A 115,343-nucleotide genomic window follows, 5' to 3' on the forward strand; every position below is an offset into this window, starting at 1 on the left:
CTCGAACGCGGGACCAATTGATTAAAAGTCAACTGCTCTACCAACTGAGCTAACAGCCCTAACGTTTAAAGTGTTTGTATCCCTAAACGTGAGAGCACATTATATATATTATTATGACAATTACAACCCCACATGATAAAAAAAGTGTAATTCTCTTATAAAATTGCCAATTTATTCCAGTTTCTTTAAATTTTTGCCATTATATCGATATTGACTGCTCTATTTTTGGCCAAAGCGAGTCAATAATCGATTATTAGTCTCGAGAAAGTGCTTCAACAGGATCTAATTTGGCAGCATTACGCGCTGGCAAGAATCCAAATACTACGCCAATCAATGTCGAACAAACAAAAGCGGCAATAATAGAGGTTGATGAATAGATAACTTTGAAATTATCACCACCCACGCTATTAATCAGCTCACCAATGGCAAAGGCCAGTCCGATACCAATCAGTCCCCCTAAAATACAAACCAAAACGGCCTCAATGAGGAACTGCTGCATGATATCGCTCTGACGCGCGCCCACTGCCATACGTACGCCAATCTCGTTAGTGCGCTCGGTGACAGAGACTAGCATAATGTTCATTACTCCAATACCGCCGACGATCAATGAAATAACAGCGACTGATGAAATAAGTAGAGTCATCGTTCCTGTCGTCGACTCGATTGTTTGACGAATAGAGTCTGAATTACGCAGCTCAAAGTCATCTTTACCATGGCGACTTTCTATCAAGTCAGAGATGGCCGTCTCTGCGGCACTAGAAGAGATACTATCATCTAACAACGCCACAAAGCGGTCGATATTGGTACTACCGGTGACGCGCGACATCACCGTCGTATAAGGCATATATATAGTAGGCGTCGTTACACTGGGACCAAAGCCACCGTCGCTCTCTTCAAGTACGCCAATCACGCGTCCAGGCACACTACCAACCAATATTACCTCGCCAACAGGGTTATCAATATCTGAGAAAAAGGTCTGTTTAGCGTTGTCATCGATGATGATATCTTGACTACGTAATGTAATGCTTTTTGCATCAAACCCTTGGCCCAATGTTAATGTCTCACCAGTGACGTTTAGATAGTCTTCACCAACGCCATTGACGGTAGCATCCTCTTGTATATTACGATAGCGGACACTAGAGCTGGCATTTACCTGAGGGCTGACACTGATAATATAGGGTTGATTGCCGACCGCCTCTGCATCTTCTGGTGTCAAATTGTCATCATTATAGCGGCGTCTAGGATCGCCTCTAGGGTAGCCATCATTGACGGTAATGGTATTGGTACCTAACGAGCTGATATTGGCAAGGATTTGCTGCTGAGAGCCTTGTCCAAGGCCTACGATAGATACGACTGCGGCAATACCGATAATAATGCCGAGCATAGTTAGTAGAGTACGCATCTTATGCGCGCGCATGGCAAGCAAAGACATTTTGAAAGCTTCAAGCAGTCGATCAATAAAACTACCAAAGGCACTTTTTCGATGCTCGCCAAGGATAGATTCTGGTTTTTTGTCTGTGTGCTTATAATGCTCAGTTTGATAGTCAGCGATGACATGGCCATCTTTGAGCTCAATCACACGCTCCGCTTGTGCTGCTAGTTTTGGATCATGAGTGACCATGATAATGGTATGACCTTGTGCGCTGAGGTCATGCAAAATCGCCATGACATCTTCGCCAGACTTACTGTCTAGGGCACCAGTTGGCTCATCTGCTAAGATAACATCGCCACCATTCATCAGTGCACGAGCGACAGAAACACGCTGCTGCTGTCCACCTGAGAGCTGATTGGGACGATTGTTGACCTTATTGCCAAGGCCGAGGTCAGTTAGTAGCTTCTCAGCACGATTGGTGCGTGCCTCGGTATCCATGCCCGCATACACGGCAGGGACGGCGACGTTGTCTTTGGCACTGATATCACCAAGCAAATGATAGCGCTGAAAAATAAAACCAAAGTGCTCACGGCGCAGTTCTGCTAGCTGATCGGCATCAAGCTTACGGGCGGATTGACCATAAATCTTATAATCACCAGCAGTGGCTTGATCTAGACAACCTAAGATATTCATCAAGGTGGACTTACCAGAGCCTGATTGTCCAATGATGGCAACCATCTCACCTTGGTGAATCGTCAGATTGATATCATGCAAGACGCGAATGGTTTGCTCACCAGCAGGGAACTCTCTGATAATGCCAGACAGCTCCATAATGGGCTTGCCTGATGCAGGATGGTTAGCGGTATTGGTTTTTGCCGGATTACTTAAGTTATCTGAGCTGTTTGAAGGGTTAGCAGTAGTGTGTGACCCTAAGTTTTGAGCCGTGCTACTTTCAGAGCTATCTTCACTCGACGGTTTAGGAGATTGAGATATAGTCATAGCAGTGTCTTTAATAAAGGCTAATAAGCGTTATAGTGTTGTTATGAAAGGGCTGCTATGTTTAACAAGCCCTTTTTTATTCAACATAGTCAAAGCACAAGTTACATTTGAGGTCCACCAGGTACGCGGCCGCTATCTGATTTCTTACCGCTCTCTTCACTGATGATTACTTCTTCCCCTTCTTTCAAACCACTTAAGATTTGCGCATTTACTCGGTTATCAATACCGACTTCTACTGTACGCTCTTCTACGGTTCCGTCCTCTTTTAATACACGTACAAACTTGCCGGTGGCTGCTTTGCCTTTTTCTTTACCTTTAGTTCGCTTTTCTTGTATCACTGTTGATGGTACTAATAGAGTATTTTTGGCTTCGTTGACGATGATATATATCTGTGCCGTCATATCGATTCGAAACAAGCGGTCAGGGTTTGGTACTTCTACGTAGCCGACGTAATAGATAGCAGCGTCTGTCGAGCTGGTGCTACTGATCTGCTCTGGGGCAGGTTCGATAGCGGTTAATGTCGCATCATACTGTTTGTCTGGATTACCGATAATATTGAAATAAGCAGGCATACCAGCACTGACATTGATAACGTCAGCTTCGGAGATTTGCGCGTTGATACGCACGGTCGATAAATCCGCTAGCGTCACCAATGTGGGCGCCGTTTGGTTAGCATTGACCGTAGTACCTTGCTCAGTCGTAATAGAAACGACTGTACCTGATATTGGTGCACGAATCGTGGTATAGCTTAGATCTTCTTCAGCAGTACTGACGTTGGTTCGTGATTTGCGTAATGCTGCTTGCTGACTGTTGATATTGGCTTCTGTGGTCGCAATCGCGGCTTTAGCTGTATCGATAGCCGCACGTGCATTGGCAACGGCTGCTTTTGCAGTCTCGACACTGGTCGCCTGCGTGTCATATTCTTGTTGTGAGATAGCATCGATAGCGACTAAGTCTTGCAAACGCGCAAAGTCAGACTGTGCTTGTTTCAGCTCAGACTGACGGCTGGCAAGATCAGCATAGGCACTTTTTAGACTGGCTTGTTTGCTTAACGATTCTGCTTGCGCACTTTGTAGCGCAGCTTCGCTTTGTTCAAGACTGGCTTGCTCATTACTCAGGCTGTTCTTCTGAGTCACTTGATCAATCTGCGCAATCAAATCGCCTTGCTTAACTTCGTCACCGACTTCAACGTACAGGCGTTTTACTTCACCAGACACCTGCGCCCCTACATCGACGGTATTTAACGCTTTTACTTTACCGGATGCCATGACATTGTTTTCAATATCACCGACTTCAACGGTTGCGGTTAAATAGTTAGGTGTGGTTTCTTCTGGTTTTAAAAAAGTATAGGCCAAAGCCCCTAATGCTACGATAATCAAGGTGATGACACCCCATTTGATAGCAGACTTTTTGCTTATTTTGCGCATGACAACAATCCAATCACAATTAAATCAAGTGTAGATATAGTAGAGACTTCATCTACAAAAGGGAATGGAAATTAGTTTACGAAAGGTTAAGGTAGCCAAGAACAGAGACAGGTACAGAAAAGAAATGCTTACTAAAAATCAATAAAACGAAGATTATAGGAGAACAAAATAGGGTAGTAGAATCTGAATTTACAGCGTTTAAATGTATAAATCAGTAAGAGAAGAGATGGATAACTTGTTAATAAGAAAAACAATAAAAGGTGGTGACAAGCGGGTCTGTCTTAGCGCATCGCAAATAAACGCTTACCTGCAAGCTCCAATGCCGCTTGTAATAATAGCTCCCATGCTGGCTGGCGTATAAGTCCTTTGATAGCTTGGTCACAGCGGTAAAGCAGAGCAGGCCATTCGCTCGTTTGTTGCTTTGACTGACGACGGCAGGCTTGTTGGTACAACCCTTGCTTACTACGCCAAATGCCTAATGCTTGAGGGTCTTGACCGTCCATAAGCTGGATAATTTGACGCATGTCTTTGCTAATAGCCCAGAGTACTAAAGTAGTGGGCTCATCGGTCGACTTTAGCTGAAACATGATCTTGGCAACCTGCGTACTATTACCCGCGAGCATCGCATCAGACAAATCAAACACACTAAACTGAGCGTCGCTGACCAATGCTGCTTGTAGGTCTGCAATATCCAATGCCACATTATTCACAGGTTGTGAAAAGCTATTAGATTGTTCGGTACTGTTGTCAGTAGCACTATTTTCACTAGTACTGTCATTAGCAACTAGCTGCGGTGCAAACAGATAAGACAGCCGCCATAGGGTCTGATAAGCACTCAATAGATGATGCTCAGTGTGTGACATGAGTAGCTGCCACGCTTCTTGAGATAGTCTTAAACCAAACTTCTGAGCTTGTATTTGTAATAGCTGTTGGCGCTGCTGCTCATTGTATAAATTGCAATCAATAATATTGCCATATTGCGCAAAAGGAGCAAACCATTTGCTGCTCTGGCTGCGTTTGTCTTGCTTAGGTGTAAGCCACAACACACTATGACCGTGTGTGCCAGCTTGTGCCTCGACCGCAAAACGTTCCAGCTCGGTGATAACTGCTTTGTCAGGTTTATGATTACCCGTCACGATTACCGCGCTAGCATCATCAAATAGAGACTGGCTGCCAAGCTCGGACAGTACTTCTTGCCAGCTCTTGACAGAAATCAGCTCTATACGTTTGATTGCATAGTTCTGCGCGCGCCAGTGTGGACGCAGCGCATCTATCAACCATTGACTCAGCAGTGGCTCGTCACCGTGCGCCAGCCACAAGCCCGCTACCGCAACGGAAGGCTGCAGTAGTTTTGGGTAGGCTTTTATGAAAGTATCTTGCATAGCGTGGTATTACACAGGTTGATGAGCAGGTAATGCCAATTCCAAAAATATGATCAGCAGTGTCAAGCTAGCCGAGTTTACTAGTACTTACGCTCGCTTAGTTTGCTACTCATATTTCTAGAAATGGTATCGTTTGATAATCAGAACGACTAACTCTTACGGTTGTGGTACGACGACGACGGTTGGTGTCACACCTTTATTCATCTGCACAGACTGCTTGGCAGCGGGTGCGACTTTAGGAAGCGAGATAGCAACGTACTGGTCAGTGATACGGCGAGCTAAAGTATCATAGAGCCAATCGCGAGTCTGATCGCCTTGCTGATCGTCAGTACTAACAGAGGCTTCGTTGTACTGATAGCTTCGCTCGACCTGAATGGGGTTGCTCAGTGTTACAGGCTTACCATTTTCCATCGTTTGATAGCTGACATCTGCTGATAGTACCAAGCGAATCTCTGTTAATACACCAACCAATTCGTAACGCTTAAAACGTACATTACGGATATCGATAGCGGCAATAGACTCAGCCCCTGCTTGTTGGTTATTACGAGCAACTTCTTCTGAGCTCATATTACCAATAACATCGACACCTAACGTCTTCAGGCGACGCGTCAATGGTAGTTTCAGCGGGAATGAGGTGCGATTGTCTTCGATAATAACTGCTGTTTTTTCGACGTCAAGCAACATCGCTGAGTCGTAACCACGTAGCTGGAAGCCGCAGCCGCTAAGAGCCGTCGCTGCACCTACCACGGCGAACATTGGCAGCGTGGCAAGTAAGACTGCTCCGAGCTTTTGGCCATGGGACTTTCTATTAGCTAGGCTGTGTGCGCTTAATTCTGGCTGCGCCTGCTCAGCTCGATGGTTGTACGACATAAACGCTATCCTCATATGATAAGAAGGTTTAGAGCACTAAGCCTAAAATACTTAGCTCAAGATACCTCAGCCTACAACCACGATGTTAACCAATTTGTTAGGAACGACGATTTCTTTTTTGATCTCGCCCGTGATGAATTTTGCCACGCTTTCCATAGTGCGAGCTTGCTCTTTTAGCTGCTCAGGATCGCTGTTTGGTGCGACATCCATCTTACCACGCATCTTACCATTGACCTGTACCACCATCGTGATCATGTCCTGTACCAGCGCACTTTCGTCCACGGTTGGGTAGTCTAAAGTTAAGGTATCAAGACCCAATTGCTCAAGCAAATGCTCACCGACGTGCGGCGCATAGACAGACAGCATAATCAGCAGATTGGTCAACGCTTCGTGTTTGACGTGCAGCTCTTGCTCATTACTCGCGTTAAAGCCAGTCAGCTCATTAGCAAGTTCCATCAGGCTTGATACTGGCGTGTTCAATGCCAGACGATCACCCAAATCACTGTCAATCTTAGCAATTGTTTCGTACGTTTTACGGCGTAAGTTTTTGGCTTCTTTGCTCAATCCGTCTGTGTTCAAGGTAGCAATATTAAGCGTATCAATGCTGATATTGGCGGCTGTTAGCGCTTGCATATGGTCGGCTGCAATACGCCATACTTTTTTCACAAAGTTATAAGGGCCTTTTAGCGCGTCATCTGACCATTCAAGCGTTTGATCCGCAGGCGCAGTAAATAGCGTATATAGACGAACCGTATCAGCACCATATTTATCAATGGTTAGCTGTGGATCGACACCGTTGTTCTTTGATTTAGACATTTTTTCAATTTTGCCAATCGTCACTGGCTGGCCGTCTGACTTCAAGATTGCTTTGATTGGTTGACCGCGTTCGTTGAAGTCAATATCGATATCTTCTGCAAAGTAGTAGGTCGTACTACCATCTGCATTGACGCGGTAGAATGTACCAGCAAGCACCATGCCTTGGGTCATTAGATTGGCAAATGGCTCGTCGCCTGTGACTAAGTCTTCGTCACGCATCAGCTTGTGGAAGAAACGCGCATACAATAGATGCATCACCGCATGCTCGACACCGCCCACGTATTGATCGACTGGCAACCATTTATTGGCAGCAGACTTGTTGACCATGTTTTGTGCATCATTTGGGCTAGCAAAGCGTGCGTAGTACCAGCTTGACTCTACGAATGTGTCAAAGGTATCGGTCTCACGCTCAGCAGCATTACCACATTTAGGACAAGTGGTATTGACAAACTCTGGGATGTTTTTAAGTGGGTTACCGCGACCATCCGGTACGACGTCGGTTGGCAATACAACTGGTAGGTCTTGCTCTTCAACAGGTACCGTACCACAATGCTCACAGTTGATCATTGGGATAGGGCAACCCCAATAGCGCTGGCGAGAGACACCCCAATCACGTAGGCGATACTGGATCTTTTTCTTAGCCAGCTCTTTTGGCTCAAGCTTAGCTAGCATGGCTTCGAATGCTTGCTCAAAGTCTAGACCGTCAAACTCACCTGAATTAACCAAGGTATTGCGCTCGGTATAAGCAAGATTGACCTCACTATCGTTCGCTTTGGCATCTGCTTTTAGTTCATCAAAATAACCGTCAGGCACATTGATGACTTGCTTGATTGGTAGGTTGTATTTATTGGCAAATTCATAATCACGTTCATCATGAGCAGGTACCGCCATGACGGCGCCTGAGCCATAGCTCATCAGTACATAGTTAGCGACCCAAACTGGCACTTCCTCACCAGTTAGAGGATGAGTGACGGTTAGACCTGTATCCATACCGATTTTTTCAGCTTTAGCCAAATCAGCTTCAGCGACTGAGCCTTTTTTGCAAAGGGCGCAGAATTGCGCAATCGCTTCATCATTTTCAGAGGCATACTGTGCAAGTGGATGCTCTGCGGCTACGGCAACATAAGTCACACCCATCAAGGTGTCAGGACGAGTGGTGAACACATCTAAGGTGTTTTCTTCACCAGCAAGCTCATAAGGAAAATGGACTTCCATCCCGGCACTACGACCAATCCAATTGCGCTGCATGGTTAGTACTTCAGACGGCCAGTGACCTTCTAGCTGATCCAAATCATCCAATAGCTCATCAGCATAGTCAGTGATGTTGAAGTAGTACATTGGGATGTCACGTTTTTCGACCGCAGCACCACTACGCCAGCCTTTACCATCGATGACTTGCTCGTTTGCTAAGACGGTATTGTCAACAGGATCCCAGTTGACCGTCGACAGCTTTTTGTAGACTAGGCCTTTTTTGTACAACTGCAAAAATAACCACTGCTCCCACTGATAATACTCAGGGCTACAAGTGGCAAATTCACGTGACCAGTCAATAGACAGGCCTAGCAATTTAAGCTGTGCACGCATACTGTCAATATTGGCAAATGTCCATGCCGCAGGTGGCGTTTGGTTAGCAATCGCTGCGTTTTCAGCTGGCAAGCCAAAACCATCCCAGCCCATCGGCTGCATGACTTCATAGCCTTTGAGGCGATAATAACGGCTTAATACGTCAGAAATCGTATAGTTACGGACGTGGCCCATATGCAGCTTGCCACTTGGATAGGGGAACATTGATAGCATGTAACGACTTGGCTTGTCGCTTGGCTCATTGCTTACTTCAAAGCGCTTGTCAGTTGCCCATTTGGTTTGCTGCGCGGCTTCTATCGCTTGCGGGTTGTAATAGTTGTTTTCTGCTTGGTCTGCTGTCACGGCGTTGCTCATAGTCGGCTCGAAATTGGTTGATACTGATTTATTTAATATGAATTTGTTTAATACTGTTCAAAATAGGTGGAATTTGACAATGCCATAGCATAGCGTAATTTGGCGAAAATTGCGACGATATGATGCAGTTGCTTACTAGGTTTGGGGATTAAAAGTGAGGTGTTTTATATATTCAGTCAGCTTTCGGTATAATAGAGAAATTCACAAAAATTTATGAGTAATGATAAGGAGTCGCAATGACAATTACTATTTATGGCATTAAATCATGCAGCACGATGAAAAAAGCGTTTACTAAGCTAGACGAGCTAGGTGTCAGCTACGATTTTCACGATTATAAAAAGCAAGGTATTGATAAAGATACAGTACAGCGCTGGGTAAATGAGCTAGGTATCGACAAAGTGCTTAATAAGCGCGGTACGACGTGGCGCAAGCTAGACGATAGTCAAAAGCAGGCAGCTGATGCCAGTGTAGACGCCGCGATAGAGTTACTCGTAGAAAACACCAGTATGATCAAACGTCCGATAGTGGAGGGTCAGGTTGATAGTAAAACGCAGAATCAACCGATACTGCTGTGCGGTTTTGATGAGGCGGAGTTTGACCGCGTTTTTGGTTAAAAATAGGCGTAAAGAGCCCGAGCTAATAAATTCTTAGCTCAGGCTTAATAACGCCAACAATAAACCAAATCACACTAAAGCCCCAAATAATGAGCACATAGAGGCGGATTTGCTCCGCTGTCCAATCAAGGGCAAACCAGTCAATCATAAAAAAGGACTTCCAGCCCTCTATCCATTTTGCGCCGCCATAGCCAATGATCCACCAACAATAGATACTTTCTAATATAAATAGTAGAGACCATAGCGGAAGAGACATGACTGATTCCTGTTTTTAGCTCAATTAGGCCTCTATCTCACGGCTGATGAGCGTACCAACCCCTTCGTTGGTAAAAATCTCAAGTAAGGTCGCATGAGGGACACGGCCATCAACGATTACCGCGCTTTTGACGCCGCTACGTACCGCATCAAGCGCACATTGGATTTTGGGAATCATGCCGCCTGAGATAGTGCCATCTTCGATTAAGCTATCGACTTTCTTTGGCGTGAGTCCAGTCACCACTTCGCCGTCACGTCCCAATACGCCTTTGATATTGGTTAATAACATCAGTTTCTCTGCTTGTAAAAACTCTGCCACTTTACCTGCGACCAAATCTGCATTGATGTTATAGGTATTGCCTTCAGCGTCAACGCCAAGTGGCGCGATTACAGGGATAAAATCAGAGGCAATTAACATGTTAATCACGTCTTTATTGACGCTGACCACATCACCGACGAATCCTAAATCAACTGGTACAGCGATACCGTCTGCGCCAATTTTTTCCATCATCAGTTTTTTGGCTTGAATCAAGTTGGCATCTTTACCTGTAAGACCAATCGCGCGACCGCCATGTTTGTTAATCAGGCTAACAATCGATTTGTTAACGCTACCGCCCAAGACCATCTCTACGATATCCATGGTGCTTTTGTCAGTGACACGCATGCCATCGATACGGTCTGATTGACGACCGAGCTCTTTTAGGAGGTTGTCAACTTGCGGGCCACCACCATGTACGACTACTGGATGCATACCGACTGTTTTTAGCAAAACAATATCACGAGCAAATGAGCTCTCAAGCTCAGGGTCGGTCATGGCGTTGCCGCCGTATTTTACGACGATGAGTTTATCAACAAAGCGCTGGATATAGGGCAGAGCAGTGGTCAATACTTCAGCGGTGTTTTTGGCATCATCTAAGTTAAGCGTCATTACAAACTCCTAAGGGCCGGTTTTAAATTGGTTGTTTTTCTACTATGTCTAATGAGACAGTTATATATTTTATGAGGCTACTCCGCAGGAATAGCAAGAATCTGTTCTGCTAGCGCTGCATTAAATGGTCGGCATAAAGCGGCAAATGTATCCTGAATATCTTTTAGGTCATCCACACTGTCACCTGCAAAGCGCGCGGTCAGGCTATTACTGGTATTTGATTGGCGCAGTACGCCAAAGCCATGTGCAAAGTCTAAACGCACACCATCGATACAGCTTAGATTGGTTCCTACAGGTAATAATTCATGCGTCTGTTTTAATGCTATTTGCGCCTTCGCAGTAGCGCAAGTACACGCTGATGACTTGCATATTGTGACGGGCAGGCAAGTATCTTTTAACTGCTGACTAGATGAAGAATCAGTATGAGTAGACATATCTACTAGATACTGCAAATAATGACAAAATCTCGTTAATTGCTCTACAAGTGAGCAGTCGTTAGTAGCGGTTTGCGGCATTGGCAAATAATGGTCAGCAGTACTGATTATAGGGGGCAAGCTGTGTATGATATCTGCTAGCGGTTTTTTATCATTAGTATCATTATGAGTTTGGTCAAGCCAATGCAGCAACCGTAATGCGGCATACATCGCATCATCATAAGGGATAAAGTGGCTGTCATTAAAGATGAAATGCCCTGATAATTCACCAGCGAAGACAATCTGATTGTCAGGATGCTGCACCTGCTGGCGCATAAAGCTGCTGCCAGTCTTGCTAATCACAGGTGTAGTACCAAGCTCAGATAACAGTCTTGGCAAATGATGGGCGCACTTAATATCGAAAAGAACTTCAGATGCTAATAAAGAATAGTTAAGAGAGTTAGGATGTTCAGTAATAGCAATACGTGCCAATAAATAGAGCAAATGATCGGGCGTAACTATTTTGCCGTTGTTATCAACGATCATCAAACGATCGCCATCGCCATCAAACGCTAGGCCTATATCTGCTGTGTGCAAAACAACGGCTCGTTGCAATTCGTTTAGGCGGTTTGGTTCGGTGGGGTCTGGATTACCAAGGGGGAAATTACCATCTGGTGTATCATTGAGAAAAATAACATTCTGGCAAAAACGTTCAAACAGGCGTTGAGCGATGCTCCCAGTTGCGCCATGCATACAGTCAATAACTATGACCAAATCAAGTTTATAATCGCTTTTCTGATTGGCTGCAGTTGCCGAGTGATTGTGCTGAAATAATTTTTCAAATACCTGCGCAATAGCATCGATATAAACGTTTGCTACTTGATGAGTAGGTAGTTGCTCAAGCAAGTCGCTTGGTAATTTTGAGTCATGGTTATTATCAATGCTTTCAACATTTTCTGAATGCAAGATAGGATTGTTAGCTTGATTATCGGGATAAGCGTGACAACTATGATGATCGGTTAGCTGATGATAGAGCGTATGTATCTCTGAGCTACTAGGGGACTTGTTATTCACCAACCACTTGATGCCTAGTATGTCTTTAGCAGAATGGCTCGCTGTTACGACTATGCCATGTCCTTGATATTGCATTGCCCAAAATGCCATCATTGGCGTGGTAATCAGACCTAACTGGATTACACGTAAACCCTGCTGAGCTAATACAGTAGAGAGTGTATGTGCAATGGCGTCACTGCCAATACGCATATCATAGCCAATAACGACAATATTTTGCTTAGTCTCAACAGAGGAATTAGTACTGATGTTTTGAGTCGGTTGGCTATCTTGGGCATTGTAGAGAGTAGCAAAAGCATGGCCTAACGCTTGTATAAAACTGCTAGTGAAATACTGGTTGGCACCACGAATATCATAAGCACGGAATAAGGATTGCTGCGCCGCAAAAGGTGGCATTGCTTACTCTCCTTATAACCGTGATAGATGTTCAATGATAAATAAAAATAGATAGCGCAAGGTTTTATATATAGCTTAAGAAAAATCTTAAACGCTATCTAAAAAGTTGTCAGAAAAATTGACCAACAAAATAGCTACTATTGGCGACCTGAATGTCCAAACCCGCCTGCACCGCGTACGCTTTCATCACTGAATTCTGCAACCACTTCAAACTCAGGACGCGCAACAGGTACCACGATGTACTGTGCCATACGTTCAGCTGGGTTAAGAACAAAGTCATCTCCACTACGGTTCCAAATACTAACCATCAGCTCGCCTTGATAGTCAGCATCGATTAGCCCAACCAAGTTACCCAAGACGATACCATTCTTATGACCAAGACCTGAACGCGGTAAAATCATACCTGCATAATTAGGATCTTGAATATAAACGGCAAGACCTGTACCAATTAAATGGGTTTCACCTGCTTTAATCGTTAATGGCTCGTCAATACAAGCACGCAAGTCAATACCTGCACTGCCATCGGTGGCACGAGTTGGTAAAGAAAACACTTTATCTTCAGTAATTTTAGGGTTTACCACTTTAACTTGTACAGCTTGCATAACACACTCACTTAACGATTTGATGGTTTTTAAATTATGATTTTAAACTAGGGCCTTGAACTATGATTTTAAATAAATCTTATTCGACATTTTTATATAAATAACAATTCTATATTTTAATTATTCAGCAATTCAGCAATTCAGCAATTCAGCAATTCAGCAATTCAGCAATTCAGCAATTCAGCAAAAAACTAAAGTATCAACACGCTGGCCAATCCTAAAAACGACATAAAACCGACGATATCCGTGACAGTCGTTAGGATAACCGAAGCAGATAGAGCAGGGTCGATATTCATTCTTTTTAGCATCAACGGTATGCTGATCCCCGAGACATTAGCTGCAGTCATGTTGATTGCAATGGCAAAACCGATGACGGCACTGATCTTAATATCATGAAACCATAACTGAGCAATAAACGCCATAATTATCGCCCAGATGATACCGTTTATCGCACCCACCCATAGCTCTTTATTCAACAGCCAGACACGGTTAGAACCACCGATTTGACCCATCGCCATACCGCGGATAACGACCGTCAGCGTCTGCGAGCCAGCAATACCGCCCATACTGGCGACTACTGGCATCAATATCGCTAGCGCCACGACTTGTGCTAGTACTTCTTCAAACTGTCCAATCACTGCTGCGGCCAATAGGGCGGTACATAAATTGATACCTAGCCAGACGCTACGGCTTTTGGCACTGGTTAGGATAGGGGCAAACAGCTCTTCATCTTGGCTAACACCAGCGAGGTTTTTCATGGTGCTGTCGACATCATCTTGGATGATTTCCATGATGTCTTCACCGTTTAGTTGACCAACCAGCTCACCATGGCTATTGATTACTGGCGCAAAACGAATGTCTTCTGAACGAAAAATCGCGGCAGCATCTTGGATATCCAAGCGATCATTAATCGTAATGGCAGTGTCAATCAGCTCCGAGACTAATGTATTCTGTTTATGCTTAATTAAATCTACTAGACTCAGTAGCCCTAGCAATTGCTGGCTTTGATCGACAACGAGCAGCTCTTGGCTCTCGTCATCGAGCAGGTCGTCGTTTTCACGCAGCCACTCTTGCACATCCGCCAAATAGATATCATCCCTTATCTGAATAATATCAGGATCCATATAGCTACCAACTTCCCAATCAGCATAAGTATCAAGTTTGTTGACTTGGACCCGCGTCTCTTCGTCTAGCGTTGCCATGACTGAGGTACGTACGCTCTCAGTGACAGTGTCCAAAATCTCAGAGATATCTTGAGCATCAAGATCTTGGGTGAACAAAGAGATTTCTTGAGAAGAAATGTTCTCCATTAATGGTTGGCGGGTATCGACATCTAGCTCGGCAAGCACTTCACCTTTGATATGCTCTGGCACCTGCGCCCAAATCAACAGACGGTTTTGAGTTGGGAAGGATTCTAGTAGGTTGGCAATCTCATATTCGGACTGCTTTTCCAAAAACTCTGTAATGGCCTCGTATGCTTTATCAGCAACCAACCCCTGCAGATACAGAAGCTTATATTCGGCACTATATTCAGCCGAGTTATAATCTCCTGACAGCATGGCGGTTCGTTCCTGATTGGGCGTCGGGGTAGGCATAAGTGTTCCAAGTTTTTACAGTCAATTTTTTACAGTATATAAAGAACAATAACAATGACGATTATAACAATCGCCTTTTGCACAGTCTAAAGCGTGTTCTCGCAAGCATTTTACTTAGGTGTTTATTGCTTAGGTGCTTAAATGTCTTGATTAAGATTAACGCTTACCCAGTAACGCTCGAATATTGGCCAGATATTCATCAGCGACGGCTTCTGGATCTTTGGTCGCTTTTTTCTTTTTCGCTTTGGCAGGCCAGTCAATATGATCCTCAGGCAGCTCATCCAAAAATCTTGATTCTGAGGTAACGCGCATTTGACCACCAGCACGGCGCTGGGTCGCGAGCGTCAATGTCAGCTCACGACGCGCACGGGTAATGCCCACGTACATCAGACGGCGCTCTTCTTCGACCGTCTCACTCATGATAGAGTTGCGATGCGGCAGCATTTCTTCCTCAAGACCCATGATATAAACGAAATCAAACTCCAAGCCCTTTGCCGCATGTAAGGTCATCAAGTTAACTTTGTTAGTGTTCTCTTCTTCTTGCTGTTGCTCGAGCATATCAAGCAAAACCAGCTTACGAATGATGGTATCAATCGTTCGGTCTTCATCTTCTTCAGCGCGATTAATCAACGACTGAATACTGGTGTAAAGCATATCGATATTATCAATACGGTTTTTTTCTTGTTGCGGCGTTTTGGCGTCGCTACGCACAAAATCAATATAACCCGTCTCATCAATCATCTGTCGTACGATTGGTACAGGGTCAGGATGTTGATCCAACTCACGCGTATAGTGCTCAATGAATTCACCAAACTCTTTTATCGTACCATAAGCCTTTGAGGGCAATACATGAGTTAGGCCAGCGTGGGTGCAAGAGGCCAATAGTGATATGCTGTGTTCTTGCGCAAACAAACCAAGCTTTTCTAGCGTGGCTGGTCCCATACCGCGCTTAGGTGTATTGATAATACGTAAAAATGCACTGTCATCTTCAGGGTTCAAAATCAGGCGCAGATAGCCCATGATGTCTTTGATTTCACTACGGGCAAAGAATGACTGACCGCCTGATAATTTATAAGGCACTTGCAGCTGGCGTAACTGTGCCTCTAGCATACGTGCCTGAAAGTTACTGCGGTACAGTACGGCATACTGTTCCCACTCATTACCGAAACGCAGCTTGTGCGTGACAATTTCTTTGGCCACGCGCTCGGATTCATCATCGTCATTACGACAGTTAATGATGCGGATTTTTTCGCCTTGACCTTTATCCGACCACAGTTTTTTCTCGAATAAATGCTCGTTATTTAGAATAACGGCGTTGGCCGAAGTCAAAATACGCGTGGTTGAGCGGTAATTTTGCTCAAGCATAACGATTTTTAGTTTTGGGAAATCTTCTTTGAGTAGTGCCATGTTTTCAGGCTTTGCTCCGCGCCATGCATAGATAGATTGGTCATCATCACCCACCACGGTAAAACGACCTTGCGGGCCAACCAAATGCTTAATCATCTCATACTGGGCTGTATTGGTATCCTGATACTCATCGACCAATAGATAACGAATACGGTTTTGCCATTTGTCTCGCAGTTCTCTGTTCTCACGTAATATCTTGGTTGGCAGTACAATCAAGTCATCAAAATCGACGGCATTATAAGCGCGCAAGTTACGCTCATAAAGCGCGTACAAGGTCGCAAAAATCATGTCTTCTGGATCGTCTAACGTTTCCATCGCCTTATCAGGCTCAATCAGATCGTTTTTCCAATCGGAAATCATCTTTATAGCTTTACCAACCAGCTCACGACTTTCAGCACCACTTAAGTTGTCACGCATCATCAGTTCCATCAGCAGTCGCTTGCTGTCGTCGCTGTCCATGATAGAGAAGTTACCCTTTAGCGGGGTATGAATCAGCTCATAGCGCAAAAACTGTAGGCCGAACTGGTGAAAGGTCGACACGGTCAGACCCCGCATTTTTTCACTTGGCAGCAGTTTACTGACACGGGCTTTCATCTCGCGTGCGGCTTTGTTGGTGAAAGTCACCGCTGTGATGCGCTCAGCTGGCATGTCGCATTCTTCGATCAAGTAGGCAATCTTTCGGGTAATTACTGACGTCTTACCAGAGCCTGCGCCTGCGAGTACAAGTAACGGACCAGATACGTAGAGCATGGCTTCTTGTTGTTTGGGATTGAGTTGACTCATAACGTAACCTGTAAGACAAAAGCAAAAAGAGAGAGTGGCACTGATGGCGGCATCATTAGATACACGCTGATTGACTTATTAACATGAGTGTCATGATGATGTTTTAATCAAAAAACACCCAATAAAGGCAATAAAATTAAGTGGGTTATTATAAAGCAAAAACATGAACTTTGGGGAATGAGTTGGGCGAAGAGCAGGGGTTTAAAGGTTGAATTTTTGACCATATTTACAATTACGGCCTATGATAATTCATAAGATGGATTTGATCTTAATATAAGGTACAACCCCTATCATAATTTTTGATAAAAAAAACATGTTTTATTACATATAAAATGACCGCTCAATACAGTTAAAAACTAGCTTTTGGACACTGATATGCGTATAGTACGTACATAATTTATGCCAGTTGTCTCGTCATTATTGACTACGTGTAATGAGCTATTAAATCAATTAAGTAAACTATCGAATATGATATTGATTTAATAAGTTGATCTTACGTTTTTAGAAGATGCGTTAGACGACCAGCCATGTTTCCGTGCGTATATCGGAATCCCTGCCGTTGGTTATGTCTGACATCGTCGTCAATACACTTGATAATTGGTTGTTACTAGCAAAATACCTAACATGTGACTCAATGACAGTTACTTAAACACAGTGACAGTTACTGAAGTGCAGTGACAATTACTTAAATAAAGTCACTTTGTGTTTTCGTCTGCGTTATACCTGTCGCAACATGGCCTGAGTGGGTCAGTGCTTGCGCTGTGTCTAACACTCGATTGGGTGAGGAGCACGTATTATCATGTCTGCTTTTAATTGGTCAGCCATTGCTTTTATCTTAGCCGCCATTGGGCTAGTTGTCTTTATGCTGGTCGTACCGCGCTTACTTGGCGGTCGCTCTCAAGGCTCACAAAAGGAAGAAGTATTTGAAGCGGGTGTTGTCGGATCTGGCAACGCCCGTATTCGTTTGTCTGCCAAATTTTATTTGGTCGCAATCTTCTTTGTGATTTTTGATCTAGAGGCGCTATATCTCTACGCTTATGCTGTCTCGGTACGAGAGGCGGGTTGGCTTGGCTTTGCCGCCGCTGGCACGTTTATCACTATTCTGATTATCGGTTTGATTTATGAGCTGAGCTTGGGTGCGATGAACTGGGCACCTGCTGACAAGCTACGCAAAAAAGCACGCTTATATGCGGCGCCTGCAGGCTTTAATCTGGCAGACATCACCAAGTTTGATGGTGCTCATGAGCTAATGGTCGATCCGACAGGTAAAGTGCCAGCGCAGTCATCCGGTCAAATCAATGTCTCAAACAATATTGAGACCAATCGTCGTCATCTACAAAACATCGATCATATTAATACCACGGGTAACGTTACTTCTGTGGATTTTGCGACGTCTGCTCAGCAGGACAAAACTGAACGTTAATAGCAGTTGATGCTCAGCTTATAGCGTTTGCAAAAACGAGCAGCAAAGCATGAAAGCGTCAGTTCTGTTTGTATTAATGATCGCTGATGATTAGCCACTTATTTATCATAAAAGTTATGGTGACAGCGCGAGCAAGATGATTGCCACGCCAAGCCTAATATGAAGGTTGTATGTTATGAAATACACATTAACAAAAGCCAACCCCGATGCAGATACCTATCCTGCACAGACCAGTCAAACGGTCAATGATCCTATCGAAGATGAAGTGAATAAAAACGTCTTTATGGGTCGTCTCGAAGACCTCGTTCATTCAACAGCAAACTGGGGGCGTAAGAACTCACTTTGGCCATTTAACTTTGGTACCTCTTGCTGTTATGTTGAATACGCTACTACCTTAACCGCCGTTCATGATTTGTCACGTTTTGGGGCAGAGGTTATCCGTGCCTCGCCTCGTCAGGCGGATGTCATGATCGTCGCTGGTACTTGCTTCGTTAAGATGGCCCCTGTCATCCAGCGCCTATATGAGCAAATGCTTGAGCCAAAATGGGTTATCTCTATGGGTGCCTGTGCCAACTCGGGCGGCATGTATGATATTTATTCTGTCGTACAAGGCGTCGATAAGATTATCCCTGTTGATGTGTATGTACCAGGTTGTCCGCCGCGTCCAGAAGCGCTTATTCAGGGTTTGATGTTGTTGCAAGAATCTATCACTAAAGAGCGTCGTCCGCTGGGTATCCATGTCAATGAGCAGGGGATCTATCAGCCGCAAATGACGCCTGAGCGTGACCGCAAGCAAGCAGATCGTATCGCTGTCAAAAACTTGCGTAGCCCAGACAGTATTTAAGTTTCAAATGGCATTTAGACTTGTAGCAACAGTTTCAATATTTTATGCGCTTATCATAGTTCGGTTATGATTAACATAGCTCAGTTATGGTTGACATAGTTCGGTTATGACTAACATAGTTCAGTTATGATTAATGAAGGAATACATCATTCATGGTCACGGTAGTCGAAAACACAGATCCTAATATTAAGCCTGTCCCAGCAGTCATCACAGAGCTGGAGCAGAAGTATGCTGGTAAATTTGTCGTGCAGCAGACTGTGGATGAGATTCCAACGGTTTGGGTGGCGCGTGCTGATTTATTAGATATTCTCTTATTCTTGCGCAAACTGCCTAAACCGTATGTCATGCTATTTGACTTATCAGCGATAGATGAGCGTTTACGCCAGCATCGCGCGGGTTTGCCTGACAGTGACTTTACGGTGTTTTATCACTTGATGTCGCTTGAGCGCAATAGCGATGTACGTATCAAGGTCGCGCTAAGCGAAGACGATGTCAATGTACCGAGCGCCACCAATATTTGGCCAAACGCCAACTGGTATGAGCGTGAAGTGTGGGACATGTTCGGTATTGTCTTTACAGGTCATCCGCATTTGACCCGTATCTTGTTGCCAAAATACTGGGAAGGTCATCCACTGCGTAAAGAGTATCATGCGCGGGCGACTGAATTTACCCCGTATTTCTTGAATACCGCCAAGCAACAATACGAGCAAGAAAACCTACGTTTTGTCCCAGAAGAGTGGGGCATGAAGCGTTCAGGTCGTGATGAAGACTTTATGTTCTTGAACATCGGTCCTAACCATCCCTCTGCTCACGGTGCATTCCGTTTGGTACTACAGCTCGATGGCGAAGAAGTTGTCGATTGTATTCCTGATATCGGCTATCACCATCGCGGTGCAGAAAAGATGGCTGAGCGTCAAACTTGGCATTCATTTATTCCTTATACCGACCGTATTGATTATCTCGGCGGTGTAATGAATGAGCTGCCATACATCATGTCGGTCGAAAAGCTTGCTGGAATCACCATTCCACCACGTGCTGAAACCATTCGCGTAATGATGAGTGAGTTTTTCCGTATTACCAATAACTTACTATTCGTCGGTACGTTCATTCAGGATGCGGGCGGTATGACCCCTGTATTCTATATGTTTACCGATCGCCAAAAAGCCTATGATGTTATCGAAGCCGTGACTGGCTATCGTATGCATCCTGCTTGGTTCCGTATCGGCGGTACTGCTGCTGATCTGCCACGTGGCTGGCAGCGTTTGGTTCGTGAGTTCTTAGATTGGATGCCAAAACGCTTGGACGAATATGTCAAAGCGGCATTACAAAATAGCGTGCTCAAAGGCCGTACCCAAGGGGTTGCTCAGTATAATGCCAAGCAAGCACTTGCTTGGGGCGTGACTGGCGCTGGTCTGCGTGCGACAGGCGTTGATTTTGATCTGCGTAAAGCACGTCCATACATGGGCTATGAGAATTACGATTTTGAAGTGCCAGTCGGTTACAACGGCGATGCTTATGACCGTTGTATGGTCAAAGTCGAAGAGATGCGTCAGTCGTTACGTATCATCCGTCAATGTATGGATAATATGCCACAAGGCCCTTACAAAGCCGATCATCCACTGGCCGTACCACCGCCAAAAGACCGTACGCTAAATGATATCGAAACGCTGATTAACCACTTTATCTCAGTCTCTTGGGGTCCTGTGATGCCAGCGGGCGAATGTACGACGATCGTCGAGGCGACCAAAGGTCTGAACAGTTATTACATCACCTCAGACAAGGCCACGATGAGCTATCGTACCCGTATTCGTACGCCGACATTTGCGCATTTACAGCAGATGCCATCGGTCATCAATGGCTCGCTGGTTTCTGATGCCATTATGTATTTGGCATCGATTGATATTGTGATGGCGGACTGCGATCGTTAAGATTTTGATCTTTAAGGTTAAACCGCTGCTTCATAAGTATTTGTTCATCAATATATTATTGCCTGATGGCACACCAAAATGCTGTCACTCGTCAATATAACTACAGTTTTAAGCAGACTGATATTGGCTTGTGATAGAGCAGGATGAGTGAGGAAAGACAGAAGATTATGAAAATTGTTTCCGACAAAATGCCAAAAGTAGATGTGGAAAGCATTCTCACCAGTGATGAAATTGCTGCCATTCATGAGTTTATGCACCATTACCCACAGGCGCGTGCCGCCTCGCTAGATGCGCTAAAAATCGTGCAAAAGCGTAACGGCTGGGTCGATGATGCGCAAGCAAATGCCATTGCCAACATCCTAGACATTCCGATGTCAGATATGGATGGGGTTGCGACTTTCTTTAACCGTATTTATCGCCAACCTGTCGGTCGCCATGTGATTCTCATATGTGACTCTGTGGCTTGTTATTTGACAGGTTATGAGGCGCTGTCAGCTGAGATTAGATCGCAGCTGGGTATTGAGTACGGTCAAACCACTGCTGATGGACGTTTTACCCTATTGCCAATTTGCTGCTTGGGCAACTGTGATAAGGGACCAGCGGTACTGATTGATGAAGACACTTACGGCCCTGTCCAGCCATCTGAGGTCGCGCAATTATTGGAGCTATACGCATGAGTTTAACGATTTCAGAGCAGATTGCTCGTCGCGGTCAAGGCCAAGCGCCAAGTCAGCTAAACGCACAGCGTGTTCCAATTTATGGTGATAAGGCCACAGCCACTAGCGAAACCAAGCCTTTGACCTGGCGTTTGGCCCATCATGATGCTGTACTCGATTTAGCCACTTATGAATCTCTAAAAGGTTTTACGGGCCTAAAAGAAGCATTGTCTCAGTCGCCTAAAGACGTCGGCAATATGATTAAAGCAGCCAACGTCAGAGGTCGTGGCGGTGCAGGTTTTAACGCCGGTCTTAAATGGTCATTTATGTCACCACCAGACGGCTTGCCACGCTACCTCATCTGTAATGCTGATGAAATGGAGCCGGGTACCTTTAAAGACCGTCTATTGATGGAGCGTCTGCCGTTTCAGTTGATTGAAGGCATGCTCATTACTGCGCACGCTATCGGCGCGACTGACGGCTATATCTTTATCCGCGGTGAATATATATTGGCTGCTGAGCGTTTGGTTGCGGCTATTGAAGAATGTCTGGCCAATAATCTAATGGGCGACAATATTCTTGGCTCAGACTTTAGCTTCAATCTGCATGTGCATACTGGCGCTGGGCGTTATATCTGCGGTGAAGAAACCGCATTGATTAACAGCTTAGAAGGTCGCCGTGCTAACCCACGTACCAAACCCCCTTTCCCGCAAATCTCTGGTGCATGGGGCAGACCAACGGTTGTCAATAACGTTGAGACCTTATGCAATATGCCAGCCATCTTGAATCACGGCGTAGAGTGGTATCAATCACTATCCGAGATTAAAGGTAAAAGTAAAACGCCAGGCACCAAACTGTTTGGTTGCTCAGGATTGGTCAATGACCCAGGTCTGTGGGAATTGCCATTTGGTTATACGGCTCGCGAGATTATCGAAGAGTTGGCTGGCGGCATGAAAGAAGGTAAGACGTTAAAAGCATGGCTACCTGGCGGTGCATCGACTGACTTTTTGACTGCAGAGCATTTGGATGTGGTAGTAGATTTTGACACCATTCAAAATGCTGGTAGCCGTATGGGTACTGGTCTCATTATGGTCGTCGATGAATCACAAGACATGGTGCCACTACTGCGCAACCTTGAGATTTTCTTTCAGCGCGAGTCATGTGGTTGGTGTACACCATGCCGTGATGGTCTGCCATGGGGCGTTAAACTGCTTACCGCCATCAATGATGGTGAAGGGCAAGTGGGCGATGTAGAAAAACTAGAGGGCCTGACGCGTGACTTATGGATTGGTAAGACATTCTGTGCGCATGCGCCAGGTGCGATGGAACCACTAATGAGTGCGATTAAATATTTCCGTCCAGAGTTTGATCAAAAAATCGCGCAGGCGGTTGGTGTCGATGTTATTGATGCTGCAGCCAACCAACAGCCAGTAGTGAAATAAGGAGAGCGGCATGGCAGTCATACATATTGATGGAACCACTGTCGAAGTAGATAGCGCAGATAACTTGCTACAAGCCTGCTTATCACTCGGCATTGATGTGCCGTATTTTTGTTATCATCCAGCCCTTGGCTCAGTAGGCTCGTGCCGTCAGTGCGCGGTCAAGCAATTCCAAAATAAAGAAGATATGGAAGCGGGTCGCGGTCGCCTTGTGATGTCTTGTATGGTCGCTCCTGGCGATGATATGTACATCTCGGTCACTGACGATGAAGCCAAAGCATTCCGCAAGTCGATGGTTGAGCTACTCATGACCAACCATCCACATGACTGTCCAACTTGTGAAGAAGGCGGACATTGTCATTTGCAGGACATGACGTATATGTCAGGTCATAGCCGTCGTCGCTATCGCTTTACCAAACGCACGCATCATAACCAAGAGCTTGGGCCATTCATCGCGCATGAGATGAACCGTTGTATCTCTTGCTATCGCTGTGTACGTTTTTATAAAGACTATGCGGGTGGTGAAGATTTGGGCGTTTATGGCTCAAATAATCGTGTTTACTTTGGCCGTGATAAAGATGGTCAGTTTGAAAGCGAGTTTTCAGGCAACTTAACCGAAGTCTGTCCAACGGGTGTGTTTACTGATAAAACCCACTCTGAGCGCTACAACCGTAAATGGGACATGCAGTATGCGCCAAGCATCTGTCATGGTTGCTCAGCTGGTTGTAATATCTCACCGGGCGAGCGATATGGTGAATTGCGCCGTATCGAAAACCGCTATAACGGCGAAGTAAACCGCTATTTCTTATGTGACCGTGGTCGCTTTGGTTATGGCTATGTCAATCGTGATGATCGTCCAACCCAAGCGCTTGAACGTATCAATGATAAGCATGTCAAAATCAATATTGATTATGCATTAGATGAAACCATCAAACGTATCAAAGATAAAAAAGTTATCGGGATTGGCTCACCACGTGCCAGTTTAGAGACTAACTTTGCGCTAAAAAATCTCGTTGGCTTTGATAACTTTTCAACAGGTCTGAATCATCAGCAGCAAGCACTGGTCAATAAATGCATCGAAGTGCTTAGCACTGAAGGCATTTATAACCCTAGCATGACCGATATCGAAACGCATGATGCAGTGTTGGTATTGGGTGAAGATATCACTCAAACTTCATCACGTGTCGCGCTGTCAGTACGTCAAGCGGCAAAAAATGAAGGCTTGAAAATGGCAGCGGCGCTGCAAACGCAACCGTGGCTTGCTGAACCTGTTAAGCGTATTGCTCAAGATGCGCTAAGCCCAGTCTATGTCATCGATGTAACGCAAACTAAGCTAGAAGATATCAGTAAAGTGAGCGTAGTGGCGACCCCTGAAGACATCACTAAGCTTGGCTTCAAGGTTGCTGATGAGATTGCTAATTTCGCTGATGATTTAGCAGATATAGCAGATCCGCAAGCGGCTGAGCAAGACACTGATACTGATACTGATGGTATGCAAGCCTTAGCTCAGCAAATCGCTTATGACTTGATCCAAGCCGATAAGCCATTGGTTGTGTCAGGTAGTAGCCTGTCGTCTACCGCATTGATAGAAGCAGCGGCACAGATTACCCAAGCGTTGACCCGAAAACGTGAGGCGATAAAGTCCACTGAGCAGCAGCAAGTTGACGCTCATAATGCCAAAGTCAAAGCCCAGTCTGCTAATGATCAGCCTGAAGAAGATAAAGAGCTATCAGCCAAACCGAACAAGCCTGAAACGGGTGTAGATACAGAAGTACAGGACGATATAGAGCGCGAACCTGCTGAAAACCTTGAGCTGAAAGAAGTTAATGCCGAATACCAAGCACAAGCAGGCATCTATCTAACGGTTCCTGATGCCAATAGCATGGGTGTCTGTATGCTTGGCGGTCACTCAGTTGAAGAGCTACTCGCCACCGATTATGACGTGGTTGTGGTAGCAGAAAATCAGTTGACTGATGCGATTGATGCCAATAAATTGACGCAGCTACTGACTGATAAAACGGTCATCGCGTTAGATCATCAGCTCCTTGATTGGCATAAAGACGTCGATATTGTATTGCCAGCGGCTAGCTTTGCAGAAGCAGATGGTACATTGATATCAGCTGAAGGCCGTGCGCAGCGTTTCTTCCAAGTTTACGATAACGAATACTACCATCCGATGAGCAGTATTAAAGAAGGTTGGCGCTGGATACATGCTGTGCATAGCAGCATTGAAGGTCGTGATGTTGATTGGACGCAGCTAGATGATGTCATTAATGCGTTGATCGTAACCCATCCTAAACTTGCGGGTATCAAAGGCGCTGCGCCTGATGCTGACTACCGTATAACGGGTCTGAAAATCGCGCGTCAACCGCGTCGTTATTCAGGTCGTACTGCTATGCGTGCGCCAATCTCAGTGCACGAGCCAATGCAGCCAAAAGATTTGGACACTGGTCTGACTTTCTCAATGGAAGGTTATAGCGGTAAAGAAACGCCAAGCTCGATGATTCCTTTTGCCAATGCAGCAGGTTGGAACTCACCGCAAGCGTGGAACAAATATCAAGACAAAGTCGGTGGTCATCTGAAAAATGGTGATCCAGGTGTGCGTTTGTTCGATCAGCTAGAGCGCCTAGCCACTCGTCAATATGTGGCGCCAGAAGCGATGTCTTCGAATACAACTGACTTGCAGCAAGGCCAAGCGAAACTGGTACCGATTCATAATATCTATGCCAGCTCAATGATGGCATCACGCAGCCCAATCGTCGCAGAGCAACTACCCGTTGCTGCATGGCGTATCGGTATAGATGATGCCAAAGACTGGAATATTGTGGCTGGTGATTACTTGGCGATAGAAATCGATAAGCAACAAATCACCTTGCCAGTACAGCTGGTCGGTTATTTGGCAGAAGGCTGTATCGGTTACCCAGTTGGACAGGTGAGTATCATTCACCCATCAATGCCAGCATCGGTGCGTAAAGTAGATGCACCAGTAACGATGATGGGTAGCATGGCTAACGACATGATGAACAATAACGATACAGCGCAAATTAACGCAGCGCCGACCATCACACAGGAGGTGTAATATGCAAGTTACCCGTATTATCCCTGATGTGCCAAGCTTTTTGGCCAATAGCATGAGTTTTGATACTTGGTCTATCCTGTTTTTGGTGGGTCAATCGCTAGTTATCTTTTTGGTCGTGGTATTGGTTGCCGCGATGATGATTATCTATGAGCGCCGTATGTTGGCCTTATGGCAAGATCGTTATGGTCCAAACCGTGTTGGGCCTTTTGGTTCGTTGCAGTTAGTCGCCGATATGCTCAAAATCTTCTTTAAGGAAGATTGGACACCGAACTTTACCGATAAGTTTATGTTCACCTTGGCACCTGCAGTCGCAATGTTTACTGCCTTGGCTTCATTTGCCATTATTCCTATCTCGCCAACGCTTGGCGTCGTTGATTGGGATATTGGTATTCTGTTTTTCTTTGCCATGGCGGGTATTGCTGTCTATGCGGTGATGTTCGGCGGTTGGGCCTCTGCCAACAAATTCTCGCTACTCGGTGGTTTGCGCTCAGCTGCACAGACGATCAGTTACGAAGTGTTTTTGGGTTTGTCGTTGATGGGCGTTGTTGCGCTAACAGGTTCATTTAACCTACGTGCCATTGTTGAAGCGCAAGCGGACGGCTGGTATATCATTCCGCAGTTCTTCGGATTTTTGACCTTTGTGGTGGCTGGTGTGGCCGTGACGCATAGACATCCATTTGACCAACCAGAAGCAGAGCAAGAGCTAGCCGAAGGTTATCATGTCGAATATTCTGGCATGAAGTTCGGTATGTTCTTCATTGGTGAGTATGTCAATGTTGTCTTAATTTCTGCCTTGATGACTTGCTTGTTCTTTGGCGGTTGGCTTGCGCCGTTCAATTTAGATATTCCATTTATTCCACCAGCTTTTTGGTTCATGATTAAAACGCTGTTCTTTATGACCATGTTTGTTTTGGCTCGAGGCTCACTCATGCGTCCGCGTTATGATCAGGTGATGAACTTTGGCTGGAAAGTATGTCTGCCCGTAACCTTAATCAATCTATTGATTACTGCTGCGGTCATTTTGATCTTTTCCCCAACGTTATAGTCATTACTAGTAGCCATCACTAGCCATTACTGATGAACTAGGGTAAAGCTGATAAGGATAATAATCCCATGTTTACTACCATAAAAAAGACCGTCATTGGTATATTTACCATTGTCCGCAGCATGTGGATGGTCAATAGTCATGCGCTCAGACCGCGTGACACCATCCTTTATCCTGAAGAGCCGGTACCTGTACCGCCGCGTTTTCGTGGACGTATTGTCCTAACGCGTGATCCTGATGGAGACGAGCGCTGTGTCGCTTGTAACTTGTGTGCGGTGGCATGTCCGGTAGGGTGTATCTCATTACAAAAAGCCGAGCGTGAAGATGGACGCTGGTATCCAGAGTTTTTCCGTATTAACTTCTCACGCTGTATTTTTTGTGGATTGTGTGAAGAAGCCTGTCCAACGACAGCGATTCAAATGACCCCAGATTTTGAGCTGGGTGAATATAAGCGCCAAGATTTGGTCTACGAAAAAGAGCATTTGCTCATTTCAGGACCAGGTAAATACCCTGATTATAACTATTATCGTGTGACAGGTATGGCGGTAGCAGATAAACCAAAAGGCGCAGCACAAAATGAGTCTGCACCGATTGATCTAAGGAGCTTGCTACCATGATGAATATTTTGAACCATCCTGAACTGGCTGGGTTTTATTCGCTTGCGGCCGTGGCGATATTTGCCAGTCTGCGCGTAGTGACTCAGGCCAATCCAGTGCATGCTATTTTATCGATGATTGTGTCGTTGTTGGCAATTGCTGGGATATTTTTTGTATTAGGTGCGCCGTTTGCGGGTGCGCTAGAGATTGTTGTTTATGCTGGTGCCATTATGGTGCTATTTGTTTTCGTTATCATGATGCTTAATTTGGGCATGAGCAATGATGAGCGCGAAGAGCGTTGGCTCGATGCTGGTACTTGGGCGATACCGACAGGATTGACGATAATCATTGCCGTTGTGCTCTATGCAATGATTGGTCTTAATCACGATGAAGCTGTCATGATGGGTGGCACGACTATCTCTGCCAAAGCAGTCGGTACAGTGTTATTTACCAAATACATTATGCTGGTTGAAGTAGCAGCATTGCTATTATTGGCAGCCTTGGTCGCCGCTTATCATTTAGGTAAAGAGACAGTCGACGATGAGGTCATCGGTAACGATAGCCAAAATTTCAAGCCAAGCGTAGGTAGTATCAAACAATACGACAATGATAGTACGCTTACACAGCATGATGGCGTAGAAATGGCTAAGCCTTACGAATATAAAGATGTTGACCCGCATGACTATGTAGGTATGAAGGTTGGCACGAAAGCAGGTGCGAATAAAGTTACGCGCAAGGAGTCAGACTAATGGTACTAGCAGCAAGCGTGGCACAAGATGTGTCAAACGTGCCGTTTGCCCACGAGGTGGCAGGCTTAGTACAGCCAGTTGCTGAGGCGCAAAATGTACTGGGTATGATACCCATGAGCCATGGACTGATTTTGGCAGGCATTTTATTTGCCATCGGTCTGTGCGGCGTCATGGTACGACGTAACTTCCTATTTATGCTAATGAGTCTTGAGATCATGATGAATGCGGCAGCATTGGCATTTGTCGTGGCAGGTAGTCGCTGGGTCGATCCAGACGGACAGATTATGTTTATCTTTATTTTGACCTTGGCTGCGGCTGAAGCGTCAATTGGTCTGGCAATATTATTGCGTTTTTATCATCAGCGTGGGCATCTCGATGTCGATAGCGCCAATGAGATGAAAGGATGATGTCATGAGTTTATTACCATTAACCTTTATATTCCCGCTCATTGGCTTTTTGATTTTAGCCTTTATGCGCGACAAATTATCAGAGATGGTCGCAGCGATTGTTGGCGTGGGTAGCATGCTGTTATCAGCACTATGCACGCTAGTGGTTAGCTATACCTTTTTGACCACCAATCCAACTGGAACGGTAATTGAAGTTCCGCTATGGACGTGGTTCCAAGTTGGCGATTTTGCGCCACATTTCGGTTTGAGCTTTGATGGTCTTGCATTGACCATGACAGGTGTTATCACTGGGATTGGCTTTTTAATTCATCTGTTTGCCTCTTGGTATATGAAAGGCGACACTGGCTTTGCTCGTTTCTTTAGCTATATGAACTTGTTCGTGGCCAGTATGTTGTTACTGGTACTCGCAGATGATCTGTTCTTGCTATATCTCGGTTGGGAAGGCGTGGGTATCTGTTCGTACCTATTGATTGGTTATTATTACCATGATAGAGCCAACGGCCGTGCCGCGATGAAAGCCTTTACCGTCACGCGTGTCGGTGATGTGTTCTTAGCCTTCGGTTTGTTTTTATTATTCCGCGAATTCGGTACGCTTAATATTCAAGAGATTATTACGCGCGCACCAGAAGTATTCGATATCAATAACCCAACGATGATGCTGACCACGATGATGTTGGTCGGCGGCGCGATGGGTAAGTCAGCGCAGTTGCCACTACATACATGGCTTGCTGATGCGATGGCAGGCCCGACACCAGTATCGGCATTGATTCACGCTGCAACGATGGTGACAGCAGGTGTTTATCTGATTGCTCGTTTACATCCTTTGTTTGAGCTGACTCCAGGTATTCTGTTGTATTGGGTTGGCGGCGTAGGGGCGTTGACATTGGTCGTTGCTGGATTCTGTGCGCTCGCGCAAACAGACATCAAACGTATTCTTGCGTATTCGACCATGAGTCAAATTGGCTATATGTTCTTAGCACTTGGCGTGGGCGCGTGGCAAGGGGCTATCTTCCATCTGATGACCCATGCTTTCTTTAAAGCATTGCTATTCTTATCATCCGGTGCGGTCATCCTTGCGGTACATCACGAGCAAGACATCTTTAAGATGGGCGGTCTGCGCAAAAAGATACCATTGGTATTTTGGTGTTATATCGTCGGTGGCGGTGCACTCGCTGCCATACCTTGGGTTACCGTTGGTTTCTATTCTAAAGAAGCGATTCTTTGGGAAACTTATGCCACAGGTCACTTAGTACTATTCTACATGGGTGTATTCGGTGCATTCTTAACCGCGATTTATACGTTCCGTATGATTTGGATCATATTCTTTGGTGAAGAGAAAACCCATGCCCATAAGCTATCAGGGGTGTCGTACTGGTTACCTTTAACCGTATTGCTAGTGTTATCTACAGCCGTTGGTGCTTGGATTACGCCACCATTAGATGGGGTATTGCCAGAGAGCGTTGGTCATCTATTAGAAGTCGCAGGTCAAGCGCATGCTAAACACACCGCAGAGTATATCGCGATGGGTGCCATGGCAGCAGGTTTGATATTGGCAGCACTGTTATATGTGGTCAATAAAGGTCGCATGCTCACTAGCTTTAAGCGCTCACGTATTGGTGGGGCACTATACCACTGGTGCTACCATGGCCTAGGTTTCGACGCGCTATATGATGTAATTTTTGTAAAACCCTTTTTATTCATCGGCCGCTTATTAAAAGCCGACCCTATCGATAAAACGTGGTTGCTGTTACCTAAGCTGGCCTCAGCAGGTAATAAAGTATTGTCTGCGACGCAAACAGGGTCTCTTCGAGGTTATGCCACAAGCTTTGGCTTGGGTATGGCTGTATTGCTGGTGCTGGTAATGATGACGGTGGTGTAAAAGATGATTGAGTTACAACAAACGTGGATGCTACCAGCATTAATCGCAATTCCTTTTATTGCAGGATTGCTATGCTGGTTGGTAGAGCGATTTAATAAACGTCTGCCGCGCTGGATTGCCTTGATCGGTATGACGTTGACCTTTGTGTTGTCATTGGTACTTTGGCAGCAGGGCGATTTTAGCGGTATGAGTAAGCAGGTCATTGCACCAGATGCTACCGTGCCTTGGGTCGCGGAGTTCAGTGTGCCATGGATACCAAGTTTTGGTATTAGCTTTCACTTAGCGCTAGATGGTTTGTCATTGATGATGGTGGCCCTAACAGGGTTGCTTGGTGTGGCAGCCGTTGCTTGTTCGTGGAATGAGATTCAGCGCCGTGTTGGTTTCTTCCATTTAAACTTGCTATGGAGTTTGGGCGGCGTCATCGGTGTTTTCTTGGCCATTGACTTATTCTTATTCTTCTTCTTTTGGGAGATGATGCTGGTTCCTATCTACTTCTTGATCGCTATCTGGGGTCATGACGTGGTAGGCAAAACCAAAGAGTACGCAGCCACCAAGTTCTTTATTTATACCCAAGCGTCTGGGCTTATCATGCTCATCGGTATTTTGGTATTGGTCATTATCAGCTACGCCCAAACTGGGGTGGTCAGCTTTAACTATAATGACTTGCTCGGTACGTCACTTGGCGGCTGGGAATATCCCATCATGCTGTGCTTCTTCATTGGTTTTGCGGTGAAGTTGCCTATTGTACCTTTTCATGGCTGGTTGCCAGATGCGCATGCGCAAGCACCAACGGCAGGTTCGGTGGATTTGGCAGGTGTGCTCATTAAGACTGCCGCCTATGGTTTGATTCGTTTTGTGTTACCGCTATTTCCAGTAGCGTCACAAGAGTTTGCGCCGATAGCGATAACATTAGGTACGATTGGTATCTTCTACGGTGCATGGCTTGCGTTTATGCAGACCGATATGAAGCGTTTGCTAGCGTATACCAGTATCTCGCATATGGGCTTTGTGGTACTGGCAATCTATGCTGGTACATTACTCAGCTTACAAGGTCTGATGATTCAGATGCTTGCTCATGGCTTGAGTTCAGCCGCACTATTCATCATGGCAGGACAGCTATATGAGCGTCTGCATACGCGTGATTTGACCTTGATGGGTGGTATGTGGGGACAGTTCCGTTACTACGCACCGATACTGATGTTCTTCTGTGCAGCATTGCTTGGTATTCCAGGCACAGGTAACTTCATTGGCGAGTTCATGATTTTATTCGGCTCATTTGCTCAGTATCCAGTATTCGTTGTTTTTGCAACATTCAGTTTAGTACTAGCAGGTCTTTATTCACTGATTTTGATTCATCGCGCGTTATTTGGTGAAAACAACATCGCTGCATTGGCAGAGCGAGAGACTAAGTCACATGGCTTACCTGCACGTAAACTAAAAGATTTGGGCAAGCGCGAGCTGTCATTACTACTGATATTAGCTGCTGGTTTGGTATGGCTCGGACTGTACCCACAGCCGTTCCTTGATACCTCAAGTCACGCTATGCAGTGGATCAATAACGCATATATATACAGTCAAGTGACACAGGTAGATGCATCGCAGCTGCTTGATGTAATGGAGGCACGTTAAGTCATGAATGATATTACGATGAATGATTTGATAGGATTGTTGCCTTACGCGCCGATTATCGCCGTAGTGATTACGGTACTGACGGTTATGATCGCGATTACCTTTAAACGCTCGCACATGGTCACTGGTACGATTACAGTAGCAGGCTTGAACATTGGTCTATTTACCCTGATCGGTCAGATGATCGGTGTGATTGACAGCGGATCTATCGCGCCAAATGCTGAGCAGTTATTTGTTATTGATAACTTTGCTCAGTTTAATATGGTGGTGATTTTTATCTGTGCCTTGGCTTGTTGTACGCTGTCTTATGCGTATCTGGCCAACCTAAAAGACAATAAAGAAGAGCTGTATTTACTCATGCTGCTATCGACCATTGGTGCATTACTCATGGTAAGCGCGCAGCATATGGCGTCATTCTTTATGAGCCTAGAGATGCTATCAGTACCGTTATATGGTTTGCTTGCTTATACTTATATGCGCAACCAGTCACTTGAGTCGGGATTGAAGTATTTGGTATTGTCGGCGACTGCATCAGCGACATTGCTTATGGGTATGGCCTTTATCTATGCAGAAGTAGGCTCACTAGCATTTAAGCCAATCAGCATGGTGCTGGGCAATATCTTTGAGTCGCCACTACTGATACTGGGCGCGGCAATGATGATGTTTGGTATCGCCTTTAAACTCTCAGCTGCTCCTTTCCATATGTGGACGCCAGATGTTTACGAAGGTGCACCAGCGCCTATCGCTACCTTTTTAGCATCAGTATCAAAAGTGGCGATGATGGCACTAGCCGTGCGTTTCTTAATCGATACTGCTTTGCTGGCATTGCCATCAGTGCAGATGCTATTGATGGTTATGGCAACATTATCTATCTTGGTAGGTAACTTGTTGGCAGTACGTCAAACCAGCCTCAAACGTCTACTCGGTTACTCATCTATTGCCCATATGGGTTATGTGATGATCGTGATTGTCAGCATTGGCTCGGCCGCTGATAGTATCTCTAGTATGTATATGGCGGTTTATGCCTTTACCTCTATCGGTGCCTTTGGTGTCGTGACATTAATGTCGAGTCCGTATCGCTTATCTGGTGAAGCTGATGAGTTGACGCATTATCAAGGGCTATTCTGGCGTCGTCCATTATTGACCGCTGTCATGACTATCATGATGTTGTCATTGGCTGGTATTCCGTTGACGGCAGGCTTTATCACTAAGCTATTTGCTATCTTAGCTGCGGTACAAGGCACCAACTGGTTCTTGGCTGCGATGATTATCTTGGGCAGTGCGATTGGTCTATTCTACTACTTACGTGTGTTACTCACGCTGTTCAAACGTCCTAAGCAGTTCATCGAGTTTGACGTGTCTGGGCAATGGGGTATTCGTACCGGTGGTATCATGGTCATTGCTGTGACGGCGATTATTCTATTCTTTGGTATCTTGCCAAATAGTATGATTGAGTGGGCAAGTTTGGCTCGCATTTGGTAATGTCGCTGAGTTAATACAACAGATAAGTCGCTGCGATCTATCTGTTGTTACGGTTAAAAAACCAAGATGCGCCAGCTTTATGATAAGCTTGGCGCATCTTTTTTTATGCTTACCTTTTTGGTATTTATTTTCTTTTGCCTATCAAAGGTATCTTATAAAAATACAGTTTAATAAAGTATAAGTGACGAATAATTATGAGTGATAATATTCAAACAGTAACGGTGCTCAGTAAAACTACATGGACGCCGAACTTATTTAGCTTTACCGTCAGCCGTCCCGATAGTTTTAAGTTTACAGCGGGGCAGTTTGTACGCTTGGGCGTCAATCCCAGTCAATTAAAATATTATCAACAGACTGAGGTAAGTGATGAAACTGCTGATACCGCATTGGATGAAGATGTCTTTCGCGCGTATTCGATTGTCTCTTCGCCCTTTGATGAGGTGATAGAATTCTTCTCTATCGTAATTCCTGACGGTGCATTTACCTCGCAATTGCAGCATTTACAAGTGGGTGATGAGCTACTGCTTAATACCATGCCATTTGGGTTTTTGACGTTAGCACGTTACCAAAAACCATTGCCCAAAGACTTATGGCTGCTAGCAACAGGCACTGGCTTAGCACCGTTTTTGTCAATGCTACAAGATTTAAAGACATGGGAAGATTACGAGCACATTGTATTGGCTTATAGCGCACGCTCGCTCGATGAACTTGCGTACGTTGAGAAAATCGAAAGCCTACAAGAAGACTTCGGCATGCTGGTTGATAATCCAGCAAAGCTTATCTTTATCCCAATCGTCACTCGTGAGCCTGTCGAAGGCGCGTTGTCAGAGCGTTTGCCGAAGCTACTGCTAGAGGGTACGTTACAAGCGCGCGCAGGTATCGCATTAGATATTGATAGTACGCATGTCATGCTATGCGGTAATCCAGATATGGTAGAAGATACCAAAGAAGCATTAAAGACATTGGGACTGGTGATGAATCGTCGCGGTGAGGGTAATATTGCCGTAGAGAACTACTGGTAGTTATCGACTTTAATAAAAAAACGCTGTATCTATAAGGCCAATAACCTTTAAGATGCAGCGTTTTTTTATGGGATAAAACATTAGCGACTTACTCTTGGCTTGGTTCAGTCGCATCGTCTACAGGGTTAATAGGGCCTTGCATCAATTCAGGATCATCATCATCACCGATGATATCTTCGTTACTGCTGGCCGCCAGTAAATCACGATAATTAATCTGAGCCTTCAAAATCATTTGCTCTTCTTCTAGCTCGCCATAATTTATCTGTACCTTATGCAAGGTACTCATGATTTTCTTGTTGTTTTTTAACCAACGATGGATATCGAGATAAATCACTTCGTCTTTTGCGCGAGCAATATTGACGTACGACAGAATAAAGCCTAAAGGGTCTTTTTTGAGGACGCTATGATAAAACCAAATCGCCAGTTTGACGCCTTGACGTTTCACGAAAGATTCGCAGCGCAGATTCAATATATCGGTATAAGTTTGCTGACCAAATACAAAGCGTTGCACATTGCGATCGAGTTGGACGTGAACTAAGCTAAAGTTACTTGCCACCTCGGCATAGATGCCGCCTGCATTGACAGTGCAGTACAAACGAAACCAATCCTCATGCATCTCGACACGTAGCTCTAAAATGGCTTTTACATTGTCGGTGACGAATTTTTGTAGTGCATCATTAACGTAAGTCTGTGCCACTGGCAATGACAACTCATCTTCGAACTTGTCCGTCGTCTTATTATAGATATCTTTAACCGATTGGGCGATACGCTCCCAACCACTGCCGAATGACTCGTCAAAACGATAGCCAATACTCTCGAAGAACTCATCAAAATTGTCTGAATTATTCACGTTATCAAAGTCACTCAAACTTATTATCCTTATAGGGCGCGTCATTCAATCGGTGACGTAAAAATGGCTAAACAAACTTTGCATGCTATCGTTAATTTGAACGAAAGCTAATCATCTATAATTTCTAAATATCTACGACCATTAGTAATTTTTATACTGATAGGTAGCAAAAGCGAAAAACTGACCTCTGATACTAGTGCATAGTGAATCTACATTTACTGTGCTGCTTGATAATCTGCCGTGCCTAATCAACACGATGCACAGTTCTGATTGTTGCAAAGTATCGTGCTACTAATGCTATTATGCTAAAGCAGTATATAACAAATACAGTGGCTTCAAAATGAACACATGCGTTTTATAGCAATTCATTTGGTATAGACAGTGTTTCGTCTGCCTTATATATTCTCAAATGCATGTTTTTCAATCAGCGGATAAGGTTACCAATACTGTATGGCAAATGTCAAAATGCCGTCTCAGTGCTTATACTGGCGACATAATTCTATGTCATGTTATGATAGCGCCAGTATAAATCATGCCCATCGTTACAACACTTGTTAAATAGTGCTTTGTACTGATGTGCTCACAAGCTGAGATTCATTGTGGCCTATATAAAAGACTCACAGAGCTATCATTTTTCCGCGCAAGCGCCCAAGCGCGATATAAGCTTGCCTGTTGCTATTGTTATTGCAGTGGCTGTTCATGTGCTGATTATTTTCGGAATTAGCTTCTCTATGGGAAAAGACCCAGCTGCTATGATGCAAGATGTGGCAAAGGCGCTGACCGACAATATGAAGCCCAATGAAGATGCACACTTTATTGCCAACGCTTCACAAGAGGGCGGCGGTACAATAGAAGAGCAGCTCAGACAAGAGAACAATCAGTTAAGTGCAATGTCTGCTGAGCAAATGAGTGAGACTCAAGATATCGTTAATTTACAGCGTAAAGTACGTCAGCAGCGTTATCAAGAGAGTTATCTGCGTACGACGTTAAGTTGGCGTCAGGCCACTGTAGAGTCGGATAATGACAGCGAGCAAGCGCAAGATGATGCAATGGCGCAAGAAGAGCGGCTACGTAAGCAGATTGCCACCTTAGAAGCTCAGCTATCTCAGCGTCAGCAGGTCTACGCAACCAAATCCAAAGTCGTGACGATGGATAGTAATTCGACCACACGGGGTGCGGCAGCAGACTATATCAATACATTCCGTGAGCATGTCGAGCGAGTGGGCAACTTGCATTATCCCGTGCAAGCGCGTGCCCAAGGCATTACGGGCGAAGTACGGCTAATGGTTATCATCAGTAACGACGGCAATATCAAAGCCATTCGACTGCTTGAAAGCTCGAACTCTACGATATTGGATGAAGCGGCCAAGCAGTCGGTACGACAAGCTGCACCCTTTGGTAAATTCACCGAAGATATGAGCGATATCGTCGAGCTGCGCTTGATACGTACTTACCGCTATAGTGATACAGTCGAAGTAACGTACTAAGGTTAATGTATTTATGCACTAAGAAGACAAGCACTAAGAAAAAAGCTACTGAAAATAAAGTTGCTGAAAAAATATCACCGAAAATACAATTGTTAAGAATAACACTTAACGCACCATTTTTTATCATTACAGATACCCAAGTTCATAACACACAGCTATAAAATAAAGAGTCAGTATGGAATTTTTAGGTTTTACCGTCGATGTCGCTACCTTAACGAGCAATGCCCTAGAGTTGGTCATTAAAGTCGCTTTAGCAATACTTATATTTATCGTTGGACGTTGGCTTGCCAAAAAGGCAGTCGCTTTTTCCGATCGCTTGATGACGCGTAGCCATCTGGACGAGACAGTTGCTAGTTTTTTAAGTCGTCTATTGTATGGCGTGCTACTGGTCGTAGTGATTTTAGCTGCACTTAGCAAAGTCGGTGTACAGACTACTTCGGTCGTTGCGATCTTAGGTGGTGCCGCTGTCGCCGTTGGTTTGTCATTAAAAGACCAGCTATCAAATTTTGCCGCTGGTATTATGATTGTGACGTTTCGCCCGTTTGTACGCGGCGATTACGTACAGATTAGTAGCTACACAGGTACGGTGACTGAGATTACTTTGGTTAATACCCATCTGACGACCATTAACAATCATGATATCATCATTCCTAATAGCGATATCACGACTTCACCTGTGGTTAATTATACAGCGCTACCCAATCGCCGCGTCGATATCACCGTCGGTATTGGCTACGATGCTGATATCAAAACGGCTAAAGACGTGATGTTAAGTCTGGCAAGAAATAACCCATTGGCTTTTACTGATCCTGAACCTATCGTACGAGTGACCAATCTAGGCGATAATTCAGTCGATCTTACCCTAAACGTTTGGACAACCAATGCCGACTGGTGGTCGATGCAATGCGAGCTACTAGAGCAATTCAAGCAAGCTCTAGATGATGAGAAAATCGAGATTCCATTCCCGCAGCGCAGTGTCCATGTTAAAGGCTTAGATCATATGATCAACCAAATGGGTCAAGCGCAAAAATTGCCATTATCTAAAGATTGATTGATAGCTGTCTAAGAGTTAGAAGACTGTTTAATGAAGCAGTGCTAGTTTAGATATAAGGATTTGGTAGGTTTAGGCCTGCCAAAATATCAATTTCAAAGTACTCCATCTCATCTTGTTCAGCTTGTCCGAGCTCATGATCAAAACCTAGTAGGTGTAGCACGCCATGCACTAGCAAATGGCTGATGTGCTGCGCCACTGTTTTGTCCTGTTCAGCCGCTTCACGTACCATCACTTCATGACAGATAACCAGCTCTCCAAGAGGCAATGTTGGCATCAGCTCAATGACGGCTGCAGGTAATTCGCTTGGATAAGACAAAATATTGGTCGCATAGTCCTTGCCGCGTGCTTCTAGATTTAAAGCACGGCCTTCGAATTCATCAGTGATATATATATCTAGTGTTTTAGACTTTTCCTGCCAAAGCTCAGGAACAATATCTGCAAAATAGGGTAGGGTCAGACCAGTATTAATACGACCATCTATATAATCTAAAGTCGCCATCATGACTGATAGTAAATGCTCGCGATTATAAAAAGTATCTAATATTTCATCATCAATACTGTCGGTCGCACTGATATCAAGTGCTGCTAAGCTGGCATGGTTGCTAGCGATCTTGTCATCGACATTAGTATTGTCAGGTTGGCTCATATTGCTGTCCTTTTTATTATAAATAAATGCGTTTCTAATGCTGCATCGTCTAGGTGATTTATTTGCCAGTTTTTTACCATAAAAGCAGCTCAATCACTGTTTATCTCATCGCTAAATTGTTGGCTAATAAATAGAGGCCAATGTATAAAATGTATAAAGGCTACTATAGCTAAGTTACTGGTGGGCGACTAGTAGCGAAAGAGCTAAATTCAATAAACTGTCAGTAAGAAAAAACCGGACTACTTTTAGTAATCCGGTTTTCTTATGCAAGATAAATGCTTATAGCAAATGACTGTAATTCAGTGATTAGCTTGATTATTACAGATTGGCTGCTGCATTAGCGACAGCTTGTCTACGCTCTTGTTCTTTAATACGTTCAAACTTACGTTTTTCTTCTAAAGCCATTTGTTCTTCATCAAACACATCATAGGCTTCAACGATTTGTTGTACCAATTGATGTCGTACGACGTCTTTTGAATCAAACTTTGTGATATGAATCTCTTCGATATCCTTTAGAATATCCATTGCTTGTGCCAAGCCTGATTTGTGACCACGTGGCAAATCGACCTGAGTAATGTCACCAGTAATGACGGCACGTGAGCCAAAGCCCAAACGGGTCAAAAACATTTTCATCTGTTCAGGCGTGGTATTTTGCGCTTCATCTAGAATGACAAATGAGTTATTCAAAGTACGACCACGCATATAAGCAAGCGGTGCCACTTCGATAATCTGACGCTCAATCATTTTACCGACTTTTTCAAAGCCTATCATCTCATAGAGTGCGTCATATAGCGGGCGTAAGTACGGATCGATTTTTTGGGTCAAATCACCTGGCAAGAAGCCCAACTTTTCGCCAGCTTCTACTGCTGGACGTACTAGCAAAATACGCTCAATCTCATTACGCTCAAGCATATCGACGGCACATGCCACTGCTAGATACGTTTTACCCGTACCAGCTGGCCCAATACCAAACGATACATCAGAGCTCAGGACGTTTTTTACGTAGCGCTGTTGGTTGCCACCACGCGGAACGATGCGGCCTTTACGTGTACGTAAACTGATGGGCGTAAACTCGCTAGCCTCATCCAAATCTTCATCATATTCCATGTCATCGTGATCTTGTTCGTCTTCTTCGATGTCTTCATCACGAGAGAGGCTAGATTGGATGATAAGATGCAGCTCTTCTGCACTGATGTCTTTGGTGTTCTGTGCTTCATCTACCATTTTGTAGATAATACGTTCACCGCGTTCGACATTGGTCACATCGCCACTCAGGCAAAAATCGCCTTGGCGCTGCATGATTTTAATATCGAGGCGTTCTTGGATATATTTCATGTGATTGTTATATTCACCAAGCACGGTTTTTAGCTGTGCTGGGGTCAATGATTCAAACTTTATACGGCGGCTCATGGAATCAGTCAAGCGATTATCCTTTTATTGTGTACCCGACGCTATGATTTGGTTTTAATTGCGTGGCGGGTTGCAGAGATAAAATAGTTAGTGGAATTACAGTGTTTAGGTGATAAAAAGATTGTAGATGATAAAAATGACGGCGTTATTATTGTTGTTTTTGTGGAAGGTAGTAAATAAAAGTAATGAAAGTCTTGCCTTCATTATGGTAGAGAATTTTTAAATTTCAAGCCATACATTAGATAGATAACGCTGTTTTTGTATGCTGATTGCAACTGCTACAGCGATTTTCTATAGATCGATTCGATGTTGCTATCAGTTCTATATAATTCATCGCTACCCATCATGTGATAGTGCTTTAATAAAATTAATATATTTGGGTTTTATAAATATAAACCTCGTTTACGATGAGAGTGGAGAAACGATTTGTCTACTGTTAAGACCACGGCATAATAGACAATTTGTGGTAATCTATGGGCGATACCATAGGTTGCTGCAACCCATCTAACAACAGTAGTGAAATGATAAAAATTATAAAATAAAGTCAGTGACGAGCGGCTATCTATCACTAATAAATTGCTTGTCCAAAAGATTATAATAGGAAAATAACGATGCAAGATACTGATTCACATTTATCCAATGCTGACAACATACCTAAAAAGTTTGACAGCATCTCTAAAAAGAAAGAAGCGATAACTGACCAGCAAGTGCTTATCGCAGGTGGTGGTCATGTTGGTTTGTCCTTTGCATTGCTATTGGCTCATCACGGTATTGCGAGCACCTTATTAGAAAAAAACAGCTATCCAACCATCAGTCCAACGGATGACAGTACTCGCAGCCATTATTTAGATAGTCGCAATACAGCGTTATCACGGCGCACGGTACAGATATATCAAGAGATTGGACTGTGGGATGAATTACAAAGCCATGCCTGCCGTATCGATACCGTACAGATTAGTGAGCAAGGCAGTTTTGGGCGTGCGCAACTGAATAAAGCAGAGGAAAAGGTCGAGTCATTTGGGCAAGTCATCGAAAACGCTTGGCTGGGTCGTAAGCTTTTATTAGCCGCACAGCAAGCGCCACTAATTACCTTGATAGATAATGCCAATGTGACAACTGTTCAGCAGCAGACCGATAGTGTGACGCTTAGCTTTAATTACAATGATGAAGTCGAAAACGAGCAGCAGCTACAAGCTAGCGTATTGGTCGCTTGTGATGGGCGCGATTCTACAGTACGCCAACTGCTAGATATTAGTACAACTACGTATGACTATCAGCAAACGGCCATCGTCGGCGTAGTAGAGACAGATACGCCACACGAGCATGCAGCGATTGAGCGTTTTAGTCCAGCTGGCCCACTTGCTGTGCTCCCACTGACTGATCCAGAAGGCGATGGCAACGATGAGTATCAGCAAGGTTACAGGCGCTCTGTGGTGTGGGTATGCCCAACAGGTGAAGAAACCAGATACTTAGAAGACGACGCCCATTTCTTGCAGACCCTACAACAAGCTTTCGGTCAACGCGCTGGTAAGTTTACAACTGCAGGTCGCCGCGGCGCTTATCCATTGACCCGCGTACTAGCAGATAAGCAGGTAGAAGGGCGCTGCGTCATTATGGGCAATGCTGCTCACACCTTACACCCTGTCGCTGGTCAAGGGTTTAATCTCTGTATGCGAGATGCGCATGTGCTGGCACAAATGCTAAATGCACAAGTGCTCAAAGGCGCAGATATCGGTGATGCACAGCTATTAAAGCGTTATGAAAAAGCACGTCAAACCGACCAGAAGCGAGTTATTCGTTTTTGTGATGCGGTAGTACACGGCTTCACGCATCCTAACCCAGCGATTAAACTGGCACGAAATATGGCGCTATTGGCCTTTGATAAATTGCCAAATATCAAGCCATTAGTCGCCACTTATGCGATGGGTCTAAAATCATAGCGCTATAGTTAATCTTCTTTAAAAGAGTGACAGCGTTAACCTCGCTTGAAATATTGCCTATACATCTGCACTCGGTTGCCTTGTCTCTCTTTTAAACTGAATCAACTAACTGTAATTAAGATTGATAATAAGCATTCTAATATTGAACAATATTGAGAGACACCTTATGAAGAACAACCATACGCTGATTATCGGTAGCGGTATCGTTGGGGCAACGCTTGCGCTAAAGCTGGCACAAGATAAAATGCCGGTGACGTTGATTGATGCCCGTCCTGAGCGTGATGAGTCAGCTTGGCAACATGAACTTAGCAAACGTGATGCACGTGTCTATGCACTTAGTATGGCTAGTATTAATTTGCTTAAAGATATTGGCGCGTGGCAAAAGATTGCTGCCTCTGAGCGTAAGGCTGATTACTCGCAAATGCAGGTATGGCAGCTAAATGGGATGGGTGAGTTATTATTTGGCAAAAGTGAAGATATTGGCGCCGAGGATAATAGTAGTAAAATTCATGAACCTATATTATTAGGAAGTATGGTCGAGCCTGCTGTCATTGAGCACGCCTTATGGCAGCGTTTGCATGAAGAGGATGTCAGCGACTATCTGACCATTATCGCTGGTCATAAAGTTGTCAATATGGATTGGCTAGGGGCGCAGCAAGGCTACCGTGTAACTCTAGACAATGGCGAGGCGATTGATACACGTCTATTAGTTGGCGCTGATGGGCGCGGTTCATTTGTCCGTCAGCAAGCAGGGATTGGTGTAGATACGTTTGACTATAATCAAACGGCGATTTGCTGTGCGATTCAGACTGAGAAACCGCATCAAGCGACAGCACGTCAAGCCATGCTACCGACGGGTACACTGGCACTATTGCCATTAGCAGATATAACCGATGCTGATAAGACAAACCCGCAGCATTGGCAGTCGATCGTATGGACATTGCCGCGCAATCAAGCATTAGCACTGATAGAGGAAGAAGATCGATTTGTCGCTGATAAGTTAGCAGCTGCTAGCAATTACGAGCTGGGTGCGATTAATCAGATTGAGTCTATCGCTAGTTTTCCATTAGCGGCACAGCAAGCGAAAAGCTACGTGGCGGATAACTTGGTGCTGATCGGTGATGCTGCTCATGGCGTGCATCCGCTGGCGGGTCAAGGATTGAACCTTGGCATGCTGGATGTGCAAGTATTATGTGAACAGCTAACGCATGACTTTACCCGTAGTGGCGGCACGCTGTGGGGCAGCAATCAAACGCTGCGTCATTATGAGCGTTCGCGCCGTCCGCATAATAGCCTAATGATGCATAGCTTTTCTGCGCTTAACTGGCTATTTGCAGGGTCGCTTGCACAAGTGCGCCCTGTGCAGCAGATACGTAATGAAGGTATGTACCGAGTTAGCAAAATCAAGCCATTAATGCGTTTGTTTGCTAAGCAGGCGAGTGGTGTGTAGGAATAATAATTTAAATTAAATAATAAGAATATTTTCATGAAACACATTTTAATCGACTATGAGAACATTCAGCCCAAAAGCTTCGATAATGTAGAGGTGGATGAATGCCATGTATGGCTGTTTTTGGGTATCAATCAGCAGAAGAGTTTACCTCTTAAATTGGTTGAAAACTTGCTCAGGTTTGATAATGAAAATGTGCACATTATTAGGATGCAACATGCAGGGAAGAATGCGCTAGATTTTTACTTGTCTTTTTATCTTGGCAAAATCTCTGAAATTGATCCTAGTGCTGATGTTTGTATTTTAGCAAGAGATAGTGGTTATGATATCTTGGTTGAGCATCTCAATAGTGCTTATGATGGTATGAACATCATGCGGTTAGAAAATTCTAATCAGCTAACAGTGGCTTACGAGTCAAACATAGAAAGTGCACCAGATATAAAAAAAAGCCAACTTGTCATTGAAGACAGTCATCATGTTTTGTGTGATGACGTTACTAGCGTTGCCATGGACAATAAGAAATATTTAGCGCAAAGCCTTGAAGAGAGCGTTCCCAAATCGGTTATACATGAGTGTTATGTATTGGTTTTTGATAGCATTGTCAATCGTAAGGTTTTTTTACCGAGCTATAAATCCAACCTATTGTACTCGATAAAGAAGTACGTTCCAGTAACAGTACTAGAGAGATTTAATAGTACTGAGCAAGATTATATTTTTGAACAGGTTTTTGGAAAATTTATCAAAGCAGGACTTATCAGACTTGATGAAAATGAAGAAAAACTAAGTTATAAAGTAGACAGTCAAGGAATATTAGATTTAGTCACTGATCAAGTTTTACGAAGCAAGGCAAAAGAAATTGATGGATTGAATAATGTGATAAAGCAAAAACTTGCAAGTTATCGCCAAGCAAATAATCAGGATCAAATTGATTTAGTTGTAACGTACCTCAAAAAGAAAGACATAATAAAACAGGATAACAAAGCTATCTATTACTCACCTTTCGATAGTATCAAAGGAAATTCGAGTAAAGTGTCACAAGATGACAATAAGAAGAGCAAAGACTCTGCTACAACATATCAACGTGCAATAGCACAGCTAAAAAGTAGACCAGCAGGTACTCGACCATCCAAAAAGTCAAGTTTAACAAACTATCTTAAAAACCATTTACGCAATGAAGACCCTAAAACCATTGATAAGCTAGTTAAACAGATGGTTAGTAATAAAATAATCGTAATATCAAATACGAATAAGCTGATCTACAAAATATAGCCTACCCAAGCGCCGAAAAGAACACCATCAGCACTGGCGAGACAATATTAATCAAAAAGCCAAAGCTAATCGCTAGTGGCACGACTTTTAGACCACCTGACTGCTGAATGATAGGCAAAGTGAAATCTAAACTGGTCGCGCCGCCAAGCCCAACCGCAGCGGAGGGGTATTTGCGCATAAATACTGGAATAAAGATTAACGCAAAGAACTCACGTACCAAGTCATTAAACAACGCGACACTACCCCAAACCGCGCCATAAGCATCGGTCATGACAATCGCTGATAGCGAGTACCAACCAAACCCTGACGATAGTGCTAAGCCTTTCGTCCATGAGACATCCGTAAATAGTAGCGCGAAAATAAGCCCGCCTGCCAATACTGCTAGCGTAAAGATGACACTCATTTCTACGCCGCGTTTATTAAGTAATACTTCTTTTAAGGTGATGCCCGAGCCTTTTAAGCCTATACCGACCAGTAATATCAAAATCATCAGCATGACGGTCATAGAGTTTTCAGGCGGCATATAATCAGCAGGCAAGAAATAGCCAATCACCATCCCGATCACCACACAAACCACTTGCGCCAAGCTACCTCGAATGCTCACCCGATGCTCTTTAGATTTTACGCTTGGTTTTTTGGCATGCCATGGACGCAGATGGTCAAACAGCATAAGCGCAAACAATCCTGTACCAATTGTTAATATTGATAGGACGGTGACATATAGAGCAATTTCACCCAGCTGATTACCTAGACCTTCTACCTGAGACAGCTCAATACCGATCAGCGCTAGGATGATAAATACTAAGTATGATAGACCTTTGTCGGCCACTTTTGTCATGGTAGGGTTAGACGGAATGGCAAAGCCAATAAACATTGGCATTAGAACCAGAACAAGGGTGACTAGGCTTTCCATGATAAAGGGCTCGCAGCATTTTTAATAAGGCGTTTTTAAGAAGCTGAAGATTGTACCATATAAGGTCAGCAATACTGATATGAGCCCCTGAGATTCATTGCAAATCATCGCTCATTGTTGGCCAAAATATAAAAAACTGGACGATTATAATGACGATAATAAATATCTTTTTCAAAATGTTTGAACGTTTTTGAGCGCTTTGTAATTCTTTACCTTATAAACTTTTGTTGCTACATTAAAGTACTGAAAATATTTGGCTAGACTCATGTCGCTATATCAGCTCAAAACTCAGTTTCAAAATCAACTACGTCCGATGAGTAATGCGCTGGTTGAGCAAAACATTACCGCTAACCAAGTGACAGTATCCGCTGTTTTATTAAGTATCGGTACTGCCTATATCATTGCCAAACCAGCGGCTGAACAGCATAGGCTGTGGCTTTTATTGCCTTTATCATTGTTTGTACGTATGGCACTCAATGCTATCGATGGCATGATGGCGCGTGAGCATGGACAGGCCTCAAGGCTCGGAGCCGTGTTAAACGAGGTAGGTGATATGGTTGCCGATACGGCGCTATTAGCGAGCCTGACCCCTCATATTCTGACCCATCATATCAATGATAAAGAACAGCAGACGTTAATAGCCAACTTGCCAACGAATATATCAACTTCTCAGCATCATATCACTGCTCTGATCGCTCTTAGTATTGGCACCGAACTGTTAGGCGTTACTAGTAATACCATGTTAGGTGTTCGTGCTAACCAAGGGCCTTTAGGCAAAAGCGATCGCGCTTTCATACTAGGGGTGCTTGGTGCCTTTATGGGTATTAGGGCCAAAGCGCCAGTAGGTATTAAAACGCAGTCGTCTTCGCCTGCTATCAGAATGGGTCAATTATTTATATTAACAGAGGTGATGTTATTAAAGACTTGTCTCAATCGACTACGTTATATGACAGAGTTATACTTGAGGCGTAACCCACCTAAGCTGCGATCCGTACTGGGTGAGTCAACAAACAACTCACTATCTCTTACTATTGTTTTGCCAAATACTTCTACTGATAACGCTCGCCCATTGGAGTTCAAAGAAATGCCAACCACAACCGTTGATAGTCAAAAATCCGAAGAACAGGCCAGTGTTGGTTTTGATTTGCCCGCATCTAAAATCATCAATGGTGAGAGCTGTTATAACGCTTACGATGGCACTGCTATTTATTATCGCTATTGGCTAACGACGCCTTTAGAATATATTAAGCAAGCCAACCAACCGTTGCGCCAAGTTATCTTATTGCACCGAGGACATGAGCATTCGGGACGATTGACAGAGCTGGGAGAGCAGTTTGCAACAGCTGGCTATCAAGTGTTTGCTTGGGATGCGCGCGGCAATGGTCGCTCAGGGGGCATTAAAGATCATGCAGAGAGCGTCACAGAGCTTGAGCGAGATTTAGAGGGTTTCGTCCAGTTGGTGATTGGGCAAACAGGCATTGCTATCGAGGATACATTGATTGTCGCCAGTAGTATCGGCGCGGTATTGGCAGCAGCATGGGTACACGATTATGCGCCTAATATTCGCGGCATGATACTTGGCACGCCTGCGCTCAGTATTCGTCTATATCTGCCCTTTGCTATACCATCGCTAAAGGTGGCACGTACGCTAGGTCTGATGTCACGTGTCAGCAGCTATGTTAAAGCACAAGTACTGACCCATGATAAAGACGCGCAGCAGGCTTACAATGCCGATCCATTGATATCGAATAGTATCTCGACTGATTTACTCATTGATACCCATGCAACGGGGCAGCGTCTACTCGATGATGCTGGTGCTATCACCGTACCGACGTTTGTCTTATGTGCGGGCAAGGATTATGTGGTCGATAAACAGGCTGAGCGGAAATTCTATGAGGCGATTAACACACCGATCAAACGCTGGCAGTTGTATCCAGACAGCTATCATGCAATCTTTCATGAGACCAATAAAGCCGATGTATTTGCCGACTGTATTGAGTTTGCTGAGCAAGTATTTAGCGCACCAGTCCAAGCCCCTGATCTGAGTACCGCTCACTTAGACAGTGCCAGTAAAGATAAAGTAGACCGTTTGGCGATTAAACCATTCAATCCAAACTTTGCCATTACCCGTTTTGCGATGCAAAAGTTCGGTCACGTCAGCGATGCGATTGCGACAGGGCTTGAGCATGGATTTGATTCAGGTCACTCGCTGGATCATGTCTATTACAATCAGCCCAGCGGGCAGAATAAATTTGGACAGGCAGTCGATAAGTTTTATTTAAATAATATTGGTTGGCAAGGTATTCGTATTCGCCGTGAGCACATATTGGAGTTGGCACGTTTAGCACTTTCATATCTCGAAGATAAAAACCAAAGCAGTAATAAACCATACCAACCAAAACTGTTAGATATCGCTAGTGGACATGGTTTTTATGCATTTGATCTGCTAACAGAGTTTGCAGATTTGCATGCTGAATTGCGTGATTATGAGATGCATAATATTCAAGCATTGCAAGCAAAATCAGAGCAACTGGCAATGGCTGGTAGGGTAGTGATAAGCAAAAAAGATGCTTTTGATCCTGCCAGTTATGTCAATGTACGAACGAAAGATGCCAGTACGGGTACGACAGCCTTCAATATCGCGATTGCTTCTGGGTTATTTGAATTATTCTCTGATAATACGCTACCAGCGACGGCTTTGGCAGGTATTTATGACAGTTTAAAATCGGGCGGTTATCTGATTTATACCAACCAACCGTGGCATCCTGAACAGGAATTTATCAGTAAAACACTAAACAATCACCGTGGCAGTAGTTGGGTGATGCGTTGCCGTTCGCAGGCGGAAATGGATCAATTGGTTGAGCGGGCAGGCTTTAAGAAAGTCACGATGCGTATCGATCGCTTTGGTATCTTTACCGTGTCATTAGCGATTAAAACTGCATTAGCTGATAACGAGTAATAGATGAATAATCAGCAGGTTAAGCCTTACGAGCGTGTTCAGCTATTTTCAGGCGGAGGCTCACGTTTTGGTTATTATTTGGGCAGTTATGCAGCACTAGCGGCGCATGATTTGACGCCAGATATTATCGTTGGTACTTGCGGTGGTAGTTTGTCTGCTTACTTAGTACAACTTGCGCCTGACCCTAAAGATTTGCAAGCATTGATGTGCAGCCGTGAGTTATATCGCGTCATCACTGCCATCAGACATGTCGCACCAGATGAAGCCAATAAACGTCTAAAGCTGCGTTATATGACCCATGCACTTAAGCGTTGGCGGTTATCAAGACAAAGGGATAATGGACAAGGACAACGGCAAGCAGACAGCTACGAGCGACTGTTAAATGAGCTACAGCAGTTGGCAATGTTTCGTATCGATAACGAGCAGTACTGGCTAGATGAGCTGTCGCAGTTTGCTGCTAGTGATAATGGTAGCGCTGTCGATAAAGCAACGCCAGAGATAGCTATCATTGCTAGTCGATTGTATCAATCACCTACTGATGGCTTATGTAATAAAAAACCTGTACTGCAAGAGTTGTTATTTGCACCGCCGCGCTTAGCAAATTTGTCAAATTCATTATCGAGTCTGGCCGACGAGCAAATGACGTCACCTGCGCATACGTTAGCTAATGGGCGCATACACCCGTCTGTGAAAGTACAAACGCAATGGGATTTTGCCCCAGTGATTCGCGCGTCTATGGCTGACATGTACTATCTACCGCCCACACATATCACAGAGCTCGGCTGGTGCTTGGGAGGTGTGATCAATCTGACACCGATTGAGCTAGCCTGTCAGTTGGGTAACAGCGTATTTGCAGAAACCAAGGCAGGTTATGACGCATGGCTGGCTGCTCCCGCGATTCAACGCGTCTTTGGTTTCGATCCCAATGAGCGCTTGGCAGCAGTACACGGTTATCAACCAATCAGCGTGTCGCCTCGCACTAACACCACTAATAAAAACCATCAGCTACATTGGTTGCCATTTGCAGATAACGAGCAGCAACTGAGAGGGCAAAATGTGCAAAAGCGTTTTAACCTAAAACAAATGACCGTCGAGCTAATACACAGCGATTACGATGGCTTTGTGCAGCAAATGCAGGCGCAATGGCAATATGGCTATCAGCGTACGGTCGGCTATATACAGCAGCATAAATTATGAAGACTCTCGTAGAAGATACCACCGAAACCTATGCACCGCATATCATTATCGTTGGTGGTACAAGTGGCCTTGGCTTAGCTTTGGCGTTGCATCATCAGGCACTTGGCTGGCAAGTAAGCGTTGTTGGAAGTAGCGCCACAAAGATAGCCGACATCAACAGTCAGTATCCGTCTATTGTGACTTACGCTTGTGATTTAACTGATGACACTCAAATAAAAAAATTACTAGAGAAATTATCACGCATACGCTTTAACAGACTGATTTATAGTGCTGGCAGCTATACCAATGAGCGTATCCATCACCTAAATAAAGCCGATAGCGACCAAATGCTAGCAATTAATTTACAGGCGTTTGAGCAGGTTCTTAGATGGGCAAGCAGCCAGTTAAAGCAGCAATATCAGTCATTGGACGCTAGCAAAAGCGATAAACCTAGCATTGTCTGTATCGCCTCTATCGCTGGCACGATGGATTATCCTTATGCCAGCCTTTATGCCAAAAGCAAGCGTGCAATGATTGCGACTGCTAGCGCTTATCGAGCAGCACTTGTACCTCATGATATCCAAGTAAACTGTATTGCCTCAGGCTATATCGATACCCAAGCGTTACGTGATTTAAACGATGGCGATGCTAGCCATAAGCCATTTATTATGAGCACGCAGACAGCGGTTCATCATATTATGCAAGCAATTGACGATGATGTAGAACTGGCGATATTTCCACGCTCAATGCGCTATATCACGAGTGCCTTAAATCATTTACCAAAGCCTGTGCTCAATTGGATATTGCGCAGTAAGCTGGATAAAGCCAGATAGTATGTCTATCAACATTTTGGCTAGGTTTAACCAAGTAGCCAATAGAGTAAGGTAAATACTGGCACTCCAATCAGCAAACTGTCTATCCGATCTAATACCCCACCATGACCAGCGAGCATCGTTCCAGTGTCTTTTACCCCGTGCTGGCGCTTAAAGGCTGATTCTAATAAGTCTCCAAATATACCGCTTACCGCCAAGCCATAGGCAGCTAATAGACAGACCCACCAATCAAAAGGGGTGAGCCAAAGACCTAATACTGTTGCCAAGATTGCCGCAACTAAACTGCCAAAGATAGCACCTTCAATGCTTTTATTGGGGCTAATAGTCGGCGCTAGACCTCGTTTAAACAGCTTACGTCCAAGCAGTCGCCCACATAGATATTGGGCAATATCATTAAACTGACTGGCAAATAATACGAAGAGTAAAACGCCATGCTGTTCGCGTTGCCAAGTCAATTGCTGTAAGACAATAAGGCTAATGATGAGTGAGATGAATGCAATACCTAATAGCAGGTCTAAGGAGTTGAGCCGCGTATAGTGTTGAGTCGAGTTGAGAGAGGTTTTCGCTAGTAGGGGAGTACTTGGCTGTAAACCTTGCGCTTGGAGTTTATGAATAAGTACGGTTTTACTGCGCAAACACCATAGGCGTTTAATCTCGTAGCTGCCGCGTAGACCAATTAATATAAAAAATAAAATGAGCAGCCATTGATAAGGATATCCTTGCGAATGTGAACCTTGCGTATCGTTCGTTATTTTTGCAATCACATAGCAAGTACAGAGCGCGGCGAGCATCAACCACCACGAGCGGGCTATCAGGTAGATTTTTGGCAAGCGTTTGCGCAGACGAGGTACGGCAAGTACACTCCAAGCCAAGCTGACAATTATCATCAGGGCAATTACAAACACAATATCAGAAGCCATGCCATGGACACTCAAAGAAGAGGTAATATTTTAAGCCTATCCATAATGATAGCTTAAATGCTTCTTTAACTATAGTGTTAGATATCGTCCTTGATGGGTTTGGCTATTATCTGTCGTACGCTTAAATATGGTCAGTAATAGGTATCGGATAACGCTCATTTTCTATAATGTGAGAAAAGGAGCTAAGCGTAGTTTTTCTTAATGGCAGAATGATACTGGTCAAAGGCGTTTCAGCTAAGTTAGGATAATCCTCGCGATAATGCCCACCGCGACTTTCAAAACGCTGATAAGCCGATTGAACAATCATCGCTGCTAACGCTAATTGCCTCACCAATTGAAAAATGGCAAGCTCACTGTCAGTAGTAGGGGCTTTACTACTCATATCAGATAGCATGGTTTCAGTATGTTTGATTGATTCTTGCCACTGCTCAATTTGTTGCAATGCTTGCTCTAACTGTTTGGCACTACGCGTGATGCCCATATTAGCTGTCAAAAGAGCTTTCAACGCTATAGTTATCCCTGCAATATCTACGTCAGAATGAAATGCTTTATCAGCCTTATAAATTGGGAGTGATGACTGCTTAGAAGAGGGCAAGATAACAAATTGCGTGTTTTCTAGTGTCGGAGATTTCCAAATATCGGCAGCCAACTGATGCAGTCCATAATAGGTAGTCGTATGTGGCTGTGCCATTTTTTCTAAAGCTTCAGCCGTTTTCTCTAAAGCCTCTAAGTTCTTTAAGCGTTCCAATTTTTTTAGATAACGAGGCAGATTAGCGGCGATGTTGCGACCAACTACCACACACTCCAACAATGAATTACTTGCTAAACGGTTGGCCCCGTGCAGCCCTGTATAAGCAACTTCACCTGCTGCATACAGCCCTGCAATGTCGGTCAAACCATTAGCATCAGTCACTACGCCACCACAACTATAATGGGCAGTCGGAGCGACTGGAATAGGGTCTGTGGTCATATCGATGCCGAGTGCTAGCAGCGTCTGATAAATCTGCGGGAAATGTGCCTGTATAAATGCGGCTGGCAAGTGACTGACATCAAGATGCACGTAGCCAAGTCCGTTACTACTAATCTGATTAGCTATTGCCCGAGCGACGATATCGCGTGGCGCCAACTCAGCGCGCTCATCAATATCTAACATAAAGCGCACACCAGTCTGCGGACAATACAGTCGTCCACCTTCACCGCGTAACGCTTCAGATATCAAAAAACTGCTGTCATCTAATGCCAGACCTGTTGGGTGAAATTGAATAAATTCTAAATTTGCCAAGCGGCAACCTGCCTGCCATGCCATCATGACGCCATCACCAACACAGACGTTAGGCGCGCTGGCACGCTTAAATAACTGACCTAAGCCACCACTAGCCAGTACAACAGCCGCACTATGAATGGTGAGTTGGCGCTTATTTACATGATCAAAGATTAGCGCCCCTCGGCAATGTTTAATGTCGCTATCGTTCATGCTAAAAGAAGAGCTGCTAATCATGGGTGAAGTCAGTAACTCTAATGCTTCATGATAAGGCAAGATAGTGATATTGATTGCAGTCTGTGCTTTGATGGTTAAGGCGTCCATCACGTGTCGACCCGTTGCATCATCCGCATGAGCCACACGTCTACAGCCATGACCGCCTTCTTTGGTTAAGTGTAAGTCACTGGTTTTTAAGACTGAAAAATCAGGTGTATTATCATTTTCTTTAGTTAAATTAGATTGAGTAAATGGCACACCTTGCTCGCATAGCCACTGCACCGCTTGCTGTCCTGCACCCAAGATACGAGCAGTATTGTCCGTCGCACACAATCCTGCACCAGCGATTAAGGTATCAGCGACATGATCAGTCACAGAGTCCGCCGTGTCTAAGCTGGCTGCGATACCACCTTGAGCGTAGTGACTTGAGCACACCTCAAGCGCCGCTTTGCTTAAAACAGTGATATTCAGCGATATCGGCAGAGATAGCGCGGTGCTCAAACCTGCCAGACCAGCCCCAATAATAAGAACATCAGTTTTTATAATATTACTCATATCACTGCTGCTCCTATTATCTTTATAGCGAGTGGTATTAGAACAATCAACTGAATGCGACGGACTCATGTTAGGCTGCCCCAACGTTAGCGAACAGCGCACGGTCTTTTACTATGTCGCCACTGGCGGCTACACGTTGCTTTTGTGCTTCAGCAAAATCAAGCATCCGTTGTAATGGTTTTTTTGCTGCTACTGCTAGCTCAGGTGTCATTAGTACTTCACCACTTTGATTGGTTAAGCACTGCTCAATCCCTTTTAGGCCGTTCATGGCCATCCAAGGGCAAAACGCACAGCTCTTGCAACTGGCACTCTCACCAGCAGTTGGCGCGGCCAAGAATCGCTTGTTTGGCGAGCGTTTTTGCATCTCGTGCAATATGCCCAAATCAGTAGCGACGATAAAAGTATCAGCATCCATCTCATACGTTGATTGCAAAAGCTTGCTAGTCGAGCCGACCACATCGGCTAGTTCAACCACGCTATCAGGCGACTCAGGATGCACCAATACTTTGGCCTCTGGATGCTCCTCTTTTAATTGCATTAGTTCAGTGGCTTTAAATTCGTTATGCACGAGGCATGACCCTTGCCACAGCAGCATATCTGCGCCAGTTTCACGAGCGATATATTTGCCCAAATGGCGATCAGGCCCCCAAATAATCGGTTCACCTTGGGCATGTAAATGACGGACGATGTCGATACCGACAGATGAGGTGACCACCCAATCAGCTCTCGCTTTTACCGCGGCGCTGGTATTGGCATAGACGACCACAGTACGCTCAGGATGAGCATCACAAAATGCTGAAAACTCTTCAGCAGGACAGCCCAAATCAAGCGAACATTCGGCTTCTAAATCTGGCATGAGGACAGTCTTTTCCATGCTTAATATTTTTGCTGATTCACCCATAAAGCGCACACCAGCGACAACCAATGTTTGGGCGCTATGAGCTTGTCCAAACCGAGCCATTTCAAGTGAGTCACCGACGCAGCCACCGGTTGCCAATGCCAAGTCTTGGATAAAAGGGTCGACATAGTAGTGTGCTACCAGTACGGCATTATTGTCTTTTAGTAGCTTCTTGATGTTTTCTTCAACCACGATGCGTTCAGCGCGAGGCAAGTCTGCTGGTATTTTAGCCTTGGCATATTCAATATTCATCTGAGTGGCGATGCGATTGTCCGTACTCATGATAGGTGCGTCGTAAGGATATTTTTTCATAATGGCAGCCTTTGTTGGTGCAATAACGATAAATGTATGAGCTAAAAAATAGGTAATTGGGCATAACAAATTTATAAGTTATCTTAATTATGCTCATTTTGAGCATAATTACAAGTGGTTTTTTATACTAAATAAGTCAAAAGATTAGGTTTTAGTGCTAAAAGTGATGTGCAATTAAGCCGTACTGAGCTTAAAAACAGTGCTAATTCATGCCTCTTATGACTATTTATCGTTATTGATTTTTCATACTTACAACCACAGACTATGATAGTTTTGGATTCGAGCTATACTAAGCCATACCATAGCTATTAACCCCAATAGCCTTTCACATTTCAGAGAAAAAGGATAATTCCCAAAGCCATGACGTTGTCTTATTCACATGCGCACCAGCAAGGTAGCGGCACGACAGAAGTGGTCGCCGTATTGGTTGCTATCACCGATCATATCGCGCGCGTTCTAACCGTTGACCAAGGCAAGCTGTTGCCAAATGGGCCGCTTATGCCGCTACATCGCTCGTTGCAAGCAGGCGTACGTCAGTGGGTAGAAGAGCAAACGCAGCAACCGCTTGGATATTTGGAGCAGTTATATACCTTTGTCGATACCAACAGGCGCAACATCGACGGTCATGCGTTGGTGTATGTGAGTTATTTAGGTTTGGTGCAAGAGACGCAAACGCAGGCACTCCAAAGCAAAGCACTCTGGCGAGATTGGTATGATTATTTCCCATGGGAAAATCATTTGGACGGTATGCCCAGTATTATTATGGACTTTATCGTGCCTGCGCTACTCGAATGGGCAAATACTGCCAACGATTCAATCGTTCAACAGCGTAGGCGTCAGCGTATTGGATTATGTTGGGGGCTGGACGAAGCGTTTTTGGCAAGTGGTAAACTCACTGACAGTCAATCAGTCAACGAACACGATAATGAAAGTAGAGAATGGATTGCAGAGCATGTATTACTACGCTATGAGATGCTTTATGAAGCAGGTCTGATACCCGAAGCCCCTAATTATCCGCCCAATTATCAAGCTGTTGCTTTGCCAGAAGACTGGTCACAACGCATAGGTGTACCCATGTATTACGATCACCGTCGCGTAATTGCTACTGCTATCTCAAGACTGCGTGCGAAGATTGAATATAGACCGCTTATTTTTGGGCTGATGCCAGACGTCTTTACCTTATCGCAGTTGCAGCAGAGTGTTGAGGCATTATCAGGCGTGCGCTTGCACAAGCAAAACTTCCGTCGCTTGCTTGATTCACAAAACTTGGTAATGGAGACAGGAGAGAGCAGTACTGCTCAGCGCGGTCGTCCTGCCAAGCTATATCGCTTCCGCCATGATATCGAGTTACAGAGTTTATTGATGGATAGCAAACTTCCTAAGCGCAAATAATGATGAGCATCCAATAATCTCTCGTACTTGAAATGGCTAGTAAAACGAAAAATTTGTCACCTTTCCTTGCAGGGTCGCTAACTTTACGCTATATTTATGCTCATTTTGAGTTTAAATTACGAGCAGTTTCTATCAATATCATGCCTAGATAAGGGTCAAAGATGACAATTGAAAAAGAGCCAGCATTGGATGACGTATTGCTCAAGCCATTGGTTGAGAATGCACTAACTGAAGATTTGGGTAGGCGTGGTGATGTAACGTCACAAGCTACTATCCCAGCAGATATGCAAGCGCAGCTACAGATCAAGGCGCGGCAAGCAGGCGTTATATGTGGTATCGACTTGGCACGTTTGTCTTTTGCCTTAGTCGATGCGCAAATTGAGTTTATTGCACAAGTACAGGATGGCGAAACAGTAGAGGCTGGCGCAGTGTTAGCGACGGTAAAAGGTAACGCGCGTCACTTATTGACAGCAGAACGCACGGCACTGAACTTTATGACCCATCTCAGCGGTATTGCGACAGCGACCCGTCAAATTGTCGATAGTGTGGCGCAATATCCTGCGCAAATTACTTGTACACGCAAGACCATTCCAGGCTTACGTATTGTACAAAAATACGCCGTACGCTGCGGCGGCGGACGTAATCATCGCTTGGGGTTGGATGATGCGATTTTAATCAAAGACAATCATATCGCCATTGCGGGTGACATCAAAACGGCTATTCAGCAAGCACAGAAATTTGCTGGGCATCTGATTCCTATTGAGGTCGAAGTCGATACACTAGAGCAATTAGAGCAAGCGCTCGATGCAGGTGTGAGTTTAGTGCTATTAGACAACATGTCGCCTGAAACGTTATCGCAAGCGGTTACTATGTGTAAGGGTCGCGCAAAGACTGAAGCCTCAGGTGGTATTACGCCTGAAACGGTACAAGCGGCGGCAAGTACAAGGGTTGATTTTATCGCGATGGGTTATTTGACGCACAGTACGACAGCCTTGGATATTGGGCTAGATTTTAGTGCATAAGTACAGACGTAATAAAGGCTAATAGCGCTACATATGCTAGATTTTATGACAAGGGTTATCACAGAGTTAGTAAAATGGTAATTTATACTGGTAGATTGTACTAACAACCTGTTAAATGTTTGTTTTTACACTGAAGCTTTACTAAGGTGACATATAGGCGTAACGGCGCAAAGTTAATAATTTTATTAGCTTATCTGCCTATGCTACAATGCTATTTTTAGTTGCCTATTGGGTCATCGTTGCACTCGCACGATGACCTTATCTTTTTGCACAAGCGGTATCAATAGACAAGCGAGCGCTCAGTGAATACTGAAATTATCAAGATAATCCTAGCCTTTATGGTATTGATCAATCCATTTAGCGCATTGACGTTGTTTTTGGATTTGACTCGCGGCTATTCGATGAACAATCGACGTAAGGTCGCGCGCGTTGCTTGTTTGACCATTTTTATTACCATCAGCTTTTTTACGATTGCAGGTGAAACGCTACTAAAAACCCTTGGTATTTCTATCGGCTCGTTCCAGTTGGCAGGCGGTATATTGGTATTTTTAATTGCGCTAAATATGATGAATGGAGAGGGTAACCCTGTTAAACCTGATCAAGAGAACTTCGATGTTGATCATGTGAAAGACGCGCCAGTCTCGATGGCAGCTGCCGTGGTTCCCCTCGCGATTCCAATGATGATTGGGCCTGGTGGTATCTCCACGGTTATCATTTACTCTTCACAAGTATCAGGTATTTTGCAGGTATCCGCTATCTTGATTGCTGGCTTATTCATCAGTCTGTTTTGCTATTTGGCATTGATGGCGGCAGGTCGTATCAGTCGCTTACTAGGCGATACTGGCTTGAACATCATGAGTCGAATCATGGGTATGCTATTGGCAGCCGTTTCTATCGAAATTATCGTTAATGGACTGCGTACGCTCTTTCCTAGCTTGATGTAAATGATCAATACAATATTGCTAACCATATATATATTTATACAGTGGTTAGCGGATATCGGATATCGACGTAATTTAGTTTATCCAATACGTCGTTTACTTAATATTCAGTTTATTCAACACTCAGCTTATCTATCATTTCCTAGTTATACTTCTATCAGCTTTGATACAAATGCCAAGCTAGATAGAGCATCAGTAACCCTACCAAAGCATCCAGTATGTTCCATGCCTTAGGCTTCTCAAATAGAGGCCTGAATAATCGTGCACCATACCCAAGCGCAAAGAAGAAAAAGAACGAAGCGCTAATTGCACCTGCGGCAAACGTCAATTTACTGCTTGCGCCCGTAGAGACCATGCCGACGAGTACCAATGTGTCTAGATAGACGTGCGGGTTTAACCAAGTAAAGCCAAAGCATAGTAGTAAGGCTTTTTTTAAGCTAGTGACGACTTGTCCTTCGACAGTCAAAGCATGTGACACACGTACGCTGGCATACAAACTCTGCAAGCCGTACCCTAATAAAAATATAACGCCTGCTATTTTTGCGATATCTATAACGTGAGGATAGCGGGCCGTAACTGCACCAAAACCACCAACACCTGCTGAGATTAAAAACGCATCGCTCACCGCACAAAATAAACAAACAAAAAATATGTGTTCGCGTTTGAGACCTTGTTTGAGTACAAAGGCGTTTTGGGAGCCAATAGCAATGATGAGAGATAACCCAAGTAGGAAACCAGAGATATAATCGGGAGCATTCATAATACGGTGCTTAACGGTTGGCGTGTAGGAATGGTGACATTTTGCTTACTGGCAGGCCAGCAAAAACCTGCTAAGATACGCTATTGAATGAATGTATGCAATATGCGCACAATGTGAGTGTAATAGACGAGGGGCAGAGCAAGTCATGGTAGTCAGTTTGACAAGAATGCTACAGTCATTTGGGCAAGCTCAAGATGACCTACCGACATTGGCAGCAAAGAATGCTCAGGAGATGAGTGTCAATCATGAACGGGATGCTGCTGCCAAGAGTGATAGCAATCACGCAGTACATGAGCGTTCTACACTGATTCCGCCTGAACGTGTAAACCGCATATGTGATGCGTTGGCACAAGTGAGTGATAGCCAATCATCCACGCCTTTGACCGATCGCTATCTGAGTAATCGTGCTCAAATGCGCCCAACCAATAGACCGCCTTTTGACCCAGATACTTTGTGGTATCTCAAACATGGACGTTGTCCGATTATGACTGAGCTTGTTGATGTGGTCGATGAGGCCACCCTAAATGCCATGCCTATTGAAGCCGTTGCGATATTAGATCGTATCAACGGTAAGCTAAAGCGTTATCGTGAGTGGAGTAGTGAGCTGAACGAACAGCAACAGCAGCAACATAATGAGCGTCAGTTCGTCATCGATAAATTAGTGTCCGAAAGTATTCCTGAAGCATTACATCATTATGAGCAGCTACAACGCTTTAGTCCGCATCGCACCAAAAATAACATGGTGCAGGGGAAGATGACAGCCGGTGATATGCTGACAGATTTGTTCTTAGAGATTGATTATGAGCTTGACGAATTATTGGACGAATTGCATCAGACAGTTTTGAACCGCCTTGCCTCGACCCATCGTTATGTTAAGAGCCGTACGCAAAGTTAAATGTTCTTTGATAACGCTTTCTCTCGTACACTCGCAAAAGTTAAGTATTATCAAAAGACAAAATCGACCCAGAGCATAACAATATAGGGCTTTAATAGAGCCTTATTTTTTTGTTTAATAATAACAACCATAAAAAATCAGCCACGACATTCTGATAAGTAATAAGGACAATATAATGACCCAAATGACTGCAATGTTCGTAATGTTTGTTTTGTATGGGCTGTTGCCAGCGGCTGGGTTATATCTAGGTTATCGTGGCATTAAAAAAGTCACAGCACCCAAAATGCTCGAATATAAGGCGATGCCGCAACTGGGTTACATACCTGAAAAAAGCCTACCCGTCGACGTTAAGACTGCTCTTGATCAAATTAATACAAAGGGTGAAAAGTTGCGTGTCATGTATGGCGATACCAATAACGATGGTAAGATTGATGACAAAGACACTGTCAATGAAACTTATATTATGATTCAAAACTTAATGGATAGGCATGTGCCACAAGCAGTCGCTGACTATCGCCGCTTGCACGATTTAGATGTGACGGATAGTGCGCTTGCTGACACTACCAAAATTAAACATTCTAATGTCACTGGCAAAGAAGCCTTGTTAGATGTGCTTAAGACAATTAACACACAGTTCGATGACCTGCTCAACGCGTCATATCATCAAGACGGTCAAAAGCTACTCGCGACCAATCGCTATCTCCAAAAACGTTTTGACAATCCTACTAGCAACACAGAGTTTCAAAAGCCCGATAGCACTATCAATAGCAATGCCAGTAGTGATGTCAATATCCAAGCGATTGAAAGCCCAACTGGTGAAAATGTGAGTGCTAAAGACATTAAACTGTAAATACAAAGTTGAATGGTGAAAGGGTAAAGAGCAAGCGTATATGAGCATTTTAATAGGCATCGGTATTGTAACGACCGTCACTACCTTTTATCTAGGTAGAAAAGGCTGGCTGGCTTTTCATAAAGCCGTCGGTATCTCACCTGGCGTACTCACTTATCAGGATTACGATGTGCCCTTGTCATTAGCTACATTAAGTTGGCAGCAGTTAACGTTAAATAAACAGCACTTAAAAACATTGTCAGAGCAGCAACTTCGTCAGCTAAAACGTATCGATGAAAAAGTAAGCAGCTATCACGCTTATCAAGCAGCATTACATGTTCAACATAAGACACCAGCGATAACAGAAGCGCAGTTTGTGTTGAATAAAATGCTGCAAACACGGTTACCCGAAATGCTAGCTACTCATTACCAATTAACAAATATAAATGCCAAGAATGGAAATAACGACAAGAGATTGGAAGCTAATGAGTTATTGCAGAGTGTTTTAGATAATATCGAGCAGCGTTTAGATAAATTACTGGCGCAAATGGATGAGGAACAGCTACAAGAGCTGCGAGTCATGAAGCACTATATTAATAGTCACGATAGCTGAGCCGCTATATCTATACTGAGCAACTGTGACGCTTGTAAACTGTGAAGCCTATAAAAAGACACAAAAAAAGCGGTCAATGACTATTCATCATTGACCGCTTTTTTATGTGTATTCTAAATCTATTTAAGACTTAGAATAATGTTAAATTAAATCAACTAGCGCTTATCATTGCGATCACGGGTGTTGCGTGTACCGCGGCTGGCAGGGCTAGCACTACTTTTAGGTTTCGCGCTGCTGTTGCGGTTATCGCTACGGGTGTCAGTGCGACGTGCTTTAAGCGGTTTGTTTCTGATACGTTCTTGTTTTTCTTTGGCTGCGCCATGTAGACCTGTGCCATAACGTGGACGCAAGCTGACCAAATCCGTCAACGTATTAATTTCTTTTTTATCAAGCTCTAAGAAACGACCAGTACGTAGCTCTTTTGGTAGAACAATCGTGCCATAGCGTGTGCGTAGTAGACGACTAACTTTTAGACCTTGCGATTCAAACAAACGACGTACTTCGCGGTTACGGCCTTCTTTTAGCTGCACGTGATACCACTTGTTAACGCCTTCGCCGCCGCCTTCTTTAATGTCTTCAAATTTTGCAAGGCCATCTTCTAGCATGACGCCAGCGGTCAATGCACGAGCGATATCAGGCGTTACTTCACCCAATACACGTACGGCATATTCACGAGTGACTTCACCAGATGGATGCATCAAGCGATGCGCCATTTCGCCATCGTTAGTAAATAACAATAGGCCAGTTGAGTTAATATCCAAGCGTCCGACCATGACCCAACGGTCATGCGTCAGCTTTGGCAAACGTTCAAAGACAGTTGGGCGGCCTTCTGGATCTTTAGCCGAGCACACTTCGCCTTCAGGCTTGTAGTAAGCGATAACACGGCGACGCTTCTCGTTTTCAGAGGTGTATTTGATCTGACGGCCATCAACGCGAATCTCATCGCCTTGCTCAACACGATCACCAATGGTTGCTGGGCCGTTATTGACAGTGACGCGACCTGCTTTGATGACTTCTTCCATCTGACGGCGTGAACCAAGTCCCATACGGGCGAGGGCTTTCTGTAATTTTTCGTCTTTCATCGTAATATCCTTGAGTCGGTGGGTTTACATTTCTCAATGTAAAAAAATTTGGATTGACTATCCTACGCTATTTTAACAAATTTAGCACGTAAACCAACACCTTACTGATTATTAATGTGTCTATCCACGAATAAGCAATACTGTTTAATTGACTTATTATGAAAATTTATCAGTGCGCAGGCTTTATCTTACGCTAGGATTTTGTAGCGTACACAGGTACAATATTACTCTTAGTCAAAGATTGACGAACCAAAGGACAGGCATGCAAAGTATTTGCGCGCGCTGTCTTTATTTTTTTATATCGTACCCTCTATTGGAGTTACTATGTCTACTGCCCAAGAATCCGCTACCGTTTTGGACGGCAAAGCACTTGCCAAACAAATAGAACAGGATCTGCGCACGCGCGTAGATACGATTAAGGAAAAGACTGGCCGCACCCCAAGCTTAGCGACAATATTGGTTGGTGACGATCCAGCCTCTGCCACTTATGTTCGTATGAAAGGCAACGCGTGTAAGCGTGTTGGCATGGACTCTATACGCGTTGAGATGCCGAGTGCCACGACCACTGAGCAGCTCATGGCAAAAATAGATGAGTTAAATAGCAATCCAGATGTACACGGCATTTTGCTACAGCATCCGGTTCCTGAGCATATTGATGAGCGTGCTTGTTTTGAGCAGATTGACTTAGCAAAAGACGTCGATGGCGTGACTTGTCTTGGTTTTGGTCGTATGGCGATGCAGCAGTCAGCTTATGGCTCATGCACACCGCAGGGCATTATGCATTTGTTAGAGCATTATAATATCGAGCTATCAGGTAAAGAAGCCGTAGTCGTAGGACGTAGTGCTATCTTAGGTAAGCCAATGGCGATGATGCTATTGAATGCCAACTGTACAGTGACTATCTGCCATTCAAGAACTCAAGATTTGGCAGCGCATATCAAGCGTGCAGATATCGTGGTTGGTGCCGTAGGCGTACCTGAGCTTATTAAAGCGGAGTGGATCAAATCAGGAGCGGTTGTCATTGACGCAGGTTTCCATCCGACAGATGATGGCGGTGTTGGTGATATCGAAATGCAAGGCATGGAAAACATTGCCAGCGCTTATACGCCAGTACCAGGCGGCGTTGGACCGATGACTATCAACACGCTTATTCGCCAAACGGTCGATGCTGCTGAAAAATCAGCGGGTTTGAATAAAGGCTAAAAAAATAGTCATACGAATACTGATTGCCGATATATAAGGGGCCTGAGGTAACATAGACTCAGGCTAAATCAACCACATTTCAGTTGATAGGACCTAAACATGGCTAAAAAAAACGTAGGTGTTCATGAGCGACTACAAAGTATTGGTAGAGAGTTTGTCGATGTCTGTCATTACGTTATTTTATTTCTAATCAGTGTGGTTGTCGTTTGGACTGCAGGTAAAGAGTTTATTTATATTGTCCAAAAGGGTTCAGCGGATCTAAAAGACATATTGATGTTATTTATTTACCTTGAGCTATTGGCTATGATAGGTATCTACTTTAAAACCCACCGACTGCCAGTACAGTTTTTGATATTTATTGCCATAACAGCATTGTCACGACATTTGGTGGTTGATGTGCAGGCGGTTTCAGACTATTTCCATTTATGGCTGCTAGCGACAATTTCCGTGGCCATCATGCTACTGAGCGGCTCTATTGTAATCTTGACTTGGACGGCCAAAACATTTGGTCGCCCAGAGGATAATCTTGATAAGCAGCATGCAAATCTAACAGTTAAGGCGCTATTGCCTGATAATGCTCAAGCGCCCGATAGCCATACTAAGCATCGTCGTGAATAATAAGCATCGCCGTGAATAATTAGATAGCGTTACAAAAAGATAGCAACATAAAAAAAGAGCGACCAGTGGTTGCTCTTTTTTTACGGATGGCATTTGGCATTACAACCATTTCAATCTTTTGAAATTGTAGTACAAATAGCTACATAAGGCGATAATAATGGCCATAATAACAAGGTAAGAGTATTTCCAATGAAGCTCAGGCATAAAATCAAAGTTCATGCCATAGATGCCAGCGATAGCTGTCGGCACTGCCAGAATACCTGCCCATGCAGCGAGCTTACGCACGACTTCATTCTGACCCATATTGACCATCGCCATATAGGTGTTCATCACCACGCTCAGCATTTCATTAAGACCATTAATAGCATCTAGGGAGTGCAATAGGTGATCGTTAACATCGCGAAAATACGGCTTAGCGGCTTGAGAAAATCCAGAGATAATCTCACTTTTTTTATGATTGATAAAAAAGCTACAGATGTCTTGCACAGGTAAGATGATGGCGCGCATATGTACCAGTTGCGATTTAAGCTCGTAAAGATTTTTTAGCGTGCCTTTATCAAACTCAGAGGTAAATACATAGCGTTCTTGCTCGCGCAAGTAACGGCCCAATCGATCGGTAATCGGCATATAGTTATCAACGATAAAATCGAGGATAGCATGCAGTACAAAGATAGGGCCCATGCGTAACTTCTCAGGGCGACGATGGCAATGCTCACGTACTGGCGCATAAGAGTTTGACGGACCATTGCGAATTGTAATGAGGTAGTTTTTACCCATAAATATCGCAGTAGTACCATAACGAATGACATTGTCTTCGAGCTTGGCTGTACGTAGCACCACAAAGACCATATCATTATCGTAGTTTTCGACCTTGGCGCGTTGATGATCAGCAAAAGCATCTTCAATCGCTAGCTCATGCAGGTCAAAGGCTTCTTTTACTTTGACCATGGTTTCTAAGCTTGGATCATATAGCCCAAGCCAAATAAATTGACCGTTGTTCCCTAGCGTACGACTCACATCATTGAGCGCCACTCTATTAAGGTTCTCACCTGTTTTACGTGAGTAAGCGTAGCAATTGACCACTTCGCCTGCACTTGATGAGTCAATATCTTCATAGCGTTCAGAGTCAGGATCGTAGACCGTCATGGTCTCAATAGTATCTTCAGTAGTGGCGTCCACATCACCATAGATATAGCTATCATCATCGTCCAAATAGAGATGCTTGTCACTCATATTGGCATAGATATGATTCATATTGGAATCAGGCGCAATATGAGCCGTTTTTTTAATCAATTGATTATTATCATTTTCCATATACTTTCCTGTCATATAATAAAAAAATTCAATAATCCAAATATGCTGTGAACGCTGCTACGGTTTTATCGTGTGCCAATACTAACTATAGGGCGTAGCTTTTTAGCGTATCGATATCTACCAATGCCAATAGACTCTCGTGACAAGCTTCTAGTTTGATTTGCGGTGCAATATCGAAGTCCAGTGCTTCAACCCAACGTAGCGCGCAGATGCACCAGTAGTCACCAGGTTTGAGACCAGGAAAGTTGTATTCAGGTAGTGGGGTAATTAGGTCATTACCGCGACTGGCAGAGAAGTTTAAAAACTCGCTGGTCATCTTGGCACAGACAGTATGTTGACCAACATCATGGTTGCCAGTATGGCAAAAACCATTGCGATAATAGCCAGTGATGGGATCGAAACAACAGCTGGCAAGTGCGGTGCCTAAGACATTGGTTTGGTTGATGGCAGGGTTTGGGTGGTAATCAGATGACATAAGGCTTCCGAGATAAAAATATGTGTTAGTGTATCATGAGTATGTGTTGATGACGTTGCCGTAATCACGCTCATTATCTTATGGTTAACAAAAAATAAACCTCTCGACTATTTGCCCAATATTGAGCCAAACACATCAATGATGACTGTTACATCTGCTAAGCTAATAAGCGGTAATTGAACTGTAATTAGATAGTGATTGTGGCTAATTGTCACTAGGCGAACCTTGAGTGCTATGCTAAACTAAAGCATAAAGTGCCTTGATTATTTGTCGCAATTTTTTAGCGCATAAAGATACTCGTCTTATCATTCTAAATTATACTTATTATTCACCCTTTTGCGGTTACCTGGTTTGTTTATAAATAATTGGGTCAATGATGTTGCGCGTTAAAAATAAACACACACAGCGTCAATACCCGGCAAACCACCCTTTAAGTACCGCATCAGTACCGCGTTTTTGGTAAGCGATACGCCAAACAAGGATTTATTGTGTCTGTTAGTTCTGATTCTGCAAAACCTGCCCAGCCAAATTCTACCAACGAAACAGTGTCTCAGCCTGCCGAAAACAGCGCTGCACCCAATCGCATGCCATATTTGAGTAACTTTGGCAGTGATGTTGCCAATAGTTGGCTATTGCCTGATGGGGTGGTTGATGTCCTGTTTGAAGATGCGCATAAGCAAGAAGTGCTTAGACATCAGTTAATCGAGCAGCTTATTACTCATGGTTATCAGCTGGTTTGCCCACCGATGATCGAGTTTACTGAGTCTTTGCTAAGTGATGCATCAGAAGATCTAAAACGCCAAACCTTTAAGATTATCGATCAGTTGACTGGTCGCTTAATGGGCGTACGCGCTGACATTACCCCGCAGATTTTGCGTATAGATGCGCATCATGGCGGTACGGGTATTGCGCGTTATTGCTATGTGGGCGATGTGATTCATACCTTGCCATCAGGTCTGTTTGGTTCACGTACGCCGCTACAGTTGGGTGCTGAGATATTTGGCTGTGCGTCACTAGCAGCAGATATTGAGCTGATAGATGTGCTGTTTACGATGGTGAATAAACTCAATATGAGTGCAGCGCTCCATATCGATTTGGGTCACGTAGCGATATTCAAACGTTTGGCTGAGTTGGCTGAATTGTCAGACAATGATACTGAGCAATTGATGTACTTATATGCCAATAAAAATTTACCAGAGCTCAAGCGTGTTTGCCGTGCTTTGCCAATGGGTGATGATTTTTATGTGTTAGCACGCTTTGGTCATGATATTGCAAACCTATTAGCCAAATTATCAGATGCAGCACAACAAGACAGCCAAATCGCAACGGCAATTGATGAGCTACAGCGTTTGAAAAACTATCTACAAGACCAATGGCAGTGCCCAGTCAGTATTGATGTGACTGAGCTATCAGGCTATCACTATCATACTGGCATCGTCTTCAATGGTTATATCAATAGCGAAACGCAGCCACTCGTACGTGGTGGTCGTTTTGATGGTATGCAAAGCCAGACGCAAGCGTTACGTGCAGCCACAGGCTTTAGTATGGATGTCAGCCGATTGTTGGCTCATACACAGTTAGATGCGCCAACCGTTGTCTTGGTTGACTTTGCCGCTTTGTCTAATGCAAATACAGATGAGATGCAGACGCTACTGCAACAAGTAGAGAGTCTACGTCAGCAAGGCTATCGCGTCACTATGCCGTTAGATGCACAGGACAGTCCAGATGATGTTACGCATCGTTTGAGCATGGCTGATGACAGCCAATGGCAGCTACAAACTGTTTAATTGTCTAATAGTAGGCTATTGAATGGCTCACGCAGCCAAAAGTGTTCAGTACAAATTATGAGAACGCAAAATTATTCGTTAGATATCTCAGTGTTTCTATTTCATAAATCACTGAGATAAAAAGATATAGCTAAGAAAATCATTTTAATTTTCAGCTTTTATTGCACACACCTCAATACATAAAGGTAAGGATTGATCATGGGTAAGAATGTTGTAGTTTTGGGTAGCCAATGGGGCGACGAAGGTAAGGGTAAAATCGTTGATTTACTTACCGAAAAAGCCTCAGCAGTAGCCCGCTTCCAAGGCGGTCATAATGCTGGTCACACGTTGGTTGTCGATGGCAAAACCACTGTCTTGCATTTGATTCCATCAGGTATCTTGCGTGAAGGCGTTACTTGCTTTATTGGTAATGGCGTGGTGTTAGCACCTGACGCACTACTCAAAGAGATGAAAGAGCTAGAAGACAACAACGTACCAGTACGTGAGCGTCTACGTATCTCTCCTAATTGCCCACTTATCATGCCTTATCATGTGGCACTTGATCAAGCTCGTGAAGCCAAGCGTGGTTCTGGTAAAATCGGTACAACAGGTCGCGGTATCGGTCCTGCATACGAAGACAAAGTAGCACGTCGTGCGATTAAACTTGCTGATTTGTTCCGTGAAGATCTAGAAGAAAAACTACGTAACCTAATCGAATATCACAACTTCCAACTGACTGAATACTATAAAGTTGAAGCAATTGATTTTGATGAGACACTTAAGCTTTGTAAAGAGTGGAAAGAAGAGATTAAAGGTATGGTTACTGATGTAACTGAAGACCTAAATCAATTACGTCTGGCTGGCAAAAACTTAATGTTTGAAGGTGCTCAAGGTACGCTACTTGATATCGACCATGGTACTTATCCGTTTGTAACCAGCTCAAGTGTAACTGCTGGCGGTGTATCAACTGGTACAGGTATCGGTCCATTGTATTTAGACTATGTACTTGGTATCACCAAAGCGTATACTACGCGCGTTGGTAGTGGTCCGTTCCCAACTGAATTGTTCGATGATGTTGGTGCTCACTTAGCCAAAGTCGGTCATGAATTTGGTGCGACGACTGGCCGTGCCCGTCGCTGTGGTTGGTTCGATGCAGAAGCATTACGCCGTGCAGTAGTACTTAACTCTATGTCAGGTATCTGCTTGACCAAGCTTGACGTACTAGATGGTCTTGAAGAGTTGCTAATCGGTGTAGGTTACAACCTACCTGAAACTGAGTGTGCAGGCGCGCATGATGCTGAATTCTACGAGTCAGTCACACCTAAGTACGAAACAATGCAAGGCTGGAGCGAGTCTACCGTTGGCATTACGAACTATGATGAGCTTCCAGAAAACGCTAAAAAATACATCAAACGTATCGAAGCATTGATTGGTTGCCCAGTTGATATTATCTCAACTGGTCCTGATCGCGAAGAAACGATCGTACTGCGTGATCCGTACGACGCTTAGTTTTTACTACAAACTTGATTAAATAGTTTTTAGTATTAATAAAAAACCTCAACGCTAAGCGTTGGGGTTTTTTGTGTGTGCTACTTCAAGAAATTGATTGATTACCTTGAATTTCAACAGTGTAAGAGTAGGGCTACTAGCTATAATATCATCTAGAAATATCATAAATAATGGATATACTGACATTATTTTGGCTTAATTAAGTGTAAGATATTATAGACGGATTTGGTTTTATCAACATACAAAAAGGAATTTGCTATGACAACGAATACGCTTAAATCCACGATTCGCAATACCTCTATAGCAATAGTTACATCCGCAGCTTTCATGTTGCCTATGTTTGCTTGGGGTGCAGAAAACTGTGACAAACCAAACAATGACTTTGATGGGCTATATTGCCTGACGAAAGTATACTTAGAAGCAGATAAAGAGCTTAACAACTCTTACAGTAAATTGAGTAAACTCCTAAACAAACAGCAAAAAGCCACGCTTAAACGCGGACAATTAGCGTGGATGCGCGAGCGCAACGACCAATGTAGTTATAACGATGGTGATGGTTTCTTTGTCAATATGAGCTGTGCCACCAATAAGACAGCTAATCGAGTTAATTTTTTGAATGAACGTGTGCGTGAATGCAATGCAGGTAGTTGTCGAGACAGTCGCTTAGATGATTAAATGTTTTGATTGGTAGTATGTATTAGCAAAACTCTTAGCAAGGTGTGTTGAGGGTTTTCTAATCATTAATAATGATATAAATACTCTATAAAATCAGTCTGGTAGCTATAAATGATAAATATGAGTAGCGATAAGGTAAGTAAGTCGATAGCTCATGCATCTGTTGTTGATGAGTATTTAACTTGGATGTAAGTAAGATACTGTTATAAATTTACTTTTATGCAAGGTATGGTCATAAATTAACCCTATCATTTATGGCCTTAATCATTATAATAGGCAGCAATCCGATGTTGGCGCTTATGGTTATACACTGATATACCATGAGTTGTGTAAAACAGTCCAAGTCAACATTGTGGCTAAAGCTAAAACAACGCATTATTTTTTTCATATTTTATTGAATTTATCATTTATTAGGAGCTTCTCATGGCTAACGAACGTACTTTATCTATCATCAAACCTGACGCAGTTGCTGGCAACCACATCGGCGCTATCTATAGCCGTTTTGAACAAGCTGGTCTAAAAATCGTTGCAGCTAAAATGCTACAACTTGATGATGAAAAAGCAGGTGGTTTTTATGCTGAGCACGCTGAGCGTCCATTTTACAACGACCTAAAATCTTTCATGATGTCAGGTCCAGTATTGGTATCAGTACTAGAAGGCGAAAACGCTATCGCTCAGCATCGTGAAATCATGGGTGCAACTAACCCAAAAGAAGCTGCTGAAGGCACTATCCGTGCTGACTTCGCTAGCAGCATCGACGAAAACGCAGTACATGGTTCAGATTCAGCTGAATCAGCAGCACGTGAAATCAGCTACTTCTTCAGCGATGATGAAGTTTGTGCACGTACACGCTAATATAGTAAACCATCTATAAGCTTTTACGGCATTCGATTTGTTTGAGGTAACTGTTATAATAAGACGGCTACGATTTAAACTGATCTTACCTGTATGAGTTTTATACTTGATTGACTATAGACGAATTATTTACAACATTGATTGTTCATAATTGGTTTGCGAGACGGCTTATATCTTATGGGTATAGGCCGTTTTAGCTATTATAATAATCCTATAATCAAAGAATTACTAAACTGCGACGGCGTTACTCTCCTTAGATGTACTACTTGTACAATCTGCAGTCGGTAGCCTTGTATCTGCTTTAGAGTTCTGTGATTATATTATTCATTCATTGAAATTCTTAATGACTTGCCTCATTATTGATTTTACTTAGCGTTATCAATCCCTTATCAGCATGTTTTTGTCAATTTAGAAAATTGCGCTCATAGCGGATTGCTCATGCACTCACGTATGTATGGCAAAGCCCATATAAATAATTGCACCGCTTATCTAAGCTTCTGCAAAAAGGTTACCTATTATGTCAACTGTTCAAGCACCTACTCAGCACGTACCTGCTAAGATTACTGATAGCATTAAGCTAGTAGATGAGGCACATGCCAAAACCAATCTATTGGGTATGACGCAAGCGCAACTGGCTGATTACTTCAAGAGTATTGGCGAAAAACCATTCCGCTCAACTCAAGTGATTAAATGGATTTATCAGCATGGCGTGACAGATTTTGAGCAAATGACCAATTTGAGTAAGTCGTTGCGAGACAAATTGTCACTTAATGCTTGTGTGGTACCGCCCAAAGTAATTCATCGTCAATATAGTGATGATGGTACGCGTAAATGGGTATTTGAAGTCACTGGTGGCTCATTGGTTGAGACGGTGCTTATCCCTGCAGATGATAGCAAGTTAAATGGCCGTAAGACATTATGCGTGTCTTCTCAAGTAGGCTGTGCATTGGACTGTAGCTTCTGTAGTACAGGTAAGCAAGGGTTTGAGCGTGACTTAAGTGCGGCTGAAATTATTGGTCAGTTATGGGTCGCCAATGCGTCATATATGACAGATGAAAATGAAAGTTTAGAAAACGTTGACCATAGCCTATGGGAAAATAATGTCACCAACGTGGTGATGATGGGCATGGGTGAGCCGCTATTGAACTATAAGCCTGTGGTAGGCTCAATGGAGCTGATGCTAAGCGATCATGCTTATGGATTGTCAAAGCGTCGCGTCACGTTATCGACTTCTGGTGTCGTCCCGAAAATGTATCAGTTAGCGCAAGATATCGATGTGGCATTGGCTATTTCACTGCATGCGCCAAATGATGCGCTGCGTAACGAGTTGGTGCCAATCAACAAAAAATATCCGCTAGAAGAGCTGATTGCAGCGGCAAAAAACTATGTTTATGATGTCAATCCACGTCATAAGAAACACGTTACAATCGAGTATGTGATGCTTGATTGCGTCAATGATAGCAATGAGCATGCCCATCAGTTGGTTGCTCTATTAGAAGGGTTACCAAGTAAAATTAACCTTATTCCGTTCAACCCATTCCCACATGCACCCTATGACAAATCAAGCAACAACCGTATTCATGCGTTTAGCAATATACTGAGCGAAGCAGGTTTTGTTTGTACGATTCGTCAAACACGTGGTGATGACATCGATGCCGCCTGTGGTCAGTTAGTTGGACAAGTTGCCGATCGTACCAGACGCTCAGCCGCGTGGCAGCAGAGCATCAAAGATCGCGAAAGTGTTTAGTAGTTCTTTAGAAAATCAGCGTTGTATCTGATTGGTATAGCGTTTTAGCTGTCTTTTGTCTGTCGCAATGGTAAGAAAATGTAGCAATGACTGCCAAGATTGCAGAACGTGGCAATTAATAACAACTAAATTGTACTTATAAGGGTTAAATCTATTAAACTGAGGTCTCGAAGATCGAACGCATTGAATCCCAGTTTTATGATGGCGGCTATGATGACTTCTAAAAATTCTTGTCAGTTCAAATATCAAAAATCATTTTCTAAATTTTATAAGCAGTCGAGTATTAGTGCTGCCCAAACCGCTTTGCCAAAGCGTGCAGTGCTGTCGGCAGTATTTGGCGTCCTTGTATTAAGTGGCTGTCAGACCACCCCGACTAATGATTTGCTAGGTAACTCTCCTTATCAAACATCTACGCGCGCTAGCAACGATCGAAATTTAGATCAGCAGGAAATCGCCCGTGTACGTACCTCACTTGCCGCGCAATACATCCGAAAAAATGAGCTTGATACCGCGCAGCAGCAGCTTGAAAAAGCCTTTGCTGCCGATAGCCGTTATGCGCCAGCCTATGATATGATGGGCGTTTTGTTGCAGCAAGAAGGCAGCCGTATCAATCTAGCCAAAGCTGATGAGTACTTCAAAAAAGCAATCGCGCTAGATAAAGACTTTGTACAAGCACACAATAATTATGGCGTATATCTGTCACAGACAAAGCGCTATCGTGAAGCAGCAGAACAGTTTGAGATTGCAGGGGCGACGCTAGGCTATGAGGGCCGTATTGGCGCGCTAGAAAACCTAGGCCGTACTTATCTGCAGTTAGGCGATAATAGTGCCGCTTCAAAAGCATTTTTACGGGCACTCGATGGCAATCGTAATAGCATCATTGCTCATATCGAACTGGTAGATTTATTGCTCGACCAACAGCGTGTACCGCAGGCACAGAGACTGTACGATGAGACGCTGATATTGGTGCAGGGGCAGGGTATTAGCCCGCGCTTGCTCTTACAAGGTATCAAGCTTGCAGCAGCACAAAATAATATAACAACGCGCCAGCAATTGGCACAGCAGCTTTTATCCGCTTATCCGCTAAGTGATGAAGCAAAACAACTTAAGACTTGGCTTAACAATCCAGAGGCACCATGGAAATGATCACCCCATCATCTAACACTCAATCTAACGCTCAGGGATCATTTGGTGCCGTGTTGCAGCAAGCCCGTAAAAACAAGCAAGTAACTTTAGAAGCAGCGGCGGCTGAGCTGTTCATTCTAAAGCGTCATCTAGAAGCGCTAGAAAGCGAAAACTTCGCTGAGCTACCACAGGCTGCATTTGCTCGTGGTTTTGCGATTAACTATGCCAAATATTTGGGTTTAGATTCAGCAAAAATCGCTAGTAGCTTCGATGCTGCCTATCCTAATGAGCTAAAGGCCAAATCGGCCAGCAATATCGATACGCCACTACGCCCAATGGGGACGTTGCAGCGTGATACTCACAACCGTATCCGATTTAACCCGCTATTGATCATAGGCGTTATCGGATTGATTATCTTGGCGGTATTCCTATTCCGTATGGTGAGTAACGCTAGCAAAGAAAACACCCAAGAGCCTGTATCAGCTGTGGAGGACATGTCAGCGATAGAGCAAGCCCAAGGTGCCGCCATCAATAGTGATGCAAGTGGCGTTGGTGCTTCTGGCTCTGCATTGAATCTGGGTGATGCTGCAACGACTGCTACCCTAAACCTTGTATTGACAAGCGACGCTGTGGTTAGTATCACGGATGCTTCTGGAAACAGTCTGATAAATGGTTCTCAGTCTGCGGGTAACTATGACTTGTCAGGTATGCCACCGTTTAATGTGCAAATTGATAATATCGATAATGTTAGCTTGATGCTCGATCAACAACCAGTTGCGTTAGAGACGTATGCAACAGATAAGCAAGCTACTTTCGAATTGGCACCATAGTCAGTTGCATAAGCGCCAAATTTGAATAAAGCGCATATGTGTATGCTGATTTAGCTGGTTTATATTATATGTACAAAGGCCTAGGGCTTTTCTATTTTTGATTTAAGGATTTATGTATGTCAATGCCATCGCCTATTAATCGTCGTCTGACCAAAAAAATCTATGTCGGTGATGTCGCGGTTGGTGGTGATGCACCAATTAGCGTACAGAGCATGACCAATACTGATACCTGTGATGTAGCAGCCACTGTCGCTCAAATCGAGCGTTGTGTCGAAGCAGGTGCAGATTTGATGCGCGTATCAACGCCAACGATGGATACGGTCAAAGCCTTTGGTGAAATTCGCAAATTGGTAAGCGTGCCTTTGATCGCTGACGTGCATTTTGATCATAAAATCGCTTTGGCCGTTGCTGAAGCGGGCGCTGACTGCTTACGTATCAATCCGGGTAACATTGGTAGCGATGCCAAAGTACGTGAAGTGGTCGCTTGCGCCAAATATCATAATATTCCTATTCGTATTGGCGTCAACGCTGGCTCTTTAGAAAAAGACATACAGCGCAAGTATACTGAGCCAACTGGCGAAGCAATGCTTGAATCGGCAATGCGCCATATTGATATTTTAGAGCGTCTTAATTTTGACCAATATAAAGTATCTGTTAAAGCCAGCAACGTGTTTTTGACATTGGATGCTTATCGTTTAATATCAGCGCAAATTGACAATCCATTACATTTGGGCGTGACGGAAGCGGGTGTCTACCGTACGGGCGCTGTCAAATCTGCTATCGCGCTAGGTGGATTATTGCTAGACGGTATTGGCGATACTATTCGTATCTCATTAGCCGCCGAGCCTGAAGAAGAGATTAAGATTGGTTTTGACATTCTGAAATCGCTTAATATTCGTTCGAACGGTGTAAATTTTATTGCCTGTCCAAGCTGCTCGCGTCAAGAGTTTGATGTAATTAAAGTAATGACAGCGTTAGAGTCTCGCCTAGAAGATATTCGTGAACCGATGAATCTATCTGTGATCGGCTGTAAGGTAAACGGTCCAGGAGAAGCAAAAGAGGCCGATATCGGTATCGTTGGTGCTGCCCCTAGATCACTGGTCTATCGTATGGGTGAAAAAAGCCACCTTATTGATACAGGCAATCTGGTCGATGAAATAGAAGGTATGGTTCGCGCCCATGCAGAAGAGTTGGCGAAAAAACGTGAGAATGAAATCATTCGCGTAAAATAAGCCATAGAATAGATTGATACGTTAGGCTATACCGTCACAGTATCAATCAGATATAGCGCTTATTTGAAGATATAGAAAACAATAATAGAATACCTGTTAAACATTTAAGGATACGACCGTACCATGATCAAAGCTATCAAAGGTTTTAATGATATTTTGCCTGACCAATCAGCAAAGTGGCTGCATTTAGAAGCGATATTGGCTGATGTACTTGGTAGGTACGGTTACGAGCATATTCGCTTGCCTATCGTTGAACAAACGGATCTTTTTGCTCGTGCTATTGGCGGCGCGACTGACATCGTCGAAAAAGAGATGTACAGCTTTACTGATAAATCTGAGCCACCAACACCGTTAGCGTTACGTCCTGAAGGAACGGCTGGAGCAGTACGCGCAGTTATCGAGCACAACTTGCTACGTGGGGACACGCCTAAGCTTTGGTATATCGGTCCGATGTTCCGCTACGAGCGTCCGCAAAAAGGCCGCTATCGCCAGTTTCATCAGTTAGGTGTCGAGAGCTTTGGTAGTGCATTACCAGATGCTGATGCTGAGCTGATTGCCATGACTCATCTGATGTGGAAAGAGCTAGGCCTCAACAATGAGATGCGTTTGCAACTAAACAGTTTGGGTGAGCTGGATGAGCGCTATGCTTATCGCGAAGCATTGGTTACCTATTTAACTGATAAAAAAGACCAGCTAGACGAAGACAGCAAACGTCGTCTAACGACTAATCCTTTACGTATCTTGGATAGTAAAGAGGCGAGCACGCAAGCAGTATTGGCAGATGCGCCAAAGCTTGCTGACTTCTTGGGTGAAGAGAGTGTGGCACATTTTGAGCAGGTCAAAGCCTATCTGACTGCGCTTAATATCGATTTTGAAATCAATCCGCACTTAGTACGTGGCCTTGATTATTACAATAAAACGGTATTTGAGTGGGTAACGGATAAGCTTGGAAGCCAGGCTACCGTTTGTGCGGGTGGTCGTTATGACGGGTTAGTAGGACAATTAAAATCAATCGGTACAGATGGTAGTAAACCAGTAAAATCTGAGCCTGGTGTTGGTTTTGCAATGGGGCTTGAGCGTTTATTGCTACTGATAGAAGCGGTTGCGCCGATTGCTGATATACCTGCTTGTGATGTATTCGTTGTGGCCCATCCTGAGGTGTATAGTGCTGGTATAAGCTATGCACAAAACTTGCGTCACAGTCGTCCAGATGTACGAGTAAAGATGGCCAGTGCCACGAGTCTAAAAGCGCAAATGAAGAAGGCGGACAAGTCAGGCGCGGCATTGACAGTCATCATCGCTCAGCAAGAGCTGGATGATAATACGATTAGTATTAAAGACATGCAGACAGGTGAGCAAAAGACGGTCGCCCAAGATTGGTTATCAAATAAAGATAACTTTTCTCGTCGCTAATCGACTTTGACTAATCAGCTTTGTTTACGCATCAGCAACTTAATGTAAATTTTATCAGGTAAATATATATGGCTCTGACACCTAATTCGCCGAATGCAGATAACTCCATGCAAGCGTTAAAGCAATATGGTAGTTATATCGTCACTGCGATTTTGTTAGCACTGGCCGCCTATTTCGGTTGGACGTACTGGCAAAACAACCATGCGCGAGTAGATACCGTCGCCGCCGATCAATATGCGGATATTCAGCAGCTAAACGAAGAGGTTAAATTGGCCTCGCAAAACCCAGATTTAGAAGCAGAGGCTCAAGAAGCACTTACCCAAAGTCGTGGCCAACTAGACAAAGATATTGATACTTTAGTCAGTACGCACGGTGAGTCAGTTTATGCATGGCAAGCGCTAATGATAAAAGCACGTCAACAAGTAGACAATGATGACTTTGCAGCAGCGACTGAGACATTCAAAAAAGCATTGGCCATCGATTTGGGTGATGCCGGTCTAGAAGCGATTACTCGTTTACGCTATGCAAAAACGTTATTAGCCGCAGGTGATACAGATACTGCACTGTCAGAAGCAAACAATGACATGCCAAGCTCGTTTGAAGCAAGTCAGCAGGAGCTACTAGGGGATATTTATTTAGCACAAGACAATAAAGATTCAGCGATTAAATCTTATAGCAATGCGTGGGAGCTATTACGTAGCCGTCAAGAAACGCGTGCAGTATTGGCATTAAAGATGGAGAGCTTAGGTATCACGGCTGAGCCGATTGCTGAGCAAACCAGTCTTATTCAAGAGCCATCTGCTCCTGAGCCATCGCTAGTGATGGATACCTCGAATGAAGTCGCTGCCGAAGCAGGACAGTAAGTCAGTAGGCTAGATATTAAGTCAGTAGTATAGTATTGAGAGTTGGTAATCAGCCAAAGCTCTTTTTTAATATAACCTAATGATTACTAATTTGCCGTTGGCCAATTTACCAATTAATAATAATTTATCTGTAGTGAGAACATACAATGACTCAATCTATTCGCTCTAGCAAAATGTTAAACACCAAGACTATCAAAAAGACAGTCATGCATGTGGCCGTACTGGCAGTAATGAGCACGGCAGTGATTGGATGTAATCGCGGTATTAAGCCGGTCGTTAATGATCCGGTAAAATTGGTACAAATCGCTCAGCCGATTAGCGTACTACAGCCTGTATTTAGTACCGATGTTGGCAACAAAAAAGCCAGTAAAAAAGATCCGCTAGATTTGCAAGTTGGCTATGCCAATGGTCAAATCGTTACGGCCTCACGTGGTGGTGAGCTGTCAGGGTTTAATAGTACAGGTGAGCGTGTATGGTCAATCAATGTTGACGATCAAATCACCGGCGGTGTTGCAGTAGATGCATTGAGCCATACAGCTATCATTAGTACTCGTGGTGGCAAGGTCATGGCGTTTGATAGCACGACTGGTGCAAAGCGCTGGCAGCAGCAGTTGTCAGGTTCGGTGTTGACGCCAGCACTGATTACCAATAATCGTGTGGTATTATCAGCGAATGATGGTTTCTTACACGGTCTGTCGCTGCAAACTGGACAGTCAGTATGGCAGTTCGCAACTCAGGTACCTGCTATCAGCGTTCGTGGTAGCGCTGCGCCGACCTTATTAGACAATGAGACGGCACTTTTGGCGACAGCTGATGGTCGTTTGCATGCGATTACTGTCGACAACGGTCTTCCGCTATGGTCAAGACGTGTTGGCGTAGGTGCTGGTAGTAGTGAAGTTGAGCGCATGAGCGATGTCGATGGCAAACCTATCGTAGATAAAAATCAGTTGTTTGCGATCAGCTATAGTGGTCAGCTATTAGGTATTGATTTGGCCTCGCGTCAGGTGATGTTCGTCAATGAAATTGCGAGTCTCAAATCACTGGCGGTAAATACTCAGCAAGTCATCGCTACCAGTCTAGATGGCAAAGTAGTTGCTTATGATCGCAACAGTGGTGAGACGCTATGGGAAAGTGACGAATTGGCTTATCGTGACCTTACCAATCCTGTGATGATTGGCAACTATATTGCCATTGGTGATTTCGATGGTGTAGTACATTTGTTTGACCCTGCTACGGGTAGCATCGTTAGTCGTGTAGAGACAAAAGGTGCGTTGACCAACTTGCAAGTCCAAGGTAGCCGATTAATGACTCAAAGTACGTCAGGACAAGTTGCTATCTGGCAACTAGTTCGCTAATAACTATATAGATAGGTGCTTATAGATAATTAACGAAGTGTAATATTTCACTATAGCCCTTAAGCCTATTCTTGATTATCATTTATAAAACACAAACGCTGCTTAGTCAGCGTTTAGTGCCTTGTGTAAATTGCTTGTTTAAACACAGGCTTTCGCGTACTCTATGCGACCGATGTGCTATCCATATATACTACTTATTTATGTATAATAGGTAGAATGAAGCCATCCTATATACTATTTTTAATCGTAAAATAGCCATCTATTATTTTTGCTATTGTTCTATCATCCATTTTAATTCACGGTCAATTGCAGCATATCTATTACTATTGTTATGTCACTGGTTATAAGAATAACTGTACTGCCCGTCATTGTGCCTTTCACTGAGAGTAACCCATGAGTATCAAGCCTGTGGTCGCCTTAATTGGTCGTCCAAACGTCGGTAAATCCACCTTATTTAATCAGTTCACAAAAAGTCGGCAGGCATTGGTCGCTGACCTTTCAGGATTGACTCGTGACCGTCAGTACGGTGATGCAACTTATGAAGATAAATCCTTTATCGTTGTAGATACGGGTGGTATCGGTGAAGCTGATGACGGTAGTGGTAATATCGATGACTATATGTCTGAGCAGTCGCATACAGCAATCCATGAAGCAGATATCATCGTATTTGTCGTTGACGCTCGTGCCGGTATGATTGGCGCTGATGCTGAAATTGGTAAGTTTTTGCATACATTAGGCAAGCCTGTCTATGTTGTCGCCAATAAAGTCGACGGTGTACATGATGCAGCACCTGCTGAGTTTTATGCACTAGGCTTGGGTGAGCCGTATCCGATGGCAGCCAGTCATGGTCGCGGTGTAGGCAATTTGCTTGAAGTGCTAACAGCTGATATGCCTGAGCAAGAAAACATAGTAGAGCCAAGAGGCTTGAAGCTTGCCATTATCGGTCGTCCAAATGTTGGTAAATCGACGCTCGTAAACCGCTTGCTTGGCGAAGATCGAGTAGTGGTATTCGATATGCCAGGCACGACGCGTGATAGTATTTATATTCCTTATCAGCGTGAAGGTCGCGACTATGTTTTGATCGACACTGCTGGTGTACGTCGCCGCGGTAAAATCGATGAAAAGGTAGAAAAATTCTCTGTCATCAAGACTTTGCAGGCGATTGAAGATTCTAACGTAACCGTGATTGTTATTGATGCTCACGAAGGTATCGTGGATCAAGATTTGCATATGATTGGTTATGCGCTTGACGCTGGACGTGCGTTAGTCGTTGCGATCAACAAGTGGGATGGTCTAACGCAAGATCAAAGAGACTATATCAAGCTTGAAATGGATCGCCGTTTTAGCTTTATTCCTTATGTAAAAATACATTTGATTTCAGCACTGCATGGTACAGGCGTTGGCAATTTATATCCGTCTATCTTGCGTGCCTATAAATCTTCGATGTTTGAAGTATCGACCAACCGTTTGACTCAGATTCTGCAAGATGCGGTAACGGCCAATCCGCCACCAACCGTTGCTGGTCGTCGTATCAAGTTACGTTATGCGCATATTGGTGGCCACAATCCACCCGTTATTGTTATTCATGGTAACCAAACCAGTGCGCTTCCTAAGAGCTATCAGCGTTATCTAGAAAATCAATTCCGTCAAGTGTTTAAGCTAGAAGGCACACCGCTTAACGTTATCTTGAAGCAAAACGATAACCCATATGCGAACAAGAGTGACACACCGACTAAGGCAAAAGCTCAGCAATTGCGTCAACGTGAGCGTAATAGATCACAGAAATTTACTACCAAAGATAAAAAGCCTCGTTAATTCTCGTATTTTATGCTTTATGCTTTATGCTTTATGCTTTATGCTTTATAGCTTTAGCTTTATGATTAATGTCATCGCGTTCGATAGCGCGATGACATTTTTCTATTAATACGCTATAGTTTGGGCTTATAAATAGTTATCTGAATGCTTTAAAAATACTCAAATGTTTTACTTATCACATCTTTAAAATACCTGTACTATAAATGAAAGCTGCACGCGACTCAGTAGAGTGATATGAACAACCGTTCGTCTCAAACCATTCCCGTACTTATCTGGCGTTCTGTCATACAAGCCGCTGTTTTGGCAGTATTGGCAGGTTTTTTATTGCCTTTTATTTATGGTTTAGTGCATCACTATCAAGAAAAAGAACAGCATATTCAACAATTGGCATCGCTATTAACGACTAGTGCATCGACTGCAGATGGCGCAGATATCGTGGCTGAACAAGTGAATATCTTGTTAGAAAATGAGCCGACTATCCAGAGTATTGTTTTCTATTCAACCTCTGAGCCAATTGAGGATATAGACCAGTCGCTTGCTGATTGGAAAAATGCTTTATTTGCGCACACGGTCAGTTTCAACTATCCAGTGATTAGTAAAGTCCTTGATGCCAATAGTGCCACGTCCAATGAGTCTGATTCCAATCAACAGTTAGCACTGACTTTATCAAACATTATGAGCGAATCGTCAGTGCCAGATGAGACGACTGATACAGCTACCGAAAATAGCACATTGATTGGTTATATCAATATTACGATGGACGTAGAGTTGCTACGTTTACATTGGTTTCAAAATATCCTGTGGTTATGGCTAACAACAGTGGTAATGATTGTTATATCTGCCTTATATATTTTTAGAAAGCTGAATTGGCCAGTTAAAGATATTGAAGTGTTAACTGATGTTTGTGACATTGTCATAAACAACACAAATCTAGAGCAATTACCCGTCATTCCGCAACAATTTAATTTTCAAGAACTGACTCATATCAAGAAAGCACTAATTGTGTTATTTAATCGTTTACAAGAAGCGAGGCAAGGTTATGAAACCCTTGCGGCCTTTGAACAGCAGTTACACAATAAAGATGTGTCACTTGATGTGCAATTGCATAATTTTCAAAGCATGATTTCTCATGAGTTAAAAACGTCATTGAATGCAATTGTAGGTGGTTTACAACTATTGGATCATGAGGCGCTCAACAGAGAGCAAAAAGACGCGGTAGAGATTATCAGTAGTGGTAGTGATAAATTGGTATTGTCATTAGATCATATTATACAGTTGAACCAGATTCAAAAAGGCCAGATAAGAATTCATAAAAATGAGTTTAACCCATTACAGTTAATCGCTGATCTGCTAGCTAAGTTTGAAAATACGGCTACTCAAAAAGGGCTAGAGCTGATTAGTAATATTCATCATATAGACTATAGCCTGTACGGTGATTCAGAAAAAATACATCAGATACTATCGATACTGCTCAATAATGCGATTAAGTTCACGCCTGTCGGAAAAGTTACGATTGCGTCGCAACTGACACATTTTAATAAAAGTAATCGTTGGCAAATTAGCGTAAAAGATACGGGTATTGGTATTGATAAAGAACACCTAGATGATATATTTAATCCGTTCTTTCAGGTAGATTCGTCGCAAACTCGCCAGTATGAAGGCTCAGGCGTTGGCTTACCTATCGTTAGACAAATGGCACAGCTTATGGGTGCTACTATAGATGTTGATAGTGTGCTTGGTGTAGGTACGCAGTTTACGCTGACCATAGCGATGCCCAATCAACAGCAATCAAAACAGCAGCGCTTATTGTCTGGCCTAACGATTATTTATTATTACTATCATGAGACAGGCTCCTTGTTAGAGGAACTGGAATACCTAGGTGCTACGATCATTTGTCGCCAAGGTAACCAACTCGTCATAGAGGAGATGCGTAAGCAGAAAGTTGACATGGTAATGTTTGCTGAAGATGTTTTCCCAGAAAAAGCTGAGATACTAGCCAAGCGCATTCGTCAGTATGAAAGCGATGAGGGCAGTAAGAGCGAGCATCGTGCGTTATTGGTATATTGGTATCCGCAGCATCGGGCGCGCTATGTAGACAGTTTTGAGTATGGTTTAAAAGCAGCTGGCATTGACTATTGTCATATTGCTACTTATAAAGACAAAGCATTAAGCGACTTATTAAAACAATGGTTGGTTTGGACGTAGTACGGTTCTATTAAATCGGTGTTCCTAGTTAGGCTTATTTAATTTACTAGGTAGCATTTTTCATATTTTTTACTATCGAAGCACTGTTGAATTAAAGTAAGCATAAAAAGAAAAAAGACGCCCATTTTGAGGCGTCTTTTTTTTAAACAGTTTTTAGCTAGAATTGCTTTTTAAAGGTTTCTCTTAGAGAAGATTCTTTACCCAGCGTACGATATGTTCCCAAGTACGGCTCATAAAGCCTGACTGTTCGATATCGTTGGTTGCAATGATAGGAACTGAGGCTACCGCTTTACCATCAATGACAGCCATCATTTTACCAACTTCCTGACCTTTTTTGATCGGTGCTTCTAAACTCTCAGGAATATCCACCACTGTGGTAATTTTGTTTTTCTGGGTTTTGCTGGTTAGGATTTGCAAGTTGTCGCCAGTTGCAAGCTCTACCTCGTCAGCTTCTCCAAACCATACTGGAAGCTTGCTAACGAACTGCCCAGCAGGCGCCTTGGTAACCGTTGTAAAGTGACCGAAACCCCAGTTAAGTAGTTCGCGTGACTGATCAGCGCGAGCCTGTTGGCTCTTGGTACCCATAATGACAGAGATTAGACGCATGCCTTCACGGTTGCTTGATGCAACCAAGCAGTAGCCTGCTGCATCAGTGTGGCCCGTTTTTAGGCCATCAACAGTTGGGTCAGTAATCAGCAGAGCATTACGGTTACCTTGGGTAATACCGTTATAAGTGAACTCTTTTTCTGCGTAGATACTATAGTAGTCGCCGCTGTTTTTGATAATAGCGCGCGCGAGTTTAGACAAATCCAAAGCAGATGCTAAATGACCTTCATCAGGCATACCCGTAGCATTGACAAAGTTAGAGTTCTCCATGCCAATTTTTTGCGCTTGTTCGTTCATCAAGATTGCAAACGAGGCTTCGCTACCAGCAATATGTTCAGCCATGGCTTTTGATGCATCATTACCTGATTGAATGATAATACCGCGTAGCATATCGATGACGCTGGCAGTTTTGTTCACAGGCACATACATACAAGATTGGCTGCTGCTACCACGGCACCATGCGTTTGGACTCATCAATACCTGTTCATCTTCTTTCAGGTCGCCTGATGCTAAGCGTTGCTCAATGATATAACTGGTCATCATCTTAGTCAGAGATGCTGGCGGCAGCGCCTCATTGGCGTTCTTTTGAGCCAAAATTTCGCCAGTGTTATAGTCCATCAACACATAGGCAGTATTGTCCATTTCAGGTGGTTGAATGGCTGCGTTTGCCACTACTGCACTCATCGAGATACTTACACCAACTACCAGCTGTATCAGCTGATTTTTTACACGCTTTACTGTCATATATCATTACACCGCATCATGGAACCAAATGTATCTATCGCTTATGTTTTGTACCTATTTCCATACATTATTTTAAGCAGCATGTCTTAAATGCAGTGTTTAAAATAATGTATCGATGAAAATAGTAACGCCTACACAATAGACATAAAATTAACGCCTTATCTTAGCAAAATGACTACCGATGGGGAATCGATAAATGCAAAAATAAGGCAAGTTTGAAAAGAAAAATGAAGGCCTATCATATATTTGTTATGTCTATCATCTGACCAGTCTCTGTAATAAAAATTTAACGCTCACAAAAAAGCCTGCTGCACTGCTTGTGAATAACAAGTAAAGTGACAGCAAGCTTTGATGCTACAGATATCTAGACAATCAGTTGATAAACTTTGCTTAACCGATGTTATAAAGAGTACATAGCTTTTATTTTATTATCATTGATACCAATATTATTAACACATTAAGCAGATGACGCTAGTCATTGAATTAAACTAGATAGTTGTCTAATAATCCGCGTTTGCCAAATCTTCACATAGTGCTTTGTTTTCTTGCTTTGAGAAACCCATCGTCCAACTACGAATACCTTGTAGTATCTGGCGATAGTCTTGCTGTGTAGATAGGTACTGAATAGCCGCTTTTGGATCTTCTAAAGAAGGCATTAGCTCATGTAGCTGTACGGTATACGATTTATAGAACCGCTGTTTTTGCTTACCATTTAGCATTGGTGGGCATATCTCTGATAGTACCTGCATTACCGCAATTTCGTGCTTAGTGATGTTGATGCCAGACATGTCTAGCGGAATGGTAGTGCCAGAGTTATTCGCAGCATTAGAAGCTTGAGACAGCATAGCAACAGACGTTATCAGTCCTGCAATCCCAACTTTTGAGGCAGTATTTGCTATCACAGAAGCTATAGATAATATCGATTGTTTATTCATTCAGTATTACACTCGCTCGTCTTTATTTAATGGTCATATGTTAATCGGTAAAAAAACAAAAGTCACATAAAATATTGATTTATGTGTAGATATCTTGTGAGCCAAAACCATTTTTTAGCAACATATCAGTAGCATACCCTAATGACGTTACTTCAGTATCAGTACATCGGTTTGTATTGTTGTGGGGTGTTGCGTATTGTAACGCGCTGCTTAATCTACTGGTTGTTATTCGTTTGATACAGATCTTGTTACGCTACTTTCATCGTATAATTACCAACATAAGAAGAGCATGATATTTTGATAAAGACAGGGTTCGTGTCTTTATATTATTCAGTTATAATCGCCCATGCTATCAAAATGAATCTTTTTCTCTAGACTGTGACGTCATGTCATTGAAGAATTAGAGTATCATGTTTTCATTTTAAATATGAGCATCGTATTTTTATGCCATATCTTGAACGGACATGGCGCGATAGCAGAATTACCAAATAGAGATGTAGAAAGACAGCTAATAAAATATTAACCACATACTGAGTAGAAATGAGATTTTTAATTAGTAATGATGACGGTGTGTATGCGCCAGGATTATTGGCACTATCTCAGGCATTATCGATTATCGGCGAAGTGGTCGTCGTCGCCCCGAACGATGAACAAAGCGGCTATGCCAGCGCTTTGAGTGTCTCAAGACCACTGCATACACATCAGCTGCCTTCTGGATTTGTAGCAGTAAATGGTTCACCAGCTGATTGTGTTTATCTAGCAATACATGAGTTGTATCGTGATACTGACTTTGACTGCGTGATTACAGGTATCAACTCAGGGGCTAACTTGGGACAAGATGTGATGTTCTCTGGTACGTTCGGTGCTGCATTGACCGCGCAACTATCTGGTATCCCTGCTATAGCAACGTCTTTGGTAGGCGGGGGTGTTAAAAGCGGCGGGCAAGAATCAGCCAGTGATTATCAAGTTGCCGCACATGAAATCGTCAAACTGCTTACTGAGACTTCGATTTTAGAGATGCTCAAAAGTTTGCCCTATCATGTATTAAACGTTAATATTCCTGATGTGCAGCATGCCGATGATATCAAGGGTCGAAAAATAACCTCGTTAGGCCATAAGCAAGCTGCTCAGCCAGTACGCCATATGATAGATCCACGCGGCCGAGATGCATACTGGTTGTCTCTACGCAAAGGTAAAAATGAGCGACCATTAGAAACGTCAATCGATGCGGTACAAGCAAAGCAGGATGTGATGACAGATTATCAGGCTGTAGCGGCAGGGTATGTCAGTTTATCACCAGTACGCCTACATCATACGCCAACGGCAGCGCTGGAGAGATTATCAACACTCGCGCTATAAATTCTATAAGATATAGTCCATACCGGCTTATTAAACACTGACGTGTTATGAGAATATCAGAAGACTCTTGTATGATATCAAGCGCTTTTGAATGATTAAACAATGAATGAGCAACACAAAGAATAGGAACCTTGTATGAAAAAAATCATAGCTGGATCGCACCTTGTTAAAGCCGCGTTGATTGGTACTATGGCAGTCGCTACTCTATCTGTCGTTGGCTGTGCAACGAAGCCTACCTATCAATCAGCAAACCAAGCAGGTCCTAAGATTATTACTAACGCGCAAGGCGTCCCTAACTATCACCGTGTACAACGCGGCGATACGGTCAGCCAGATTGCAGCGCGCTATCGTCTGAACTACCGCCAAATCGGAGCGATGAACAATCTAGATAGTAAATACACCATCTATAGTGGCCAATGGCTCAAACTATGGCAAGGCAATGTGGCAACCACTGCAAGTAACAATAGCTACAGTGCTCCAGTTCAAACGCAACCAACTTATACGCCACCTGTGACCCAATCTCAAACACCAGCTTATGAGGCCACTGCCAACTCGACCTCTGGTTATGATTATCCTACGCGTAACCCAGTGACTCGTAATATTGACCCTGCTACGGGCAATATGGGAATGTGGTTTGCGGGCAAAGTTGGTGATCCAGTACTTGCCAGCCAATCAGGAACTGTGCTTTACTCAGGCAACGGTCTGCCAGAGTATGGCAATCTAATTATGATTCGTCATAGTGATAACTACATCACAGCCTACGCCCACAATAGCCAATTATTGGTGCAAGAGGGCGATACAGTACAGCGTGGCCAACGTATTGCTAGTATGGGTAGCAGTGGTCAGACCAATGAGGTAGGCTTAGAGTTTCAAGTTCGCTTAAATGGTAATCCTATTGACCCACGTAGCGTACTTGGGCGTTAGACTTAAATAATAGCTACGGATAGCTTGGCCACTGTGAGCCATTTTATTTATTCATGTTTGAGATTTTTTATGAGATTAAAAAAGCAATACCTCACCCTTATGCCAGCATTAGTGATGGTCGGGTGTACAAGCCAGCAGGCAATGCAAAGTAAGCCTGTTCGTCAAGGCGGCGTTGAGATTACTCAAACCCAAACCGTTCAGGTCAAACCAACACCTGCACCAGTCGTAAAACCGCAGCCTGCGCCCAAGCCTAGCTATAGTAGCTTTTCTGATTGGAAGTCAGACTTTTCTATGCGTGCCATATCGTCAGGCTATGATGCCCAAGTTATTGGTCGATTGCTTGATTCTGCTTATCTAAACCAGCAAGTCATCTCATTAGATTCAGGTCAGCCCGAGTTTTCCAAGATGCCGTGGGAATACGTAGATTCTGCGGTATCAAGTGGACGCGTCAGTGTAGGGAAGCGCAAATTTGCTGAACAGCGCGCTTATTTGTCTCAGCTAGAGTCTCAGTATGGGGTTAATGCAGAGATTATCGCTGCGATATGGGGCATGGAGTCATCGTATGGCGCTGTGACCGGTAATAGTGATTTGCCAAGTTCGCTTGCCAGCCTTGCCTATGATGGTCGTCGTCAAGAGTTTGCTGAAACGCAGTTGCTATCGTTAGCGACACTGCTACAACGCGGTGATGTATCTTGGTCACAGCTCGACGGCTCTTGGGCAGGCGGCATGGGACAAACCCAGTTTATCCCTGAGACTTGGCTCAAACAAGGGGTCGATGGTGATGGCAATGGGCATCGCAATCCTTGGGCGACTGGTGATGCACTAGCCTCGACGGCCAACTATCTTAGCAATTCAGGTTGGGTTCGTGGCTTAGCACCGTTTTATGAGGCAACGGTGCCAGCATCGTTTGATTACTCAGTGGTTGGTAGTAAACAACCTGCTGCTAGATGGGCTGCGATGGGTGTCGATACGATAGCGGACGTTTACTTAGACGCCAATACTCAGATGGAGCTATGGTTACCCGCTGGTAAAGACGGTCCCGTATTATTGCTGAGCCCAAACTTTGATGTGATTAAAGTCTATAACAACTCATCAAGTTATGCGTTGGGCGTTAGTCTACTAGGCAAAACGATTAATGGACAAAGCGGGTTGCAAAAATCTTGGCCTCGTTATGAGCGTCCATTATCGACCACGCAAGTGACTAACCTACAACGTCGGTTGACTAGTATGGGTTACGATACCAAAGGCGCTGATGGTATTGTGGGTACCAATACTCGTATGGCATTCCAGCGCTGGCAAGCAGATAACGGCCAAACGCCAGATGGATTTATCACTCAAAACAGTGCGTCTTCATTGGCTGGATGGTGAGGTAGGCTGACGGTATTTATACACTGTATAAAAGTGGTTCTTTTTAATAGTATTTAGCCATTATTAATTAGCCACTAGCCAACAAACGATAATTTACTTTGTTCTACAAAAAGCACCTTGCCAAGGTGCTTTTTTTGTCTCAATCTATGTCTGATTTTGCTGACACCTTTAACATAATGGACAATGCAATAAATATCAAATGTTAAGACCAGTGTACTCTGGTTTTATTCAAAACTTATCAGGACAAGGTTAATACAAGAAAGTTGATACTTTGAATGATAGACTCTAGATAATGTGTTTTTTGACGATGACTTTTACTCATAGTGTTTAGTAACAATTTTCAATGACCATTTTAAATAACAGTTTCGATTACGAATAATTAGAACGACAGTAATTAGAACGACAGAAAGAGCGTGACCTTATGATTACCATGGAAGAATTACAAGCTGCGATACAGCAACGGATAGATAATTATCATATTACTGATTTTCCGCTACAAAAAAGAGCCGTCAATACTCTAAAGTTGCTGTGCAGCCTAAACCATATACTGGCTCAAGATATTGCTTCACCTTTTGATGTGCCGAGACAGAATCTATCTGCAATGGATGGTTATGCGATTGCCAAAGGTAGTGAGTTATCAGAAAACAGTACTATCGAAATCGTTGGTGAGTCGCAAGCTGGCAGTGCTTATACTGGTAAGACAGCGGCGGGGCGAGGGGTACGTATTTTTACTGGTGCAGTCGTGCCAGATTGCTGTGATACGGTCATTATGCAAGAGAATACAAACTTTGCAGATATCAAAGCGACCGTTGATAAATCTCGACCTTATAACATTACGCTCACGCAAACCGCCAAAGTTGACGATAATATCCGCTCACAAGGCGAAGAGATTGAGTCTGGCGAAGCCGTACTAAAAATTGGTAAACGACTTAATCCTGCAGATATTAGCTTGCTTGCCAACCTTGGTATTAGCCAAGTGAACGTGTTCCAGCCGCTAGTCGTAGGTGTGCTGGCGACAGGTGATGAGCTCGTGGCTATTGGCAATGAGCTACAAAGTCTAGCCCAAATATATAATTCTAATACTCCAACGCTCAAAAGCTTGCTATCAGATTTGCCCATCATTATTCGTGATTATGGCATTATTCCTGACAACCTAGAGCAGACAACTATCGCAGTCAATGAGGCCATGCAGGACTGTGATGTACTGATATCGACAGCAGGTGTCTCTGTTGGTGACTATGATTTTTTGACCACTGTGATCGAAACGCTAGGTCAGATTAACCATTACAAAGTGGCGATGAAGCCTGGTAAGCCTTTTGTATTTGGCGAGTTAGATAAAAATCTCGATAAGCCAGTATTGTATTTTGGCCTACCGGGCAATCCGCTCTCTACGGTTGTGGGTACGCTACAGTTTGTGATTCCTGCATTGTGGCAAATGTCAGGTGCTAGCGTATCAGAGCAGCCGATGCCGCTAACTATTAAAGCCAAACTTATCAGCGACATTAGAAAATCTCCCGGCCGCAAAGATTTTCAGCGTGGCGTATTGTCACGAGATGAGACAGGTCATTATCAAGTTGAGTGCTTCTCAAGACAGCAGTCACATAGGATTAAACAGCTGAGCCGCGCCAATTGCTTCATTGTATTGGACAAAGACCGTGGGAACGTAGCAGCCGGTAATGACGTCGTTGTACAACCGTTTCCTTGGCTACATCGCTAATTCATCGTTTGCCAATTTATTGTAAGGTGGTCGTACAAAGCTAGAGAGCAATCCTATAACCTTACACTGGTATGCTAAATACGAATAACAAAGTAGTGCTTATAGTAAGCAGTACTGATGGCAGTAACATATGATTGATGACAACATAGATGACAAACACAAAATAGACAGTCCGCAACTCTATTCACCGAGCTTGGCACCCGCAATGTCTGATGGTTACATAGAGCCTTCCTTGGTCGTGCCTACTGAACAGATGAGTGACTATCACCAGCCGCTAACCGATGGGTTTGCACGGCGTCTGACTTATTTGCGTCTGTCTATTACTGACTTTTGTAATTTTCGCTGTGAGTATTGCCTGCCAAATGGCTATCAAGGTAAGCGCCCTGATGATGAGCTGAGTATCTCTGAAATTGCCACCTTGGTGCGCGGCTTTGCTCAAGTAGGTACCAAAAAAGTTAGAATTACAGGTGGTGAGCCCTCTATTCGTCGTGATGTTGTCGAAATTATCGAAACAATTAAGCAAACTGACGGTATTGAGACAGTTGCGATGACCAGTAACGGTTATAAATTGGGTAAACATATAGCCAGCTGGCAAGAGGCTGGACTTGATCAGCTCAATATTAGTATGGACAGCTTTGATGCTGCTACTTTTCATAAAATGACAGGCTTTGATACCTTGCCACAGATATTGGCTGACATGGATATATTGTTAGAAACGACTGATATCAAACTGAAAATAAATAGTGTCTTGATGGCGGAGACTGCTTTTGAGAACTTAGTCACGGCGATCGACTATGTCAAAGATAGACAAGTGACTTATCGCTTTATCGAATTTATGCAGACCAGTGACAATAGCGATTTGTTTTTTGCTCAGCATGCTCAGTCTGATATTATCACCGATTACTTGTTAGAAAATGGCTGGCAGCCGCACGAGCGCGGTAGTGCCGATGGTCCAGCAGTAGAATACAGCCACCCTGAATATGTCGGTCGTATCGGTATGATTGCCCCATATGCGGCGCACTTCTGTGATACCTGTAACCGCTTGCGCGTAAGCAGCCAAGGCAAGGTGCATTTGTGTCTGTTTGACCAAGGCAACTACGATATCCGTCCATACCTACAGCAAGACGATATCCAAGGACTGGTGAACACTTTACATAGTTTTATGCCAATCAAGCCTGAGCATCATCATTTGCATGACTCTAACAGTGGCATCATGCACAATCTATCGATAATCGGCGGATAAAACATTTCGAGTCTGCAATCATGACGCTGATATACACGGTTTTTCAATGCAATCTTTTTTAACATAGCTCTTTTTGATTCAACGGATCTTTAATACAATTATAAAATGACATCTATAAAGGATTATTTATGAGTAAGCCTGCTGCACAATTTACACCGCTTAATATTGCTGTATTGACTGTTTCTGATAGCCGTACGCTGGCAGAAGATACGTCAGGTCAGTACTTAGTAAATAGCTTGACTGAAGCAGGTCATCATTTAGCAGATCGTCAATTAATTACCGACGATATTTACCAGATTCGCGCAGTCATTAGTGGCTGGATTGCTAGCCCAGACGTTCATGCAGTTATTACCACTGGCGGCACAGGGTTCTTCATTAGAGACAGCATGCCAGAAGCTGTGAGTGTACTGTTTGATAAATCAATCGATGGTTTTGGTGAAATGTTCCGTCTAATCTCAAAAGATGAGATCGGTATGTCTACCGTACAATCGCGAGCAGTTGCTGGCATGGCCAATGGTACGGGTATATTCTGTCTACCAGGATCGTCTGGTGCTTGCCGTACGGGTTGGGAAAATATCTTAAAGGATCAGTTTGATAGCCGTACTCGTCCGTGCAATTTTGTGCCGCATTTTTTGGCACAAAATCCTAGCCATGATTGAGTTATAAATAATTGAGCTATGAGTGATATACAATCAAGCCTGACAGGTAAATGGTAAATGAAAAACTGCTCAAATAATCTGGATGGTTTGGCAGGTGTGATTATCTTGGCAGGCGGCGCATCTAGACGTATGGGAACGGCTAAGGCGATGCTGACGCTACCGTCAGGTGAGCAGCTGCTAGACTATCATGTTCGTCATGCGAGCAAGTTACAGATTCCTATATTGGTTGCAGATAATGGTCGCGGCTTTCAAACTGGTTTAGATGTCCATTTAGAAAAAACCAATTCGCCTATTATTCATATTGCTGATTATGGTGCTGATGTTGACTCTAATGAGCATGATGCGCGGGTCAAAACTGGCGGCGCATTGGTGGCTATCGAATCAGCCTTACAAACATTGAGCGATTTGAATGATTCAGGCATATCAAAAAATGTACAAGCTTCGTGGTTACTGGTTATCAGCTGTGATAGCTTAATACCAGCAACTGACTTGTGGCAGAAACTACAATGTAAAATGAGCCTTGCTGCTGATAAGAAAGTGATTTGCTTAAAAGATGATAGTCACTTATATCCATTGTTAGGCCTGTATCAGTTAAGCATTGAGCGTGATTTGAAAAACTATATAGATAGCGGACAGCGTAGAGTAATGCAGTTTATTCAGCCATTAGTGCAAGCTGTACCATTTAGCAAAGAGTGGCAAAATCTAACCAACTTCAATACGCCTGAAGATTTTAATCAGGCATGTGCTGCTCTACCAAAATAATAAAAATATCATATAGAAAAGGTTATATAAATGAGTGACAGCGTTCAGATAAATCAGCAATTTACTTTATCTCACTTGGATAGTGAGGGTGATATTACCATGGTCGATGTCAGTGGTAAGACAGCAACGACGCGAGAAGCCAATGCCACTGGACAAGTACGCTTTCCCAGTGAGATTTATGCGCAGATTAAAGCGGCTGATGGGATGACCAAAAAAGGCAGCATCACGCAAACAGCTCATATCGCTGGTATCATGGCGGCCAAACGCACTCATGATCTTATACCGCTTTGTCATCCACTACCGCTAGACAAGATAGGTTTGAGCTTTGAGTATAACGACGCGCTCAGCAGCATCACGGTCAGTGCGATGGTCAAGGTCACGCACAAAACAGGGGTTGAGATGGAAGCGCTAACAGCGGTCAGCGTTGCCTGCTTAACTATCTATGATATGACCAAAGCACTATCGCATGATATCGTTATAGACGATATTCATCTGGTCAAAAAGACAGGCGGCAAGTCAGACTATAGTCATGCTTAAAGTGACAACATTGCAGAGTGTGTCGTCAATCAATTAATAAAAATGTGCTAAGTGCCAAGCAAGGAAGCTTGCATAAGAGGGAGAGGTTTATGAGTGCTATCGATATGACAACTAATATCGAATCAACGATGAATATTAATGTCATGTACTTTGCCAGTTTGGCTGACGAGGCCAATTGTCAACAAGAGACAGTAAGCGTACAGCAGGATACGTCATTGACTGAACTATACGAACAGCTTAGTCAAAAACATCGCTTTAGCCGTCCGCAGTCGGAGCTACGAGTCGCAGTGAATGACTACTTTGCCAAATGGACTGACCAGATAAATAATGGTGATAGCGTGGTTTTCATCACGCCAGTCGCTGGTGGTTAGACAAGCGTTTATTAGTGTCCATTTTGTCAGTAGCTATTCAGTGGTTACAAAGAGAAAATAATAAATAGAGAAGAAAAATGACCGACAACGTCCACGATCATTCAATGAGCATCAAACGTAGTGCTGACGAAGCTTACCTTATCGCTGAGCGTGATGGTTTTGCGCTACTAGATATTGTGATTGACGAAGATAGGCTAAAAAGTACGTTAGATAATGACAGCTGCGGCGCGTTTGTTTGTTTTGAAGGGCGAGTGCGCAATCATAATAACGCTACGAGCGTCGATCGCCTTACCTATTATGGTTATGAAGATTTGGCCATCAATCAAGGTCGCGCCATTATAGAAGAAGCCAAAAAGCGTTTTGAAATTACGCATGCTATTGCGATACATCGTATCGGTGCGTTAGAAATTGGCGACGTGGCTGTGTGGGTTGGGGTGGTGTCAGCGCATCGTTATCCAGCATTTGATGCTTGTCGCTGGATATTAGATACCATCAAAGCAGACATTCCTGTGTGGAAGCAAGAATACTACGAAGACGACTCGTCTAAATGGCTCAGCAATAATGGTTAAGTCATTAGTTACTGTCTGTGTATCTGCTTGTCTGCTATTATCACTAAATGCTTGTACGCAAGACAAAGACGCTAATACGACGCTTACTGATACTACTGAGCAATCTCATACATTGCGTATTGCTGCGGCTGCTAACTTATCTGATGTACTCCCTCATATCATTGATAGCTATCAGGCTGATAACAGCTCATCTGCCCAAAATATTTCAGGTATCTCAGATATTGAAGTTACTTATGCCTCTTCTGGCAAGTTATATGCGCAAATCAAAGCAGGGGCACCGTATGATATATTCTTGTCTGCCAATCAAGATTTTCCTGCTAAATTGGCTGATGAAAATTCAGCTGATGTTACTAGTAAAGAGCGTAAACTAACTAAGCCCTTTACATATACTAGAGGACAGTTAGCGCTCTATAGTGTCAGCAAACCTTTAAACGATTTTACGCCAACATCGCTGGGTGATGTGTTTACCAGTGCTGACTTTACTCAGGACAGCAAGGTAGCTATTGCGAACCCTGACCTTGCGCCTTATGGTGCGTCTGCCAAAGCCTATCTGCAATCACAAAATATGTACGATAAGTTAAATGCTCAAAAAAGCTTGATACAGTCAGAGAATATCGGTCAAGCGTTTCAATATGCGTATACGGGTAGTGTGGACTATGGGTTTGTAGCACAGTCTCAGCTTGTTGCGATTAAAGCCAAGCCTGAGCAGTTTATTACTTTGCTGCCAGCGTCTTATCCAGCTATCTTACAAGATGGCATAATTATCAATAACACCGCCCCAGCAGCAGACTTCACCGACTACCTGCGCTCAAAAGCAGGGCAGCAACACTTCTTACAAGTAGGCTATCTGGCCGTCCAGTAATACGTTAGACTAGGGTTGCTTGAATGTTCAACAGACCCTAACCCCTCTCATCATAGAACGAGCAGTGACATTATATGATCGACCAGTCTCTTATGTCAGACATGCTCAGTCCATTTTGGGTGAGCATTAAGCTCGCTTGCGTGACTACCTTATGTCTATTGCTATTTGCAACGCCTATCGCTTATTGGTTGGCTAAGCCGAGCCGTATAAAAGCAAGAGGACGTCTTAAGGTACTGCTCATGGGCATCATTACGATGCCTCTGGTGCTACCACCTACCGTGATTGGTTTTTATCTACTGTTACTGCTCAGTCCTAGTGTGGGTATCGGTAAATGGTTGAGCGAACATAATATTAGCCCGCTGATTTTTACCTTTGAAGGTCTGGTCATTGGTTCTATTATTTACTCATTGCCTTTTTATATACAGCCTGTCTATGCACAGTTTTTGCGTATTCCGCAAAGTGTCACGGAAGTCGCTCATCTCCTAGAACCAAGTCGTATGCGACGGTTTATGAAAGTGGCCTTACCGCAAGCGCGCGTGGGTATTATTTTGGGGAGTTTGGTGAGCTTTGCTCATACCATTGGGGAGTTTGGGGTTGTACTGATGATAGGCGGCAGCATCTCAGGCGAAACTAAAGTAGTATCGATTGCGATATATGAGCAGGTAGAAGCGCTCAACTATGAGGCGGCGCATATGATGTCTGGTATTTTGATTATTATGGGTGTAGTGATGGTAGCGTTAATCGCTAGTGTGAGCCGAATAAGTCAACGTTCATAGCACTGAAACATTTGTATGCGAGTTAAGAAGTGTTAGATAGTGCAACAGCTATATAAACAATGTCTAAGTAGAATATACAGACACAAAAAAACCTCAAACAATCTAATGCTTGAGGCGAAACTTGCTTAAACCCAAAGGTTTAAATTCGTTTTAAATATGGCGCAGCGGACGGGACTCGAACCCGCGACCCCCGGCGTGACAGGCCGGTATTCTAACCAACTGAACTACCGCTGCTTAGGTCTCTTAGCTTGTTTAGCCACTTGCTAAGAAGTGGTGGGTGATGACGGATTCGAACCGCCGACATTCTGCGTGTAAGGCAGACGCTCTACCAACTGAGCTAATCACCCTTCGAACAATTGCTAGGCAATTTATTCAACATCAACTGAGCTCTTAAGTTTGTCACTAAGCTCCGTTGCTGTGGGTGTGTATTATATAGATTTACTGTTGGGTGTCAAATATTATTTTAATGTTTTTAGAAAATAATTATAAATCGGACTTGTAATCTATCAAAAATAGCACTCAAAGCCATGTATTATATAGCATTTCTAAAAGTACACTTATTATCATTATTTGTTGTTTAGAGGTGAAAAGCTACTATACTATGGATGCTTTGCTCGTTGAACACGGTTGATGGAGGCCAATATAAACACTTTTACTATTAAGGATACTTTTACTAGCTGGACCTGGGGAGACTTAGCGGGTCTAGGTCTGGTGCTGCATATTGTACTTATGATAGTAATGACGCTGCGCGTGGTTTCTGTGCAGCGCAATATTGGCGTGTCTATTGCTTGGGTGGCTGTGCTTTACACGTTACCAGTATTTGGTTTTGTGGCTTATATCCTGCTCGGTGAGCCGATGATTGGACGGCGCTATCGTGAACGCGTGGATCAAGCCAGCATCTTGATGAATGATATGGCAAGGCGTGAGCATCTGATTTTTGATAAAGGGCAGGACTTATTACCAGCCAACTACCGCGGTGTTAGCCAAATAGGAACGCGCTGGACCGGGTTTGGTGTATTTCCCAATCACCAAATGCAGCTGTTGACGGATCCTGCTTCTATTTTTCAGCGTTTGATTGAAGATATTCATGCCGCCCAGCGTATTGTCCTTATGGAATTTTATATTGTCTATCCAAAAGGACAGGTGCTAGAAGTCATAGAAGCGCTTTCTGTAGCGGCTCAGCGCGGCGTAGAGTGTCATATATTGGCTGATAGTGTGGGCAGCTTTAGCTTTATTAATAGTAGCGTGCACCGTAAATTAGAAAAAGCAGGGGTTTATGTCCATCAGTCATTGCCAGTGGGGTTGTTTAAGACACTATTTAAACGTTCTGATTTGCGCAATCATCGTAAAATGGTGGTTATCGATGAACATATTGGCTATATCGGCAGCTTCAACTTGGTTGATCCAAGGTTTTTTAAGCAAAATAAAAACGTCGGTCAATGGATTGATGTGGCGCTACGAACAACTAGCCAGCACTCGATTAGTATCAATACAGCGATGGCCAAGGTGATAGTTACCGACATCGGTGCTGAAAGTAATGACAATCTTGCCGAGCTGCATCAGCGGGTTAATAACTATACTCGTAAGTTATATGTGATGCATCCGACCATCAATGATTTAAATAGCCGAGTGAAGGTATTGGCGGATACGTTTGATGATCATGAGCAGCCAGATATAGGTGCCACTTCGATTGTCGTACCAAAGATGCCTGTTGTGGACAAAGTCTTGGCGCAGCTAATACCTTCAGCACCGCAGCTAACGGCTCATGTGATTTACAATACGTTAGTTACCGTGATTCATCGTGCCAATAAGCGCATCCGTATTACCACGCCTTATTTTGTCCCTGATGAATCCCTATCAGGCGCGCTGACGATAGCAGCTAAGCGCGGCGTTGATGTGACGATTATTGTTCCTGAAAAGGTTGATTCATTTTTGGTACAGCATGCTTCTCAGGCTTATTATCAAGAGTTGTTGGATGCAGGGGTAACGATCGCATTGTTTAGAGGTGGTTTGCTACACGCAAAAACAGTGGTTATCGATGATGACTACTGTTTATTTGGCACCGTCAATATTGATATGCGCAGCTTTTATTTAAATATGGAAGTCAGTTTGGCGATTTATACGCCAGAAATGGTCGCCCAAGTAGCGGACTGTCAGGAAGTCTATTTAGAAAACTGTCGAATCTTGGATAGTGATGAGTGGCAACAGCGTCACGGATCAAAACGCTTGTTTGATAATGTCGTGCGCTTGTTCAGTCCTTTATTGTAGCACTCGGATTTTTAGGGTAAGGTAATCTACCAGTACCGTTCTATTATTTTAGTAGTATTAGCACTTTTATAGCCTATGCTTTTTTGGTTTATCTATCTGTAAAGAGGACTCGCCTGTCTATGTCTGCATCACCTTTAACGCCACTTGACTATATTGCAGAAGGCTACTGGCAAGATTTCTTGGCTGGGCGTTCTATTGCAGGCGGTATTGCTTACGAAACTGAGCTGCGCGCTTGTACGTTAGATGAGTCGCTTGAGAGTTTACAGCGTGTCGATACGCTATTGTCCCAAGTGCGCCGAGATATGATTAAAAGTGGTATGTGGGATGAGATGACGCTGTTGGTTGATGAGCGCTATCGTAATTTTATGGTGTTTTTGGCGTTTTATGCCGGTCGTGTATTGGCGCAGCAGTGGCAAAACAAGCCACATTGGTATGGTCAGTTTGAGCTGCGTAAACGTTACCCTGAGCTAACGTTGATCACCGATGATTTTTATCAGCATATGGCGGTTGGTTATGATAATGACGGGGTTAAAGAGCGCTTATTTTTTGCTTTAGAGCCAATAGGGCTACGTCTGTTTGGTCATATTGATCGGCAGTTTGATGCAGTACAAGGTGGGCAGGTAGAGAGTGGGCTGTATCAAGCGGTTAGCCTTAGACTACCAACTATTTTAAGTAACGACGTTCATTCATTGTCCGAATTAACATCGAATAAAGTAGCAATAAACAAAATAACAACACATAAAGCAACCACTCATCAAGTCGCTGATAGTGGTAATCCGAGCGCAGATTCAAATACGCATGTCGGTACTAGCCAATCGAATGAGCTTCTTGAAAAGCCACAGGAAGTATCGATAGGAACTGAGCATAACCTAGCTAATGCAGTTGTAACTGATGGTGAGAGTCTCGCAGCTCTATCTGCTATGCCTGATACTGTAACTGAGTTGCAAACAAGTGTAGTGCCTCCTGAGTCTGAGAATCCAATAAAGCCTGAGCTGACTAAAGTAAAGAAGCCAACAGCTAAGCCTGCGTCACCTGTAAAAAACACATCAACGCCAGAGATGTTTACGCAACTGCTCGTAGAGTTAGATGAGATAACGGTGCCACAACCAACTGGTGATGTGCAATATCAGCAAGCACGCAAAGTATTAGATCAGTTCGAGCAGCATATTGCCAAACAGAACAAATCTCGTCGCCAAGTTATATTTTCAGATGATCATATCGCAGCAAAAAACAAAGCGTTGCTATTACTACAAGCGGCTGCTGAAGATGGTAATACAGCGGCTATGTTACGTTTGGCCATGTATGAATTGTTAGGTGAAGGTTTGACAGCGGACAGTGACAATCAAAAAAAATCTGGCGTAGATTGGGTTAATCAAGCCGCCAGCAAAAACGACAGCCGTGCTCAGCGTCTACTCAGTAAAATGTATTATCAAGGAGTAGGGGTGTCTCAAGATATAGATAGCGGTAAATACTGGTTAGAGCAAGCAGCGGATAATGGTCATGCAGAAGCGGCCAATCTGGTCAAGCAATGGCAGCAAGCAGATATGCTGCTGACCACACAGAAGCAAGAGCAGCATAGCACCAAGCGTTATCAGCTGTTAATCGGCGCAATCATCGCAGTCGCTTTATTGATAATAGTCATTATCTAATAACTATTTACTCAGTAACTTTTTAAAAGCTTATTGTTACAGCTTAAATTCAGGTAGAATTGGCGCGCTTTACCTTTACCCTTTTATTGTTTGATTCATAACTAATCTGGGCTGTTCCATGCCATCATCTAATACCCCGTCTGACCACTCTGCGAATCCAATTGACCCTGTATCATCACCTAGTCGTATGGTATACGAGACACCTTTATATTATCAGTCTCTTATTGGGCTACTAAAGCCACTATATCGTCTGCAAGTATGGCGTCGATCTCATAGAAATGACAATTATCAGCAGGAAATCGATCAGCGTTTTGGTAAGCAGTATCCACCGCGTCCAGTGGTCAATGCTGATAGCGATAAAGGGGTAATTTGGTGCCACGCAGTCTCACTAGGTGAGACCAATACGGTCGCGCCTTTACTAGATATGTTATTGGCTAATGGCTATCAGATATGGTTGACCAATACGACTCAGACAGGTTTTGCTCGTGGGGCCAGTCGTTTTGCAGAACAGATAGCTCAAGGTCAGATGAGTCATAGCTATGTGCCAGTCGACAGCCCTGCTGTGATCGAGACTTTCTTAACGCACGTACAGCCTATCGCTGCGTTGTTTGTAGAAACAGAACTATGGGCAAATATCTTGACCAAGTTATCCCAGCACCGTATTCCAAGTATTCTAGTCAATGGTCGACTATCTGCTTCTTCTTTTCAGAGTTATCAAAAGATTGGTGCAGTCAGCGCCAGTATGATGAAAAACCTCTCCTTAATTATTGCGCAAGACAGCGACTCTGCTAAACGCTTTAGGCAACTAGGGGCCAGTAGCGCCCAAATTCGTGTGGCAGGCTCATTAAAGTGGGTAATCAATGCGTCCAAAATTGATGACAAAGCGGTAGCAGATAATAGTATTTATAATAAAAAAGCTGATCTGCGAGCAGAGTTTGGTATAGCAGATCGTCCTGTGTGGGTAGCTGCGAGTACTCATGATGGCGAAGAGGCAGCAGCGTTGTCATTGCAGCAGCAACTACTGTCTCAAGTGACATTAGCAGATACGTTGCTTGTTATTGTCCCTAGACATCCTGAGCGTTTTGACACAGTAGCAGAACTCATTCAGAAAACTGGATTAAACATGGCTCGGCGCAGTGATGGGGAAGCCATTGATGCAGACACGCAAGTCTATCTAGCAGATAGCATGGGTGAGATGATGACTTGGTATACATTGGCAAATGTAGCATTTGTGGGCGGCTCGCTGGTAAATATTGGCGGGCATAATCCAGTGGAGCCTGCTAGTGTGGCCACGCCTGTACTGATGGGACGTCATACTCAGTCGTGCCAAAGCGTAATAGACAAATTGGCTAGCGTAGGCGCTGTATATCAGCCAAATAATGACTTCTATCGTCCAATTGAGTCAGATAACTCAAGTAGTTCGGATATACAGATAGTCAGTGATGATCAGTTAGAGGCGAATAAAAAATCCTCTCGTAAGAAAACAGCTTATAACCGTGAAGACGCTGTGAGCATTTATACGCAGCTAGAGACTTGGTTGTGTAATTTGCCATTGGCCGTGCAGGCTGGGCAAGCTGGCGAGCAAATGACGATACAGCAGCAAGCGGTATTGACCCGCCAATTTACTATGATTGAAGACGCAATCGAGCTGTCTACCAACCAAGATAATTTATGAACTGTATATTATTGCCTGCTGAAAACTTCTCAGCAGACGCAGCAAAAATCGATTCCTTGTCTCAAGTCAGCCATGTAACTAAAGTGCTGGGTGCAAAAGTCGGTGATAGGCTTAAAATTGGACAAATCGGTGGCAACCTTGGTACGGCCGTCATTGAAAGTATTACCGCTAATAGCATTCAGCTAGGTAATGTCCAGCTCAATACTGCACCGCCTGCCAAATTAGATTTGACTGTCATTTTAGCGTTACCGCGTCCTAAAGTGCTACGGCGTTTAATCATGGATATGACAGCGCTTGGTGTACGCGATATCATTCTTATCAATAGCTACCGTACCCAAAAAAGCTATTGGCAAAGTCCCATGCTTGAGCGGATTGACGAGTTTGTATTAGAAGGTCTACAGCAAAGCATCGATACGATTGTTCCTAGTATTACGCTACAAAAACGTTTTAAGCCATTTGTCGAAGACTCACTTGCAAGCCTAATAAGCAATCGAGCGATTGTCGCGCATCCTTATAGTCAGCAGTCATTTTCTGAGTTTTTACAACTACAACCATCACGAGAGCTACCAAATCTAGTCTGCATAGGCGCTGAAGGTGGCTGGATTGACTATGAGATAGAGCTGTTGTCGGCACAAGGTTGCACGCCTGTACATATAGGCTCTCGTATCTTACGTACAGAAGCTGCGGTCAATGCAATTTTGGGACAATGGCTGCTTTAGATGGACACTAAAACGCGTCGCTAGACCAAACTATTGAAAGAGCTAGTAAAAAATAGTTCTTAAAAATCAATGCTAAAGACTCATCACAGGTATATTTGCCAGTTAAACAAATGTATTGATAATTAATCTCACTTCCATTAGTATGTTGCTTTGATATATTATGGCCTGATTACTGTTAACGCTTAGCAAGTCATCGTTATAATCACTGTTGTTTTGTCTCACCATCCGTCTTACTTTTTTTATAGCATTACTATGGGGAAAACCATGTCATTGAACGCTATCAGCGCTAATCTAACCTCTACGAAGCTTATCCTACCTGCAGCCGTATTTGGTATGATGTTGAGTTTGGCAGGTTGTAGTAATTCTTCAACCACAGAAGAGAGCGTAGAAGTAGAGTCAACAGAAACAGGTGCTGAGCAGCAAACAGCAACTGACGAAGCTACGACTGCTGATGGTCAGACGGTTACTATCTACTCATCACGCAATGAGCAGCTGATTAAGCCATTGTTAGATCGCTATACTGAGCAAACAGGTGTAAAGGTTGAACTGGTTACAGACCAAACTGGGCCTTTGATGGCACGTCTAAAAGCTGAAGGTCAGAATACTCCTGCTGATATGCTATTGACCGTTGACGCTGGTAACTTATGGCAGGCTGCAGAGCAAGGCCTATTACAACCAGTGTCATCTACTGTATTAGAAGCCAACGTCCCTGCAAAATACCGTGATCCAAAAGGTCAATGGACTGGTCTGTCACTACGTGCACGTACTATCTTTTATGACCCAAGCAAAGTCACTGCTGACCAGCTATCTACTTATGCAGATTTGGCCGATCCAAAATGGAAAGGCAAACTATGCTTACGTACCTCTAAAAAGGTCTATAACCAATCGCTTGTTGCTAGCATGATGGAGCATTTGGGCGAAGAGAAGACCGAAGCGGTTATCAAAGGGTGGGTTGATAATCTAGCGACTGATGTGTTCAGTGATGATGTTGCGATGCTAGAAGCTATCGCTGCTGGTCAGTGTGAAGTGGGTATCGCCAATAGCTACTACTATGGTCGTCTATTGGACGAAAAACCAAACTTCCCTGTGAAGATATTCTGGGCAAACCAAGGCACAACTGGTACGCACGTAAATATCTCGGGTGCTGGTGTAGTGGCAAGCTCAGACAATCCAGATGGTACGCTTAAATTGATAGAGTGGTTGTCATCTGATGAGGCACAAGGTCTTTATGCCAGCTCAGACAAAGAATTCCCAGTAAAAGTAGGTATCGATGAGTCAGACATGCTCAGTTCATGGGGCGAGTTCAAAAAAGACGATATCAATGTACAGAAATTCGGTGAACTACAAACTCAAGCTATCCAAATGATGGATAAAGCGGGTTATAAATAAGGGGTCGCCAGTAATACTGATACCAATCTTAAAATCATAACTTTTAGGCAATAGCTTTTAAACAAAAGCTTTTACAGAATGTGTTCAAAGGTTAGCTATTACAGATGAGTTATTTGGGTAATGACGATTTTAAGGTTGGTATAAGCTTACAAGGTCTCTATACGTATGACACGGTAATGATAATATGATCACAACGCCAGATGCGTCTGTTAGTCAAAACGATACTGTCAATGATGGTGTTAATGACCAGCAGACTGTCAGCCAAGACCACGCCCTTCGTAAACGTATTATCTCGAAATCAGTCTTAGGGCTGATTTCGTTGTTTATGCTAGTACCGATTTTAATCGTGCTGCTGTCGTGGACTCAGCCAGTGGCAGAGATTTGGACACACATGGCAGACTATGTACTGCCGCAAGTGCTCAAAAATACGGCGATTTTATTGCTTATGGTGACGGTTGTTTCAGGCACTATTGGTACTGCTCTGGCTTGGGTCACTAGTATGTATCGTTTCCCTGGTCAGCGTTTCTTTTCGTGGGCGTTGATGTTGCCACTTGCCATTCCTGCTTATGTATTGGCATTTGTCACTATTGGGATTGTTGATTTTAGTGGGCCGCTACAGACAGCTCTGCGCGATTCCGGTATCAGTACTGCTATACCGTCGATAAGGAATGTATGGGGCGCAGGCTTGGTATTATCGCTAGCGTTTTACCCTTATGTATATTTGCTAGCGCGTCAGGCATTTTTGTCACAAGGCAGGCGAGCGATAGAAGCGGGGCAGATGCTAGGTTTGAGTCGTAGCCGTGTGTTCTTTCGGTTGGCATTACCGCAGGCACTGCCTTGGATTATAGGTGGCTTGTTGCTAGCCAGTATGGAAACCTTAGCGGATTTTGGTGCAGTATCGGTATTCAATGTCGATACTTTTACTACCGCCATTTATAAAGCATGGTTTGGTTTTTTTAGTTTGACCACAGCGGCTCAGTTAGCAGCCTTGCTCATTGGTGTGATCTTTATTGTGGTATTGTTTGAGCAGTATTGGCAAGCGAAGCGTGGTAGCTCACTGACCCAAGGTAGCAGCCAACGCTTTGACGCCAGCAAACCTGCCAAACTAGCCATGACACTGCTGTGTACGCTCATTTTTTTAATCGCCTTCTTAATACCTTTTTTGCAGCTCATCTATTGGACAGCACTTAACTTTCGCCAAGATTTTGATGCGCGTTACATTGATTTTGTCACCAATAGCCTCATGATTGCTAGTATGACCACGCTGTTTATCGCCTTTTTGGCGATTATCATTGCGTGGATCAAACGCCAGTATCCTGATAAGTCAACCAAGCTAATGACCACTTTAGCCAATTTAGGCTATGTCGTACCGGGGACTGTATTGGCGGTAGGGATATTTATACCCATTGCGTGGCTTGATAATCAAATGATTGCCTTTGGTATCACCTCACAGCAAGTGCTTTCTGGCAGTGTCATTGTTATGCTACTGGCGCTATCGACGCGTTTTATGACGGTGAGTTTTCAGCCTGTTGACAGACAACTGCAGCGATTGACAGTTAATCAAGAAGCTGCTGCAAAATTACTTAGCGATAGTCCTTATCAGCGTTGGCGTCATGTGATGCTGCCTGTGCTTAGCCCTGGCGTATTGACTGCATTACTGATGGGCTTTGTCGAAGTGATGAAAGAGATGCCCATTACGCTGATGACACGGCGTCAAGGCTGGGATACGCTTGCAGTACGAGTGTTTGAAATGACGAGCGAAGGTATGTGGGGACGAGCCGCATTGCCGAGTTTGCTAATCGTGTTAGTTGGCTTGCTTCCTGTCTGGATACTACTGCGTCAAAGCGATAAACACAGCTAATAGCAACAAAGTTAATAGCAATAATTTGGTATAAGTTTAACAGCACACTCGTAGTGTCAGCTATATTATAATTTGCTCTGTTTTATCGATGGTTTTACTTACTAATAGCGAACTGGTACCGTCTATGTACACTGATTCAATGAACGACTCTACAAATTCTAAGTTAGAAAAGGCTCGGGCTAACCACATGCCTGTAGCAAAATCACCACTGTCACAAAATAAAATCAATCCAATTCAGCCGAATAAAACTGTAGAGCAGAGCAGTACCTCACAACAAAATACTGAGAAACATATCGCGACAGATCCTTACTTTAGTGTGCAAAATCTCATCGTAGGCTATGACGATACTATTGTCGTCAATGGTCTATCATTGATGCTAGAACAAGGAGAGATTGGTTGCTTCTTGGGTTATAGTGGCTGCGGGAAGACCACAGCGCTACGAGCAATCGCGGGACTGGAGCAAAGTCGCGGCGGCACTATCTATTTGAACAATCAGCGCCTAACTGAGAAGACAGCTCGTCAATCATTTGCAGTTGCGCCAGCCAAGCGTGGCATGGGCATGGTGTTTCAAGACTATGCTCTGTTTGGGCATTTAAGCGTAGCAAAAAACATCGCCTTTGGTCTCAATAAATGGTCAGCTGCTGACAAAAAAGCTCGAGTGGCTGAGATGCTAAGCTTAGTTGAATTGACTGAGCATGCGGATAAACGTCCTAATGAGCTCTCTGGTGGTCAGCAGCAGCGTGTGGCTCTCGCAAGAGCGCTAGCCCCCAAACCAAAACTACTATTACTTGATGAACCATTCTCTAATCTAGATGTGGTGCTGCGTGAATCACTAGCAATGAATGTCCGTGATATTCTTAAACGTACCAACACCACAGCAATTTTGGTCACTCATGATCAAAATGAAGCGTTCGCGCTAGCGGATAAAGTAGGGGTAATGGATAAAGGACGATTGGTGCAGTGGGCGCGACCAAGCGAGCTGTATCATGAGCCTGTCAGTCCTTTTGTCGCTGAATTCGTAGGCGAAGGCGCGATGGTAGACGGCATTATCAAAGAAGGTCATGTTGAGACGGCGCTAGGTAATATCTATCGTCGCATGGAAGTCTATGATGAATCAGGCCAGCCACAGTATTGCGAATATGACTATCCAAACGGTACACCGATCAAAGTACTTGTACGCCCTGATGATATTATTCATGATGATGACAGTACCCAGACAGCTTTAGTTATTGGACGTGTGTTTCGCGGTGCCAACTATTTGTACCGTCTGCAGTTAGACGACGGACAGACTGTCTTATCCTTGGTTGCGAGCCATCATAATCATGCAATCGGCTCGCATATTGGTATTCTGCCTTTGCTAGAGCATGTCGTAGTCTTTGATGAAAAAGATATCAATGCCACTACTTGGTCAGAATATGATAGATCATCGAGAATGGATAAAGAGGTTTAGCCGTCTTTACAATTCATGAGCTGTCGTCTCAATTTACCGTTTAGCCAAAATGTGTAAGTAACGACCAAGCCATTTATACGGCTCTAATTGTGAGTAGCGTAACTCCATTCTGATCACTGCATCTGGGTCGTTATGCCCGCCACGCTTGAGTGGTGCATAATCATGAAATACCCGCAAGCCACTGCTGCGCACCGTCTGATAGTCATGCGCCTTTAACCAAGACTGAACCTCTTCTTTAGCGACGGGATGATTGGGTGTCAGACTTTTCTTGTTGTCTGCCTTATAGTCTGTATTATCGAGTAGATTAAAATTCCCCATGATAAGATTGCGATAATCGAAACTCGCTGGATTATAGAAGCAGACAGATAACGCGCCATCATCTGTTAAGTGCTTATCAAAAAAGTCCATGACGGCAGCGGGCTCTGCCAACCATTCGAGTAGCGCGTGCGACATAATCAAATCAAATTTTTCAGTCTCTTTCTGAGCCAGTTTTTCTTCAAGCGCCTGATAAGGGCAGACATACCAAGTGATGTCTAGCTTTTTATCGATTTTCTCTGCGCTCGCTTTCGCCTTCTCAAGCATATTTGCTGAGATGTCATTGATGACTACGTTATGACCTTGGGCAGCAAGTTCTATCGCAATTTGTGCAAGCCCTGCACCTACATCCAAGATACGTAAAGGTCGCCCGAGTGCCTCACTCATCTGCGCGCTATATTCAAAAATATCACGTCGTAATACGGCCAATCGAATCTCGCCTTTTAAACCACCATACACTTTCTTTTCAAAATGATCGGCGATAGCATCGAAGCTACGATCTGCTCGCTCGTTTTCTGCTGGTATAGAAAGGTTTGAGTCAGGCTGACTATCTTGATGTTTAGTTGTCATAGGTATTTAAATCAATAATTAAGAGGGTCAAATTAATAAAACTATTCAGTATTAACTAGCGTTTCAGGCGTCTGTTAATTACCCATTTAAAAACGACCTTCGCTAATACAATAACGACAAATACCACGATAACAAACACCCACATACCATTGCCTTGTAAATTTTCTTGATAGGCTTTTGATAAATATGCTGATAAAGCCATAGCGACTAAAAGTGCTCCCCAACGGACATAAGGGACAGCGCGATTGTTATGGTTAGGAAAGCTAGCAACGTAATCGCTCGAAAAACTGTATAGCACCATTGCTAAAATCCAAACAATTGCAAGAATGATATCCATAATAAAAGTAGCCTGTTAGGTCGTTATTTAAGTGCTATAAAAGATGAGGTAGTGTAGCGTTTAGAATTTTTTTGTCCAGCATCACTAAAAAATAACCGCATTAAAGTGGTTTAAATCACCATGTGCTTATGAAAATAATATGACTGTTGAAAATAGTATGCTTATGAAAGAATTATGGTTGTAAAAAAAGCATGCTCATGAAAACAATCAGTTCACGTCAGAGACAGTTGTAGGTGTTGTTGTATTGGCTAAATATTCTAAGCATCCTAGTTGTTTGCCAATAGAGCTTATATGCAAACCACGTATGAGCTCTATGCTCAAGATTTTAGCGTTAAATCAAATGTCATGTTGAACTGTAGATAGAAATATAAGTATCCACTCAGTTAGTCAAAATAAATCTTGTCGAGCTGTAGCCAATGAGTATAGTATTTTTCTATTTAATATCCATCAGATACGGAGAATAAACAATGAAATCAATCAGCACAGCGCTACTCGCCCTAGTATTTGCCTTTACATCTATGAGCCAAGCACAAGCTCGAAATACGCCTTGTTCAGGTAAAATGGGCGGGCTGTCTCATTGCTCAGCAGATGGTAAGTTCGTCTGTAAAAATGGCAAAATCAGCCAATCAAAAAAAACCTGTCATTAGAATTATTTTAGTGTGTGTCAATAATTCAAAATATCACTGCGAATGAACCGTCTAGCTTGATTTTAATGGTACTCAGAACCCCCTAAATCAGCAAATTTGTGCTAAAATAGCTTCTTTTATTAAACATTGTTTTTAACAAAAACCGTATCACTATTTTCCTATTGTTTTGCACGTGTAGCAGTGTTTTTTTATGGTATCTATTTTGGTCATGACTGCCTATTTATGTGGCAGTATTTTTATATGATCTATGGGTGCCATAAGCGATGTGTCAACGTTAGAAAAAAATGTGAGTGAAGGAGTGTATATGAGCGAATCGGTCAGTCCTATTGGCATCGTAGATGAACTAAAGCAGTCGTATTTGGATTATGCGATGAGCGTGATCGTCTCGCGTGCGCTGCCTGATGTGCGTGATGGGTTCAAACCTGTACACCGCCGCGTGATGTATGCCATGCACGTGCTATCAAACGACTATAATAAACCGTATAAAAAATCAGCACGTGTGGTCGGTGATGTTATCGGTAAGTACCATCCACATGGCGATAGTGCCGTCTATGATGCCATCGTCCGTATGGCGCAGGATTTCAGCTTGCGCTATCCAATGGTTGATGGTCAAGGTAACTTTGGCTCGATCGATGATGATCCTCCGGCAGCGATGCGTTATACCGAAGTACGTATGACCAAACTGACCCACCAGATGCTCGCTGATTTGGACAAAGACACGGTCGATTGGGAAGACAACTACGACGGCTCTGAGCGCATGCCAAGTGTGATGCCAGCGCGTATTCCTAACCTATTGGTCAATGGTGCGACGGGTATTGCCGTTGGTATGGCGACCAATATGGCCCCGCATAATTTGACCGAAGTGATCAATGCTTGTTTGGCCTATGCTGAAAATCCACAAGTTTCAGCTGAAGAGCTGATGTCGCATATTTCAGGTCCTGATTTCCCTACAGGCGGTATTATCTATGGCCGTGCAGGTATCTTAGATGCTTATCGCACGGGTAAAGGCCGTTTGCATATTCGTGGTCGTTATCATATCGAGCCGATGAGCAATTCTGGCGTCAACCGTGATCGTGAGCGCATCGTATTTACCGAAGTCCCTTATCAGGCGAATAAAGCCAAACTAATCGAGCGTATCGCAGAGCTGGTCCGTGATAAAAAAATCGAGGGTATTAGCGAGATTCGTGATGAGTCTGATAAAGACGGTATGCGTATCGCTATTGACTTGCGTCGCGGCGAGACGGCTGAAGTTATTGTTAATAACCTATTTCTACAAACGCCACTAGAGTCTAGCTTTAGTATCAATATGGTGGCGCTCGATAATGGTCAGCCAAAACTATTGACCTTGCGTCAGCTTATCGCTGCATTTGTTCGCCATCGTCAAGAAGTGGTGACCCGCCGTACGATTTATGAATTGAACAAAGCCCGCGTTCGTGGTCATTTGCTAGAAGGTCTAACGGTTGCTCTAGCCAATATCGACGAAATTATCGCGACGATTAAAGCTTCTGCAAACCGTGGCCTAGCACGTGAAAGCTTATTAAATAACACGTGGGGTTCAGGTAGCGTCGTTGCGATGCTTACAGCTGCTGGTAGTCAATCAGTACGTCCTGAGTTTATCGAAGGCGAAGATCCTAAGGCGCCGTTTGGTCTGATCGAAGGCGAAGAGCGCTATCGCTTGTCACTTGAGCAGGTCAATGCGATTTTAGATATGCAGTTGCATCGTTTGACGGGTCTTGAACAAGACAAGTTGACTGAAGAATACCAAGACTTACTGCGTGAAATTGCACACTTAGAGTCTATCCTTGGCGATTTTGATAAGCTGATGGCGATTATCTCTAATGAGATGATCGAGATTCGTGATAACTTTGGTGATGAGCGACGTACCGATATCATCGATTCACGCATGGACTTTAGTCGCGAAGACCTTATCCCTGAGCAAACGGTCGTCATGACGGTATCGCGTACTGGCTACGCCAAAACTCAGCCGATTGATGACTATGTCGCACAAAAACGCGGCGGTAAAGGTAAGTCTGCCACGGCAATGAAAGAAGATGATGTAATCGATCATTTAGTCGTGACATCAACGCATTCTACGGTACTGTGTTTCACTGATAGTGGACGTGTCTTTAGCTTACGTGGTTTTGAAGTGCCGATTGCCAGTCGCGGTGCTCGTGGTCGTCCATTGGTCAATCTAATTGGCCTAAATAGCGACGAAACCGTTACAACCATACTACCAATTCCAAAAATCGTAGAAGATACATCAGTAGTAAGTGAAGTATCAGAAGTAAGCAATGATGACGATTCGGTAGAAGATAGCAACCAAGCAGAGCCGCCTTTCGTATTTTTTGCCACTGCCAATGGTACAGTGAAGCGAGTAGAGCTGAAGCAGTTTGCCAATATTCGCTCGAACGGTTTGATTGCGGTTGGACTAGAAGATGGTGATAAATTGGTCAGCGCTCGTATCACTAACGGTAGCCAAGAAGTGATGTTGTTTGCTTCAAGTGGTAAAGCCATTCGTTTTGATGAGAATGATGCGCGTGCGATGGGCCGTACGGCAAAAGGCGTCCGCGGTATGCGTCTGGCTACTGATGAATTTATCAAATCATTAGTCGTTATCGAAGATGATGTACGTGAAATCCTGATTGCTTGTGAAAACGGCTTTGGTAAACGTACCTTTATCGATGAGTTCAATACGCAAAATCGTGGCGGTGGCGGTGTGATCGCTATCAAGACCAGCGAGCGTAATGGCGCACTAGTACGAGCGACCAAGGTTGACCCTACCGACGATATCATTTTAATCTCTGATAAAGGTACGTTGGTTCGTACCCCAGTTGAGCATGTCGCGAGCTCTGGTCGTAATACGCAAGGTGTTACACTAATTCGTCTGTCAAAAGATGAAAAACTGGTTGCCATGGCGCGCGTTGAGCATGAAGAGAGCGATGACGAGCTTATCGATGCCATGAGAGAAGATGGTACGTTTGAGGTAGAAGGTCAGGAGCAGATAGATATTGATGCAACAACTGACAATACTGCAACTACTGACGTCGATGATGCGATTGATATTGCAAACGATCATAAACCAAGTGACAATCTATAATAGACTAACTATGCATAAGACGATGACGAGTAATAGTCTTGGTAATTAGCTTTTGAGTCTAGTCTCTTAGCATTTTTCTAGAAAAAAGCCTCTGACGTTATCGTCGGAGGCTTTGTTTTTTAACTCTCATTTTTTCAATACTGTAAATAAGGTTCTATTTTTTAAGGCTGTTGTTATGCTTACGACCAATCAAACTTTTCAGGGAACGGTTGCTTCAGTATCATCGAGCTTTTTATTCTCGATGATGTTTTTGTTTGGACTGTTTATGCTGCCCTTAACAGGGACGCAGGTAGCATCATGGCGTGTGCTCATGATGTTGCTCAGTTTGGTTATATTGGTCAGTTTGACTAAGCAGTGGCAACGTGTTTTTGATTATATAAAGACGCTAAAGACACTAAAAGAATGGCTGATATTTATACTGCCTGCGCCAATCCTAGGTGGACAGATTTGGTTATTCATGTGGGCACCAGTCAATGGGTTTGGTCTCGATGTCACGTTGGGCTATTTTTTATTGCCGCTAGTGATGATTGTGCTTGGTCGATTCTTTTACCATGAGTATATGAGCATCTTGCAGTGGGCTGCCGCGATATTTGCAGCGCTCGGCATCGGCTACGATATTATTCAGTATGGCTCAGTCTCTTGGGTGACACTGTTTGTATGCTTGGGTTATCCGCCATATTATCTGCTACGGCGCACCCTTTCTGTACCGCCTATTACGGGCTTATTGTTTGATTTGACGCTATTGACACCAGTCGTGCTCATCGTGCTATATATGACGGGTGGTTTTGATGTTGCGGCGCAAGATGTGAAGTTCTGGTATCTATTGCCGCTGCTTGGTGCTTTTAGTGCGCTTGCGATGTCGCTGACGATGATTGCCAGTAGCAAGTTGCCAGTATCACTGTTTGGGGCATTAAGTTATATCGAGCCGATGCTGTTATTTGTGTTGTCTATTACTATTCTGAGTCAAAGCCTTGAAGAAGGTGGTTCGCTCTTTATGTATGGCATGATTACGCTTGCGCTACTGGTCATGATGGCCGATAGTGTAAAAGGCTACCTTGTTCGTCAGCGTAATGATCGCTTGCATGGCTATAGAGAGCTTCAGATTGGCGGCTTTCCACCGCGTCGTCATTTTATCAATCAGCGTATCGATGGCGTGCTAAAAGCCCATCGTTTTCGCAAGATTCGTCGTTACCAAAAGAAGATGGATAAGATACAACAAAAAATTGAACAACTTGATGCAAAATAAGTATTTACCTGCATTAAATTTACTCAATTCAGAAGTTTAGACACTAGATGAACAGTGGCATTGCTTATTCATTCTGACTTTGACATAATGCCGACCATGATGTAAGCCTAATACATCAAAAGCGTTCAACTTAGATTGCGCGACGACCTTATATGCAAAAGCCTCAGACGTTCTCGTCTGAGGCTTTTGTTTTTTTTAAAAATTGCCATGGATGTGCCCCAATCTTTAAAGGCTGTTGTGATGCTGACTACTAACCAAACTTCGCAGGGTACAATCACCGCTGTCGCTGCAAATTTTTTATACTCATTGCTGTTCTTATTTGGTCTACTGCTGCAACCATTATCAGGTACGCAAGTCGCTTCGTGGCGCGTGCTGACAATGTTTTTTAGTCTCGTGCTGCTGGTCAGCGGACTAAAGCAATGGCAGCACATTTTTGATTATTTAAAAACACTAAAGAACGCAAAAGAGTGGTTTTTATTTATATTACCTACACCGATTTTGGGCGCGCAAATCTGGATATTTATGTGGGCGCCAGTTAATGGTTTGGGACTTGAGGTAACGTTGGGTTACTTCCTATATCCGATGATTATGATCGTTGTCGGCAGGTTCTTTTATAACGAAGACATGAGCTTACTTCAGTGGGCTGCTATCGTATGTGCAGGTCTCGGTATCGCTTACGATATTTTTGAGTATGGGGCTATTTCTTGGGCGACTTTGTTTGTTTGCTTGGGTTATCCTCCTTACTATCTACTACGTCGCAAACTTGCAGTACCGCCTATTACTGGTCTGATTTCAGACCTTGTATTATTGTTACCAGTGGTATTGGTCGCGCTGTATATGAATGGTGGTTTTGAAGTAGCAATCACCAACCACAAGCTTTGGTATCTGTTGCCGTTATTAGGCATTATCAGTACCGCTGCAATGTCACTGACGATGGTAGCGAGTCAGAAGCTGCCTGT

Annotated in this window: 93 protein-coding genes and 3 tRNA genes (2 of these 96 running past the window's edge); 67 read left to right on the forward strand and 29 right to left on the reverse strand. The window is 43.8% G+C overall.

Annotated features, from left to right (window positions below; translation table 11 throughout):
- The 6 genes from FQV37_RS14140 to leuS all read right to left on the reverse strand — a co-directional run.
- Window positions 1-59: transfer RNA gene (locus FQV37_RS14140), tRNA-Lys, on the reverse strand; it reaches 187 nt to the left of the window's first position.
- Between the two features lie 194 nt (window positions 60-253).
- On the reverse strand, window positions 254-2,203 hold the full coding sequence (locus tag FQV37_RS05150) for a MacB family efflux pump subunit (RefSeq protein WP_227684577.1): 1,950 nt from the start codon (window positions 2,201-2,203) through the stop codon (window positions 254-256).
- A 269-nt stretch (window positions 2,204-2,472) separates the two neighbouring features.
- Window positions 2,473-3,798 carry an efflux RND transporter periplasmic adaptor subunit gene (locus FQV37_RS05155; RefSeq protein ID WP_160021558.1) on the reverse strand — a complete coding sequence of 442 codons (1,326 nt, stop codon included), beginning with the start codon at window positions 3,796-3,798 and terminating at the stop codon, window positions 2,473-2,475.
- Between the two features lie 281 nt (window positions 3,799-4,079).
- Window positions 4,080-5,180 carry a DNA polymerase III subunit delta gene (holA, locus tag FQV37_RS05160; protein WP_160021559.1) on the reverse strand — a complete coding sequence of 367 codons (1,101 nt, stop codon included), beginning with the start codon at window positions 5,178-5,180 and terminating at the stop codon, window positions 4,080-4,082.
- Between the two features lie 156 nt (window positions 5,181-5,336).
- Window positions 5,337-6,050 carry an LPS-assembly lipoprotein LptE gene (locus FQV37_RS05165; RefSeq protein ID WP_240990955.1) on the reverse strand — a complete coding sequence of 238 codons (714 nt, stop codon included), beginning with the start codon at window positions 6,048-6,050 and terminating at the stop codon, window positions 5,337-5,339.
- Between the two features lie 66 nt (window positions 6,051-6,116).
- Complete coding sequence (gene leuS, locus FQV37_RS05170; protein ID WP_160021560.1) at window positions 6,117-8,804, reverse strand: leucine--tRNA ligase; 2,688 nt, start codon at window positions 8,802-8,804, stop codon at window positions 6,117-6,119.
- Window positions 8,805-9,040: 236 nt separating this feature from the next.
- On the opposite strand from leuS, the gene FQV37_RS05175 reads away from it, so the two are divergent.
- Complete coding sequence (locus FQV37_RS05175; RefSeq protein ID WP_160021561.1) at window positions 9,041-9,418, forward strand: arsenate reductase; 378 nt, start codon at window positions 9,041-9,043, stop codon at window positions 9,416-9,418.
- 22 nt (window positions 9,419-9,440) lie between these two features.
- Here the strand turns inward: FQV37_RS05175 and FQV37_RS05180 are convergent, their stop codons facing one another.
- From FQV37_RS05180 to FQV37_RS05205, 6 genes are all read right to left on the reverse strand, one after another.
- Entirely contained in the window at window positions 9,441-9,674 is a 234-nt protein-coding gene (locus FQV37_RS05180) for a hypothetical protein (RefSeq protein ID WP_160021562.1), read from the reverse strand.
- Window positions 9,675-9,698: 24 nt separating this feature from the next.
- Complete coding sequence (gene argB, locus FQV37_RS05185; RefSeq protein WP_160021563.1) at window positions 9,699-10,601, reverse strand: acetylglutamate kinase; 903 nt, start codon at window positions 10,599-10,601, stop codon at window positions 9,699-9,701.
- Between the two features lie 77 nt (window positions 10,602-10,678).
- Window positions 10,679-12,481, reverse strand: a complete 1,803-nt coding sequence (locus tag FQV37_RS05190; RefSeq protein ID WP_160021564.1) for a phosphohexomutase domain-containing protein — start codon at window positions 12,479-12,481, stop codon at window positions 10,679-10,681.
- 137 nt (window positions 12,482-12,618) lie between these two features.
- The gene (gene dut, locus FQV37_RS05195) at window positions 12,619-13,083 is read right to left on the reverse strand and encodes a dUTP diphosphatase (RefSeq protein WP_160021565.1); all 465 of its coding nucleotides are present in this window, start codon (window positions 13,081-13,083) and stop codon (window positions 12,619-12,621) included.
- A 191-nt stretch (window positions 13,084-13,274) separates the two neighbouring features.
- On the reverse strand, window positions 13,275-14,678 hold the full coding sequence (gene mgtE / locus FQV37_RS05200; RefSeq protein WP_101206268.1) for a magnesium transporter: 1,404 nt from the start codon (window positions 14,676-14,678) through the stop codon (window positions 13,275-13,277).
- Window positions 14,679-14,834: 156 nt separating this feature from the next.
- Complete coding sequence (locus FQV37_RS05205; RefSeq protein WP_160021566.1) at window positions 14,835-16,868, reverse strand: UvrD-helicase domain-containing protein; 2,034 nt, start codon at window positions 16,866-16,868, stop codon at window positions 14,835-14,837.
- Between the two features lie 799 nt (window positions 16,869-17,667).
- On the opposite strand from FQV37_RS05205, the gene ndhC reads away from it, so the two are divergent.
- From ndhC to FQV37_RS05275, 14 genes are all read left to right on the forward strand, one after another.
- On the forward strand, window positions 17,668-18,291 hold the full coding sequence (gene ndhC / locus FQV37_RS05210; RefSeq protein WP_102091044.1) for an NADH-quinone oxidoreductase subunit A: 624 nt from the start codon (window positions 17,668-17,670) through the stop codon (window positions 18,289-18,291).
- Between the two features lie 175 nt (window positions 18,292-18,466).
- On the forward strand, window positions 18,467-19,135 hold the full coding sequence (locus FQV37_RS05215) for a NuoB/complex I 20 kDa subunit family protein (protein ID WP_101206265.1): 669 nt from the start codon (window positions 18,467-18,469) through the stop codon (window positions 19,133-19,135).
- Between the two features lie 152 nt (window positions 19,136-19,287).
- Window positions 19,288-21,063 carry an NADH-quinone oxidoreductase subunit C/D gene (gene nuoC, locus FQV37_RS05220; protein ID WP_160021567.1) on the forward strand — a complete coding sequence of 592 codons (1,776 nt, stop codon included), beginning with the start codon at window positions 19,288-19,290 and terminating at the stop codon, window positions 21,061-21,063.
- 167 nt (window positions 21,064-21,230) lie between these two features.
- Window positions 21,231-21,740: an NADH-quinone oxidoreductase subunit NuoE gene (gene nuoE, locus FQV37_RS05225; RefSeq protein WP_057758927.1), complete on the forward strand. Its 510-nt coding sequence runs from the start codon at window positions 21,231-21,233 to the stop codon at window positions 21,738-21,740.
- Entirely contained in the window at window positions 21,737-23,161 is a 1,425-nt protein-coding gene (gene nuoF, locus FQV37_RS05230; protein WP_160021568.1) for an NADH-quinone oxidoreductase subunit NuoF, read from the forward strand. Before nuoE ends, nuoF begins: the two co-directional genes overlap by 4 nt.
- A 10-nt stretch (window positions 23,162-23,171) precedes the next feature.
- Window positions 23,172-26,237, forward strand: a complete 3,066-nt coding sequence (gene nuoG, locus FQV37_RS05235; protein ID WP_160021569.1) for an NADH-quinone oxidoreductase subunit NuoG — start codon at window positions 23,172-23,174, stop codon at window positions 26,235-26,237.
- Between the two features lie 52 nt (window positions 26,238-26,289).
- On the forward strand, window positions 26,290-27,282 hold the full coding sequence (gene nuoH, locus FQV37_RS05240) for an NADH-quinone oxidoreductase subunit NuoH (RefSeq protein ID WP_179798733.1): 993 nt from the start codon (window positions 26,290-26,292) through the stop codon (window positions 27,280-27,282).
- A 68-nt stretch (window positions 27,283-27,350) separates the two neighbouring features.
- Window positions 27,351-27,899: an NADH-quinone oxidoreductase subunit NuoI gene (gene nuoI / locus FQV37_RS05245; protein ID WP_010198902.1), complete on the forward strand. Its 549-nt coding sequence runs from the start codon at window positions 27,351-27,353 to the stop codon at window positions 27,897-27,899.
- Window positions 27,896-28,627 carry an NADH-quinone oxidoreductase subunit J gene (gene nuoJ / locus FQV37_RS05250; protein WP_160021570.1) on the forward strand — a complete coding sequence of 244 codons (732 nt, stop codon included), beginning with the start codon at window positions 27,896-27,898 and terminating at the stop codon, window positions 28,625-28,627. Before nuoI ends, nuoJ begins: the two co-directional genes overlap by 4 nt.
- 98 nt (window positions 28,628-28,725) lie before the next feature.
- Entirely contained in the window at window positions 28,726-29,034 is a 309-nt protein-coding gene (gene nuoK / locus FQV37_RS05255) for an NADH-quinone oxidoreductase subunit NuoK (protein ID WP_025653102.1), read from the forward strand.
- A 4-nt stretch (window positions 29,035-29,038) separates the two neighbouring features.
- Window positions 29,039-30,913: an NADH-quinone oxidoreductase subunit L gene (nuoL, locus tag FQV37_RS05260; RefSeq protein ID WP_160021571.1), complete on the forward strand. Its 1,875-nt coding sequence runs from the start codon at window positions 29,039-29,041 to the stop codon at window positions 30,911-30,913.
- Window positions 30,914-30,916: 3 nt separating this feature from the next.
- Window positions 30,917-32,542 carry an NADH-quinone oxidoreductase subunit M gene (gene nuoM, locus FQV37_RS05265; RefSeq protein ID WP_160021572.1) on the forward strand — a complete coding sequence of 542 codons (1,626 nt, stop codon included), beginning with the start codon at window positions 30,917-30,919 and terminating at the stop codon, window positions 32,540-32,542.
- Between the two features lie 3 nt (window positions 32,543-32,545).
- On the forward strand, window positions 32,546-34,024 hold the full coding sequence (locus FQV37_RS05270) for an NADH-quinone oxidoreductase subunit N (RefSeq protein WP_160021573.1): 1,479 nt from the start codon (window positions 32,546-32,548) through the stop codon (window positions 34,022-34,024).
- 194 nt (window positions 34,025-34,218) lie between these two features.
- A complete protein-coding gene (locus tag FQV37_RS05275; protein WP_160021574.1) occupies window positions 34,219-35,046 on the forward strand; it encodes a ferredoxin--NADP reductase in 828 nt (275 codons plus the stop codon).
- Window positions 35,047-35,134: 88 nt separating this feature from the next.
- Here the strand turns inward: FQV37_RS05275 and FQV37_RS05280 are convergent, their stop codons facing one another.
- Window positions 35,135-35,914: a hypothetical protein gene (locus FQV37_RS05280; protein ID WP_224737876.1), complete on the reverse strand. Its 780-nt coding sequence runs from the start codon at window positions 35,912-35,914 to the stop codon at window positions 35,135-35,137.
- A gap of 581 nt (window positions 35,915-36,495) precedes the next feature.
- On the opposite strand from FQV37_RS05280, the gene FQV37_RS05285 reads away from it, so the two are divergent.
- Together FQV37_RS05285 and FQV37_RS05290 are read left to right on the forward strand one after the other, a co-directional pair.
- Window positions 36,496-37,383, forward strand: a complete 888-nt coding sequence (locus FQV37_RS05285) for a TonB family protein (RefSeq protein ID WP_102092966.1) — start codon at window positions 36,496-36,498, stop codon at window positions 37,381-37,383.
- Window positions 37,384-37,558: 175 nt separating this feature from the next.
- Complete coding sequence (locus tag FQV37_RS05290; protein WP_102092965.1) at window positions 37,559-38,434, forward strand: mechanosensitive ion channel family protein; 876 nt, start codon at window positions 37,559-37,561, stop codon at window positions 38,432-38,434.
- Window positions 38,435-38,483: 49 nt separating this feature from the next.
- On the opposite strand, the gene ybeY is transcribed toward FQV37_RS05290, so the two are convergent.
- Both ybeY and FQV37_RS05300 read right to left on the reverse strand, forming a co-directional pair.
- Window positions 38,484-39,083 carry an rRNA maturation RNase YbeY gene (gene ybeY, locus FQV37_RS05295; protein ID WP_102092964.1) on the reverse strand — a complete coding sequence of 200 codons (600 nt, stop codon included), beginning with the start codon at window positions 39,081-39,083 and terminating at the stop codon, window positions 38,484-38,486.
- Between the two features lie 318 nt (window positions 39,084-39,401).
- Window positions 39,402-40,505 carry a PhoH family protein gene (locus tag FQV37_RS05300; RefSeq protein WP_179798643.1) on the reverse strand — a complete coding sequence of 368 codons (1,104 nt, stop codon included), beginning with the start codon at window positions 40,503-40,505 and terminating at the stop codon, window positions 39,402-39,404.
- A gap of 599 nt (window positions 40,506-41,104) precedes the next feature.
- Here FQV37_RS05300 and FQV37_RS05305 point away from each other — a divergent pair.
- The 3 genes from FQV37_RS05305 (at window position 41,105) to FQV37_RS05315 (ending at window position 45,152) form a co-directional block, all read left to right on the forward strand.
- Entirely contained in the window at window positions 41,105-42,433 is a 1,329-nt protein-coding gene (locus FQV37_RS05305; protein ID WP_160021575.1) for a UbiH/UbiF/VisC/COQ6 family ubiquinone biosynthesis hydroxylase, read from the forward strand.
- A gap of 166 nt (window positions 42,434-42,599) precedes the next feature.
- Window positions 42,600-43,883, forward strand: coding sequence for an FAD-dependent monooxygenase (locus FQV37_RS05310; protein ID WP_160021576.1), 1,284 nt, complete (start codon window positions 42,600-42,602; stop codon window positions 43,881-43,883).
- Between the two features lie 36 nt (window positions 43,884-43,919).
- Window positions 43,920-45,152, forward strand: coding sequence for a PIN domain-containing protein (locus tag FQV37_RS05315; RefSeq protein ID WP_160021577.1), 1,233 nt, complete (start codon window positions 43,920-43,922; stop codon window positions 45,150-45,152).
- A 1-nt stretch (window position 45,153) separates the two neighbouring features.
- Here the strand turns inward: FQV37_RS05315 and FQV37_RS05320 are convergent, their stop codons facing one another.
- Entirely contained in the window at window positions 45,154-46,065 is a 912-nt protein-coding gene (locus tag FQV37_RS05320) for a LysO family transporter (protein ID WP_160021578.1), read from the reverse strand.
- Between the two features lie 265 nt (window positions 46,066-46,330).
- Here FQV37_RS05320 and FQV37_RS05325 point away from each other — a divergent pair, with 265 nt between their 5' ends.
- The 3 genes from FQV37_RS05325 to FQV37_RS05335 are packed head-to-tail and all read left to right on the forward strand — an operon-like array spanning window position 46,331 to window position 51,033.
- Window positions 46,331-49,024, forward strand: coding sequence for an alpha/beta fold hydrolase (locus FQV37_RS05325; protein ID WP_160021579.1), 2,694 nt, complete (start codon window positions 46,331-46,333; stop codon window positions 49,022-49,024).
- A 3-nt stretch (window positions 49,025-49,027) separates the two neighbouring features.
- Window positions 49,028-50,221 carry a patatin-like phospholipase family protein gene (locus tag FQV37_RS05330; protein WP_160021580.1) on the forward strand — a complete coding sequence of 398 codons (1,194 nt, stop codon included), beginning with the start codon at window positions 49,028-49,030 and terminating at the stop codon, window positions 50,219-50,221.
- Complete coding sequence (locus FQV37_RS05335; protein WP_160021581.1) at window positions 50,218-51,033, forward strand: SDR family NAD(P)-dependent oxidoreductase; 816 nt, start codon at window positions 50,218-50,220, stop codon at window positions 51,031-51,033. Before FQV37_RS05330 ends, FQV37_RS05335 begins: the two co-directional genes overlap by 4 nt.
- A 26-nt stretch (window positions 51,034-51,059) precedes the next feature.
- Here FQV37_RS05335 and FQV37_RS05340 read toward each other — a convergent pair whose 3' ends face one another.
- The 3 genes from FQV37_RS05340 to nadA form a co-directional block, all read right to left on the reverse strand.
- Window positions 51,060-51,953 carry a phosphatidate cytidylyltransferase gene (locus tag FQV37_RS05340; protein WP_160021582.1) on the reverse strand — a complete coding sequence of 298 codons (894 nt, stop codon included), beginning with the start codon at window positions 51,951-51,953 and terminating at the stop codon, window positions 51,060-51,062.
- Between the two features lie 121 nt (window positions 51,954-52,074).
- Window positions 52,075-53,985 (reverse strand): L-aspartate oxidase, encoded by a 1,911-nt coding sequence (gene nadB, locus FQV37_RS05345; RefSeq protein WP_160021583.1) that lies wholly within the window; start codon window positions 53,983-53,985, stop codon window positions 52,075-52,077.
- 70 nt (window positions 53,986-54,055) lie between these two features.
- On the reverse strand, window positions 54,056-55,195 hold the full coding sequence (gene nadA, locus FQV37_RS05350) for a quinolinate synthase NadA (protein ID WP_160021584.1): 1,140 nt from the start codon (window positions 55,193-55,195) through the stop codon (window positions 54,056-54,058).
- Between the two features lie 360 nt (window positions 55,196-55,555).
- Here nadA and FQV37_RS05355 point away from each other — a divergent pair, with 360 nt between their 5' ends.
- The 3 genes from FQV37_RS05355 to FQV37_RS05365 all read left to right on the forward strand — a co-directional run bounded on the left by FQV37_RS05355 (window position 55,556) and on the right by FQV37_RS05365 (window position 58,553).
- Window positions 55,556-56,587, forward strand: a complete 1,032-nt coding sequence (locus FQV37_RS05355; protein WP_101206240.1) for an NUDIX hydrolase — start codon at window positions 55,556-55,558, stop codon at window positions 56,585-56,587.
- A 161-nt stretch (window positions 56,588-56,748) separates the two neighbouring features.
- Complete coding sequence (gene nadC, locus FQV37_RS05360; protein ID WP_160021585.1) at window positions 56,749-57,609, forward strand: carboxylating nicotinate-nucleotide diphosphorylase; 861 nt, start codon at window positions 56,749-56,751, stop codon at window positions 57,607-57,609.
- Between the two features lie 302 nt (window positions 57,610-57,911).
- Complete coding sequence (locus FQV37_RS05365) at window positions 57,912-58,553, forward strand: MarC family protein (RefSeq protein WP_082624565.1); 642 nt, start codon at window positions 57,912-57,914, stop codon at window positions 58,551-58,553.
- 154 nt (window positions 58,554-58,707) lie between these two features.
- Here FQV37_RS05365 and FQV37_RS05370 read toward each other — a convergent pair whose 3' ends face one another.
- Window positions 58,708-59,310 carry a LysE/ArgO family amino acid transporter gene (locus tag FQV37_RS05370; protein WP_160021586.1) on the reverse strand — a complete coding sequence of 201 codons (603 nt, stop codon included), beginning with the start codon at window positions 59,308-59,310 and terminating at the stop codon, window positions 58,708-58,710.
- Between the two features lie 166 nt (window positions 59,311-59,476).
- Here FQV37_RS05370 and FQV37_RS05375 point away from each other — a divergent pair, with 166 nt between their 5' ends.
- The 3 genes from FQV37_RS05375 (at window position 59,477) to FQV37_RS05385 (ending at window position 61,647) form a co-directional block, all read left to right on the forward strand.
- A complete protein-coding gene (locus tag FQV37_RS05375; RefSeq protein WP_160021676.1) occupies window positions 59,477-60,205 on the forward strand; it encodes a hypothetical protein in 729 nt (242 codons plus the stop codon).
- Window positions 60,206-60,380: 175 nt separating this feature from the next.
- The gene (locus tag FQV37_RS05380; RefSeq protein ID WP_160021587.1) at window positions 60,381-61,055 is read left to right on the forward strand and encodes a hypothetical protein; all 675 of its coding nucleotides are present in this window, start codon (window positions 60,381-60,383) and stop codon (window positions 61,053-61,055) included.
- A gap of 40 nt (window positions 61,056-61,095) precedes the next feature.
- Window positions 61,096-61,647: a hypothetical protein gene (locus FQV37_RS05385; RefSeq protein WP_160021588.1), complete on the forward strand. Its 552-nt coding sequence runs from the start codon at window positions 61,096-61,098 to the stop codon at window positions 61,645-61,647.
- A gap of 155 nt (window positions 61,648-61,802) precedes the next feature.
- On the opposite strand, the gene rluB is transcribed toward FQV37_RS05385, so the two are convergent.
- Window positions 61,803-62,729, reverse strand: a complete 927-nt coding sequence (gene rluB / locus FQV37_RS05390; RefSeq protein WP_114700744.1) for a 23S rRNA pseudouridine(2605) synthase RluB — start codon at window positions 62,727-62,729, stop codon at window positions 61,803-61,805.
- A 324-nt stretch (window positions 62,730-63,053) separates the two neighbouring features.
- Here rluB and folD point away from each other — a divergent pair, with 324 nt between their 5' ends.
- Both folD and FQV37_RS05400 read left to right on the forward strand, forming a co-directional pair.
- A complete protein-coding gene (gene folD, locus FQV37_RS05395) occupies window positions 63,054-63,932 on the forward strand; it encodes a bifunctional methylenetetrahydrofolate dehydrogenase/methenyltetrahydrofolate cyclohydrolase FolD (RefSeq protein ID WP_160021589.1) in 879 nt (292 codons plus the stop codon).
- Between the two features lie 99 nt (window positions 63,933-64,031).
- Entirely contained in the window at window positions 64,032-64,550 is a 519-nt protein-coding gene (locus FQV37_RS05400; RefSeq protein ID WP_057759021.1) for a phosphate-starvation-inducible protein PsiE, read from the forward strand.
- 99 nt (window positions 64,551-64,649) lie between these two features.
- On the opposite strand, the gene corA is transcribed toward FQV37_RS05400, so the two are convergent.
- Window positions 64,650-65,804 carry a magnesium/cobalt transporter CorA gene (gene corA / locus FQV37_RS05405; protein ID WP_406947854.1) on the reverse strand — a complete coding sequence of 385 codons (1,155 nt, stop codon included), beginning with the start codon at window positions 65,802-65,804 and terminating at the stop codon, window positions 64,650-64,652.
- A 145-nt stretch (window positions 65,805-65,949) separates the two neighbouring features.
- Window positions 65,950-66,339, reverse strand: a complete 390-nt coding sequence (locus tag FQV37_RS05410; RefSeq protein WP_057759025.1) for a DUF2237 family protein — start codon at window positions 66,337-66,339, stop codon at window positions 65,950-65,952.
- A gap of 488 nt (window positions 66,340-66,827) precedes the next feature.
- On the opposite strand from FQV37_RS05410, the gene FQV37_RS05415 reads away from it, so the two are divergent.
- The 13 genes from FQV37_RS05415 to FQV37_RS05475 all read left to right on the forward strand — a co-directional run bounded on the left by FQV37_RS05415 (window position 66,828) and on the right by FQV37_RS05475 (window position 83,729).
- Entirely contained in the window at window positions 66,828-68,126 is a 1,299-nt protein-coding gene (locus FQV37_RS05415; RefSeq protein ID WP_160021591.1) for an ATP phosphoribosyltransferase regulatory subunit, read from the forward strand.
- 198 nt (window positions 68,127-68,324) lie between these two features.
- On the forward strand, window positions 68,325-69,614 hold the full coding sequence (locus tag FQV37_RS05420) for an adenylosuccinate synthase (RefSeq protein ID WP_057759029.1): 1,290 nt from the start codon (window positions 68,325-68,327) through the stop codon (window positions 69,612-69,614).
- Between the two features lie 258 nt (window positions 69,615-69,872).
- Window positions 69,873-70,289 (forward strand): lysozyme inhibitor LprI family protein, encoded by a 417-nt coding sequence (locus tag FQV37_RS05425; protein WP_101206216.1) that lies wholly within the window; start codon window positions 69,873-69,875, stop codon window positions 70,287-70,289.
- 423 nt (window positions 70,290-70,712) lie between these two features.
- Window positions 70,713-71,144, forward strand: coding sequence for a nucleoside-diphosphate kinase (ndk, locus tag FQV37_RS05430; RefSeq protein WP_057759031.1), 432 nt, complete (start codon window positions 70,713-70,715; stop codon window positions 71,142-71,144).
- A gap of 517 nt (window positions 71,145-71,661) precedes the next feature.
- The gene (gene rlmN / locus FQV37_RS05435; RefSeq protein ID WP_205962055.1) at window positions 71,662-72,891 is read left to right on the forward strand and encodes a dual-specificity RNA methyltransferase RlmN; all 1,230 of its coding nucleotides are present in this window, start codon (window positions 71,662-71,664) and stop codon (window positions 72,889-72,891) included.
- Between the two features lie 210 nt (window positions 72,892-73,101).
- Window positions 73,102-74,037 (forward strand): type IV pilus biogenesis/stability protein PilW, encoded by a 936-nt coding sequence (gene pilW / locus FQV37_RS05440; protein WP_240990956.1) that lies wholly within the window; start codon window positions 73,102-73,104, stop codon window positions 74,035-74,037.
- Window positions 74,034-74,846, forward strand: coding sequence for a helix-turn-helix domain-containing protein (locus tag FQV37_RS05445; RefSeq protein ID WP_101206214.1), 813 nt, complete (start codon window positions 74,034-74,036; stop codon window positions 74,844-74,846). Before pilW ends, FQV37_RS05445 begins: the two co-directional genes overlap by 4 nt.
- A 116-nt stretch (window positions 74,847-74,962) precedes the next feature.
- The gene (gene ispG / locus FQV37_RS05450) at window positions 74,963-76,078 is read left to right on the forward strand and encodes a flavodoxin-dependent (E)-4-hydroxy-3-methylbut-2-enyl-diphosphate synthase (RefSeq protein WP_101206213.1); all 1,116 of its coding nucleotides are present in this window, start codon (window positions 74,963-74,965) and stop codon (window positions 76,076-76,078) included.
- A 123-nt stretch (window positions 76,079-76,201) separates the two neighbouring features.
- Window positions 76,202-77,491, forward strand: a complete 1,290-nt coding sequence (gene hisS, locus FQV37_RS05455) for a histidine--tRNA ligase (RefSeq protein WP_160021592.1) — start codon at window positions 76,202-76,204, stop codon at window positions 77,489-77,491.
- A gap of 68 nt (window positions 77,492-77,559) precedes the next feature.
- The gene (locus tag FQV37_RS05460; protein ID WP_160021593.1) at window positions 77,560-78,354 is read left to right on the forward strand and encodes a YfgM family protein; all 795 of its coding nucleotides are present in this window, start codon (window positions 77,560-77,562) and stop codon (window positions 78,352-78,354) included.
- Between the two features lie 146 nt (window positions 78,355-78,500).
- Complete coding sequence (gene bamB, locus FQV37_RS05465) at window positions 78,501-79,709, forward strand: outer membrane protein assembly factor BamB (RefSeq protein WP_160021594.1); 1,209 nt, start codon at window positions 78,501-78,503, stop codon at window positions 79,707-79,709.
- 393 nt (window positions 79,710-80,102) lie between these two features.
- Entirely contained in the window at window positions 80,103-81,524 is a 1,422-nt protein-coding gene (gene der / locus FQV37_RS05470) for a ribosome biogenesis GTPase Der (RefSeq protein WP_057759046.1), read from the forward strand.
- Between the two features lie 234 nt (window positions 81,525-81,758).
- A complete protein-coding gene (locus tag FQV37_RS05475) occupies window positions 81,759-83,729 on the forward strand; it encodes a sensor histidine kinase (protein WP_160021595.1) in 1,971 nt (656 codons plus the stop codon).
- A gap of 183 nt (window positions 83,730-83,912) precedes the next feature.
- Here FQV37_RS05475 and FQV37_RS05480 read toward each other — a convergent pair whose 3' ends face one another.
- Window positions 83,913-85,079 carry a D-alanyl-D-alanine carboxypeptidase family protein gene (locus FQV37_RS05480; RefSeq protein WP_160021596.1) on the reverse strand — a complete coding sequence of 389 codons (1,167 nt, stop codon included), beginning with the start codon at window positions 85,077-85,079 and terminating at the stop codon, window positions 83,913-83,915.
- Between the two features lie 500 nt (window positions 85,080-85,579).
- Entirely contained in the window at window positions 85,580-86,014 is a 435-nt protein-coding gene (locus tag FQV37_RS05485) for an MCR_0457 family protein (RefSeq protein WP_057759051.1), read from the reverse strand.
- Between the two features lie 540 nt (window positions 86,015-86,554).
- On the opposite strand from FQV37_RS05485, the gene surE reads away from it, so the two are divergent.
- From surE to modB, 12 genes are all read left to right on the forward strand, one after another.
- Window positions 86,555-87,373, forward strand: a complete 819-nt coding sequence (gene surE, locus FQV37_RS05490; protein ID WP_160021597.1) for a 5'/3'-nucleotidase SurE — start codon at window positions 86,555-86,557, stop codon at window positions 87,371-87,373.
- 135 nt (window positions 87,374-87,508) lie between these two features.
- The gene (locus FQV37_RS05495) at window positions 87,509-88,297 is read left to right on the forward strand and encodes a LysM peptidoglycan-binding domain-containing M23 family metallopeptidase (protein WP_102092022.1); all 789 of its coding nucleotides are present in this window, start codon (window positions 87,509-87,511) and stop codon (window positions 88,295-88,297) included.
- Window positions 88,298-88,366: 69 nt separating this feature from the next.
- Window positions 88,367-89,665 carry a lytic murein transglycosylase gene (locus FQV37_RS05500; RefSeq protein ID WP_101206205.1) on the forward strand — a complete coding sequence of 433 codons (1,299 nt, stop codon included), beginning with the start codon at window positions 88,367-88,369 and terminating at the stop codon, window positions 89,663-89,665.
- A gap of 421 nt (window positions 89,666-90,086) precedes the next feature.
- The gene (locus FQV37_RS05505; protein ID WP_160021598.1) at window positions 90,087-91,382 is read left to right on the forward strand and encodes a molybdopterin molybdotransferase MoeA; all 1,296 of its coding nucleotides are present in this window, start codon (window positions 90,087-90,089) and stop codon (window positions 91,380-91,382) included.
- A 205-nt stretch (window positions 91,383-91,587) separates the two neighbouring features.
- The gene (gene moaA / locus FQV37_RS05510; protein ID WP_420876985.1) at window positions 91,588-92,625 is read left to right on the forward strand and encodes a GTP 3',8-cyclase MoaA; all 1,038 of its coding nucleotides are present in this window, start codon (window positions 91,588-91,590) and stop codon (window positions 92,623-92,625) included.
- 128 nt (window positions 92,626-92,753) lie between these two features.
- Window positions 92,754-93,284 (forward strand): molybdenum cofactor biosynthesis protein B, encoded by a 531-nt coding sequence (moaB, locus tag FQV37_RS05515; RefSeq protein WP_160021600.1) that lies wholly within the window; start codon window positions 92,754-92,756, stop codon window positions 93,282-93,284.
- Window positions 93,285-93,341: 57 nt separating this feature from the next.
- Entirely contained in the window at window positions 93,342-94,046 is a 705-nt protein-coding gene (gene mobA, locus FQV37_RS05520) for a molybdenum cofactor guanylyltransferase (RefSeq protein ID WP_160021601.1), read from the forward strand.
- Window positions 94,047-94,076: 30 nt separating this feature from the next.
- On the forward strand, window positions 94,077-94,583 hold the full coding sequence (gene moaC / locus FQV37_RS05525; RefSeq protein WP_160021602.1) for a cyclic pyranopterin monophosphate synthase MoaC: 507 nt from the start codon (window positions 94,077-94,079) through the stop codon (window positions 94,581-94,583).
- A gap of 89 nt (window positions 94,584-94,672) precedes the next feature.
- Window positions 94,673-94,954 (forward strand): MoaD/ThiS family protein, encoded by a 282-nt coding sequence (locus tag FQV37_RS05530; RefSeq protein WP_160021603.1) that lies wholly within the window; start codon window positions 94,673-94,675, stop codon window positions 94,952-94,954.
- Between the two features lie 77 nt (window positions 94,955-95,031).
- The gene (locus FQV37_RS05535) at window positions 95,032-95,523 is read left to right on the forward strand and encodes a molybdenum cofactor biosynthesis protein MoaE (RefSeq protein ID WP_160021604.1); all 492 of its coding nucleotides are present in this window, start codon (window positions 95,032-95,034) and stop codon (window positions 95,521-95,523) included.
- The gene (gene modA / locus FQV37_RS05540) at window positions 95,516-96,385 is read left to right on the forward strand and encodes a molybdate ABC transporter substrate-binding protein (protein WP_160021605.1); all 870 of its coding nucleotides are present in this window, start codon (window positions 95,516-95,518) and stop codon (window positions 96,383-96,385) included. The genes FQV37_RS05535 and modA overlap by 8 nt, the downstream gene beginning before the upstream one ends.
- A gap of 74 nt (window positions 96,386-96,459) precedes the next feature.
- The gene (modB, locus tag FQV37_RS05545) at window positions 96,460-97,161 is read left to right on the forward strand and encodes a molybdate ABC transporter permease subunit (protein WP_160021606.1); all 702 of its coding nucleotides are present in this window, start codon (window positions 96,460-96,462) and stop codon (window positions 97,159-97,161) included.
- Window positions 97,162-97,318: 157 nt separating this feature from the next.
- On the opposite strand, the gene FQV37_RS05550 is transcribed toward modB, so the two are convergent.
- Both FQV37_RS05550 and FQV37_RS05555 read right to left on the reverse strand, forming a co-directional pair.
- Window positions 97,319-97,395 (reverse strand) — tRNA-Asp (locus FQV37_RS05550).
- A 37-nt stretch (window positions 97,396-97,432) separates the two neighbouring features.
- A tRNA-Val gene (locus tag FQV37_RS05555) sits at window positions 97,433-97,508 on the reverse strand.
- A gap of 283 nt (window positions 97,509-97,791) precedes the next feature.
- On the opposite strand from FQV37_RS05555, the gene FQV37_RS05560 reads away from it, so the two are divergent.
- From FQV37_RS05560 to FQV37_RS05590, 7 genes are all read left to right on the forward strand, one after another.
- Entirely contained in the window at window positions 97,792-99,429 is a 1,638-nt protein-coding gene (locus FQV37_RS05560) for a cardiolipin synthase (protein ID WP_160021607.1), read from the forward strand.
- 119 nt (window positions 99,430-99,548) lie between these two features.
- A complete protein-coding gene (locus tag FQV37_RS05565; protein ID WP_160021608.1) occupies window positions 99,549-101,078 on the forward strand; it encodes a tetratricopeptide repeat protein in 1,530 nt (509 codons plus the stop codon).
- A gap of 118 nt (window positions 101,079-101,196) precedes the next feature.
- Complete coding sequence (locus tag FQV37_RS05570; protein ID WP_160021609.1) at window positions 101,197-102,753, forward strand: 3-deoxy-D-manno-octulosonic acid transferase; 1,557 nt, start codon at window positions 101,197-101,199, stop codon at window positions 102,751-102,753.
- Complete coding sequence (locus FQV37_RS05575; RefSeq protein WP_160021610.1) at window positions 102,750-103,472, forward strand: 16S rRNA (uracil(1498)-N(3))-methyltransferase; 723 nt, start codon at window positions 102,750-102,752, stop codon at window positions 103,470-103,472. The genes FQV37_RS05570 and FQV37_RS05575 overlap by 4 nt, the downstream gene beginning before the upstream one ends.
- A gap of 264 nt (window positions 103,473-103,736) precedes the next feature.
- Window positions 103,737-104,861 (forward strand): extracellular solute-binding protein, encoded by a 1,125-nt coding sequence (locus FQV37_RS05580; protein ID WP_160021611.1) that lies wholly within the window; start codon window positions 103,737-103,739, stop codon window positions 104,859-104,861.
- 184 nt (window positions 104,862-105,045) lie between these two features.
- Complete coding sequence (locus FQV37_RS05585) at window positions 105,046-106,722, forward strand: ABC transporter permease (RefSeq protein WP_160021612.1); 1,677 nt, start codon at window positions 105,046-105,048, stop codon at window positions 106,720-106,722.
- A 124-nt stretch (window positions 106,723-106,846) separates the two neighbouring features.
- Window positions 106,847-108,172 carry an ABC transporter ATP-binding protein gene (locus FQV37_RS05590; protein ID WP_205962056.1) on the forward strand — a complete coding sequence of 442 codons (1,326 nt, stop codon included), beginning with the start codon at window positions 106,847-106,849 and terminating at the stop codon, window positions 108,170-108,172.
- 33 nt (window positions 108,173-108,205) lie between these two features.
- On the opposite strand, the gene FQV37_RS05595 is transcribed toward FQV37_RS05590, so the two are convergent.
- Both FQV37_RS05595 and FQV37_RS05600 read right to left on the reverse strand, forming a co-directional pair.
- Window positions 108,206-109,057: a methyltransferase domain-containing protein gene (locus FQV37_RS05595; RefSeq protein ID WP_160021613.1), complete on the reverse strand. Its 852-nt coding sequence runs from the start codon at window positions 109,055-109,057 to the stop codon at window positions 108,206-108,208.
- Window positions 109,058-109,112: 55 nt separating this feature from the next.
- Window positions 109,113-109,394 (reverse strand): hypothetical protein, encoded by a 282-nt coding sequence (locus tag FQV37_RS05600; RefSeq protein ID WP_101206189.1) that lies wholly within the window; start codon window positions 109,392-109,394, stop codon window positions 109,113-109,115.
- A gap of 467 nt (window positions 109,395-109,861) precedes the next feature.
- Between FQV37_RS05600 and FQV37_RS05605 the strand changes: the two genes are divergently transcribed.
- The 4 genes from FQV37_RS05605 to rarD (FQV37_RS05620) form a co-directional block, all read left to right on the forward strand.
- Entirely contained in the window at window positions 109,862-110,041 is a 180-nt protein-coding gene (locus tag FQV37_RS05605) for a YdcA family protein (protein ID WP_160021614.1), read from the forward strand.
- Between the two features lie 304 nt (window positions 110,042-110,345).
- Window positions 110,346-113,138: a DNA gyrase subunit A gene (gene gyrA / locus FQV37_RS05610; protein WP_160021615.1), complete on the forward strand. Its 2,793-nt coding sequence runs from the start codon at window positions 110,346-110,348 to the stop codon at window positions 113,136-113,138.
- 175 nt (window positions 113,139-113,313) lie between these two features.
- Window positions 113,314-114,384 carry an EamA family transporter RarD gene (rarD, locus tag FQV37_RS05615; protein ID WP_160021616.1) on the forward strand — a complete coding sequence of 357 codons (1,071 nt, stop codon included), beginning with the start codon at window positions 113,314-113,316 and terminating at the stop codon, window positions 114,382-114,384.
- A 240-nt stretch (window positions 114,385-114,624) separates the two neighbouring features.
- Window positions 114,625-115,343, forward strand: partial view of an EamA family transporter RarD gene (gene rarD, locus FQV37_RS05620; protein WP_160021617.1) — the 5' portion only. Its footprint extends 352 nt past the window's final position; only the first 719 of its 1,071 coding nucleotides appear in the window; its start codon is at window positions 114,625-114,627; the stop codon falls past the right edge of the window.

This window comes from Psychrobacter nivimaris (genome assembly GCF_009812035.1).
Classification (GTDB): Bacteria; Pseudomonadota; Gammaproteobacteria; order Pseudomonadales; family Moraxellaceae; genus Psychrobacter; species Psychrobacter nivimaris.

Excerpts from the sequence above, each read along its gene's own strand:
- FQV37_RS05150 (WP_227684577.1), bottom strand. The coding sequence starts at position 2,203 with ATGGAGCTGTCTGGCATTATCAGAGAGTTCCCTGCTGGTGAGCAAACC.
- FQV37_RS05155 (WP_160021558.1), bottom strand. The coding sequence starts at position 3,798 with ATGCGCAAAATAAGCAAAAAGTCTGCTATCAAATGGGGTGTCATCACC.
- holA (WP_160021559.1), bottom strand. The coding sequence starts at position 5,180 with ATGCAAGATACTTTCATAAAAGCCTACCCAAAACTACTGCAGCCTTCC.
- FQV37_RS05165 (WP_240990955.1), bottom strand. The coding sequence starts at position 6,050 with ATGTCGTACAACCATCGAGCTGAGCAGGCGCAGCCAGAATTAAGCGCA.
- leuS (WP_160021560.1), bottom strand. The coding sequence starts at position 8,804 with ATGAGCAACGCCGTGACAGCAGACCAAGCAGAAAACAACTATTACAAC.
- FQV37_RS05175 (WP_160021561.1), top strand. The coding sequence starts at position 9,041 with ATGACAATTACTATTTATGGCATTAAATCATGCAGCACGATGAAAAAA.
- FQV37_RS05180 (WP_160021562.1), bottom strand. The coding sequence starts at position 9,674 with ATGTCTCTTCCGCTATGGTCTCTACTATTTATATTAGAAAGTATCTAT.
- argB (WP_160021563.1), bottom strand. The coding sequence starts at position 10,601 with ATGACGCTTAACTTAGATGATGCCAAAAACACCGCTGAAGTATTGACC.
- FQV37_RS05190 (WP_160021564.1), bottom strand. The coding sequence starts at position 12,481 with ATGCCACCTTTTGCGGCGCAGCAATCCTTATTCCGTGCTTATGATATT.
- dut (WP_160021565.1), bottom strand. The coding sequence starts at position 13,083 with ATGCAAGCTGTACAAGTTAAAGTGGTAAACCCTAAAATTACTGAAGAT.
- mgtE (WP_101206268.1), bottom strand. The coding sequence starts at position 14,678 with ATGCCTACCCCGACGCCCAATCAGGAACGAACCGCCATGCTGTCAGGA.
- FQV37_RS05205 (WP_160021566.1), bottom strand. The coding sequence starts at position 16,868 with ATGAGTCAACTCAATCCCAAACAACAAGAAGCCATGCTCTACGTATCT.
- ndhC (WP_102091044.1), top strand. The coding sequence starts at position 17,668 with ATGTCTGCTTTTAATTGGTCAGCCATTGCTTTTATCTTAGCCGCCATT.
- FQV37_RS05215 (WP_101206265.1), top strand. The coding sequence starts at position 18,467 with ATGAAATACACATTAACAAAAGCCAACCCCGATGCAGATACCTATCCT.
- nuoC (WP_160021567.1), top strand. The coding sequence starts at position 19,288 with ATGGTCACGGTAGTCGAAAACACAGATCCTAATATTAAGCCTGTCCCA.
- nuoE (WP_057758927.1), top strand. The coding sequence starts at position 21,231 with ATGAAAATTGTTTCCGACAAAATGCCAAAAGTAGATGTGGAAAGCATT.
- nuoF (WP_160021568.1), top strand. The coding sequence starts at position 21,737 with ATGAGTTTAACGATTTCAGAGCAGATTGCTCGTCGCGGTCAAGGCCAA.
- nuoG (WP_160021569.1), top strand. The coding sequence starts at position 23,172 with ATGGCAGTCATACATATTGATGGAACCACTGTCGAAGTAGATAGCGCA.
- nuoH (WP_179798733.1), top strand. The coding sequence starts at position 26,290 with ATGAGTTTTGATACTTGGTCTATCCTGTTTTTGGTGGGTCAATCGCTA.
- nuoI (WP_010198902.1), top strand. The coding sequence starts at position 27,351 with ATGTTTACTACCATAAAAAAGACCGTCATTGGTATATTTACCATTGTC.
- nuoJ (WP_160021570.1), top strand. The coding sequence starts at position 27,896 with ATGATGAATATTTTGAACCATCCTGAACTGGCTGGGTTTTATTCGCTT.
- nuoL (WP_160021571.1), top strand. The coding sequence starts at position 29,039 with ATGAGTTTATTACCATTAACCTTTATATTCCCGCTCATTGGCTTTTTG.
- nuoM (WP_160021572.1), top strand. The coding sequence starts at position 30,917 with ATGATTGAGTTACAACAAACGTGGATGCTACCAGCATTAATCGCAATT.
- FQV37_RS05270 (WP_160021573.1), top strand. The coding sequence starts at position 32,546 with ATGAATGATATTACGATGAATGATTTGATAGGATTGTTGCCTTACGCG.
- FQV37_RS05275 (WP_160021574.1), top strand. The coding sequence starts at position 34,219 with ATGAGTGATAATATTCAAACAGTAACGGTGCTCAGTAAAACTACATGG.
- FQV37_RS05290 (WP_102092965.1), top strand. The coding sequence starts at position 37,559 with ATGGAATTTTTAGGTTTTACCGTCGATGTCGCTACCTTAACGAGCAAT.
- ybeY (WP_102092964.1), bottom strand. The coding sequence starts at position 39,083 with ATGAGCCAACCTGACAATACTAATGTCGATGACAAGATCGCTAGCAAC.
- FQV37_RS05305 (WP_160021575.1), top strand. The coding sequence starts at position 41,105 with ATGCAAGATACTGATTCACATTTATCCAATGCTGACAACATACCTAAA.
- FQV37_RS05310 (WP_160021576.1), top strand. The coding sequence starts at position 42,600 with ATGAAGAACAACCATACGCTGATTATCGGTAGCGGTATCGTTGGGGCA.
- FQV37_RS05315 (WP_160021577.1), top strand. The coding sequence starts at position 43,920 with ATGAAACACATTTTAATCGACTATGAGAACATTCAGCCCAAAAGCTTC.
- FQV37_RS05320 (WP_160021578.1), bottom strand. The coding sequence starts at position 46,065 with ATGGAAAGCCTAGTCACCCTTGTTCTGGTTCTAATGCCAATGTTTATT.
- FQV37_RS05325 (WP_160021579.1), top strand. The coding sequence starts at position 46,331 with ATGTCGCTATATCAGCTCAAAACTCAGTTTCAAAATCAACTACGTCCG.
- FQV37_RS05330 (WP_160021580.1), top strand. The coding sequence starts at position 49,028 with ATGAATAATCAGCAGGTTAAGCCTTACGAGCGTGTTCAGCTATTTTCA.
- FQV37_RS05335 (WP_160021581.1), top strand. The coding sequence starts at position 50,218 with ATGAAGACTCTCGTAGAAGATACCACCGAAACCTATGCACCGCATATC.
- FQV37_RS05340 (WP_160021582.1), bottom strand. The coding sequence starts at position 51,953 with ATGGCTTCTGATATTGTGTTTGTAATTGCCCTGATGATAATTGTCAGC.
- nadB (WP_160021583.1), bottom strand. The coding sequence starts at position 53,985 with ATGAGTAATATTATAAAAACTGATGTTCTTATTATTGGGGCTGGTCTG.
- nadA (WP_160021584.1), bottom strand. The coding sequence starts at position 55,195 with ATGAAAAAATATCCTTACGACGCACCTATCATGAGTACGGACAATCGC.
- FQV37_RS05355 (WP_101206240.1), top strand. The coding sequence starts at position 55,556 with ATGACGTTGTCTTATTCACATGCGCACCAGCAAGGTAGCGGCACGACA.
- nadC (WP_160021585.1), top strand. The coding sequence starts at position 56,749 with ATGACAATTGAAAAAGAGCCAGCATTGGATGACGTATTGCTCAAGCCA.
- FQV37_RS05370 (WP_160021586.1), bottom strand. The coding sequence starts at position 59,310 with ATGAATGCTCCCGATTATATCTCTGGTTTCCTACTTGGGTTATCTCTC.
- FQV37_RS05375 (WP_160021676.1), top strand. The coding sequence starts at position 59,477 with ATGCTACAGTCATTTGGGCAAGCTCAAGATGACCTACCGACATTGGCA.
- FQV37_RS05380 (WP_160021587.1), top strand. The coding sequence starts at position 60,381 with ATGACCCAAATGACTGCAATGTTCGTAATGTTTGTTTTGTATGGGCTG.
- FQV37_RS05385 (WP_160021588.1), top strand. The coding sequence starts at position 61,096 with ATGAGCATTTTAATAGGCATCGGTATTGTAACGACCGTCACTACCTTT.
- rluB (WP_114700744.1), bottom strand. The coding sequence starts at position 62,729 with ATGAAAGACGAAAAATTACAGAAAGCCCTCGCCCGTATGGGACTTGGT.
- folD (WP_160021589.1), top strand. The coding sequence starts at position 63,054 with ATGTCTACTGCCCAAGAATCCGCTACCGTTTTGGACGGCAAAGCACTT.
- FQV37_RS05400 (WP_057759021.1), top strand. The coding sequence starts at position 64,032 with ATGGCTAAAAAAAACGTAGGTGTTCATGAGCGACTACAAAGTATTGGT.
- corA (WP_406947854.1), bottom strand. The coding sequence starts at position 65,804 with ATGAATCATATCTATGCCAATATGAGTGACAAGCATCTCTATTTGGAC.
- FQV37_RS05410 (WP_057759025.1), bottom strand. The coding sequence starts at position 66,339 with ATGTCATCTGATTACCACCCAAACCCTGCCATCAACCAAACCAATGTC.
- FQV37_RS05420 (WP_057759029.1), top strand. The coding sequence starts at position 68,325 with ATGGGTAAGAATGTTGTAGTTTTGGGTAGCCAATGGGGCGACGAAGGT.
- FQV37_RS05425 (WP_101206216.1), top strand. The coding sequence starts at position 69,873 with ATGACAACGAATACGCTTAAATCCACGATTCGCAATACCTCTATAGCA.
- ndk (WP_057759031.1), top strand. The coding sequence starts at position 70,713 with ATGGCTAACGAACGTACTTTATCTATCATCAAACCTGACGCAGTTGCT.
- rlmN (WP_205962055.1), top strand. The coding sequence starts at position 71,662 with ATGTCAACTGTTCAAGCACCTACTCAGCACGTACCTGCTAAGATTACT.
- pilW (WP_240990956.1), top strand. The coding sequence starts at position 73,102 with ATGATGACTTCTAAAAATTCTTGTCAGTTCAAATATCAAAAATCATTT.
- FQV37_RS05445 (WP_101206214.1), top strand. The coding sequence starts at position 74,034 with ATGATCACCCCATCATCTAACACTCAATCTAACGCTCAGGGATCATTT.
- ispG (WP_101206213.1), top strand. The coding sequence starts at position 74,963 with ATGTCAATGCCATCGCCTATTAATCGTCGTCTGACCAAAAAAATCTAT.
- hisS (WP_160021592.1), top strand. The coding sequence starts at position 76,202 with ATGATCAAAGCTATCAAAGGTTTTAATGATATTTTGCCTGACCAATCA.
- FQV37_RS05460 (WP_160021593.1), top strand. The coding sequence starts at position 77,560 with ATGGCTCTGACACCTAATTCGCCGAATGCAGATAACTCCATGCAAGCG.
- bamB (WP_160021594.1), top strand. The coding sequence starts at position 78,501 with ATGACTCAATCTATTCGCTCTAGCAAAATGTTAAACACCAAGACTATC.
- der (WP_057759046.1), top strand. The coding sequence starts at position 80,103 with ATGAGTATCAAGCCTGTGGTCGCCTTAATTGGTCGTCCAAACGTCGGT.
- FQV37_RS05475 (WP_160021595.1), top strand. The coding sequence starts at position 81,759 with ATGAACAACCGTTCGTCTCAAACCATTCCCGTACTTATCTGGCGTTCT.
- FQV37_RS05480 (WP_160021596.1), bottom strand. The coding sequence starts at position 85,079 with ATGACAGTAAAGCGTGTAAAAAATCAGCTGATACAGCTGGTAGTTGGT.
- FQV37_RS05485 (WP_057759051.1), bottom strand. The coding sequence starts at position 86,014 with ATGAATAAACAATCGATATTATCTATAGCTTCTGTGATAGCAAATACT.
- surE (WP_160021597.1), top strand. The coding sequence starts at position 86,555 with ATGAGATTTTTAATTAGTAATGATGACGGTGTGTATGCGCCAGGATTA.
- FQV37_RS05495 (WP_102092022.1), top strand. The coding sequence starts at position 87,509 with ATGAAAAAAATCATAGCTGGATCGCACCTTGTTAAAGCCGCGTTGATT.
- FQV37_RS05500 (WP_101206205.1), top strand. The coding sequence starts at position 88,367 with ATGAGATTAAAAAAGCAATACCTCACCCTTATGCCAGCATTAGTGATG.
- FQV37_RS05505 (WP_160021598.1), top strand. The coding sequence starts at position 90,087 with ATGATTACCATGGAAGAATTACAAGCTGCGATACAGCAACGGATAGAT.
- moaA (WP_420876985.1), top strand. The coding sequence starts at position 91,588 with ATGTCTGATGGTTACATAGAGCCTTCCTTGGTCGTGCCTACTGAACAG.
- moaB (WP_160021600.1), top strand. The coding sequence starts at position 92,754 with ATGAGTAAGCCTGCTGCACAATTTACACCGCTTAATATTGCTGTATTG.
- mobA (WP_160021601.1), top strand. The coding sequence starts at position 93,342 with ATGAAAAACTGCTCAAATAATCTGGATGGTTTGGCAGGTGTGATTATC.
- moaC (WP_160021602.1), top strand. The coding sequence starts at position 94,077 with ATGAGTGACAGCGTTCAGATAAATCAGCAATTTACTTTATCTCACTTG.
- FQV37_RS05530 (WP_160021603.1), top strand. The coding sequence starts at position 94,673 with ATGAGTGCTATCGATATGACAACTAATATCGAATCAACGATGAATATT.
- FQV37_RS05535 (WP_160021604.1), top strand. The coding sequence starts at position 95,032 with ATGACCGACAACGTCCACGATCATTCAATGAGCATCAAACGTAGTGCT.
- modA (WP_160021605.1), top strand. The coding sequence starts at position 95,516 with ATGGTTAAGTCATTAGTTACTGTCTGTGTATCTGCTTGTCTGCTATTA.
- modB (WP_160021606.1), top strand. The coding sequence starts at position 96,460 with ATGATCGACCAGTCTCTTATGTCAGACATGCTCAGTCCATTTTGGGTG.
- FQV37_RS05560 (WP_160021607.1), top strand. The coding sequence starts at position 97,792 with ATGGAGGCCAATATAAACACTTTTACTATTAAGGATACTTTTACTAGC.
- FQV37_RS05565 (WP_160021608.1), top strand. The coding sequence starts at position 99,549 with ATGTCTGCATCACCTTTAACGCCACTTGACTATATTGCAGAAGGCTAC.
- FQV37_RS05570 (WP_160021609.1), top strand. The coding sequence starts at position 101,197 with ATGCCATCATCTAATACCCCGTCTGACCACTCTGCGAATCCAATTGAC.
- FQV37_RS05575 (WP_160021610.1), top strand. The coding sequence starts at position 102,750 with ATGAACTGTATATTATTGCCTGCTGAAAACTTCTCAGCAGACGCAGCA.
- FQV37_RS05580 (WP_160021611.1), top strand. The coding sequence starts at position 103,737 with ATGTCATTGAACGCTATCAGCGCTAATCTAACCTCTACGAAGCTTATC.
- FQV37_RS05585 (WP_160021612.1), top strand. The coding sequence starts at position 105,046 with ATGATCACAACGCCAGATGCGTCTGTTAGTCAAAACGATACTGTCAAT.
- FQV37_RS05590 (WP_205962056.1), top strand. The coding sequence starts at position 106,847 with ATGTACACTGATTCAATGAACGACTCTACAAATTCTAAGTTAGAAAAG.
- FQV37_RS05595 (WP_160021613.1), bottom strand. The coding sequence starts at position 109,057 with ATGACAACTAAACATCAAGATAGTCAGCCTGACTCAAACCTTTCTATA.
- FQV37_RS05600 (WP_101206189.1), bottom strand. The coding sequence starts at position 109,394 with ATGGATATCATTCTTGCAATTGTTTGGATTTTAGCAATGGTGCTATAC.
- FQV37_RS05605 (WP_160021614.1), top strand. The coding sequence starts at position 109,862 with ATGAAATCAATCAGCACAGCGCTACTCGCCCTAGTATTTGCCTTTACA.
- gyrA (WP_160021615.1), top strand. The coding sequence starts at position 110,346 with ATGAGCGAATCGGTCAGTCCTATTGGCATCGTAGATGAACTAAAGCAG.
- rarD (WP_160021616.1), top strand. The coding sequence starts at position 113,314 with ATGCTTACGACCAATCAAACTTTTCAGGGAACGGTTGCTTCAGTATCA.